The organism is Candidatus Chazhemtobacterium aquaticus (assembly GCF_009936135.1).
Classification (GTDB): domain Bacteria; phylum Patescibacteriota; class Microgenomatia; order UBA1400; family Chazhemtobacteraceae; genus Chazhemtobacterium; species Chazhemtobacterium aquaticus.
This window is the reverse complement of the sequence record NZ_CP047901.1, coordinates 672,895-782,886: the sequence shown is the minus strand read 5'-3', so window position 1 is coordinate 782,886 and position 109,992 is coordinate 672,895. Positions and strand designations below refer to the sequence as shown.

Below are 109,992 nucleotides of genomic sequence, written 5' to 3'. Positions count from 1 at the left end.
AACTATCACTTGAGGGACTGGGTGATTAGCAGGCAGCGATACTGGGGACCACCAATTCCGATGGTGAAGTGTGATAAATGTGGCTGGCAGCCGGTTGATGAGAGTGAGCTGCCGGTGGTGTTGCCTGATCTTGATGATTATCAGCCTAAAGGGGATGGAACTGCTCCTTTGGCTAATGCTTCGAGTGAGTGGCTGGTGACTAAGTGTCCTTTGTGTGGTGGTAAGGCAACCAGGGAGGTAGATGTATCCGACACCTTTTTGGATAGTTCTTGGTACTTTTTGGCGTATCCACAGATGGTTGAGGGTGAGTGGAAAGGGGGAGAGTTTAATCAGGGACAACCATTTGATAGGGAAGTAATGAAAAAATGGCTTCCGGTAAATGCGTATATTGGTGGAGCTGAGCATGCGGTGCTTCATTTACTTTACGCTCGTTTTGTAACTCAGGTACTCAATGATTGGGGTTTGGTTGATTTTGAGGAGCCGTTTCCCTTTTTGTTCAGTCACGGGTTGATCATTAAGGATGGAGCGAAGATGAGTAAGAGCCGGGGTAATGTGGTTAATCCAGATGAGTATATTGAGCGTTATGGGGCGGATGCGCTGCGGGCTTACCTGATGTTCTTAGGTCCTTACAATCAGGGAGGAGATTTTCGAGATAGTGGTATGGCGGGAATGTATCGGTGGCTGGAGAGAGTGTTCTGGTTGTTTGAGGATGAGCAGAAACTGGGTGGTAAGACCAGCTTGAAGCTAAATAAAAAGTTGAATCAGGTAATTAAGAAGGTGGGTGAGGACTTGGGTAAGTTTTCTTACAACACGGCTATTGCTGCGTTAATGGAGCTTATCAATGTCTGGAAGGAGGAGGGGGAGGTTATGAGCGTTGAGGATGGACGAAGGATGGTGCAGATAATGGCACCGATAGTGCCTTACGTGACTGAGGAGTGGTGGGAGAAGCTGGGGGGTGAAGGGTCGGTTCATGCAAGTGGGTGGCCTGAGTATGAGGAGATAGTGGAGGAGAGAGTAATGATGGTGGTTCAGGTGAATGGCAAAGTAAGGGCAACAGTGGAGATGGATAGAGATGAGGCTGAGGAGCAAGATAGAGTGGTGGAGCTGGTTATGGGTGATGAGCGGGTTGGTAAATGGATTGAAGATAAGCCGAAGAGGATAGTTTTTGTGCCGGGTAAGCTGCTCAACTTGGTGGTGTAAGCTTGTAAATACTGAGAGGAGATTGCTAGATTAAAGATGTGGAGGAGATGCTTGAGTGGGCACTAAAGTGGATGAGAGCTAATTGGGTGTTGGCTGGTTGGTTGGTCTTGGGATTGGGCTTGAGTTTGGGTGGTGCGTGGTGGATGTGGAGGGATTTAAATACAACTCAGGTGGAGATAATAGAGGCTGATGATGGGTTGGGAACCGAGATCTGGGTAGATGTTCAGGGTGGAGTGGTGAGGCCGGGAGTATATAGTCTGAGAGAGGGAGATAGGGTTAAGGATGCTTTGATTGCGGCTGGAGGGCTTGGTGGTCAGGCAGACAGGGAGGCAGTGGCTAAATATATTAACTTGGCTGAGAAAATTAAGGATGGAACGAAGCTATATATTCCTGTACTTGGAGAGAGTGAACAAGAAAATCGGGAGGATGGTCAGGTGCAGGGATTAAGTGATAGACGGGTGAATATTAATACGGCTACAAAAAGTGAACTAGATCAACTGTGGGGAGTGGGAGAGGCTAGGGCAGAGATGATTATTGAGGGAAGACCATACCAAACTATTGATGAGGTAAAAAAAGTGCTGCCTAGTAATGTATATGAGCAGATTAAGGATATGATAACGGTTTATTAGGCATGGTATATTGTCCTATAGTTTGACATTGAGTTAGGATTTTGATACCATACTTCAAGTACATCCTAGTAATGAAACGGAGGCCGCTATGAAAGGCGCGCTGATAACGATTTCGACTACCGACCTTATCGGTAGAGACGTCAGACCGTGGTTGACGGAGATGCAGATTAAGTTTTCGGTTCGTGGTGGATTGATCTCCATCATGGAATTTCCGCCTACCATTGAGATCAAGGGTTTGGATTATTGGCCAACGTTGTACTCAACGAGACACTGGCTTCAAGGAAATCCAAACTTTGGTCACGACGTCATCGCTGATATCGATCCGGATACCGGTAAGATTGATATTCGTGATCGATGGTGGATTGAGGAGGATGATGTTTGAGATGGTTGATTGGTGATAGAGTGTGATGCAAGAGTGTCACACTCTTTTTTTTGGTTAGATTAAGGTGTGATCAAGAGAGTTTTAGTTTTGTTGACGGTATTGATGTTGCGGATGTTTGTGGGCGGAGTGATGAGTGAGTGTAAGGATGAAGTAAGAGTTAGGGGAAAGGTGGATGAGGTTGTTTGGAAGGACAGTGTCCAGGTAGTTGGGATAGATGAGTTTCGTTTTGAGGCTGAGAGTGGGTATAAAGAGGGATATAAACGAGGTGATGATGTGGTAGTGGTGGGTAGATGTAAGCGTGGATGGAAGGATTTTTGGTTGGGCAGAGTTTGGCTTGATAAGGCGAAGGTAGAGGAAAGAATAGAGGTGGAGGATAGAAAGGGCTTACGAGATAGACTGGTTGAGATTTATGAGAGGCAGTTACCGGATCCTGAGGCTGGATTGGTGGCTGGAGTGGTGTTGGGTCACAAGTCGAGTATGGAGCAGAGTTTTTATGATTCGTTGATTGAGACAGGGACGGTTCATGTGGTGGTGGCTTCGGGATATAACGTGGTGGTGGTAGGTACGGTGGTGCTTAACTTGCTAGTGTATTTGATGAGACGACAACAAGCGACGTTGTTAGCGTTAATAGCTATGGTTGGTTATGGCTGGCTGGCAGGAGGTGAGGCTCCAGTGGTGAGAGCTGTAATAATGGGTAGTTTGGTGTTTTTAGCTAGGGCAACAGGTAGGCAAACTGAGTCTGGTTGGTTGCTGGTAGTGGCTGGGTGGTTGATGCTGATGGTTAATCCTCAGTTGATTGAGTCAGTTAGTTTCCAGTTGTCACTGGCAGCCACGGCTGGTTTGATTTGGGTTGAGCCTAAGATTCGGGAGGGGATGGAGAGAGTAAAGTCTTCTTGGATGAGAGTGGTGATGGAGACGGAGTTGTCACCTACCCTGGCGGCACAGATAACGACTGCACCGATAATCTGGTGGAACTTTGGCCGGTTGAGCTTGATCTCGCCAGTGGTTAATATGCTGGTTTTGCCGTTGGTGCCGATGATGATGGGTTTGGGTGCTGGACAATTGGTGTTGGGCAGGCTTGTAGCTCCCTTTACCTATGCTGTGGCACATTTGTTTGTGGTGATTGTGAGGTGGTTTGGCTAAGGTTTGGGATATAATGAGGGTAGTATGGTGGTATTGATTGATAAAGAGATAAGCGAGAAGCAATTGGAGCAATCAAAAGAGGAGTATGATGAGTATATTAAGATAGTGGTAGATGTTAAAAAAGAGGTGTTAACGCTTGGCGGGGAGTGGCATGCTGATGGAGAAAAGGCGCTGCTTGATAATGGAAGTATGCAAGGTGATTTGTGGGGAGGCGGGGTGAACTTGGAGACTAAAGAAATCGATTTTAATTCGTTGATTAATATTCGATCCGGTGTGAATGAGAGTATGGAGGTTGTTGATGCTAAAGTACGTTCAAGGATGAGTGAGATTATAAAAAAGAAACTTGAGAGATGGTTGTAGAGGATGTAATGAGATTTAAGGTTGATTTGCGGAGGGTGGCTTATTGGTTACTGCAGGGTGGTTATGTGTCGGCTGAAAAAGCATTGAGTCGGGCAAAGGAGAAGTATGATCTTGACGGTTTGCGTCCTGGTGGGAGGGAGATGGAGTGGTGGTGGAAGGAGATGGCCGGTGCGGACCACAAGAAGGCGGCAGAGAGAGCTATGACCTTGAGCGTAGTCTTAAGGTAGGATTGAGGTGATGAGTTGGCTTAAGCTGGTTTCGCCCATATTTTTAGTGGTGATTTGGGTTTTGGTGCAGTGGCCAGATGGTAATTTGAGGCTGGTGTTTTGTGATGTGGGACAAGGTGATGCCCAGTTGGTTATTAAAGGCTCGTATCAAGTGCTGGTGGATACTGGTCCAAGCGATGACAAGATTGGGATGTGTTTGAGTGATAATCTACCGTTTTGGGACAGAAGGATTGAGTTGGTAGTGATTACTCACCCACAAAAGGATCATATGGGTGGTTTGGATGAGGTACTGGGTCGATATAAGGTAGATAGATTAGTGGCAAATGGAGTGAAAGGTGAGAGTGTAGAGGAATGGGAAGAGGTAGTGCATCTGATTGAGGCTAGAGCGGTTGAGGTGCATGTGCCTGAGGCAGGAGATAGGTTTGAGTTTGAGGGAGTGGAGATGGAGGTGCTATGGCCTGAGGATGAGCGAGGGGATGAGATGGTCTGGAGAGGTGGAGTGGAGGATAGTGTGGTGCTTGGACAAGCAAGTGATGTGAATGAGATATCTATTGTTATGAGATTAAGGTTTGATAGGTTTACGGCTATGTTGACCGGTGATATTGGCGAAAAAGAGGAGTTAGCACTGGTGGGGAAGGGAGTGATAGGACAAGTGGAGGTACTAAAAGTGGCTCATCACGGCTCAAAGTACTCATCAAGTGAGGTGTTTGTAAGTATGGTTAAACCGAAGCTAGCAGTGATACAGGTAGGAGAAAAGAACACTCATGGTCATCCAAGCAGTGTCATTACGGAACGGTTTGATACAGTTGGATCAAGAGTAATAAGAACCGATAGGGATGGAGAAACGGTTGTGGCGAGTGATGGTAAAAGTTGGTGGATTGAGCGGGGTGGTCAGGTTTTTGGTTTTTGGTAGAATTAGGGGCAGGCCGGTAGCTCAGTTGGTTAGAGCGCGAAGCTTATACCTTCGTGGTCGGTGGTTCGAGTCCACCCCGGCCTACATTTGCGTTTTCGTTATTCTTTTAATTAAGGTGTTATGGTATTTGAGCAAGAAAGTGTGAGATTAAAGTCTGGATTGAGCTTGGTTAAGGTGCCGATGCAGACTGGTTCGGTGACGATAATGGCGTTGATTAAGGCTGGATCGAAGGATGAGTTTGGGGGTAAGTGGGGAGCGGCTCACTTTTTAGAACACTTCGTTTTTAAAGGAACTAGAAAGTTTCCGAAGGTAAATGATGTTACCAAGGTGATTGATGGAATTGGGGGTAAACAAAATGCATTTACCTGGACTGATTTCACTGGTTACTGGGTAAAGGTGGCTAGCAGTCAGTTTGAGAAAGGGTTGGAAGTAGTCTCTCAACTAGTAAGTGAGCCATTGTTACCTGGAGAGGAGTTAGAGAAGGAAAAGGGAACGATCGTGGAGGAGATTAAGATGATTGAGGATGATTATCCAAAAAAAACATGGAGAGTGTTTCAGGGTTTGCTGTTTCCTGACTCGGCGATTGGTAGGCCTGTAATAGGGTATGAGGAGACGGTAAAGGCTATGAAAAGAGATGACCTGAAAGCTTTTTTGAACCGGTGGTATATTCCTGAAAACATGGTGGTTGTGGTAGCTGGTGGATTGTCTCAAGTAGAAAACCTAGACAAACAAGTTGAGGACAGTTTTGCTGCTATTGGAGAGAAAAGGAGTGTTGAGGTAAGGGAGGATGGTCCGCAAGTTTTCACACAGGATAGTCCTAGAGTAGAGGTGGTAAACAAGCAAACTGAGCAGGCACATATAATGATGGGGTTGCGATCTTTTGGTTTTGAGGACGAGCGGGTTTATGGTTTGTGGGTAGCCAATCAGATATTGGGTGGAAATATGAGTTCCAGATTGTGGAATGAGGTGAGAGAGAAGCGAGGGCTGGCCTACTATGTTGGAAGCGGGTTTTTTGCTCATGAGCGGACAGGAGCTTTTTATGCTAGGGCAGGAGTGAAGCTTAGTAAAGCTCAAGAGGCAGTCAAGGTAATCAGAGAAGAGATGTTGAAGATGGCTGATAAGAAGGTAAGCGATGAGGAGCTAATCATGGGTAAGGAGGGGGTGAGAGGTAACTTCTTGTTGGATTTAGAGGATAGTCAGGAGGTAGCTTCGTTTATGGCTGAGGACTGGGCAATGAGAAAGGGTAAGACAAGGAGAGTGAATGAGGTGCTTAAGGCTATTGAGAAAGTAAGTGCTGGGGATATAAGGCGGATTATGGCTGAGGTGGTGGTGGCTAACCAGTTTAACTTAAGTGTCGTGGGTCCGTTTGAGAGTAAGGACAAATTTGTGAAGGTAATGGATTAATTCTTTTGGCTTGAGAAAGAGGGTGAGAGGTTATAGAATAAGTTTATGGAAAGAACATTAGTGTTGGTGAAACCGGATGGAATTCAGAGAGGTTTGGTGGGTGAGATTATGACTAGGTTTGAGCGTAAGGGCTTGAAGTTGTTGGCGTTAAAGATGACCCAGTTGTCGGATGAGTTGCTGGATAAATGGTATGAGCATCATAAGGATAAGGATTTTTTCGTGGAGTTAAAGAACTTTATGAAATGGACCCCGGTGGTAGCCATGGTCTGGGAAGGTCAGAGAGGTGTTGAGGTGGTGAGAAGAATTGTGGGTGTAACTAAAGGTTTTGAGGCTGAGTCAGGTTCAATTAGAGGTGACTTTGGCTTAAGCGGTTCTCAAAATATTGTTCATGCTTCTGATTCGGTAGAGGCGGCAACCAAGGAAATTGGATTACTATTTGAGGATGACGAGATCTTTTATACCTATGAGAGTGCGATTGAGTGTTTGATTTACGGTAATCAAGAGAGAGCAAAAAAAGAGGATTAGGCAAAGAAGAGCGATTTCAGGCAGATGTTGGTAAAATATGGGGGATGCTCCAGTAGCTCAGTTGGATAGAGCAGCGCACTCCTAACGCGCAGGTCACAGGTTCGAATCCTGTCTGGGGCACATGAGGGGTTTCGGGGTGGAGTCTGACGGCAGGACACGCGCTTCGGGTGCGCGTAGACTGGGTTCAATTCCCAGCACCCCGACAATATCTTCATCGTATATAGTAGGAAGACTACAAATTACTTTTATGGTGATATGACTGAGGTAAGGGAGAGGGTTGGGTTGACTGATGGAATTATTGAAGCAAATGAAGGGCGTTTTGGTTTGGATGTGCGAGTAGATGGTGATGCTGATGAGGCTGAGATTGAGGTTGGTGATACCGGGGTGGTGCTGAATATTTATTTGGACGGATCATGGGTGTTAACATTTGAGCCTCCAAGTGGTTTTTCGGCAAGGACGAAGGAGGATATGGTGATTAATCCGTTGTTGTTTGTGGCGGGAATGGAGGCTTTGGTTGGTTGGTTTAATGGTATTGATTTGGAGGAGTGGAAGAATCCAGAGGGTTTGATTAGAAACGATACAAACCCGAGAATGCATAGGTTTAGGCAGCAGTTGTTTGGGGAGCTGGGAGATGTGACTGGAGTAAGGGGGATCTATGAGGAGAAGGGGGAGACAGATAATGGCAATTTTGATTATGAACTGCGATTGTCGGCTTTAGCAGCAGCTTTACATAGGTTGGATAGATTACCTGAGGAGCAAAAAGAAGGAGTTAGGTTTTATAGACTTAGAGAGAGGGGAAGAGGGTTATTTAGACCAGTGGCTGAGGAGTAGTTGCTTTTAAGAGGCTATTTTAAATCCAGGGTGTAGAGGTTAAGAGGTTGGTCGTCTTGGTTGAGATTGGTAAGAATTAGGAGTTTGTCACCATTGGGTGAGGGGAAGACGAAGTTGGGGTCAAATGGTCCTGAGTAAACGGTGGTGGGATTAAGAGCATCGTATTCAAAGATGGTGATTTTGTTGTCTTTGGTAGTGATTAGGTGCCGAGAGGTGGGGTACCACTGAGGATTGTGGGTATAGAGAGCGGAGTATTGGGATTTGATAGCCAGAATGGTCTCAAGGGGGGTGCGGTCTTTCTGGAGCTGGTTGTAGTTAAGGTATTGGTTGTTGGACGAGGTGGTGGCTGAGGTGTCAAACTCAAGCAGGGGAGTTAAGGAGAGAAGGGTTTTGGCAGGATACAGGTCTGAGGTTGAGGCAGAGTCGGAGATTAGGTAGTTGGTGTCTTCCTTAAGATCGTAGATATATTGGTGATCGACTTTAAGTTCTCTGGTCTGAGGGGTAGAGTTGATTGAGGCTAGAGGTGAGATAAGCTGATCAGGGATGGTGGTATCAACGGTAGAGGTGTAGAGAACCTTTTCGCCGTTGGGGGAGAAGTAGACGTCCTTGGCTGATTGGGTTAAAAGGTTAACCATGAACTCGGGTAGGTTTTTGAGGAGAGCCTGCTGGTTTCTTAAGATCTCTTGTTCCCAGTCGGAAAAGATAACGGGTAGTCGGATGGTGGCGTCGGGGGCGGTATAGAGGTTGGTAAGGGTGCCTGAGTCAACTAGATAGGTGCTGCTTAACTGAGTGGGAGTGTCGGTGTCTTCATCCTCTTGGGGGGTGGTGAAGGCGATAAGGAGGTTCTTGGAGTCGGGTGACCAGGTAATAATGGCTTGTTTAAGGTCGTGTCTGTCGGTGTTGGCAGCAATAAGAGTGGGGGTGCGGTTAAGGTTGAGGATAGAGTTGTCAATGTCGATGACGTATAAACCGTTTTTGGTGGGATCGTCAGAGTTGCTAGTAACATAGGCAATCTTTTTTCCATCGGGTGAGGGAGTGGGGTTGTAGGCACCTGAGTAGGTAAGAGCGGAGAGAGAAGGGGCGGCTGGGAAGAGACGAGCATCGGTGCTGGTGACTAATTCAGCTTTAATAATGGCCTTTTTGTTCCAGGGAAGGAAGCCTTCCTTAAAGATTCTGACGGAGTATTCGCCTGGGGGGAGGTTGAGAGTGTCTTCAGTGGCGGTGACTAACTTGTCATCAATATATACCTGGGCGGATTTGGGATATGAGGTGGCAGAAAGAAGGCCGGTGCCTTGAAAGCGGGTGAGCCCTTGTTTGGGGTTAATGCGATAGCCTCGGGCGAAGTAGGAGATGATTATCGTGCCGATTATTAAGAATATAAAAACGGCAAGGGTGATAAAGCGACGATGATTTTTTAGTTTGGCTGACGGCATGGTTGATATTAGAAAATGATTAACCACTATTATACCAAGGGAGAGATTATTTGGGTGTTTGGTGGATCAAGGCAAGAGTGTGATAGACTTTTGCCATGATTTCGTTGTCAAAAAAGGTAGGTATAGACTTGGGAACGGCTAATAGTTTGGTGTATGTCGCGGGCGAGGGAGTGGTGATGAGCGAGCCGACGGTGGTGGCGGTGGGATTGGATGACGATAAGGTGGTAGCGGTGGGAGATGAAGCAAAGGAGATGTTGGGTCGGACCCCAGGGAATATTATGGCTAGTCGGCCAATGAGAGATGGGGTAATTGCTGATTATCGGGTGACTGAGGCAATGCTTAGATACTTTTTGCAAAAGGTGAGTGGTAGAGGAGGACTGTTTAAACCAGAGGTGTTAGTGTCGGTTCCGGCTGGAGTGACTCAGGTTGAGAGAAGGGCAGTGTATAACGCAACGGTTTCTGCAGGAGCGAGAACAGTTTATATGATAGATGAGCCATTGGCTGCGGCCATCGGGGCAGGTGTGCCAATTGGCGAGCCCTCAGGCAATATGGTGATGAGTATGGGGGGAGGGAGTTCTGAAGCGGCGGTGATATCTCTAGGTGGAGTGGTAGTTAGTAGAGGGGTAAGGGTGGCTGGAAATAGGATAGATGAAGCAATTGCATCGTATATTAGAAGGAAACATAATTTGGTGGTAGGGGAACAGACGGCTGAGGCAATAAAGCTTAAGATAGGGTCGGCCATATCCTTAAAGAAGGATGAGGTGATGGAGGTAAAGGGAAGAGACTCGGTAGCGGGTTTGCCCAGGAATGTTGAGATTACATCTAGAGAGGTGACAGAGGCGATCGCTCAACCTTTGGGTAAGGTAATAGAGATGATTAAGCGAGTCTTGGAAGAGGTGCCACCTGAGTTGTCTAGTGACATTATTGATAAGGGGATTGTGATGACTGGAGGGACAGCACAGTTAAGAAATCTAGACCGTCTGATTACAGAGCAGACAAATGTACCAGCATATGTAGCTGAAGAACCAATGTTATGTGTGGTTAAAGGGACTGGAGTAGTGTTGGAGAACTTGGATTTGTACAAGAGATCATTGAGTACGAGATAGTCTTGTAGTGTCTTGATATTTCAGAGTGTTGATCGAGATGTATATTATTCATGTTAATTTGAATATCTCATGATATATCAGTTAATAAGTGCTATGTTGTCAGTCATATATATGATTTGCTAATCTTATATTGATTTGTGAATGTATTTATATTTATTTGATGTATCATACAAAGTTCGTATCTATTTTTATTGTTTGTAAAAAGATGTGCAGAAATCCGTTGGAGATGTTTGTTATCTTCTAGTAAGTAATATGTTGATACTTGAATATGTGGTTGTTTGATATGATTTTGGTCGGATTGTAATTTATTATGAATGTTGTGGTGAGTGGGGAGTGGAGTGTTAAAACTGGGGGTGTGATTATTAAAAAAGGCTATATTTAGATACCGGGTAGGGGGTGGGGGGTATTAAATTTTTGGATATTTGCAAAGTGGTGTTTGGTGGTGATCTTTTCTGTTTGCTAATTTTGGAGACGGCGTTAAGTTGGGGATAGATTGGTGGTGATTGATAGATATGATGAAAGTGATTACTGATGGATACTAGCTTTTAATTTTGGAATATATTGAAGGTGTTTGATTGGTAATGCTTAAAAATTGGAGTCGATTAAAGTCTATTATCGCTAAAGACTTATAGCGTTTATGATGGTTTTGTTCTTTTAGAGTTCTATTGATTGGCGATGATGTTAGTTGAGGTGTTAGTTGTTGTAGTTAGTGGTAGAGGATAAGGGATGTTGTGATTGTCTGCATATGTATTAAGGTTGTAAATAGTATTATTGTGGATAAATGATGAGTGGGGCTTGTGTAGTGAAATTTATTTCTTATTTGAATGCAGTAGAGGAGTTGGTTCTCTGATGTTGGTGCAACTGAGAGTTGTTATTGCATTGTTTGATTCGTAGAGAAGCAAATGAATAGATGGTGGGGATCATTGATTGTGATGGTGATTGCTTAGGTTTGAGTTGAGGCTGTTTTGTGTTTATGTTGGAGGATTTTAGTGATATTGGAAAATTGAGAGAGAGTTTTTGAGCAAAATTAGATATATTAGAGGTTTTGTCTATAATGAAAGTCTGGTCGGTTTCTTGCGTGTTAGTTTTTGTAAGAGGGGAGTATTTATAGTTATATTTATGCACCCATGTCTAATTAAGGTTGTAAATGAGTGTTTTAATGAATCTAGCCTTAATTTTGAGAGGGTCATTTTTACTCAAAATTCATGATTTTGGAGTGTATGTTGAGATGTGTTTAAAGCTTATAGTGTTTAGATGATATATCGGTTTTGACCAATTTATTATCGGATGGTACTATGTGTCTTATAGTAGCGAACTAACCGGTGTTTTTGGATGGTTAGTTGATGCTTGATAGGGGTAAGGGTAGTTTGAGATAATAAGATATCCTTAAAAAAGATAAAAATTGATGGTATTTAGCAGGCTAAAGTCGATATCTAATGAGTAAAAAAGAGCGATCCATAGTTATATTGTTAGGAGTAAGAGTAGATAGCACTCCTGAGTCTAGTTTGCTAAAGCGGGTTGAGGGTTGGATAGAGGATTATAAGGTGGGTGATGATGGAAAAAGGTTGATATTTACGCCTAATCCTGAGATGTTGGTGGATGCAAGCGTTGATAAGGGTTTCTTAAAGGTTTTGAACAGTTCGGATATAAATATTGCCGATGGAGTCGGTTTGCAATGGGCTAGTAGGTTGTTGAGCTTGTTTGGTACTATCAAAAATAATCAAACTATATCAAATAGGGTGACGGGTGTAGATTTTAGCAGGAAATTGGTTGGTTTGGCTGCCAAGAATGGTTGGAGAGTATATTTGCTTGGCGGAGGTCCTAATGTGGCTAGCCGAGCAGCAAGGCGGTTAAGAGCTGAGCATGGGCAGGCTGCCGTTAAGGGATTTGAGATAAAGGCTGATGAGGGACCAGGTTTAAATCAAGATGGCCAGTCATGGTTGAGGGCAAGTGAGGAGACGGTGAAGAAGGTATCAGCTTATGGTCCCGAGATTTTGCTGGTGGCCTTTGGTCATAAGAAGCAGGAGCGTTGGCTGGTGGAGAATAGGGACAAAATGCAATTTGGGGTAGCAATGGGAGTGGGTGGAACACTTGATTACTTGTCAGGAAGGGTTAAAAGGGCTCCTGGGTGGTTAAGAGGAGTTGGTCTTGAGTGGTTGTTTAGATTGATGGTAGAACCGAGAAGGTGGAGGAGGATAGTTAAGGCGGTATTGATTTTTCCTTGGATGGTGATAAAGGAGTCGGTGGGAGGAAGATAGGTGAGTATTGACTAGAAGGGGGGGGTGAGTTGCTTACTTGTTCTGTTGGGAGTCGGGATTGATGCCTAGCATATAGAGGATTGACTCTTTGCGATAGCGACGGTCTCCTCTGGAGTTGATGCGGATGGCTGGGAGTTTTCCACGTTTACCCCAGCGTTTGATGGTAAGGGGGGAGACTCTTAAAAGTTCGGCTACTTCCGAGACAGTGAGAAGATCGGGTAGGTTTTTTAGATCGAGGTCGCGTTTAGTCATGTTTTGAAGCCTGATGAGGTGTTTGAGGGTATTGTTAGTATTTGATATACAAACTATCAGTTGAGTCGTTTGATGTCAAGTTTATTTAAGTTAGATTGGAGGATATGGATTGTGAGGTAATGGTAAAAATTCAGTTGAGGCTAAGTTGATATATTGTTTTATAGATAAGTAGGGTTTAGTGCGTATGTTTTAATTTTTATTGTGACTTGTTAAAAGGTTGGGGCTGTTTTAGGATGTTGAGGATGGAAACAGGGAAAGATATATATGATGAGTATTTGGGTGGTGAGGAATGGCGTGAGGAGATGGAGAGTTGTTGGAGATTGTTTGAAGTGGTAGTGGAACAGGAGCTGTTTTGTAATGGTTTAAAGAAAGCTGGGGCTACTTGGGTTAGAAGTCCAGAAGGAGCGAAGGTGCTGGATATTGGATTTGTGCCCGAGGTGAGAGAAAACCATGAGTTTTTAGGGGTGAATGTATTCGCTAGACCAAATTCGGTGGGAGTAGTGTTTCGGCCAGTGGAGGTGCCGTATGAAGAAGTGGAGCAATCGTTAAGAGAGGATGAGGAATTGGGCCCTTTGATGAGTCAGGGGGCAAGAGTGGTGATTTTGACCATGGAGGATTTACAGAACTGGATTGGTTTCTACGCTCAAGTTAAGGCTGAGGGTTGGCATGATATGTTAGGAGCTAAGGCGTTGGAGTATAGTGGTTTGGGAAGAACGGATTGGGCATATGCGGCTAGGTTTGCTGCCGCGGCTGATGATTTGTTGGTAGCAAATGCACAAGTATTTGTAGAGCGAGGAGTGGCACATATTGATTTACCAAGTAAGGGGAAGATAGATAGGGCGTTTGTGAATGCACAGGGTGATGTGGTGGGGGTGGTGATGCATCATGTGAGGGTGGCTGAGCTTAAGGGTGAGATACTAGAAGAGAAGGTGTTGTCTGAGGGGGTGTTGGTACCCGGATTGGTGGTGAGAAGAACAGGGGAGAGTAAGAGAGAGGCGTATGAGCGAGCTAGGAACTTGGCGAGATACTGGAGAAGGCGGTTGGGTGAAGAGAGTTTGGAGGTGCCGGTGGTGAGTGAGGGTCAGTTGTCAATTTGGCGGAAGCTGGGTATGTGGTCTGAGGTAGATTCGGCTGTAGTGGGGTCTGATTTGAGCACTGAGGAGGTAATAAGATTTTTGTATTTAGGGAAGAGTAACCTGGAGCCTGGTGAGTTGGCCAGGATGGGATATTCGTTGCCAAGTACAGGTAGAGAGTTTGCTGGAGTGGATGTGGTGTTTTTGGAGAGAGGACCAGTGGGAGAGAGAAAGGTTGCCACTATAGATCGTTTGTTGGGTCTAAATTTGGGGAGAAAGAAAAGGGATGAGGAAGGATTCTTGGCCTTGAATAGAGTGTCTGGAATTGTGATTGTACCGGATGAGTGGGATGCGAAAGAGATGAAAAGTCATGTGGAGAGGATCAGGTACGACCTTAATTATCGTACTGGTGGGCCAGACAGCCATTTGTTGTATTTGACGAGAGAGTTGTTTGATCGATGGAGGGAAAGAGGTTCGATTTTTGCTGACGGTGAGGCGAATGGTTTTGCTTCGTTGCGGCAGCGACATGAGTATGGTTATGGTGCAACAAATGGAGGAAGATCAGTCGGGCTGCATGTATGGAGGCCGTTTCCGGAGATTGGAGGACAGAAAATGGCGGTGGTGGTCGATAATGGTGGAGATAGGGTGGTGAATATGATTGACTGGGGGACTAGTTTTGAGGCGGCAACGCCGGCCTTACGGGAGTTGACGGCTAAAGCACCAACGAGTATTGGACTACGTAGGCAACTGGAGACTGGGGAGCTGCCAATGGTGTTAGGTGCATATGATACTGAGTATATTCTGGCGTCAATACGAAAGTATCCAGCGATACTTCATATGGATTCAAACAATGCGGTTAGCAGTTTTTTAAGAGCTGAGATAAAGCGGAGGGTTGATTTTAAAGACGTAGAGAGATTGGTAGGTGAGGGTAATGCAAGAAGAATATATGAGTTGGCCGAGCAGGATGAACGATGGTGGTATGGTGAGAGAGAGCAGATCGTGAGTAACTTGGCCATATCTCACGCCCATGTGGATCATGTGGGTGATGTGCCTTTTCTGGATCGGAGAGTGGTGATGTGGGGAACAGCTGAGACAATGGCACACCTGAGAGCAATGACCAGAAGAGGAAAGAGTTGGACTAACAGGTACGAGTATGTAAGTTTGGTGACTCAGGATAAAGATGGTGCAGCATATAGGCGGGAGTATCGAGATGCCTATCCAACCTATTGGTCAGGCCAGCGGGTGAGAATTGGTGAGGGCTTGGCGGTTGAGTTTAGTTTAGCGAATCACAGTATGACTGGGATGGCAATGGTGGGTGTCAGGGATGAAGAGGGGAAGGGGTTAATGTTGTATACGGGAGATGTTAAGCCGGGAAATTGGACAGAGAAGACGGTAAATAGATTGGCAGGTGAGTATCCTGTGATTGTGATGGAGACAACCAATCTGGAGGATGCGGCTAAACCCTCGTCGGGAGTAACTGAGCAGATGGTGAGAGATACACTACTTGATCGAATCAGGGAAGCGGGGAGGGATACGGTGGTAGTTGTGGCTCCAGCAAATCATCTGGAGAGATTGCAGTCGATTGGTGAGGTAGCGGAAGCGGTGGGAAGAAAGGTGGCAATTGGTCCGGCTCATGCTGAGTTGGTAGAGCAGATGAGGGCGGATCGGGAGATGTTGGCGCCTTTAGGAGTAGACGGTTTTGATTTCTGGCTGCCAGCTTTGGGAAGTGAAGCGGCTTTGTGGTGGCCAACCTTGATGCCAGATGAGAGTGAAGATGAGCTAGTTTGGCCTCAAGTAACGGCGCCGAGGAGGTTTCAGAGGAATTTGTTTGAGATTGCGATGGGAGGTGGTATGGGAGTGGTTGACCTGGAAAGATTGTCCAGGGAAGGTCAGGAGTGGTTAGTGGTGATTGATCCTTATCGATTGTTTAGACATGAGTTTGGAGGTGGGTGGTTTGGAAATGGGTTATCGGTGTTGCACTCGGCCCATTTTCCCTATCAGGGTTATGCTAAAAGATTTTTGGCTGAGAATACTAGATGGGTCGGTGAACAAAAGGGTAAGCACTTGATGGATTTTGAGGTTAAGGGTATGGGGGGTAGGGTGGTAAATCAACCAAATTATGGAACGGGAAATACGGGAGGTAAAAAAAGATATGGATTGCATGCTTCGGGTCACGCAACCTTTGATGAGATGGTGGCAATATTGGATGGTTTAGTAGGAGGTAACTTTAATGGTAAGAAGCTTGTTTTGGTGCACGGGCAATCTCCTGAGAGATATGAGCAGGCATTAAGAAAGAGATTGGGATTGGACCGGACGGGTGATCTTGAGATTGTGTCAAGAATGGATCGTTATGATCCAAAAAAACCGGTTTCAAGAAGCGGGTGGGAGATGAAGCTTAATGGTTATTAAGGATTAGTCTTCTTCGGAGGTTTCTTCACGTTGATCAAGGATGGTTTGAATAGCCTGGTTGATATTTAACGGGGGAGGGTCAGGATCGTAGAGATGGGAAGCGATGAGGTCAGCGAGCTTAAGCCTTTCTAAATCGGTTAGGCCATACAGTTGGCATTGGTTTTCGATAGCCGTGATAGGGTCAGGGTTATCAGGTTCAGGCTGTTCGATGTTGCCCATATACAAGATTAGCCATATATAAGAGATGGCTGATAATGAAGTACTAAAGTGGATTGTATCAGGGTTTTTGTAAAAGGAAATAGTTGGGGGGTGAGTTAACATAAAAAACCCCCATTGCTGGAGGTTTTTTAAGTTGTGTTTAAGTTTAAGTTTAAGTTTACTTAAGCTCGACTTTAGCACCGGCTTCTTCAAGCTTGGCTTTAGCGGCTTCGGCATCCTCTTTCTTAGCACCTTCAAGAACTGGTTTAGGAGCTGACTCAGCAAGAGTCTTGGCTTCAACCAGACCAAGATCGGTCTTGATTTCACGAAGAGCTTTAATGACGGCGATTTTGTTAGCACCGGCATCGGCAAGTACGACATCGTATTCGCTTTTCTCTTCAGCGGCGGCTTCTGCAGCAGCGGGAGCAGCAGCTCCAGCAACAGCAACAGGGGCTGCGCTAACGCCAAATTTCTCTTCAAGAGCTTTGACGAGGTCGGCTAGCTCGAGAACAGAGAGTTTCTCGACTGCAGCAATGATCTCATCAAGTTTTTTGTTAGTTTCTTCTGCCATGTGAGTGATTAGCTAATTGTTAATTTGATTTGGTTATGCAGCAGCTTCTTTCTGAAGCTTGACAGCATTAAGAGCAAAAACTAGGTTTTGGAGATTGGCTCTAAGAACTTGAGCAAATCCATAGATGGGGGCGTTGAGCTGAGCTACTAGCTGGCCTAAGAGTTCTTCTCGACCAGGAAGTTTGGCTAGATTTTCAACTTCGGAGATGGAAAGGATTTTGTTGTCAAGTACGCCAATCTTAATGCTGGGTAGGTCATTGTTGGATATGAACTTGGCAAGAGCCTTAGCAGGGGAAACAGGATCATCAGCTGAGCTAAGAAGGAGGGCGGTGGGGCCTTCTAAGGCCTTAAGAGCGTCTTCTGACAGGTCATTGAGTCTGTCCTTGAGGGCAAGAGCTAAGAGACTGTTTTTGACCACGTTAAAGTGACCGCCAGTTGATTTGACTTGAGCTCTTAACTGGTTGATGTTGTGAACAGACATGCCGGCGTAATCGACAAGAATGGCGGCTTTTGATTGAGAGAGAGCTTGTTGAAGCTGATCAAGCTGTTGTTGGTTTTTGAGGCTAGGCATAGAGTAGATTTAATAAAATAAATTGGTATAAAAAAACTCGCCTGAGAGCGAGAAACTGTGAGCCCTTTTAAGATATACGAATTGTTTGGGCTGTTTTTTCCTACGCAGGGCTTAATGATTGCCTGCGATCTCAGGTAAGGGTGATTGTATCATATGTTAGCGATAAAGGGAACTGTCTGTTCTTAATCAGGTTGCAGATTATTCTTTATTCCATTCTAGATTTGCGGAAGAACCAGGAACTTTTGACGTGTCTACCTCTTGGCCGCCAATTGTGATCTGTTTATCCCTTGGACCGATACCTCTATCTTTGAGAGATTTATTGATGGTTTTTTCTACTTCCTGTTTTGCTTTTTCTGCGGCTTGTCGTTGTCGGCCTACAGCTTCGTCTTGATCTCGAAGTGATGGTTTTTCTCCTGATTTTATTCTTTCTATCATTGCATTAACCTGGTCTTTCGATAAACTTGGCTTTTTTTGTTCCATGCATTGAGAGTAGTGGATGACTGAATACTTGTCAAGACTGGGGAAAAATAAGGTTGGTTAGAGAGAGGAGAGACTTATCTTTAGAGAAGGGCTCATGGTTGACTTGATGTAGGCGGAGGTGATTTTGCTGATGCCGATGGCGTCGATGATGGTTTTGATGTTTTCAGTTAGTTCTTTGTCTTTCTGGTCAAGATTACCGATACTTAAGTGAATGATAGGAGCTTTGGCCTCGGTGCGATAGGTGAGTAGAGCGCTGGCTTCGAGTTCTTGTTTGCGTTTTTCAGGATCATTGATGATGGTGTTGCTCTTGGGGTTGGGCATGAGGCCTTTGGGTCCAAGAACGCGGGCGAGGGGGGCAATTAAGGGCATGTCAGCGGGTTTGGCCAGAAGGATATCAAAGTCGATTTTGCCGGACTTGATCTTGTCGCCTAGCTCTGGAGTAAAAATAGCGACGCGAGTTTCTTTGCCGATTGAGTGAGGAAGAGAGACCTCGCCTCTGATGCCAGTTTCTTTGACGTTAAGATGGAGTTCGACGGTTTTGTGGATCGAGTAGGAGACTTCGCGAAGCATCTTGACTGCGGTGGAGAGGGGATAGATGTCGACTTTTAGTTTCGCCTTCTGGGATTTGTAGATGTTAGATCGGCCAATGGTATTGCGAGGGTGTCGGGTCTTGGGATGTTGGGTAGTAGATTTAGTTTCTTTTGGCGTGGATTCTTTGGTTTTGGTTTTAACCTCCTTAGCCTCTTTGGATTGAGTTTCTGGTTTGGTTTGAGCTAGGGTAGCTGGATATTTGGATCTGATTTCTTCTAGGGCAGCTGGTCCAACACCCTCAAGACTTAAGAGTTCACCATCAGCCATGGAAGCAATTTGTTCTGGTTTAAGACGAGCTTGGCGAAGGATGTCGGCTGTTTTGTCTTTAAGGTCGGTGTAGGCTTGTTCCCAGCGAAACATTTCCTTTTTGGCTTTCTTTTCAGGAGTGGACTGAGTATCGTCTAGTTGGACAATTTTCTTTTTACCCATATTCTTGTTTATTTACTGATTTTGACGCCCATGGAGCGAGCAGTGCCGGAGACGATCTTCATGGCAGCCTCAACATCGGTGGTGTTAAGGTCTTGAAGTTTTTTCTCGGCGATTTCTTTTAGTTGAGCTTGAGAGAGAGTACCGGCGGTGTCTTTTTTGACATTGGCGGCGCCTTTTTTAAGTTTTAGAGTTTGTTTGATCAGGTCGGCAACAGGAGCTAACTTGGTGACAAAGGTGAAGGTGCGGTCCTCATAGATAGTGACAACGGCGGGGACGACCTGGCCTCTTAGATCTTTGGTGGCTTCGTTGTATTGATTAACGAAGTCCATGATAGGGACACCGTGTTGTCCTAGAGCTGGTCCGGTAGGGGGGGCTGGAGTGGCAGCTCCGGCTTGGAGATTGAGTTTAAGAATGGTTTTTACTTTTTTAGCAGCCATGATTTGTTTAGCTAATACACGTAAAGACTACAAGGGGAAATTATTACTAGACGATTAGGTTTATGAGAAGTTTTCGTCGTTGCTGTCAGATTTCGCGCTTGTAGGCAAACGCTCCCACACAACTGTGTGGTGAGGGAATTATATCATAAAAAGTATGGGCGTTGGTGTTGATGTGGTAAATTAGACGGCATGGAAAATATTGAAGATAGAGGGGAGTTTGAGAGGCTAGGCCGAGTATTTGTGATAAATGAGAATGATCAAGGTTTTGATTTTCCGGATGGAGTTAGAGTATTGAAGTTTGTGTTAATCAGAGATGAAAGTGGGGCTAGGATGCGCTTAGGTACGGAAAACTATAGACATTGGGATATTGTGAAGGGTGATTCTGAGTTGTTGGGAAAGACTCGAGAAGAGATTCGAGATATGGACTTTGCGGACGTGGGCTTTTTAATTATTAGAAAGGGGTCATTTTTTGTGTTTGGTGGTTCTGGTGAGTTGAGGGCCGGAGGGATTGAGGCCGGTCAAGTGGATGAGAAGGAAAGGGAGAAAGAGAGACATAGAAGAGAGGTGAAGCCGTTTCTGGAGAAGGTGAGTGGGAAAGAGGTAAAGGTTTTATAGAAAAAAGAGACCCGGGTGGTGTTGGTAGAGAAGTGTTGATGAACCACCCGGGTTGGTAGGGCCAGCATTAAGAAGTAAAAAGCTTAAGCGGCTGGCGTGTGCGATGGCACCTGGTGGGGGGGAAGCGGAAAGGTGCCCCGTCATGTGCGCGATTGTTCGTCCAGGGGAGCGAACTTGGTTTTAGATTGTATGGATTTTTTGGAGAATGTCAAGAAGTTAGTTGGTTTGTGGACAAGGAGAGTCGGAGATGACTTGAACGCCGGCAAGTTGGGCTTCACAAGCTGAGTCGTAGGTGAGATTGTCGGATCCACAGACGGGAGAGTATAGGTCGCTACAGACTATTTCTGGTTGAGCTGTGGGTGAATCTGGAGTAGTGGTTGGAGTTAGGGTGGGGGAAGGGTTGAAAGTGGCTGGGTCTGAGGCACGGGGTCTGATGTCTTTGGAGTCGGGGAAGAAGATAATGGCACTGGCTAAGGCGCCGGTGATTAGAGCTAGTGGCAGAGCGGCTAGCAGAGTTTTGGAGTTCATAGTTAAAGAGTAGGGGTTTTGGCCGCAGAGATCAAGAGGGAGTAGAGTAAGGGAAAGAAAGGTGAGGGAAAAAAGAGACTTAGATCTTGGAGACTTGGAGAAAATCGAGTTCGACTGGAGTTTCGCGACCGAAGATGGAGACAAGAACGGTGACCTTACCTTTGTCCTCGTCAATCTTGTTGACGGTACCAAGCATGTCTGCAAATGGACCCTCGACGATTTTGATGGCTTCGCCTAGTGAGAAGGAGGCTTGGAATTTGGGAGTCTCCTGAGAGATGAATTTTTTGATGGCATCAACTTCTTCTTGGGGAAGGCGAGTGGGTTGTGAACCGGTACCGACAAAGCCAGTGATGCCTTGGGTGGTACGAACAGCTAGCCAGGAGTCGTCATTGACCTCCATGCGAATAAGGAGATAGCCGGGGAAGATTTTTTCTTGGATGGTGGATTTTTTACCCTTATTGATCTTGATTTTTTCTTGAGTGGGAATGAGGATCTCTTTGATATAGTTATCAAGACCTAAGGTCAAGACTTTTTGTTCCAGAGTCTTGGCGGTTTTAAGTTCGTGAGCGGCGTAGGTGTGAATGACATACCAGTGGGCTTTGGGGTTCTCGGTCTTGGAGATAATGAGGTGGTGGGGATTGGCCTTAGTGAGTTTAGACTTTTTGGTCTTTTTTACCTTTTTGATTTTTTTAATGGTGGAAGACTTTTTGGTTGCCATATTAACGAGTGACTATGAGAGTGACTAGTTGAGTAAATATATAATCAAGGCCGCCTATGTATATGGCGACGATTAGGCTGGCGACTACGACAATAGTAGTGAGCCTAATTGTCTCTTGGCGGTCAGGCCATTTGACGAGGTCTAATTCTACCTTAACAGAGCGTAAAAAGGCAAGTAGACCAGTGTTTTTTGAGTTTGATGATGAAGGGGCCATGGTGGATATTTTAACACGAGGAGTTGCTGGTTTGGTATACAATGGTTGAGTGAGTATGAAGGGACTGGTGCCGATAGGAGGACGAGGGACAAGAATGAGGCCGGTGACGTATAGTGTGAATAAGCATTTTATTCCGGTGGCAAACAAGATGTTGGTGGAGTATCCGATCATGACTTTGATTAAAGCGGGTATAAAGGAGATTGGGATTACATATAATCCTGGTCAGCTTGAGTATGCAAAAGAGGTGTTGGGTGATGGAAGAAAGTGGGGAGCTAAGTTTTGGTATATTTTGCAACCTGAACCTAAGGGGCTGGCTAATATTGTGGAGGTAGCGGAAGATTTTTTGAAAGGAAGTCGGTTTGTATTTCACTTAGGAGATAATATTTTCGTAGATGGTATCGATGATTTGGTAGAGAGTTTTGATAAAGGTGATATGGAAGGAATGGTGACGATGGTAGAACATGAAGAGAATGTAAGAATGGGGGTGCCGTATTTTGATAAGAAGGGGAGATTGCTTAAGTACGTGGAGAAGCCTAAGAAACCGCCACACAAGATGGCAGTGCCGGGATTGTATTTCTTGAGTGATAGCGCTTTTGGAGCTTTTCGAGGAAGAAATAGACTCAGACCGTCGGCAAGGGGTGAGTATGAAATCCCGGACTTGTATCAGTGGATGATTGATAAGGGGTTAAGAATTGAGGTGAGAAAATATGGAGGTATGTGGTTAGATCCGGGTAAGTTTGGTGATTGGCTGGAGAGTAATCAGTATCTGCTTGATAGATTAGCTGAGAGGAAGATTCTGGGTAAGGTGGATAAGGACTCAAGGGTTGAAGGAAGGGTGGAGATTGGAAAGAGGAGCAGGGTGATTAACTCGGTGATTAGGGGTCCGGTGAGAATTGGTGATGGAGTGGTGGTTAAGGATAGTTTTATTGGACCATATACAAGTATCTATCATGGAAGTAAGATTGTTGGCTGTCGGGTAGAGAACTCGGTCTTAATGGAGGGGGTTGAGTTGGATAATATGCCAAAAGTGATTGATAACAGTATTTTGGGAAATAACACGTTGGTTAAGTCAGTTAGTCAGAATGGGGCATTGGGTATGTTTTTGGGTGAGGGATCAAGGGTGGAGTGGTAGGTTGGGGGTATTGTTTGATGTTGGTATAATAAATTTAGCCCTACAAAAGCGAAGTAGTGAGCAGGATTTTTTCCTGCACAAGCTTTTTGTAAAGGGGAGACGTGTTCTGTTGTTCAGCTTCGGCGAGACCCAGACAGCTCACCCCACCTGGTTTCCTACCGGGAAAAACGCCTGCTTCGACCGCTGATGTGGGGCTTTTTGGAACTGTCTTAGTGATTAGAGATGATTTTTCTGAGGATTTGCCCGAGTTTTTGAGGATCGTGACGGAGGCGTGAGTATTTTTGGGTGATGGAGAAGTGGTTGGCGGAGATGACATGAATAGAGGAAGGGAGTTTGTTAGATTGAGCTTTGGTCCAGCCTAGGAAGTGAGAGTGTTCTTGGGCGTAGCTGTGAGCAATGTTTGGATAACGGTGGTTGAATTCTTTGGTGGAGAGATATGGGGTGATGATGGTGTCAAAAGGTTGGTCTAGGCGAGTATAGAGACGGAAGAGGTGGAGGTAATCTAGAGGAGTGAAGCGGTGGGTTTCGTTGCGGGTGGAGACAAGATTGGTGATAAGGATTTTGTGGGCAGAGGATTGCTGAAGAGCTTTGATAATGCCAGTGGGGAGGAAATTGGCAATGATGGAACCATAGAGGCTGCCGGGAGAGTAGATAAGATAGTCGGCTGAGCTGATTGCTTCAAGGGCTAGAGGGGTAGCTGGAACAGATGGTTTAAGCCAGATGCTTTTGACTGAGTCTTTGGACATACTTTGACGATCCAGTTCGTGTTCGCCATAGAAAAGCTTACCTGAGTTAGTAGTGAAGTGGAGATTGGCGGGGGATAAGGTAACGGGAATGGCGGTACCTGCAAAACGGATGGAGAGAAGTTGTTCTAAATGTTTTTGAACACTTAAAAAGTCATTGTTGTACTTTTCTAGTAGAGCATAGTAGATGGTGTAACCTAGATTGCGGTTGCGTCCATCGGTGTAGGAGAAGAGATCAGTGAAGGTAGTAAGTTGTTTGGTGTGGCGATGATTGGGAATAAGGGCAAGTAGGTTGCGTAATAGGTCGCAGACGGCAATAACACGGTCTCGCTCATCGGAGCGGATAGAACCAGTCTTGCCACCGGAGTCAGTGGCGGAGGAGATGGCTTTGATGTTGGTAAAGCCAGCTTCAATCAGACTTTTGATGATAACAGGGGAGCCAGTGCCGCCGCCAAAAGTAACGATGTTTGGTTGCTTCATTTTTTAGTACCCTCGATTATACCTACTTGGCAAGAAAAAGGTTGGCGATGAGGAAGTAGACGATAACACTGAGTAAGTCTTGAATAATGGTAGCAAAGGGCCCTGAGCCTAGGGCAGGGTCATGGTTAAGTCGGGAGATTAGATGAGGGATGATCAGCGCAGAGTACGAGGCGATGAGAATTGAGGTGAATACCGAGATGCCGATGATGGTTCCTAGAAATGGGGCTGACCAGAATAGGGTAGTGATGAGGGTAATGCTGGCAAAGCAGGTTAGGCCAATAAGGGTGGAGATGAGGGTTTGGCGGAGGAGGTAGGTAGTAAAGTTGAGTTGGTGGTTCAAGATGAGGTCACGAATGAAGAGTGTTTGGGTCTGGGTGCCAACTGCGTTGGCAAGGTAAGCGACTAGGGGTATAAAAGCGGCAAGAATCAAGTTTTGCTCTAAAGTGGGGGAGAAGAAGTTGATGACTTGAGCGACAAAGAGACCACCAAGCAGGCCAACTAGGATCCAGGGTAGTCTGGAGATAAAGGATTTAAGAAGAGGGGTTTCGAGCGTAGAGAGATGGGAGATGTCTTGAGGTAAGACACCAGCCAGGTTAAGCAATTTTTGTTGAGTTTCGTGCTGAAGAATGGTTTGGATACGGTCTGAGGGAACGACACCGATGAGGGTGCGATGTTGATCAATGACGGGGACAGCTTTAATGCTGTTTTTGATGGCTTGATGAGCAAGTTGGTTGGGGAGAGTATCGGGCCTGGCAGTGAGAAGATTTGATTTAGTCATGATCGAAGAGACCTTGGTTTCGGGAGGGTGTTTTAGAAGTTCTCGAATAGAAAGAATGCCAACAAGTCGATGGCTACCAGTGATGATGTAGACGTAGTTGATGGTGTCAAACTGATCAATGTGGTCGGTGAGATATGATCGGATTGAGGATAGAGTCTGTTGACTGGTGGCTAGAGGAACCTTGGTAGTGAGGTGGTGTCCAGCTGAGTTTTTTGGCCAGGCGAGAGCTTTGGTTTTAAGCGCTGGAAACTTGGGTATCTTGGGTGTGTGGGGGTGACTTACCATACCTTATGTTATACCAGACCAAAAAAGGCAGCGCCCTTGGTTTAAGGAAACGCTGCCTAAGCAGGGACAGAGAGCTTTAGAGAAGGAGTGCGGCCAGGAGGCCACACGAACAGGTGAAGAGACCACTGATGATCATGATGACGATCAGCACGCCCCCCACTTTGTTTGTTTCTTCCACCTCGTATATCTCCATTGTTTTGTACTCCTTTCTGTTCTTGCTCTTTTTGCTACAGACCTGGTCTTGACCAACCAATGAATCGAACAAAATCCTTGACCTCAAGCCCCGTTAGTTTTTGCTCTTGGTCAGAAGTTACTGCGACGATGATTTCACCGACAAGATGTTCGTTATCATCTTTGTCGATATAAAACTTAGTTACTTCGTATACGGGATATTGGGTGGAAGGCGACACGTGTCTTCGTCTTTCTGTTAAAAATGCGATAGGGGAATTGTATCAAATTTAGGCACGAAAGTCAAGATTATAGGTTAGAAAAGGGGTGGGTGTATATAAAAAACTGGCCACCAGTTTTGTGGCTGGTAGCCAGTGAATAGGGAAGGGGAAAGGTTAGAGGCCGAGTTCGTCCAGGATTTGACGAGCTTTGTCGCTCAAGGCGACTTCCTGAGTGTTGCCGGTCTTGAGGACAAAACCCTCAGAATGACAGGCCCCGAACCCATCTCCTTCGGTGGTGAGGAAGGAGAAGCCGTCAACAGCGGCTACGACCACTGTTTTGTTTTCAGCCAGGGGTCCGTTGGCGGTGGGGCATCCAGCCTGGATGAGGAGTTCCTCGCCAGGTTGGAGGTCGGCAAATTCATTGCGCCGCAAAAGGTACATAATGTTCTCCTTTTAGAACTGGCACAAAAGTGTGCGAGTAATATTTTACTCAAAAGAGGGAGATAATTCAAGATTATAGGGTTTTGAGGTGTTTTGGGATAGATTAGTTCGGGAAGAGGTATTGGGGCAGGCCCGCCAGGATTCGAACCTGGAATAACTCTTTTGGAGAGAGTTGTGATGCCGTTTCACTACGGGCCTAACTAAGGTCTATATTGTATCTTAACAAGGGTGAAAATGTCTTGAGGATGAATTTACTTTAGTTTGGAGACTTCTTTGTGGGTGGTGTGTTTACGACAACGAGGACAGTACTTCTTGAGTTCGATTTTGTCTGGAGTGTTGGTGCGGTTGCGTTCAGAGATGTAGTTGAAATTCTTGCATTCAGAACATCGCAAACCTGCTAGTTGTCGGGGTCCTTTTTTGGCCATGTTGGTATTTTAGCAGAGAGTGAGGTTTTTCTCTAGTTAGTGGATGTAGGCTCCGTGATGTTTGTCTTGATTAAGAGGTGATTATTAAATAAATGAGTATATTAATATTTTCTTAAGATAACGGGCCTTGGTAGAGCTGGGGTAGGTGGAAGGAGGTGTTAATTGTAAACCTAGATTGGGTTAAGACGGCAATAGTTGATGAAGAGTCGGTGATGTATTAGTTGATAGTGGACATTTGTTTCTGACAATAAGTGGTTTACAACATTGTGCGACATAATATAAAGGTGGTTCGAGTTACGAAGATAACAAACGAGGGAAAACTGCAATCTTGTATGGAATAATGACCTTCCTGATATTCGAGTTTCTTATGAGAGAGGTTTCTAGGGCCACTAGAAGCGTTTTCAGCCTCAAATATCTGCTGTTTTTGTGCCTGGAGTTGGGGATTTGATGATAGATAAGGGGAGTTGACCTGGGTTTTTGATTATTGAATCGCGGATGTGAGTTGGTTGATGAATAGCTGTAGTGAATGAGAATTCGATTTTTGAATATTGGGCGGGATTTTGAACAACTTATGTTTACTCGTGTAGAAAGGCAGTAAATTAAAAAAGTTTTGTGATTATGATTGAGTTGAGTTGTTGGTTAATGTTTGTATATATGATTGAGTGATGGTTATGTTGTTTGTGTGATTAATCAGATTAGATCTGGCTTTGGTTGATAGTTTGTCAAGTTTCGGTTGGAATTATATAGGTTGTTTGCTATTTTTTTAGCTGTATTTGTGATTTTAATAGGTGGCAGACTTTCATATTATAGGTTTTTGTGGCTATTTTATCGGGAGATCTTGCTGCCGGTTTGATGTTGATGATGATTTAATAATTGATTATTTGGGGATGAGGGATGTTAGATGATGGTATGTACGCTTTCTCCCCTGCTTGGGACGTGCAGATAATTAATATTTTATTGCTTGATTGGGTAGTTTTTAGGGATCGTGAATATATTATTCTAGGTTTTTATCATTGTAGTTATTTGGGTTGATAATAGAAAATAGGCAAGTTGTATTTGCTTGAATATAGATACTTTGGTATTAATTACGAGTATTATGTGTGATTGGTGTGTATATATTTGTATGGGATATTTATATTTGTCGTTGGAAAAATAAATACGATAGGGATGGAGACGATAAAGTGGTTATGGCAGGCGGTGTGTGCTAATCTAGTCATATATGAAGAAAGATAAGGAATCTGATACAAAAGAACTTGAGACTGGAAGAAGGTTGGTGGTGGAAGTAGTTAAGGATGAGGATAATGCAGATGATGAGAAGACTAAGGATGAAGGAGTAGAAGAGGACACCTCCCCTATCGGTGAGGTGGTAGGTATGTCTGGTAGTAATGGGTCTGCTATGAGTGGAGTGAGTGATAGTGGGAAGAATGGTTCGGGGATGTTGATGATTGCTGTGATTGCTTTACTAATCTTGTCAGTAACTGGTTGGATGATGTATGTTCGAAGCGAATGGATGAGAAGACAGGAGTTGGCGGCAAATCAGATGGAAAGTGAGGAGCAGACAGTTCAAGAGCCCGTAGTAGAGGATGAGATTGAGGTTACTGAGACTGAGCAGCTTGAGAGAAATGAGATAAGCTTGGAGATATTGAATGGATCTGGGGTGGCTGGATTGGCGGCGGAGACTATGGTTGCTTTTGAGGGGTTGGGTTATGAAGAGATTAGTGTGGGTAATGCTGAGACGGTACCGGGTAATGAGTTGTATGTTAGGTCTGGTTATGAGGACAAGATTGAGGTACTAATGGACGATGTGTTGGATGAACTGGAGATTGCCACAATATCTGGTGAGTTGGAAGATGATGGTGAGATAATTGCGAGGATAGTTTTGGGTGAGTAGGGATATATAGGCTTGAGTAAGTTTTTTAGTTTGGGGTGGATCATGGAGACAAGGATGCCTTTTTCTGGTAAATTATGGGAATGAAAACCGAGGGTTTGATAAAGGTGGAAGGTTTGAGTTTAGGCTTGGAGCAAAGCCTGGAGAAGCAGTTGGGTAGTGCAGGGGTGGTGATCACTGACTTGGATGATGTTTGGTTTAGGACTAGTGAGGTATATGAGAGAAGGATGAGTGAGGTAGCCCAAGTATTTGCGCCGATGGCTGGTAAGGAGACTGAGCAGGTGTTTGATGATTTGCTGTCAGCGATATTGGCGAGACGGTCGGTGATGGAGGTTAATCCTTTGATTATGCCAGCTGCGGTGGCTGATTTGTATAGAAGGTATGGGCTGGAGGATAAGATGGCGTTGGCAATGGCATATGGTTCAATACTGGAGATATTTGATGACTTCTTGCCACTTTATGCTGAGGCGGAGATGAGTTGGCCTGTTTTGAAGGGCTTGAGGGGTATTCGGGTGGCAGCCTGGACTCACGCTGACACAGATTGGACTGGAAGGAAGATGATGATGCATCTAGGGTTGGAGCGGGTTTTTAGTGGTGGGGTGTATGCGGTAGATGTTGATAAGCCAAAGGAGTGTGGGAGTGTGCTTAGTAGTTTGGGTGTTGGCCCAAACGAGGTGGTGGTTGTGGGTGATAGCTTAAGATCTGATGTCTTAACCGCTGTTGAGGCAGGGGTTCCTGGTGAGAATATATTTTGGATAAATGCCAAGAGTGTCCCTGTTGGTGAGGTTGAGTTGCCCGATGGAGTAAGAGTGGTTGCAAACCTATGGGAGGCGGTTAATGTGATGGCGATGGGTTGGAGTAGATAGTTGTGGTTGACACTGTAAATATTGTGAGTTGTTCATAGTTATAACGTGTTGAGTTGTGTGGCTTAATTGACTTTATAGTCCGATCCATCGGGAAAATGTTTTGGGTGTGAAGTTTTGTGAATTTTGATATTTAGTTAAGCGCGCCAAGCAGGCTACCAATAATTAGTCCACCTGTAGTCCCCACTCCGATGATGGGAAGGTATGTTTTGGTGATAATCGCATCAGGTAGACTGAGAAGCAATCCAATTGATGCACCCTTAAGCCAGGGTGGTAGAGGGATGTTGGTGGTGGCGATAAGGAAACCGATTGCAAAGCGATTTATAAAGGAGCCAAGCATCGCAACCGGCTTATCCCTTATGGGAAGTGGAACCATTAACAAAACGTCAACAACTCCGAAAATGAGGCCCGCGATTGTGCCGGATATAAGTGTGTTCATTACTAGATTTATTATAACTTTGTTGTAAGAGTTGATTTGTGGTGTCTATTACTTTTTGGAGCCGGCAAGAGGAATCGAACCTCTGACCTTCGCTTTACAAAAGCGTTGCTCTACCTGCTGAGCTATGCCGGCTTAGGCCTATTAATTTTAACATTTTGTGCTTGTAACATGTTAAAATTGAAGGGCATGCTGGGGTACCCAAGCGGTCAACGGGGGCGGACTGTAAATCCGCTGGCTTAAGCCTACGGGGGTTCGAATCCCTCCCCCAGCACAGTAGAGATATGATTCTACTTTTAACATAGTAATTGGCCGAGATAGCTCAGTCGGTAGAGCACGATCATGGTAAGATCGGGGTCCAGGGTTCGATTCCCTGTCTCGGCTCAAATTTGAATGTTTGGAGAATAAGAGTTAAAGGGTGGAGTAAAGGACTTCTTGAGTGGTGGAGTCGATCTGAACAACGATGTCTTTTTGATTGGCCTGCTGCGGAAATGAGTAGGTGAGTTGCCAGATGTTGGTGGTCTCAGTTGTGGTGGTGTTGCTGGGAATAGCGCGGATGAATTTGGCTTTGACAGATGATGGGGTAAGATTTGTGATAGTGGGTGAGATAGCCTTGGACCAAGCAATGGCGTGGGCATCTATATCGGAAACTCCGAGTTGGTTTTGTTCAAAGAGTGGAATAAGGTCAGGAATATTATTATCAGGATTAATGATGGCGTTGATAACTAGCTGGGGATCTTCGTTTTGTGAGTATTGGATATAGAAGTAGCTTTTGGCATCAGGGGCCTGGCGGAACCAGTAACGATAGACGTTGTTTTCAAGGGTTAATAGATTGTCGGTGGTAATCATTAGAAGCTGGGCGGTAGAGTATTTTTGGCGGGCGATGTCGATAACTTTGGCTAAGTTAGTGAAGGCAGATGAGAGGGTGACTGGTTCGGTAGTAGATGATTCTGTGGGTTGAGTTTCTGGTGTTTGATCGTTTTCAGGGGGTGAGTCTTGATCGGTGGGAGAAAGTTGTCTACCCGCTTCTGTTGACTGAAGAATGTTAACTTGCTTTTTAAGGGCGTTGTTTTGAAGGTAGAGAAAGGCGGAGAGGGCGATGGTGAGGATGGCAATGCCGGCAAGAGCTAGGATAAAAAGGCTAGATACAGGTTTGGGATGAAGATTGTTTGTTGAGGCTGGCTTAAGGTGATCAGAGACTGGGTCAGGATTGGCTTTAAGATCAGTAGGAGGTGAGTAGGATCCAATGAGGCTGGGTCGATTGGGGGTTGAGCTCTCATCTCGAGATAAAGATGGTGGAGTAGGTGGTGTTGGGGTTGGATTAGCGGGTGGGGTTGAGGTAGGAGACGAGGATGGGGTTGAGGATGCCGGTGGGGGTGGAGGTGGAGGTGGTGGATATGAGGATGTAGAGAAAGTAGGGGGGTTGGAGGTATTTTTGTCTTGATCTGATTTTGATGATTTGTCTGCGTCTTGATTGGATGAAGGAGTTGGTGGGGTATCATCCGAAGAACTGGATGGCGTGTCGGAGTCTGTGTCACCAAAACCAGGTGGTAGATTAAGGCTGTGGGGATCGGGTTGGTCGGGCATGATTTTAATATAGCCTAAATTTACGTATAAAGGCAAATGAAGGATTATTAAGACAGCCAGCTTTATACTATCGGACTAATATGGTATACTTATGGCCATGAAAAAAGGAATATTGGTGTCAATATTGGCAGGTATATTGTGGCTAGGTTTGTCGGTTAGTGAAGTGGTGGCAAGTGAGGGCGTGTTTAAACTTGATTCTGTTAATGACTCGGGTGCAAGTTGTTATGCCTTGAGTGTTTTTGGATCGGGGAGATATAAGGTGAATGGAACTTGTAGAGAGTTGATGACACCTTACTCAGCCGAGTTAAATCGTTATGTATTGTGGGCAATTAATGATGAGGGAGAAAGTGTGAGAATTGGTGAGGTGAAGTATGGCAAGATTGAGGCGTCAGTGTCGAAGAAATTTGTGAGCTTGATGGTGACAGCTGAGGAGAAATCGACTGCTAGAAAACCGAGTGAGTTCGTGGTGGTTAAGGGAGATTGGCAGGCGGTACCCTTGGAGGGGGAGGAAAATAAAATTGATTCAGGTCCTTTGGTGAGCTTGACTCCAAGCCCGACTGAGAAGAAAGCTACAACTGAGGTAGTAATTGAGGATGAGGGTGAGAAAAGCGGAGTGGCTAAGTTCTTGGCCACGGTGGGAAGAATTGTGGGAATTGGTTTCTTGTTGTTACTAGTGGGTGTGGTGGTGATGACGATTGTGACTCGTAGGAAAGAGCAGATTTAAGGGTTTTGAGGTTTAAAGATTTTTCGAATAAATAGGTGGCGGTGGTATTGAGTGGGGCCGTATTGTTGTAAAGCTTGGGCGTGTTTAGTTGTCCCGTAACCCTTGTTTTGATTCCAGAAATAGTGGGGGATTTGAAGATGGAGCTGATCCATAAGATGATCGCGATAGACTTTGGCTAGGATGGAGGCGGCTGCAATCGAGATGCTGATGGAGTCTCCTTTAATAATTGGTGTTTGGTGGTTAGAAAGACGGGGAAGATGAGGAATGCGGTAGCCATCGACTAAGACATGATCGCAATGGGGCAGTTGTTTAAGACTTTTTCTCATGGAGATAAAGATGGCCTTGTTAATACCAAGACGATTTATGATTGAAACAGAGGTAGTGTTAATTGAGGTATAGATAGCGTGTTGAGAAATAAGTTGGGCCAGTTGTAGTCGTTTGTTGGAGGTAAGGAGTTTGGAGTCGTTAATATTAGGAAGAAGCTGGGAAGAGAAGTGTGTGGGTAACACAACAGCTGCAGTGACTACTGGTCCAGCTAAGGCACCACGACCGACTTCATCTATACCAGCGATATAGCGATATTGTTTCCAGAGTTGGGATTCAAAATCGAGGTTTGGTTTGGTCATATTAACCCACCGGTGGGGAGAAGGAGGTTGATGAGAAAGTCGATGACGGGGGTAATTAGGCTGATAGCAGGGGAAACACCGTTGATAGGAAAGATAAGGAGGATTAGGATGATGGTGCCGTAACGGTTCATAATGGATTGCCATTCATAGGCGAGGTCTTGGGGAAGAATGCCGATAAGGATCTTGCCACCGTCGAGGGGATGAACAGGGATAAGATTGAAGATAGCAAGACCAACATTGAGAAAGACAAAGGGGTAAAGAAGTGGAGCGTAGTAGGAAGGAAGAATAAAGTGAATGAGTAAACTAGCTATGGTAGTTAGAACAAGATTGCTTACAGGTCCGGCCAGAGAGATGAGAGCGGCATCACGGCGAGGATTGGCGAGATTGTAGGGATCAAACTGAACCGGTCGACCCCAGCCAAAGCGGAAGAGTAGAAGCATAAGGGTTCCTAAGGGATCAAGATGGGCTAGGGGATTGAGAGTAGTACGTCCTTGGAGTCTGGGGGTGGGGTCACCGAGGTATTCGGCGCTGTAGGCATGTGCGGCTTCGTGGACACTGATGGCGATTAGGAGCGAGAGAATCCAGACAAAAAAGAGGAGTGGGTTAGTGAACAAGGTTTCTAGCATGGCTATTATTGTATCAGGTGATGGTAAGTGGTTTTTAAATGGGAAGGTCGACGCTTGACGGTTTGTTTGATATAATGACAGGCATGAATACAGGAGCTTATGTGTGTGATAGTTGCGGTAAGGGAATTCAGAGAGGGAATTTGGTGTCTCATGCAAAGAATCGGGTTAAAAGAGTAAGAAAACCAAATCTTCATGCTGTCACCGTCTTAAAGAGTGGCAAGAAGGTTAAGGTGAGATTGTGTACTAGTTGTTTGCGCAAAGCTAATAGACCAGGTCGAGGAAAGAGCGAGAAGTAAACTTAAATTTTTAGGGGGTGGCCGGAGAGGAACTGAGTCCAGGTAATGGGATTTTTGCCGGGGAGTTGAACTTTGTCTATTCTTAAATGGTCTTGATTAAGAGTGGTTGAAAGAATTTTTAGTGGTTGTTGGTCAATGTCGGTCCAGGCTCCTGGTTGTGGATTGAGTGAGCGAATTAAGGCATGAGTGGCGGCTGATTGGTATCCATTGATAGCTTGTTGAAGGTTTGACCAGGGAATGTGAGCGTTGGCGTGATTAAGAAATGAAGTGGAAGGAGTATAGGAGGCTTGAGTGTGGTCTTGGGTTTTGGGAGGGAGATAGATTTTTATACCCGGAGTGTTTGGAGTAGTTTTTTTATGTTGATGCCAGTTAAGATATGCAGGTAAGACCACTTTAGTTAATTGAATTGCTTTTCTGGTAAGTTTTTTGGTTAAACTAGCTGTGTCATCGGATATGGAAATGGACTGTTTGACTTGAGCGATAATGGGACCGTGGTCTAGTTCTGGATCAACTTCCATAAGAGTAACGCCGGTGTGGCGATCTTGGTTCTTAATAGCCTGATGGATACATAGAGCGCCTCGATATTGAGGTAGAAGTGAGAAGTGTAGGTTAAGAGGAGCAATTTGAGGTAAATCTAACCACTCGGGGGGGATAATTTTGCCGTAGGCGGCTATTAAGAAAAGATGAGGATTAAGAAGTTTTAAGTGGGCAAGATTGGATGAGTCAAGTTTGTCTGGTTTGAATACAGGCAGGTGATGTTGTTGAGCCAACTGAGCAATGGGGGATGGGGTAAGGAGTTGGTGTCTGCCGGTAGGTCGATCGGGATTGGTAACAACGGCAACTACTTTAATATTTCCAATAGGTTTGGTAATTAGAGACTTAAGGATGTCAGCAGAAAAGGAGGGGGACCCGAAATAGACGAGATTAAATACCATGGATTAACTTAATAAAAATTCTGGTTTAATAGGTTGAAGTCCGGACGGTGTTTCTTTAAGGATGGTGCCGTTTTGTTTGAGAATGTGGTCAGTAAAGAGAATGCCGTTAAGGTGATCGGTTTCGTGTTGGAAGGCAATGGCACGAAAACCCTCAAGAGTTTTGGTAACAGTGGTAAGTGTCGGATTGGATTGATCGGGGTTGAAGGTTTGATACCTGGCTTTGATGCGATATGGTCGGTCAACAAAACCCCAGATGCGGGGTATAGAAAGACAACCTTCTAGAGGGCGATCTTGGTCTTGGGGATATTTTTGTGAGGTGGTTAACTTGGAGGTGGAGATGATCTGAGGGTTGATGTATATAGTGGCTTGTTTGTCGGGTTTTAGAAGTATAAAAATGCGTTTGTCTAAGCCGACTTGAGTGGCAGCTAGTCCGACACCTTCTGGATCACGAGCCTGTTTGAGAGTATCGATCATCTGTAGAGCTTCCCTTATAGTCTTAGTAGTAAGTTGGTTAATGGATTTGGCGGTGTGTCGCAGAAATGGATGGGGGGTAGTGAGAACTTTCATGGGTATATTTTAGCACTTTTGACTGATTCTGCCGTGTTTTGCTGGTTTACTCTAGGGTTGCGGCAAAGGGATGGTCGGGGTAGTAAAATAGAAGTTGGTCTTTTAGTTTTTGGATGTGATCTTGATTGTCTTCTTGTTGATAGAGCTTGATAAGTTCGGCAATAGCATGGTCATAGTTGGGTTTTAGATCGATGGCCTGTCGAAGAGCGATTTTGGCTTGAGGGAGATTGTCGAGTTGGATGTAGAGAAGGCCAATGTTATAGAGAAGCTTGGGGTCGGTGGGGGCGAGTTGAGTAGCGCGTAGGAGTGTGTCAAGGGTGAGTTGGTAGTACTGAGGATCGATTTGGGCGAGAGAAAGATACACCTTGGCTTTGGACTTAATGAAATTCAGGTGGTGTGGGTTTTGGTCTAGGGTCTGATTGATGTTATCCAGAGCAAGTTTGGTGTAGTTTTGCTGCTGGGCAAGAGCAGCTTTCTGGAGTAATTTGGCCTGTTCTTGGTCAAGGGAGTCATATTGTTGTTTGGTGGCCAGAGCAGCGTTGGCGTAGGTTTCGGCCAGAATGGAGCGAAAAGTAGGTTCACCGGGGTAGAGATTAACGGCTGACTCAAGAGAGGGAATGGCTTGGCTTAAGTAACCGTTTTGGCTTAAAGCTTTGCCTTTAGCATAGTGACGATCGGCCAACCAGTGTTTAAGGATTAGAGAGAACCAAAAAACAAAGATAAGAGTGAGAAGAGTGATGGCTATATATTGGAGCATAGATAAAGAAGGGGTAGTAACATTATTCTTAAGTTTCTTGAGGTCTTTTTTACTAAAACTCCATCCAGGTCCGAAACTGAAGGTGTTGAATTGGGATGAGGTGTAGGCAAGGGCAAGAGCAGGGGTTAGAAAAAAGAAAGTGGCGACAGTGACGACGGAGAAACCGAAGTAGTTGGTGATGAGGATGGAGAGGTAGCTTAGGATAAAACTGATGGTGATGGTTTGGTGAGCTGGGTATTGCCGATAGAGTCTGATAAGTAAGATGAGAGTAGAGAGGATGAGAATTAGGTAAGTAGAGATACCGATAAGTCCGGTAGTAGCAAGGAAGTTAAGGTACTCATTGTGGGCTTTGTTGTAGAGGAAATCCCATTCAGAGAGAAGGTTGTGAGCGGCTGGCCTGGTCCAGTAATAGGCGTAGGCAAAGGTTTCCGGTCCAGTACCAGTAAGAGGGTGACTTTTAAATAAATTAACAGCACCTTGCCAGACGACCTGGCGGATATCCCAGGAGTTTGAGCCGCCGTACGGACGACCATCTGCTTGGGCGATGAGTTGTTTTTGATTTTCTTCTGGTAGGGCTGAAATATCTAGGGGTTTTAACTGAGTGGTTAGATTAACTTGGTTTAGGTAGGGTTCGAGCTGTGGCCAGAGAGGACCGCCTACTTTTAAGCTGTCTTGGATATTTTGAGGATTAGGTGACCAGGGGGAGCCAATGATGGCTAGCGAGGTGACAAGAAGAAGTAGTAACCCTAGAAAACGAGAACGGGTGTGGGTGGCTTTTTTTAGCTTAGTCAGTTGGTAAAGAATGATGAGAAAAAGAATGATAAAGGTAGTGCCAATACCGGAGCGGGATTTGGTATAGAGGATAGTAATGAAGTTGGCGAAAGCAACTAACCCGAGAAGAAGTGAGATTTTCTTTTCTTTTGAGTTTAGGGCTATAAGTAGAGGGAAGGGGAGAATGGCGACAAGATAAGCTGAGAGCCAGTTGGGTTGTCCTAGAGTGGAAAAAACACGGTTTTGAACATCCTGAACCCAGAGGTGCTTGTCAATGCCGAAGTGTTCGAGAATGCCATAAAGTGAGATAAGAGTAGAGGTAGATAAAGCCGAGTAGAGGAGGAGTTTAAGTTTGGGTTTTTGTGAGTCTTGCGAGAAATGATTTAAGGCGATATAGAAGAGTAGGCTGTAGGAAATGGTTGAGGCTAGACCTCCGTGGAACCTGGAGTAGTAGCCCCAGATAGAGGTGTGGGGGTTGATAGAAAATAAAGTGGTTATGAGTTGACCTAATAGAAAGAGAAGGACCGTTAGGTTAAGAAAGGATTTTCTTAAGACAAGTTGTTTGTTGATAATAATTTTAATTAACCAGAAAGTAGTTATAAAACCGGTAAGGATATAAGTGAGAATCATCTTGTTAAATTCAAAGAGTTCGCTGGAGGTGGGGTAGAAGAAAAGAGGTACAAAGAAAAGGAGTGCAGCGAAAGAAAAAGTAATGATGATATCAAGTGGTTTGTTCCAAGGGTGTTTGAACATGGAGATATTGTAACAAGGATGGAGATTGATGCTAGTGGATTTGTAAAATTGTGGTGGTGATAGACGGGTGCGTATTGGCTTGATATACTTCGGGCGATGTTAGATCGATTGTGGAGTATTTTAAGTCATGATATTGGGGTGGATTTGGGGACAGCCAACACAGTGGTTCATGTTAAGGGGATGGGTGTGGTGATTAGAGAACCATCAGTGGTGGCGAGACACTTGAAAACTAAGGAGATCTTGGCAATAGGAACAGAGGCGAAAAAAATGACAGGTAAGACGCCGGAGAATATCGAGGTGGTAAGACCACTACGTGATGGGGTGATTGCTGATTTTGATGCTGCAGAGGCGATGTTGAAGTACTACATCAAGGAAGTGCAGCAAATGATGGGTGGACTAAAGGCAAGTTTAGGAAGACCAAAGGTAGTAGTGGGAATACCTTCTGGGGTGACTGAGGTGGAGAGGCGGGCGGTTCATGAAGCGACAGTTAATGCTGGGGCTAGGCAGGCTTTTCTGATTGAGGAGCCAATGGCGGCAGCGATAGGGGCGGGATTGCCGGTGATGGAGCCGACAGGACAGATGGTGGTAGATATTGGGGGCGGAACGAGTGAGATAGGGGTGATCAGTCTGGGTGGTTTGGTGTTAAATAGAAGTTTGCGAATTGCTGGTGACGAATTGACTGAGGCAGTGATTAATTTTGCTAGATTAAAGTACAACTTACTTTTGGGTGATGCTACTGCTGAACAGGTCAAGATTGCGGTAGGTTCGGCTTATCCTGTTAAGTCAGAGAGCGAAGGTAAGCCGTTGTCGATGGTGGTAAGGGGAAGAAGTTTGGAAAATGGATTGCCAAAAAGCCAGCAGATTAATAGTGTGGAGCTGCGGGAGGCTTTGGCTTCGGTAGTAAGACAGATATTAAATGAGATTGCGTTAGTGATTGAGGAGACACCGCCTGAGTTGGTGAGTGATATATTGGAGCGAGGAATGATTCTGGCTGGAGGTGGGTCTTTACTTAGAGGGATTGATAAGCTGATAGCCGAGGAGACAGGGATGCCGGTGTGGGTGACAGAGAAGCCAATGGAGGCGGTGGTGAGGGGTTGTGGAATGGTGTTAGAAAACGAGAAGCTGTTGCGACAGGTGAGAGTAGTAAGAGGTTTGGACTAGTTACCTAAGTATGGGTTAGTATGTGAGTATGAAGCGTAAGTTGGCTTGGGCTATTTCTCGAGTGTTTGATCCGGTAATTGAGATTCCGATACTACTGGCTGGGTCAGTGTATTATGCTCTGTCTAATGGTCTGCGGTGGCGTTTTTTGGTGATGTTGTTGGTAGTCGATGCATTACTGCCTGCTTTGTATATGGTGTATGGCTTGATGAAGGGGAAAATTAGAGACTGGGATATAACAAGGAGGGAGGAGAGGATGGGGTTGTATTTTTTCACCATTTTCGCTCATTTGTTTGGGGTGGTGGCAGCTTATGCAGTTGGTAAAACTGATCTGTTTGAGATTTTGTTGGTGTTTTGGACGATGGCGGTAGTTTTTGCAGTGGTGACCTTGTTTTGGAAGATCTCGGTGCATGCTGGTACCAACGCAGCAGTGGTAGCTTTCTTTAATCACTATTATGGGTGGGATAGGTTTTGGTGGTTGGTTTTAGTACTAATAGTAGTGTTGTGGAGTAGGGTTGAGATTAAAAAACATACTTGGGCTCAGGTGTTAGTGGGGGCGACTTTGGCTTTGGTGTGGGTGAGTTTGGGGCTACAGTGGTTTGGTTAGGGTATTGAAAAATCTGTTAGTTGATTTAGTTGATGATGACAAAAAGATGTTGGTGTTGGGTGATGGTCGCGGCTGGAGTGATGGTGGCGGTTTGATAGACATCACTATCATTGGAGGTGATTTGTTTAATGGTGCCGATGAGTAGGCCTGGGGGAATAGTTTCTGAACCAGTAGTGAAGACAGGTTCTTCTGGGTTGAGGACTTGTTTTTGGGTAACTTGGGTTAGCTGAAGAGTGTTATGGGTGAAAATTAGATTACCTGAATCTTGATTAAGGGTGGTGGCAGGTATATTGGTGTCAGGATCAGTTAAGAGACGAACTTGGGAGGTATTGGCAGAGGTTCGGGTAATGATTCCTAGAAGAATGTCGTCTGTGACAATGGGCATGCCTTGGGTAAGACCATTTGATGTGCCCTGGTTAATGATGGCATAGCGGGAAAGGCTGATAACTTGGACGGGAAGTACCTGATGATTGGGAGTGATGTTGGCTGACAAGACATCCTTGAGAGCTTGGTTTTCAGCTTCGAGTTGTTTGGTTTTTTGGGCCAGGAGACTTAGTTGGGCGTTTTGACGCTTGAGATCATCGATGATGCGTTGTTGGTGAGGTAGATTGGATATGAACCGGAGTTGATTATCTAGATTACGGCGAAGACTAAAAAAAGGTTGGCGAATTGGAGTAGTAAGTTGAGAGATGGGTGAGACAATGAAGTTAAGCCGCTGTTGATATGACAGACTGGTGATGATGGTGCTGACAAGTAAGGTGAGGATGAGGTGGGTGGAGAGTGATGGTTGATTGGTGGCCATGGTTTAGAGAGTATTGTATCAAGTTGTGGTGGCTAAAGTGGTAAGATGGGAAGGAGATGAAAGGTAAGGTTTTTTGGTTGTTTTTAAGTTTGATGGTGTCGGTGCTGGTAGAGAGTAGTGTTTGGTTGTGGCCGTGGAGTTTGTGGGTGATGTGGTGGTGGTTGGGTAGGGTTGATGATCGAGTATTGCTATGGCTGGCTGTAATAACCGGGGTTTTGCTTGATGTGATGTTGGGCAGGCTGGTGGGCATAGCGGCGATTTGGTTGTGGTTGGTGATTGTAGTAGCCATGTTGCTGCAAAGGTGGTTTGCTGGGGAGAGTGGGGTAGAGAGAGTCTGGGTGGTAGTAAATAGCTTGGTGTGGGGTTGGTTTTTTGGGGGAGTGAGAGGAGTAATGGGAATGGGGTTACTTTTGGGTATAAGTGTAGTAGTGGTGTTGATGTCTAGTTGGAGAAGTTGGGGGAGGGAAATTAGACTACGAAAATGATGAGGCAGAGTGACTGGAAATTAGTGATGGAAAATGTGTGGAGAGATGGTCAGCCTAAGACTAGAGATGATGTGAAGATTGGATGGTGGATGAGGGTAATGGTGTTTGCAGTGGTAGGGATGATATTGGCTAGAATGGTGTTTTTGCAGGTAGTGTTGGGAGAACAGCAGGTGATGGTGGCTGAGGGTAATCGGTTAGAGCGAGTGATAGTGATGGCAGATAGGGGGGTGATTAAAGACCGAGAGGATAGGATATTGGCTCGTAATGTTGATATGGATGGAGAGGTGGTAAGGGAGTATCCGTATGGTGAGGTGGTGGCGCATGTGATTGGGTATGTTGGTGAGGTTGGTGAGGAGGAGGTTAGTCAGGGTTTGGTATTGGGTTCAAGATCGGGAAAAATGGGGGTGGAACGGAGTGAGGATGAGAGATTGCGAGGAGAGTTTGGTGAGGAGTTGGTTGAGGTAGATGCAACTGGTAAAAGAGTAGATCTGATCGGAAAGAGGGAGGCAGTGGCGGGTCAGTTGGTTAAGCTTAATATTGATGCTGAGTTGTCAAAGGAGATAGGGAGAATTTTGGCAGTACGAGAGGAAGAGAAGGGGGAATATAAAGGGGCGGTGGTGGTGAGTCGGGCAGGAACAGGAGAGTTGTTGGCTTTGGTAAGTTGGCCAAGTTTTGATAATAACTTGTTTTCTGGACTTCCGGGTGAGGGAAAATACAAAAAGGTAGAAGAGGTGTTGGGTGATGGTGAAAGGCAGCCGATGTTTGATAGAGCGGTGGGTGGAAATTATCCCCCTGGGTCGATATATAAACTGGTAACGGCAGTGGCTGGAGTTGAGGAAGGAAAGGTGAATAGTGAAACTAGTGTAATAGATGAGGGTGAAATTAAAATCGATAGTTATCGTTACGGCAACTGGTATTTTGATCAGTATGGTAAGACAGAGGGGGAGATTGGTTTACAGAGAGCTTTGGCAAGAAGTAACGATATCTTTTTTTACAAAGTGGGTGAGTGGGTTGGAGTAGAGAAGTTAGGTGAGTGGTCAAGAAAACTGGGTTTGGGTAGAAGAACGGGGATTGGGTTGGAGGCTGAAGGAACTGGTAGAGTACCTGATCCATTGTGGAAGGAAAAATTGACAGGTGAGCGTTGGTTTTTGGGAAACACGTATCACATGGCGATTGGGCAGGGCGACTTAACAGTTACGCCATTACAGGGAAACTTGATGACGGCAGCGGTGGTGTCGGGTAAGTTGTGTAAGCCTGGATTGGTTGTGGGTGAGGAAGGAAGGTGTGAGGATCTATCCTTAAGCGAGGTGGGGAGAGAGATGATTGTGGAGGGAATGGTAGGAGCTTGTAGTGAGGGGGGGACTGCTGCCAGTTTTTTTGATTTCCCTGTTAGAGTTGCATGTAAGACAGGGACAGCACAACAGGGTGGTGAGGAGGATGATCCACATGCGTGGATTACGGCGGTGGTTCCGGCAGAGAACAGTGAGGGAAACAGAGATGATGATTATGCTAATGGTGTGGTGATAACGGTGTTGCTTGAAGCAAGTGGAGAGGGTAGTGCTGAGGCTGGTCCAGTGGCGACACAGATTGCTAGATATATAGTGGAGAAGGGGATATAGCAGCCTATATTATTGACATTTAAGACTATTTTTGGTATATTACATCCATACATTGAAAGATGTGAGGCTGTGGTTTTTTCAAGTAGTTTGGTGAACCTGCAAACAGACGATTTCCTCAAAAGGATGACTCTGGCAGATAATCTGCGGTTTGCTTGAACTCTTGACTGAACCTGCAAAAATGCAAATTGCCCAGAGGGATCTGGACGAAGAGCATTGCAGCCTCTTATTTGAAGATTGACCTGGTTAGGGATAGAAACGCAGCGGCAACCGCCGTGGAGAAGTGGGGCGACTCACACACAGCTTTTCCCAATATAACCAGGTCTTTTTTTGACCTTGGGATATGGATATTTGATAAATTAAAGGAGTGAGGGAAATTGATGTAGATAGTCAGGTGTATCCACCGTTGTTGTTGGAGGTGGTTAATCATCCAGACAGGTTGTATGTAAGGGGTGAGAGTAAGGTTTTGCTTGAAAAAATGGTAGCGGTAGTGGGATCAAGAAAGATGAGTGTTAAGGGTGAGGAAGTGACTAGAAGAGTGGTTAAGCAGTTGGTGGATATGGAGATGGTAGTGGTTTCTGGGTTGGCTAGAGGAGTTGATAGCGTGGCACATAGAGAGTGTTTGCGTTTGGGGGGTAGGACGGTAGCAGTATTAGCACATGGATTGGATTGGGTGTATCCAAGAGAGAATGCTGGATTGGCTGAAAAAATAGTTGAAGCAGGTGGGGCTTTGGTGAGCCAGTTAGAAGAAGGAGTAAGACCGGAGAGATACTTTTTTCCGTTAAGAAATAGGTTGATTGTGGGAATGTGTTTGGGAGTGGTGGTGATCGAAGCAGAAATTAAGTCGGGGACAATGACAACAGCAAACTGGGCTGCAGAGTTAAATAGAAAAGTATGGGTAGTAAGAGGATCGCCGGGAACTGATTTGTTGATTAATGAAGGGGTGGATGAGTGGTCGTTTTAGGCGAATTTAAATTTGTTGGGATAGAGTTGACCTTTGCGTTTTAGAAGTAATTACAGTTAAATGGGGAGGATGAAATTAGTGATTGTTGAGTCTCCAACGAAAACAAAGTCCTTATCTAAGTATTTGGGTAAGGGTTTTGAGGTGTTGGCAAGTATGGGTCATGTAAGCGATTTGCCCAAGAGCAAGATGGGGGTGGAGATAGAGGAGAAGGGTGGTAAATATAGCTTTAAGCCGGAGTATGTTTTGGTTCGTGGTAAGGGTAAAGAGGTAAGTAAGCTAAAAGCGGCAGCTAAAAAGGCAGATGAGGTTTTTCTGGCAACTGACCCAGATCGAGAGGGAGAGGCGATTGCCTGGCATGTGCAGGAGATACTAAAGGGAGAGAAGAAGGATAAGTTTAAGAGAATTAGTTTTCATTCAATTACCAAGGAGTCGGTATTGGAGGCATTGAAATCACCTAAACAAGTGAGTCAGGACTTGGTTGATGCCCAGCAAGCCAGAAGAGTGTTGGACCGTTTGGTGGGATACAAATTGTCACCAGTGTTGTGGAAGAAAGTAAGAAGGGGTTTGTCAGCAGGTCGGGTGCAGAGTGTGGCACTACGAATGATTGTGGAGAGAGAAAGAGAGATTGAGGCGTTCAAACCTGATGAGTACTGGTTGATTAATGTTAAGGCAGAAACGAGTGGTGGTGAGGAGATGTTGTTGTTGCTTAAGAAAATGAATGGGAAAAAGGTTGAGGTGAAGAACGAGAAAGAGATGAGAGAGATCGAGGCTGATTTGTCAGGTGCTGATTTGGTGATAAGTGATGTTGAAAAAAAAGAGAGAAGGAGCTGGCCTCATCCGCCATTTAAAACATCCACCTTGCAGCAGGCGGCGGCAAATGTGTTGGGGTGGTCTTCGAAAAAGACGATGCAGGTAGCGCAGAAACTTTATGAACAAGGTGATATTACTTATCATCGAACCGACTCTCTTAATTTAGTGGAAAGCGCGGTTGAGGGGGTAAGAAAATTTATAGTAAGTGAGTTTGGAAATGAGTATTTACCTGACAGGGGAGTGTTTTATAAAACGAAGGGTAAGGTGGTGGCTCAGGAAGCTCATGAGGCAATCAGACCGACTAACTTAGAGATGGGGACTAACAGCTACAAGGGTGAGGGTAAGATGGCTCGTGATCAGGAGAAGTTGTATGGGTTGATTTGGAGAAGAACGATAGCTTGTCAGATGAGACCAGCTGTATTTGATGCAACAACGGTGGTAGTGGAGGCAAGGGGAGAGAGAAATTATGAGTTGCGGGTGACGGGGGAGATAATTAAGTTTGATGGATGGAGAAGGTTGTATAAGAAGATTGATGGTGAGGTAGTCTTACCTCAAGTAGGAAAAGGAGAGAGTTTAAAGAATGAAGGGGTGGTAGCTGAGCAAAAATTTACCCAACCACCACCAAGATATAACGATGCTTCTTTGGTTAAGGAGCTGGAAAAGAGAGGGATTGGTAGGCCGTCTACCTATGCCTCGATTATCAGTACGATTTTGGCCCGGGCGTATGTAAACAGAGAAAGTAGGCGGTTTTTTGCGACAAAGGTGGGAATGGCAGTGAGTGACTTTTTGGTTGGTAACTTTAAAGAAGAGATGGATTACGATTTCACGGCACGAATGGAGGATGGTTTGGATGAGATAGCTATGGGCGAGAAGGATTGGCAGAAGTATTTGTCTGACTTTTACGGTCCGTTTGAGAAAAAGGTTGAGGAAGTGACAGAGAAGGCGAAACGAGTGGAGGTGCCAGTGGAGAGGACGGGAGAAAAATGTCCTGAGTGTAAGGAAGGAGAGGTAGTGATCAGAGAGGGAAGATTTGGCAAGTTTTTAAGTTGTAGTCGATTTCCGGAGTGTAAGTATACGGAGAATTACAAAGAGTATGTTGAGGGAGCAAAATGTGAGGAATGTGGTGCGGGTGTGGTGATTAAGCGGACTCGTTTTGGGAGAGAGTTTTATGGTTGTGAGAATTATCCTAAATGTAAGTGGGCTACCTGGAAGAGACCGAAAGTGAAGGGTAAAAAGGAGGATAAGGAGAGCGCTGGGGTAGAATCTTAAAGAGAACCTTGGAAATCTAGCCAAAATAGGAGCAGGGCAATGATACTGTCTGACAGGGATATGCTGGAGCGAGTGGCGACTCATTCGTTACTGATTGACCCGTTTGACCCGGAGTGTGTCCAGCCGTCAACTTATGATGTTCGTCTGGGTAGTCAGTTTCGTCTTTTTTCCAGCCATGATATGACTCATATCGACTTGGCTCAAAAAAGGCGTGTGGAGACTCAGTTGGTTGAGGTTGATGAGTTGGGCTTTGTACTTCATCCTGGCGAGTTTGCGCTGGCCTCGACGGTAGAGCGTTTCAGGATACCGATTGATTTGGCGGCTAAACTTGAGGGAAAGAGTAGCCTGGGGAGGTTGGGACTGGTGGTCCACGCGACTGCTGGATATATTGATCCCGGCTTTGAGGGGCAGATCACCTTCGAGATGAGTAATGTCAACGTGGTACCAATCGTCCTGCGTCCGGGAATCAAGGTAGCTCAGATCTGCTTTTTTGTGATGAGCAGTCCGGTCAATCGACCATATGGAACTGCTGGCAACCGCTATCAAGGACAGATGGGTCCAACTGAGAGCCGGTTCTGGGATAGTGAGTAAAAATAAACCCCGTGAGGCAACATGTCCTGACGGGGTTTGTGTTTGTGGCACCTCCTAGATCTTGACGGTTTTAAAGTAGGGATGACCATCTTGGTCCTGGCCAGCGTATTGGAGGTCGTCAAAAACTGCGGGTAGAACAGTTTGCAGTTCTTGGAGGAGGGCGCACATGACGAGACGAATTTCCCAGTGGGCGTCCTTGGCGGTTCTTAGCTTAAAGATGTGGCGCCACTCCCTAAAGTTGGCGGTGTGAACAAGATCGGATTCGATGCCTATGGGGAGAACTTGACGGGCATCTTGAGGCTTCCAGCCGTGAAGTCTGAGGGTACGGTAGTTTTGTTCTGCTTCCTCAAACATCTGTGCTGGGGTGATCTGCCTACCGTCTGGTCGGGTCATGAGTTCTTGTTCATCGCGGTGGGGAGGAAGAATGAATCGGGCCTGAAAGCGTTCTAGGTCTGGTTCATCTCCACCTCTGGTGTAGTCAACATATCTGGTTGACTCCTGGGTGAATGAGGAGAGGCGGTGGCGGACGTCTTCGTGAGTGAAGCCCCGGGAGACGCCAGTGAATTTGACGGAAAGTGATCCGTGCTCAATGACACTTTCGTGTCCATTGCGGATGAGCATGCGGACAAACTTGGTAGCGGTAGCCAGAGTGATTGACCCTTTTTGCGATTGGTAACTGGTCCGTCCAGCTTCCTCGATGATGAGAAGCTGGTTTAGGAGTACTTCGGTTGGAGTGAGGATGCGATAGGTGCCTGAGGATTTAAGGATTTCCATGGATATGCCTCCTGTTGTGTATAGTGCGAGTCGATTTATCTTATATTGTGTTTGGGTAATTGGCTAGTTATTATGGCAACAATGAAAAGTGAGTTGGTCAGACCATTTGTGGTAGTGGAGGGAATGTCTTCTTCGGGTAAAAGTACAGCGGTTAGAGGCATGGATAAATACTTGGTTGATTGGGTGAAGGTAAGAGAGCCTGGAGGGACTGAGTTTGGCGACTTGATCAGAACGGTTGTACAACAGACTGAGTTTGGGCATCCGGTTGACCCGTTGGCAGCGTTTTTGGGATACAGTGCCTCTAGGGCACAGCTGGTGAGTGAGGTGATTTTACCTGAGCTAGTTGATGGTAAGAGTGTTATCTCTGATCGGTGGTGGTATAGCAGTTATGCATACCAAGGAGGGGGAGAAGGTTTAGATCGTGGATTTATTAGGACAGTAAGTCTTAAGGTTACTAGGGGGTTGGTACCTTTGACTTTGTTTTTTGACTTGGTACCTGAGGTAGTGCTAGAAAGAAGGGGGGCAAAAGATGATCTGGATCGGTATGACCTTCAAGCGATTGATTTTTTTGCTCGGGTAAGGCAGGCGTATCTTGAACTTGGAGAGCAAGTAGACCATTGGAGAGTAATTGATGCATCACAAAGTAGAGATAAGGTGGTGCAGGACTGTCTTGAGGTGCTTTGTGAGTATGGGTTGGTGAGGATATGAGGTGGGTTGGCGGCTCTGGTATTTTGGGATATATTAAGTTGTTATGAGCAGGGAAACACTTAATAGGGATTTGAGTAGGTGGAGAGATGATTTTTTCTGGAGGAGAGTGGTGGGGGTAAAAAAACCCGAGACTGAGGAGGATATTTTACGAGCTTTACAGGATCAGGGAATTGAGGATGAGGAGGAGGTGGCTTTGATTTTGGAGGAGATGTTGCGAGAGGAAGAGGAACAAACTAGTGCATGGACTGCGCCGGTGATTAGTACTTCTGAGGGGAGAAAGGCGTTTAACCGAGGAGGAGGCTTTCACTGATATGGTATTTGAAGGAAGGAAGAAGGCGGGTGAGATTGAGGTAGGTTTAAAGCAAAGAGTAGCTGATTTGGGAAGAAAGCCAGTTTTGGCAATTCTATGGGTAGGTGATAATCAGGCAAGTGCTAAGTATATTGAGAATAAGAAAGGGCTAGGAGAGCGGATTGGAGCTGAGGTAAGAGTTGAGAGAGTAGAGGCTGTTGAATTGGAGGATAGGCTTAAGAAGCTTGTAGATGATAAGAATATTGATGGGGTAATGGTACAGTTACCAGTGCCGGGAATTGATCCGGATAAAGTAAGGGAGCTACTTGAGATAATACCGGTAGCTAAGGATGTGGATGGATTGAGTAGTGAGAATCTAAGGCTGATTGCGACAGGAGAACAAGAATTTTTACCGGCAACGGTGATGGCAGTGGGTAAGATAATGGATGAGGCAATTAGGGAAGTTGGTTTAGACATTGAGCGAATGAAGGTGGCAGTGGTGGGAAGTAAAGGGATGGTAGGCAAGCCTTTAGTATCTCAATTAAAACGATTTGGTTTTGAGGTAGGTGAGTTTGATTTAGGTGATGGATTGGAGTTAGGTGAGTATGACGTGGTGATTTCCGCAACTGGACAGACTGGATTAATTAAGAAATCGATGGTGAAGAAGGGAGTGGTGGCGATTGATGTTGGTTTTCCGAAGGGTGATTTTGAGGAGGGTATAGATCAAGTGGCTAGTTTTGTGACACCTGTGCCTGGAGGAGTAGGGCCAATGACGGTAGTGTGTTTGTTTGAGAATTTAGTAAGATCAGTAGAGAATGAGTGAGAGAAAGTATTGGAGTATAACGGTCTTGGGGGTGATAGCCATATTTGTCGGTTTGTTTTGGTGGATGCAGCCTAGAGAGGTGAGTACTGAGTCTGAGGTAGTTGAGACGGATATGGTTATCAATCAGGTTGAACCAGTACGCGGCCCGATCGAGGGAGGTGAGTCGATAGTGTTTTTGGGAGAAAATTTTCCGGAGGATGTTGAGGTATGGTTTGGAGATAGAAAGGCTGAAGAAGTATTGCGTTATGACGAAACGGTGGTGGTGGCAATATTACCGCCAGCTGAGGAGGTGGGTAAGGTGGGGATGTTGATTTCAACAAAAGATGGGGAAGGGATAATGGCGCCAGTTGAGTTTGAATATGTTGAGGCTAGTGAGTTGGAAAATGAGGAGTAGAGTGATATAATTTGTTCATTAATTACACACCTTGGCAGATTTCTCCTGATATATTAGCCAAGGGAGGATATCGGTTTTTGAATTAACTCAAAACCAGTAAAGGAGATATAAAATGGCTACAAAACAAAAGAAGTTCAGTGTTGATTTAGAGGCGTTACTAGAGGCAGGTGCTCACTTTGGACATCAGGTAAAGCGATGGAACCCGAGAATGCATGAGTACATTTGGGCAGCCAGAGATGGAGTGCACATTTTTGATTTGGCGGTTACAGCTGAGAAACTTGAGGAGGCATGCGAGTTTTTAAGTAAGGCAGCGAGTGAGGGTAAAAAAATTGTGATGGTGGGAACCAAGAGGCAAGCATCTGAGATCGTTAAGGAAGCGGCAAAAAAAGCTGGCGTGTTTTATGTAACAGAGAGATGGCTTGGGGGAACGATCACTAACTGGGGTCAGATTAAGGGTAGAGTTAAGAAACTTGAGGATTTGAAAGCTGGTCGAGAGGCGGGTGAGTTTAAGAAATATACCAAAAGAGAGCAGGTATTGATTGATCGAGAAATTGATCGATTGGAACGCTTCTTTGGTGGTTTGGTTGGATTGAATAGTTTACCTGATGTGTTGTTTGTGGTAGATACTCAGAAGGAAAGAATTGCGGTAAGAGAAGCTAAGAGTAGGGGTATTAAGGTAGTGGGAGTGATTGATAGCAATGCTGATCCAGCCTTGGTTGATTATGTGATTCCAGCTAATGATGATGCGGTAAGAAGTATTAAGATAATTGTGGAGACAGTGGGTGAGGCGTTGGAATTAGGAGTTAAAAATTCTAAAAAAGTAAATGATGGAAAAAATTAAGCAACTTCGAGAAAAGACTGGAGCTGGAGTAATGGATGCAAAGAAAGCTTTGGAAGAAAGTGGAGGAGACATGAAAAAGGCAGAGGAGATTATTGCAGCTAAGGGAATCGTTAAGGCTGAAAAAAAGGCTGATAGAGAGGTGAAATCTGGTTTGGTTTATGGATACACTCATCAGGGTCGAGTGGGGGTATTGGTTGAGGTGAGTTGTGAGACTGATTTTGTGGCCAAAAATCCTGAGTTTGAGGCTTTGTGTAAGGAGGTTGCTTTGCAGGTGGCGAGCATGGAGCCAAAAGACGTGGAGGAGCTTCTTGAGCAAGATTATATTCGTGATGGAGGTAAGAAGATCAAGGATCTGGTTACCAACTTAATTGGAAAAATCGGTGAGAATATCCAAGTGAGAAGGTTCGTGCGATTTGAGTTGGGTGGCGAGTAATGGTTAAATATATTTAGGTTATGGATAAACTGATTGAAGGTATAGGTTCAAAGATGGATAAGGTGTTGGCGGTTGTGGCAGAAGACATGGCGACGATCAGAGTGGGTGGAGCAAATCCAAAAATGGTAGAGAGTGTAGAGATTAGTGCTTATGGCGGTCAGAGGATGAGACTGATGGAGGTAGCTTCTATATCAGCACCTGATCCGAATCAGATCGTGATCAGCCCGTGGGATAAGAGTGTGATTAAGGATATTGAAAAGGGAATAATTGAGGCTAATTTAGGGTTTATGCCTAACGTGTCGGGAGAGGTAATAAGGATTGTAGTACCACCTTTAACTGAGGAGAGGAGAAGGGATTTTGTAAAACTAGTGGGGCAGAAATTGGAGAGTGGTAGAGTAATGCTTCGAGGAGTTAGGCAAGAGGGCAGGGAAGAGATTGAGAAACTGGAGGAGGAGGCTGGAGTGAGTGAGGATGATGTGAAGAGGTTGTATGAGGAACTTGATAAATTGACAGGAGAGTATAACGATCGGTTAGAGCAGATGGCGCAGGAGAAGGAAGCGGAGGTAATGAGGGTTTAAGAGCTTGACAAGAGAGAGTCTTATAATATAATAATCGGCGCGTAAGTTGACATGCGGGTATAGCTCAATTGGATAGAGCGGCGCTTTCCAGTTTTCATGGGAGGTCTGCAGGCTTTCTGATGGAAACCGACGGTTGGGGGTTCGAGTCCTCCTACCCGCTTGTTTGTTCTTTTATATGTTGGGGGAAGCTCAATGGACGAGCATGGACTGTCAATCCAAGGTTGAGGGTTCGAGTCCCTCCCCCCACGTGGTTTGGGCGCACATAGTTTAACGGCAAAACGTCGACAGATGACGAGAGTCGAAATTAGAGGTTCGAATCCTCTTGTGCGCATGTATTGGTTACCGGTAGCGGCTTTTTGGGACACCCCCTTTAAGTGATTTTGCTACCGGTTTTTTTGTGGTATGGTGGGGGAAGAGAAAGGAGGATTGCCCAATGAAAGAGACGTTGACAATCACATTGTCGTCGAGCTGAAAGGGGGTGATCCTATTCTGCGCCAAGTTTGAACCGCTTGGCAGGCCGCCGAGATTTTTTACTTAAATCCGGCGGCTTTTTTTGTTAGCTTGACAGTAATTTGATGTGGAGAGACAATGTAGGGGTTCTTTTGACTTTCGGAGAAAACACGCGGGGGCAGGATGACCTTCTAGGTCTAGGATACGGGCTCGCCCGATGTTCACGCGTCGGCGCGTAGCAAACTATTGCAAACATAATGCCTTTGGCGCGTGGAAGTATCTGAAAGTTGTACCGACCGCCAAGTGGCAGCAACATACCTCTTGGCGGTTCTTTTTTTGGCTTGAGTAGATTTAAGTTACAATATGGGCATGGAGAGAGAGATAAGGAAGGCGATAGATGAGGTTTTACATAAGCTCAAGCTGGCAGTAGAGAGTTATGTTGTTGAGAGACCAAGAGAGGAAGGTCATGGAGATTGGGCCAGTAATGTAGCGCTTGTTGGTGCTGGTAATCCGATAGAAAAAGCTGAAAAGATTGTGAGTGAACTAAAGAATTCAGATTTGATGAAGAGTTTGGATGGAATAGAGATAGCTGGTCCTGGTTTTATTAACTTTACGATAAAAACCGAATGGTGGGTAGAAAGATTACAGGAAATAGTTAAACAAGGAAAGGATTGGGGTAGTGGTGATTGGGGAAAGGGTAGGCAGGTATTGATTGAGTACAGTAGTCCGAATATTGCCAAGAATTTCTCGGTAGGGCATCTTAGAAGCACCATTATTGGGCAAAGTATCAGGAATTTGTTTGAGTTTTCTGGATGGAAGACAGTGGGAGATAATCATTTGGGTGATTGGGGAACTCAGTTTGGCATGATTATCGCTGCAGTTGAGGAAGGAGGTCTTGATTTGAGTGAAATGACGGTAGAGGAGATGGAGAGACTGTATGTGGAGTACAACCAGAGAGCTAAGGAAGATGAAAGTTTGCGAGAAAAGGCAAAAGAAGCGTTTGTAAGACTCGAGCAAGGAGATGAGGGAGCAAGAAGTATTTGGCAGGTGGCGATAGATAAGTCAAAGGCCGATTTTGAGAAGATATACAAACAACTGGGGGTAGAGATAGAGCATGCATATGGAGAGAGTTTTTATGAAGAGGAGATGAAGGAGGTAATCAGAGAGGTAAAGGAGAAGGGACTGGCAAGAGAGAGTGAGGGAGCACTGGTGATGGATCTAGGTGATGGACTACCAGTTGGAATGCTGGTTAAGTCAGACGGGGGGACAACCTACTTTACCAGAGATTTGGCGACAGTTAGATATAGAAGCAGGACGCAGGGATTGAAATCGGATTTGTATGTTTACGAAGTTGGTGGGGAGCAGAGTTTACATTTTAAACAAGTGTTTGCGGCGGTGGATAAACTGGGCTGGGTGAAGCGGGATAATCTGGTTCATGTGGCACATGGGATGGTTTTGGGAGAGGATGGAAAAAAGATGAGTACCAGGAAAGGAACGGGAGTGAGAATGGCAGAGTGGCTTGATGAAATTGTGAAGAGAGCGGGTGAGATTAACAAACACTCAGCTGAGATGGTGGGTATTGGAGCGGTGAAGTTTTTTGATCTTAAGCATAGCCCTGTAACAGCGTACCGATTTGATCAGGAGGAGGCTTTAAGACTGGATGGGTATTCTGGACCATATGTGCAGTATGCGACAGTGAGGGCCAGGCGGATAATTGATACCTCAAGTGAGGTGAATCAAGACATAAGTTTAAGAAAGAATCTTGATATAGAGGAAGTAAGGGTTATCAAGTTGCTTGATAAGTTTCCAGAGGTAGTCAAGGAGGCGACACTAGATTATTCACCCAACTTGCTGGCCGATTATGTTTTTGATTTGGCTAAGTCATTCAATGATTTCTACAGCAAGCATCGGGTGATTGATGAGGGTGAGGTAGAGCCTTTGCGGTGGTTTTTGGCCAAGGGAGTGGTTGAGGTTTTGGAGCAAGGACTAGGGTTGTTGGGTATTGGAGTACCGGAGAGGATGTAGGTAAATTGTGCTAGGATAGAGTGCATGCAGGTTTTGTTGTTTTTACTGATTTTGACGGTGGTGGTGTTGGTACACGAGTGGGGTCATTTTGCAGCAGCTAGGTTTTTCAAGATCAAGGTAGAGGAGTTTGGAATCGGTTTCCCGCCGAGAATGTTGAGACTGTTTAAGAGAGGAGAGACGGAGTATACGATTAACTGGTTGCCGATTGGTGGTTTTGTGAAGATCTATGGAGAGAACGGTGAGGGTCAGGAGGTTAAGGATGAGAGGGCTTTTTGGAGCAAGCCGGTTTGGCAGAGAGCGGTGGTATTGGTGGCGGGAGTAACAATGAACTTGGTATTGGCAGTGGTATTGTTTGGAACTGTTTACTCGATTCTTGGGGTGCCGGCGATGATTGATGGAGTAAGGGTTTTGGAAGTAAGTGAGGGAAGTCCGGCTCAGACCGCTGGTCTTGAGGAGGGGGTGATTGTGACTTCTTTAGTGACCAATGAGGGGGAGCTGGTAATCGAGGGGAGTGAAGGGTTTGTTGAGAAGTTACGAGAAAACTTGGGTGAGGAGGTAGTGCTGAAGATAAAGGAGGGGGAGGGAGTAGTTGAAAAGAAAGTAACACTAAGAAGTGATCCAGGGCCCAATGAAGGGGCACTGGGGGCGGTGGTGACGGATACGGAACTAACTAAGTATCCTTGGTATCAAATGCCGTTTAGAGGTGTTTGGGTGGGATTTCAGGAGGCTTTTGCTTGGGGAAGAGAGATAGTGGTGGGGCTGGGAGGAATGGTGTATCAGTTGGTAACAGGTCAGGGATTGCCTAAGGACATTGCTGGGCCGGTGGGTATTTATCAGATTAGTAATCAGGCGAGAGAGGCTGGTTGGATGGCGGTGCTTCAGTTTGTGGGAATTTTGTCAGTTAATTTAATGATTCTTAACTTACTGCCTTTCCCTGGTTTAGATGGAGGAAGATTGTTGTTTTTAGGGATAGAGTTGGTTAGGGGAAGGAAGCTTAGAGAGGATGTCGAGGGATGGATTAACATGGCAGGAATGATGCTTTTGTTGGGACTAATGGTGGTGATTACCTTTAATGATGTGGCGAGAATAACTGGAGGGTGGATGGGGATTCAGGAAAAACTGCAGAGTTGGTTTTGATGGGGTTGAGTTGGAGGTGGATGACCTGATATACTTATGGCGATGACAAAGGACCCGGATTGTCTTTTTTGTAAGATAATTGATGGTGAAGAACCGTCTGTTAAAGTCTGGGAGAATCAGTCTTTTCTCGCGATATTGAACAAGTATCCGAAAGCCCCGGTGCATATTTTGGTAATGCCGAAAGAACACCGAAGTAAATTGGCGTTAGTTCAAGGTAAAGGTTTAGATCTTTACCAGGGATTAATGGAGGCGGTTTACGAGGTGGTGCGCGAGAAAGGTTTGGATAAGCGGGGATATAAATTAGTGAACAACGGGGGAGGGTATAACCACTTTGACCATGAACATATACATGTGATGGGTGGATCAGAAACCGAGCCCGGTGGAGAAACATAAACGTAATATAAGAAAGGAGGTGCACTGTAAGTGCCAGTAGTTATTAGGAAAAAACCAGGTGATTCTAACCAACAAGTCTTAAGCGAGTTTCGTAGAGAAACTATGTTTGATGAGGTGTTGGAAAAGATGAAACAGAGACTGATGGAGGGTTTTGTACCACCATCTGAACTGCGAAAACGAGAGAGAATCATCAAAAAGAAAGAACAAGCTCGAGAGAGGCGCAGAGCAGCGCGTCGTCGAGGGACATTAAAGCGCTAATGTTGATAGAGAAAGTTCGAACAGATTTGTATCAAGCTACCAAGGCGAGAGATTTGCCCAGGGTGAGGGCTTTGCGGATGCTAATTTCTTCTTTGGAGTATTTGGAAAAAAGAGGTAGTCAGGTAACTACTGAGGATGAGATGGCAGCGGTTAAGTTGGAGATAAAGAAACGTAAGGAAGCAATTGAAGCCTTTGGTCAGGTAGGTGAGCAGGAGAGAGTTAAGGATGAGGAGGATGAGATGAAGGTGTTAATGGAGTATATGCCAGAGCAGGTGGGTGAGGATGAGGTAAGAAAGGTGGTTAAAGAAGTAGTAGGGGAAGCTGGTGAGGGAGTAAATAAAGGAATGGTGATTGGTAAGGTAATTGGCAAGATTGGTAAAGAAAAGGTAGATGGTAACTTGGTGGCAAGGATTGTTAATGAGTTGGTGAAGTAAGGGTATGGGAGACAAAGAGATTAAGGTTCATATAAGGGCGGATAGTCGATATCCGATTGATCGAAAGCGAATTAGAAAATTAGTGAGAGATTTTTTGCGTGAGATGGGGGTGGAGGGCGAGATGCAGGTAGGTGTGGTGATGGTGGGAGATCGGAAGATGAAGGAGTTAAATATGAAATATTTAAAGGTGGAGGGAACGACTGATGTATTAAGTTTTTCGCAAACGGAGACTAGTGAGAAGGTAAGTGAGTTTATTGAACCCACTGATAACGGATTGTATTTGGGAGAAGTGATTGTAAGTTGGCCACAGGCAATGAAGCAAGCATTAGAGAGACAGATTACAGTAGATGAGGAAGTCGACTTCTTGGTTAAACACGGGCTGCTTCACTTGATGGGGATTCATCACGATTAGATTCTAGAAAAAAAGGAGCCACCCTTTGAAAGTATTTCGCAGGGTGGCTGAAAAAAGAAAGAAGAGCTAGGGGAGTGGTGATCAGTCTGTTGCAGCGGCTGCTTCAGGAACGGTGGTTCGAGCGGCTTCTTGGGCCTCTCTTGCTTGCCGTTCTTTCTCGATTTTGGCGAGAACCTTGGGCAGGTCCTTCGCGGAGGGGCAGCCTGCTGGATGCCATCTTAACGGCACCCCACACCTGCAGAGCTTTTCACCGTGAGCATTCTTAGCCATTCTGTGCTCCTTAGCAATATATGTGCAATCCGCTGGTTGCGGACCTATAGTATAACATGATAAAAATAATTTTGCAACGGGGTTAATGAAAGGAATTTAGTGAATTGAGTTTTGCCTGATACTTCATAGTATGTGGATGAGGAGTAGTATTTTGATCTATTAATTGGTAGTTGATATCACTGATGGGGCTATTCTAGAGTGGTGATTGATGAGTAGTTTCTATCGTAAATATCGACCAAGAAGAATTGAGGAACTTGACCTTGAGGAGGTAAGGAATACTTTGGCGGCGGGGTTAAAGAAGGGTGAGTTGGCCCATGCATATTTGTTTGTGGGCCCAAGGGGTTCGGGTAAAACCTCGGCGGCTAGAATACTGGCTAAGGTGGTTAATTGTGAGAAGCCAACCGCTAGTGGTGAGCCGTGTTTAGAGTGTGATAACTGTAGGGCTATAGAACAGGGAAGTTTTGTAGATGTAATGGAGATTGATGCAGCGTCGCATCGAGGGATTGATGCAATCAGGGAGTTAAGAGATAAGATTGGTTTGTCACCGGTAGCTGGTAGAAAGAAGGTGTATATCATCGATGAGGTACACATGTTGACGGTAGAGGCTTTTAACGCTTTGCTTAAGACTTTGGAGGAGCCACCAGAGCATGCAATGTTTGTGTTGTGTACAACTGAGGAGCATAAGGTACCTGAGACGATAGTGAGTAGGTGTACTCGAGTTGGTTTTGTAAAGGCAGGTAAGGATGAGGTGATTAAAAGTTTGAGTAAAGTGGTTAAAGGTGAAGGGCTAAAACTTGAGGAAGGGGTGCTTGAGTTATTGGCTGAGTCGGTGGATGGGAGTTTTCGGGAGGGACACAAGTTGTTGGAGCAACTGGCTAGTTTTGGAAAAGAGGTTAGTTTGAAGAAAGTTGAGGAGATACTGGGAAGTGTGAGAGGTGGAGAGGTTAAGCAAGTTGCCCAGTTATTGATTAGTGGTAAAACTAAGTTGGTTTTAGAGAAGCTTGAGAGTATGGAGAAAGGTGGTGTGGATTGGAGTAACTTTGCCGAGAAGCTACTTGATTATGTAAGAGGTCAGCTAAAAGCAAAATACGGGATAGGTAAGGTGGAGATAGAGGCGGAGATTGAGAGATTGCGAGTGGTGACAATGTTGGTGGCACGAGCATGCGGAGAGATCAAGACAGCAGTGGTACCGGCTTTACCTTTAGAAATGGTGGCAGTTGAGCTAGATAGGGAAGTGGAAATAAGTGGTGGAAGCGTGAGGGTAGCTAAGGAGCAAAAAGCTGAGGTTGGCAAACTAGATGAGAAAAGGGATGAGATGGGTGAAAAGAACGAGACAGGTCGAGACGAGATTAAGGCAGATATGGTACAGGTTCGAGAGAAGGTGTCTTTGGATGAGGTGATGAGTAAATGGGATGAGGTGATTAAGTCATTGTCACCTTTAAATCATAGTGTGGCTGGGTTACTTAGGTCCTGTAGACCAAAAAGGGTTGAAAATCATTTTTTGGTGATAGAGGCATATTACAAGTTTCATAAGGAGCAGTTGGAACAGGAGACGAGAAGGCGAATGCTTGAGGAAACACTAAAAAGGGAAGTGGGTTTGCCAGCAGTTAAGTTTGTGTTGGGAGAGAAGGCGGTGAGAGCGGCAAAAGTAATGGAGGAGCATGATAATGTCACTGCTCCAGAGAAGGATGACAAGCTGGTTGAAGCAGTAGAGGATGTGTTTGGAGTAGAGGTGTAAAAGTATCCTATATAGTGGTAAAATACTGGTAACTTAAGGTAGAAAGGAGTTCTGCCGTGCTGTACGTAATAAGCGAGGAGTACTTTAAGGTCAGGGTCATTAAGCTGATGGTGGAGTCAGTGGAATTTAACTATCTGCCTCCAGACCAGATTGCAGCAATGGCCCGTGAAGTGGTCGCCAGAGCGGTTAAGGCCGGAGTTCCTTTCGGTAAAGCTGTCACTCGGGATGAGTTGCTAGAGATAGTGACTCGCATGTGTTCTGAGGTGACAGTCAGTGTCCAGCCTGACAGTGATGAACAGTGGTTGGAACTGTTAACCTGGGAGCCTGCCTACATCTGAGCAGACCGTTTCGTGTTGACGGCGAGTTTTGTTAAAAACGACTCGCCGTTTTTTTTGGTATAATGGGGTAATGCTAGATAAACTGGGAGGAATCGGATCAAAAGGAGCAGCAGCAGCTAAGTTGGTGATGTTGCAGAGAAGGATAAGTAAAAAGAAGATTGTTCATGAAGAAGGTGATGTTAAGGTAATAGTGAGTGGTGATGGTAAGGTGAAGCGGATTGAGGTGGCAGGTGAGGAGATGAAAGAGCTGTCAAAGGTGGTGAATCAAGCGATTGAGCGAGCACAGAAATGGGCAGCTAGTGAGATGCAGGGAATGATGGGTGATCTAGGTAAGATGTTTAAGTAGTTTTGTAGTGGGTTTGGAATTATCCTTCGTTTTTGTTTGATTAAGAGATATACTTGGTAGTTGCTATGAGAAGTATACGACCGATACAAAGATTGGTGGATCAATTGGAGGGGTTGCCGGGAATTGGGCCTAAAACTGCCCAGAGATTGGCTTACTATATGCTTAGGTTTCCGCAGGATCGATTAGAGAGATTTGCTGAGGCGGTGGAAAGATTAAAGAAGGATACCAAGATGTGTGAGAGATGTTTCAATGTGGATGAGGAGAGTCCGTGTCGGATTTGTAGTGATAGGGGTAGAAACAGTAGTCAGATTTGTGTGGTGGAGACACCGCTTGATTTGTTGGCTTTGGAGCGATCTGATGGATACACTGGGGTGTATCACGTTTTACACGGAGTGATTAATCCCTTAAATAATATTGGACCGAATGACATTTATTTACCTCAATTGTTAAAACGGATTAAGGAGGAGCAGGTAGATGAATTGATTATTGCCACCAACCCTTCGATGGAGGGGGAGGCGACAGCGATGTACATTGCCGACAAAGTTAAGGAGATGGGAGAAAAAGTAAGGGTAACGCGAATCGGGAGAGGTTTGCCGACCGGAGCAGACCTCGAGTATGCGGATGACACGACCTTAAGTAGGGCTATGGAGGGTAGAAAGGAAATGGAATAATAGGAGTATGGCTACACTAGGAAAACAGTTACAACAAGGATTGGCAGATGCAGGAAAAGCGGCTTCGAGTGATGTGGTTGAGGGTTTGGTTGATGCTGGTAAGAAAATGGCTGGTGAGGTGGTTACAGGCGGTGGTGAGTTGAAAGAAAATGTTGATAGTGGTGGCCAGTCACAGTCTGTGAATCATGAGGAGGCAGAAAGGCGAATGATGAAGGAGAGGCAGGCTAGAGCTAGGATAGAACAGCTGCGTCAGGAGCTGGCGGCAGTAGTTAGGAATAAGGAGAGGGTTAGAGAGGAAGCGATTCAGCGAGAGGCGAGAGAGGAGGCCGTAAGTGACCAGCAGGAAAGTAGTCGAAAAAAGAGATTGCGTGATTTGTTGCTTAAAGCGAAGAGAGGTGGGGGAACGGGTGAGGTGGTGAAGCAGGTGGGGTAGGGTTGATATACTTAAAGAAGTATGAAGATATATAACTCGTTGAGTAGACAGATTGAAGAGATTGTTCCTATCAAGGAAGGTCAGGTGGGTATGTATACTTGTGGACCGACGGTTTACTCTACAGTAACAATTGGGAACTGGCGAACATATGTACTAGCTGATTGGTTGGTTAGAGCTTTGCAGTACTTAGGTCTTGAGGTTTCGTATGTAATGAACATTACAGATGTGGGGCATTTGACTGGAGATAACCTGGGAGATGCTGATACGGGTGAGGATAGACTGGAAAAGGCGGCTAAGAGAGAGCGAAAAACAGCTTGGCAGGTTGCTCAGGCATACACAGATGAGTTTTTGGAGGGTTTTGCTGAGCTTAACTTAAGCAAGCCGATGGTGTTTTGTAAGGCGACTGATCATATTAGGGAACAGATTGAGTTGATTAAAAGAATTGAGGAAAAAGGATTTGCTTATCGTATAAGCGATGGTGTGTATTTTGATGTTAAGGCGTTTGAGGCGGCGGGGAGTAAGTATGGGGAGTTGTCCAATTTAACTGAGATTAAGGAGGGAGCGAGAGTGGAGGTTAATCCTGAGAAGAGAGATAAGCGAGACTTTGCTTTGTGGAAGTTTTCACCTAAGAATGAGAAAAGAGATATGGAGTGGGAGAGTCCTTGGGGGGTAGGGTTTCCTGGATGGCATATTGAGTGTTCTGCTATGGGGATGAAGTATTTGGGTGAACAATTTGATATCCATGTAGGGGGGGAGGACTTGCGGTCGACACATCACCCTAATGAGATAGCTCAGAGCGAGGCGTCAACAGGTAAGGGACCTTTTGTTAAGTACTGGGTACACGGTGCCTTTCTTTTAGTTGATGGGGGAAGAATGGGTAAGAGTTTGGGTAACGCGTATGGTCTTAATGACTTAAGAGGAAAAGATTTTGGAGCAATGGACTTAAAGTATTTTTACTTGAGTGGTCATTATCGCAAACAACTCAACTTCACCTGGGAGGCGTTGAAAGCAGCCAGTGAAGCAAGAGATAGGTTGGTGAGAATGCTGTCAGGATACAAGAAGGGAAGCGAGAGAACTAATTTGCGAGAGGATAAGCTTAAAAAGATTAACGACTATCGAGAGAAGTTTTTACACGCAATTGGAGATGATCTTAATATGCCAGAGGCATTGGCAGTAGTTTGGGAGGTAGTTAAGAGTAATGTGGCTGATTATGATAAATATGATCTGATTTTAGAGTTTGATGAGGTATTGGGCCTTGATTTGCGAAAATCAGTAGAAGGGTTGAGTGAGGAGCAAGCCCCTGAGGAGTTAACTAAAATGCTTGAGAAACGAAACAGATTAAGAGAGGAGAAAAAGTGGGAGGAGGCAGATGCGGTGAGAGAGAAAATTGAGAAACAAGGTTGGAAAGTAGAGGATGATGGTGAGGAAAGTAGGCTGGTAAGGAGAAGGTAATGGTGGATATTGGAAAGCAGGTGGAGTGGTACAAGAGAATGAATTTGTATGTGGTTTACGCTGACGCGTTTCGTAATGGTAAGAGAGGAGATTTTTTTAGTCTGGCTAAAAACTTGGAGTATATAAAAGAGACAGGGTTTGATGTAATTCATGTGTTACCGTTTTTGGAGTCACCAATGCAGGATGCCGGATTTGATGTAAGTGATTTTTTTAAAGTAAGAAAGAGGTTGGGTGGCAATGAAGGTTTTGAGGTGTTTTTAAGAGAGGTTGGGAGACTAAAGATGAAGGTGTTTATGGACTTGGTGGTAAACCATGTGTCAGTGGAGCATGAGTGGTTCAAAAAGGCGGTATCAGGAGATGAGTACTACCGCAACTTTTTTATACATACCCCAGTGCAACCTAAACTGATTGAGGTTGAGGATGATCGGTGGGGTAAGTGGGCGAGGTACAGGTTGAATAGGAGGGAGTTAAGATCGCGAATCATATTCTTAAATCAAAATGGAGAGTTGCCTCACTGGTTTAGGGGTGAGGATGGTTTTTGGTATTACCACACATTCTATAAACACCAGATAGATTTGAACTGGACTAATCCTGAAGTAGTAAAGGCATTTGGGGAGGTAATAAGTTTCTGGGGAGGTAAGGGTTTAAGCTTTCGGATTGATGCGGCACCGTTTGCGGGAAAGAATTTAAGTAATATTAGAGAAGGTCAGATGGGTAGTCATAAGGTAGTAAGAGAGTTGCGCCGAATGGTTAAGGAGGTAAATAAGGATGGAGTGTTGTTGATTGAGGCGTGTCAGCCGATGTATAAGATGAAAAAGTATTTTGGTAGCGATGAACAGCCTGAGGCAGAGATGGCATATAACTTTGAGTTAATGCGAGGGTTGTGGGCAACGATAGTGTCAAGAAAGGGTAGCTATATCTGGAAGGCCTTAAGGAGAACGAGAGATATTCCTAGTCATGCTGGGTGGGTGAGTTTTTTGAGGAATCATGATGAGCTGAGTTTGGAGTATGCGCAGCCTAAAGTGAGGAGATTGGTTTATGATTCTTTGGTTAAAAATGGAGTTGAGTTTAGGGGGGAGTATGGGTTGGCTGGAAGAACAGCCTCTTTCTTGAAAAAAGATCCGCGCAAGATTGTCTTAGCACATTTTTTGTTAGCCTCGGTGAATGGGGCTTGTGCGGTGGTCTATGGTGATGAAGTAGGAAAAGTGACAAACAGGCGATATATCAGGATCGATGCCCGTGATGGAAATAGGGGATGGTTGACCGAGACTGAGTTGGGAAGCAAAAAAGCTAAGTTGGTTCGAGATGAGTTGAGTAAGATTTTTAGAACAAGGTTGAAGTATCCAGAGTTGGCGGTGGTGAAACCTATAAGAAGTAATCGAGGAAAAAGAAACTGGTTGAGCTTGCGGTATGGAGGAGAAGGGAGAAAGATTGAGGTGTTTGTTAATTTAAGTAGAAAAAAACGGGTAGTAAGTTTGGATGAAAATAAGAAGCTAGCTCTCTCTATTAACAGAGCAGAAAGGAAAGAAGACAAGATTGTTTTGCCGGCATATTCAGGGGTGTGGTTAGTTGGGAAGGAATAGTCGTTAACGAAAGAAGGCTGGTGCCAAGGTGAAGATGGCACCAGCCAGTGGGTGGAAGTCTACTTGTAGAACTCCCGGTCGTCGGGGGGTTTGTTTTTTGGCTTCGAGGCCAGATACAGGTTGAAGCCTAGAACAATAGCCAAGGCTATAACAAACAGTGCTCCTGGCGACATGACAATCTCCTTAGTGGTAGAGGTCGAATTCGTCGAAGTCTTCCTCAGTAAGTGGCATGCGGCTGATCAGATAGAGAACTCCTGATCCTACTGAGATCAAGAGAGCAATGATCACAAGTACTTCAACCATGATTAATCTCCACAATATTAGGTACGAGAAGTATATTTTATCATTTTATAGGACTTGCGGTGGAAAAAGCGGTTTTTAGGGACAGAGGGCGAACTCGCAACTGGGAGGGACTCGACCAACGTAGGAACCATCAGGACAAAGTAGGGCTTCCATGGTGCAGGCGATGGTGTCATCGACTGGAGTTGGTGTGGGGGTGGGAGTGGGGGAGAGGGTTTCGGTGAAACTGCGGCCATCGGGGGTGTTGCAGCGGCGGGGATAGCTTTCCATAACGGGATAGTATTTGGCACAATCATCAAAAGAGTTGACGAGTGGTGTTTGGTTTTTGAGATACAAGTAGAGGAGAGTAGATACTAGGAGGACAGAAACAACTGAGATAATGAGAAGAAGTTTGGGCAAAAATTTCATACTAGAATTGTAGCGCATCAACAAAAAATGGAATCACTTAGCTTGATTAGTGGAGGATTATTTCAGTGGAGATAAAAGCAAGATAGATGAAAAGGAGAAACACTCCTTCAAGACGAGAGATGGTGTTTTTGGTGCGGGCGAAGTAGTAGAAGGCAATCAGTCCAAAGATGAGGAAGAGTAGGCTTACTAGATAGCTATTGGTGAGGTAAACAGTGTCGCCGTATATAAGGGTAAGCAGGCCTAGTAAAAAGGTATTAAAAGCGGCTGAGCCAACATAGTTGCCAAAGGCAATCTGGTGGTTACGGATGAAGGCTGAGCGAAGCACGAGTGAAAGCTCTGGAATATTAGTACCTAACGAGATGACCATAAGGCTGATGAGGAAGGGAGAGATGTGAAAAAAATTGGAAAAGTAGAGAGTTTGTTCAACGATGAAACGACTGGAGATGAAGATGGTGGCAAGACCAAAAACAATCTTGACCAGTTCTTTACCTAACTTGATATTTGGCTTGGGAGTTATGCTTTTTAGCTTTTCGATTAAACCACGACGACTTTGAACGCTGATTAAAAGAAGAGTAAAGAGAATGAGAACACTGTAGCTGTCGGTGTGACCAACACGGCCATCCATGGCTAAGATGACAGGGAGAGAGATAACGACAAGGGAAGCAGCTAGGTTAAAGCCTTTAAACTCAGGAGTAATACGAATGGAGTTGCCAAGAATTGCCAGGAGCGGAATGATGAGCATGAAGATGACGATGGTGGCACCGATAAGGTTGCCAACATAGATTTCTGGATCATTCTTGATGATGGAGTTTAGACCAACAGAGAGCTCGCCAATGGAGGTGAAGAAGCCTAGGGTGATAAAGGAGATGGCAAAGGAGGAGACTTTAAGAGTACGGGAAAGCCGTTCGACTGATTTAATGGCTAGGCCTGATCCGACCCAGACACCGACAAATGATAGAAAATAGATAATCAGGTGGGCAAGCATGTCTAGTTAATGGTAGCAAATTGGCAGGAGAATAAGGAGAGGGGTGTGGCGGTATAATGCTGACATGAGTTTATCAGTCGGCATAGTCGGGTTACCAAATGTGGGGAAGAGTACTTTATTTAATGCATTGTTGGGTAAGCAACAGGCGTTGGCAGCTAATTACCCATTTGCCACAGTTGAGCCTAATGTGGGAGTAGTGCCGGTGCCGGATGAGAGATTGGAGAAACTTGCTAAGGTAGTGGGGACTGAGCGAATAGTACCAGCGACAGTGACATTTAATGATATTGCCGGTTTGGTTAAGGGGGCGGCCAAGGGTGAGGGGTTGGGAAATAAGTTTTTGGCTAATATTCGCGAGGTCGATTTGGTTTGTCATGTGTTGCGGGCTTTTGAGGATGACGATGTGGTTAGAGCTGGGGCTGTTAGTCCTGAGGATGATTATGCAGTAGTTGAGGCTGAGTTGATCATGAAGGATCTAGAGACGGTAGAGAGACAGCTTAGTGTAGCCAGAAAACAGACAGCGGAGATAAGGGAGTGGGCTGAGGTGTTATTTAACCATCTAAATGAGGGTAAACCAGCTAGATTGCTTAAGATGAGTGATAAACAGAGGGAGTGGGTGGGGGAGATGTTTTTGTTAACCATGAAGGATGAGGTGGCGGTAGTGAATATTGGTGAGAATCAGATGGATAAAGTGACAGAGGTTGAGGTTGAGGTGGAGGCAAAGTTAAAGATACCAGTCGTGGCGCTGTCGGCTCGAGTAGAGGCTGAGGTGGCTGAGTTAGGTAGGGAAGAGGCAAGACTTTATTTGGCTGAGTTGGGAGTAAGCCAGTCGGGTCTAGATCGGTTGGTGAGTTTGGCTTATGGAAAACTAAACTTGATTAGTTTCCTGACGGCTGGAGAAAAGGAAGTGAGGGCCTGGACTATAGAGAGGGGGAGTAAGGCCCCTGAGGCTGCAGGGGTGATTCACAGTGATTTTGAAAAGAAGTTTATTAAGGCAAAGGTGTGTAGTTATGACGATTTTATCGAGTATCAGGGTTGGAAAGGTGTGGCTGAGGAAGGAAAAATGAGAATGGAGGGAAGAGAGTATGAGATGAAGGAGGGGGATGTAGTGGAGTTTATGATTGGTCAGTAAGGATATATAATTGCTTTTGAAGCTATATTGAGGTAAAATTTCCAGGCCGATGTAACTGATAAATGGATCGGTTTTAGACTTGGCTTTTTGATCAAGCATGAGTCTAAAAGTAAAATTAGTGTGATATATTTATTTTGAACAAGATGACAAAAAAGAATTACGAGTTAATGTTGGTATTGCCTGATGGTAAGCAACAGAAAGAGGCTGAGGCTTTGGTTAAAGAGTGGTTGGGTAAAAGTGGTGGTAAAGTGGTAAGTGTTGATTTTTGGGGCAAGAAAGATTTGGTATATCCAATTAAAAAACAAATGAAGGGTGTGTATGTTTTGTTTGAGTTGGAGTTGGCGGCTGATGAGGTGACTGAGTTGCAGAAGCGGATTAAACTAGAGGAAGGATTACTACGACATTTATTGGTAGTTAAAAATCAGCGGATTATTAAGGATAATAAGCCGGCAAAGCTTAAAAGTAAGAAGGAGTAACTTTTTAGTTTTTCGGTAATAAAAGAATATGGCAGCTAGAAGCTTAAACAAAGTTATTATAATTGGAAACCTAACCAGAGATCCTGAACTTAGATATACACCTCAGGGAACTCCAGTTTGTTCATTTGGAATTGCGACTAATCGTGAGTGGGTTGATAACAGCGGTCAAAAGCAGGAAGATGTTGAGTTTCATAATGTGGTGGCGTGGAACAAGTTGGCTGAGATTTGTGCCAATTTACTCTTTAAGGGTAGAAAAGTATATGTTGAGGGAAGACTATCTACCCGAACTTGGGCGGGTCAGGATGGAGCTGAGAGAAAAACCACTGAGATAGTGATCGAGGAGATGATTGCCTTTGGTCAAGGTAAACAAGGGCAGGAAGAAGAGTTTGGCGGTGGAGTAGACACAAGCTCGATGATGCCTGAGGAAGGTGGAGAAGGAATTGAGTTAGAAACCGCTGAGGATGAGAAACAGGATGATCAGGGTGGAGACGACAAGAAAGAGAAGAAGAGTAAGAAAGAAGAGAAGGATTTGGCTGAGGAAGTAGCCGATGATATTCCTTTTTAAAGTAATTAGTAGTAAATAAAAATGGCAACACCAGTAAAAAAGAAAATCAGAAGATCAAAGGAGCCTTGTTACTTTTGTGTGAACATGAAGGAGCCTGATTATAAGGAAATTGAGGTGTTGTCAAAGTATTTGTCGTCTAAGGGTCGGTTGGTATCGAGAATGAGAACTGGTGTGTGTCAGAAGCACCAGCGAAGAGTGACTCGAGAAGTGCAGAGAGCTAGAGTGTTGGCTATATTGCCGTTTGCCCAAAGGGTTTAAGGATAGGAGGTAAAGAGGATATAATGGCGTTTATGAGAAACGTTTTGGTATTGTATGGAGGTGTAAGTACTGAGCATGAAGTTTCGATCGTGACGGCGTTGCAGGTGATGCATGCCTTAAAAGGAGCGGGTCATAAGGTATTGCCTATTTATGTTAGTAAATCAGGTGAATGGTATATGGGAGGAGATAAATTTTTGGAGCCATCTTTCTACCAAAACTTAAACAATCCGGTTAAAGACGGGAAACGAGTGGTGTTGCCGCCGGATAGAGAGCTAAAGCTACTTGGAAAAGGGATGATGGGTTTTGGAGGAGTAGCCGAGGAGATAGGGGTGGTGTTCCCAGTATTTCATGGAAAGAATGGTGAGGATGGAACGATGCAGGGATTGGTGGAGCTGACGGGATTGCCTTTAGTGGGATGTGGAGTGGGGGCAAGTGCTTTGGGAATGGATAAGTATTTGGCTAAAAGAGTTGCTAAGGATTTGGGTATAGAGGTAGTCGAGGATGTGTTAGTCAGTGAAGAAGAGTGGGGTGTTAATAAGAAAGGATTGTTGAGTGAAATAGACAAACTGGGGAGTGATGTATTTGTAAAGCCTAATAGTTTGGGTTCTAGTATTGGAATCACAAGAGCAAAGAGTAAAAGCGAACTGGTCAACGCGATTGAGGTGGCTTTGGCGTATGATAGCCGAGTTTTGGTGGAAAAGGCAGTTAAGAATATGGTTGAGGTTAACATCTCGATTAAGGGAAATGATCCATATCAAGTTTCGATTACGGAGCAGCCATTGACTAGCGGTGAGGTGCTGTCATTTGAGGATAAGTATATTAAGCCAGGAGCTAAGAAGAGTGGTAAGACGCAGGGAATGGCAGCTGCGGATAGATTGATGCCAGCCAGAGTTGATAAAAAGATTATTAAAGCAGTGGAGGAGATGGCGATAAGATTTTTTAGAGCGATTGGGGGTAAGGGGATTGCTAGGGTTGATTTTATGTATGACGGTAAGAGATTGTATTTTAATGAGATCAACACCATGCCAGGATCATTAGCTTTTTACTTGTGGGAAAAAACTGGAGTGAAGTTTGATAAGTTAGTAGATGAGTTGGTCGAGCTAGCTGTATCGGATTGGCAAAAGAAACAAAAGAAAGTGACTACCTTTGAGAGTAATATCTTAAGCGGATTTGCTAAGGGTGGGGTAAAAGGAGGGGCTTAGTAGTTGTCTGGTAAGTCGTTTTCAAGCAAAATCCAGGAGTGGGTTTGGGATAAGGTTCTGACTGTGGGCCAGTAATCTGAAGGCGAGGTGAGGTAAGTAATAGTGGTTGAGGGGTGGGTGGATTTAATAGCTTTTTCTAGAGCTAATGTTCTTGGGGATTGACCAACTAAGATAATAGTGTCAAAGACAGTGGCCGCTTGCTTGCCAACTTGGTGATGGATAGGTGTGGTTTGTTGGCCTAACTCAACAATGCCTGGAGTAATTAAGGCCTTCTTACCTTTAAGAGGTTTGAGGTCATTAATAATACTGGTGAAACCCTCTACATTGCTGGAGTAAGTGTTGTCGATAACGGTGGCTTGGTTGATGGTTTTGATCTCAAGGCGATTGGGAGCGGGTTTAAGGGTGGTAAGGGCTTTGGTAATGGTCGCACGGGGGACTTTAAGGAGTAAGCACATGGAGATGGCGGCAACTAAGTTCTCTAGATTACTGGTACCAAAAAGATGAGTGGAGTAGGGATAGCTTTCCCCCTTGTATTTAATGGTAAAGCTGGAGCCTGTCGAGGTAAGTTGGTACTGAGAGACATAAAAGGTAGCCTTTTTGTACTTAAATGAGTAAGTGTTAAGACCTTGATATGAAGAGTGTTTTTCAAGATGGTGGCGGATATGCTCGTTGTCAAGATTAACCAGGGCGTTTTGAGGAATAACGGAGTCGATGAGTTCGAATTTGGCCAGGGTAGTGTTGTGTAAGGATTTAAAACGCTCAAGGTGTTGTGGTCCGATAGCGGTGAGGATGGCGTAGTCTGGAGGAACCATACGGGTTAGTTGTTTGATCTCACCTCTGACGTAGGCGCCATACTCACAGATGAAGGAGTCGACTTTGGAGGTTAGTTCAAGAGAGATGGCTTTGGCAATACCAAAGATGGTGTTGTATGAAGCAGGGGTTTTAAGAGAGTAGTGGTGATGGTCTAAGAGATGATAGAGAAAGTTTTTGGTACTGGTTTTGCCATAGGATCCAGTGATGCCGATGGTGGTGAGATTGGATTGAGAGGCAAGGATTTTGCTGGTGTTGATGATAGTGTGATGAAGATTAATAATCTCATAGGGTTTGATGAGTAAGAGAGCAAAGAAGAGAAGGGGATAGGGGAAGAAGAAAAGAAGAAAGGATATGAGCAGGGTGGTGGGTAGAGAGAGATATATATATGAGAGGGTAATGAGGAGAGACGCGCTAAAAATAGAAAGGACTAGAAGGCGTTTGGCTTTAGGGGTGTATTTAAGAGTGGTTTTGATGGGGGCTTGGAAATCAAGTGGATGGGTAAGCCACCAACGGAGAAAACGAAGAGGGGAGTAGCCTTCGAGTTGAAGGATGTGAAGATGGTGAGTGAGGGGGAGAGTGATCATAGGGTAGAGAGAAAGTGATTGATGGTACTGATTAGCTCTGATGGGTTGTTTAGATGGGGGTTGTGGTCTTGGCCATAGAGGACGCGCAGACGGGAGTTGGGGATATGATCTGTTAAGGTTCTTGAGAAATTAGGAAGTTCTTGATCAAGCTCGGGCCAGACGATGAGGGTAGGAGTAGAGATTTGGTTAAGCTTATGAGTCAGGTCATGGCGGATAATTTTTTTCAAGACCTGACGATTGGCGGGAGAAGCAGCTTTGTAATCTGCCGAGGCGAGATTGTTGGTTAAGGGGGTGTGAGCCAGAAAAGGAATTGCCTTTTTAATTGGACGATAGAGGCGAGCAAGGTGATTTATGAGGTAAACCTTGAGATTTAGTTTGGGGTCTATGGTCCTGATACCAGCCGGGGCTATAAGGATGAGGGCGGAGAGCAGATTGGAATATGAGGCAGCTAGGTCTATAGCAATTTGGCCGCCAAAGGAGTGACCGATAACAAGAGGTTGTTTAATTTTCATTTTTTTGATGAAGCTTAAAACAAACTGAGTAAATTCGGGGATGTCGGCACCGGGGGGAAGGTTTTGAGTACTGCCAAAACCAGGAAGATCGAGCAGATAGTATCGGTATCGCGAGTCAAACTCAAGAACAGCTTGTTGCCAAAGTGAAGAGTTGTGACCCCAACCATGGAGAAGGATGGCAGTCTTTTTGGCTTTGGGGTTGATGAGCAGATAGTGAGTAAGAGCGGTGTTAATAACAGTCTGCATAAGGAATATTGTAGCTGGTTGAGGGGAGGGGGGCTAGTTTTCTAGAATGTTGATGATAATTCATTTGTTTGTTTCTCAAGTTCTTCAAAGAAGATGGTGTGGAGGCGGTGGAGGGTGTTTTTTGCGTGAGGTGGTGAGACTTGGATTGTCGTATTTAACATAACCACCTCCAAGAATAATCATAATCGGGACATGACGGTAAAGAGATTTAAGGAGTAGACGCTCGCGGAGATGAATTTTTTCTTCAGAAAATTTGAGAATGCCGCCATAGCGATCATTTTTGTAAACATCAACTCCGTGGTGGTAAATAACTAAACCAGGATTGAGCTTTTTAATTTGGGCAAGGTACGACTCCAGCTGTTTAAAATATTGGTTCGTGGAATCGGTTTGATAGACACGGATGTTATCAGGAAGTGTGGATGGTAGTCGAGTAATCCACTCTGGTTTGGTGTATCGGTAAATGTCAAAGATGTGGATATTGGAGGTGTGCTGAAGGAGTTCGATTGTGCCGTTGCCGAGGTGAACGTCTAGATCAAGGATGGCTATGTTGTTTATGATCTTGTTGGTTAGTAGATACTTAGTAGTTAGAGCAATGGTGTTGATGGGGTTGAAGCCATAACCTCTGTCTGCAACTGCGTGATGGCCGCCACTGGTTAAGGTCATCGAGATGTTTTTGTTTAGGGCGGAGATGGAGGATTTTATCGAAGACCAGACGGAGTTAACATGGGCGGGATATAGATTTTTTTGCCAGATGAGTCCTGATGTTTCAGCTAGGGGTTGAGGTTTGCCGGTTTTGAGTGAGTTTAGGTATTTGGATGAGTGGCAGAGGTTTAAAACTGAGTCATCTGAGCTGTTTACTACTTGGGTATCGTAATTTGGGGAAGTTTTTAGTTTGTAATAGAGCCATTTGGTTTTTTCAATTTGGTCAAGTTGATAGGTTATTGTTTTATCAGCATTGTGGTGCACAAGGGTGTCATAGAGTTTTGGGTAGTAGCAGGTGACGGGATACATTAGCGACTTTGTATAGATGCTTTGATATGTTTTAGTCTTAATCTTGTTGCTGAGAGTTGATTGGTTGGGAAGAGTTGTCCGCTCTGAAGTCTGGGTAGTGCCCATGCGTACGATTGTGACCAGAGCTTTCTCTTTGATGTTAAAGATTGTGGATCAAGTCGGTAGACCGGGTATATTTGTTCTAGCAATGCTGAAGTGTTTCGTTTGATGGGGGCATCGATGTCAGTTATCATCTGTTGAAGTAGTTTTGTGGTGGTGTGTAAATCAGAGATACGGATGGCTTCGTGTTCAAATGTTCCTTCATTTGTAAAATTGTGTTTGTGTTCGCAGGGTATTGTAACACCAATCACATGTGGTGTGTTACCAAAAAGAATGTGTGGTGTGGAGTTGCAGTTATTGGTAAGTGGTCCATGTTGTATCTCAAGCCTGGCGTTGGCAGCCGCGTTTAGGGCAAGGTGTTCAGCTTGATTTGTTTTGTCGGATTGTTGATATACGATGTCACCGTCGGAGACCCTGATTACGGGGCCGTCAGTATATGTCATTTTTTTTGTGCACTGCTTCACTAAGTGGTATTGGTTCGACGCTTGCAGCTTCTAAGATGATAATGAACGTGTTTTGGTCGATCGGCTCTGACATTGTATGCTTTCGTTTGGCAATACCAGTTGCTGAAACCTGTCTTACTTCTTCTAGTTTATTGAATATAAATGTTATGTTTCCCCCTGGTGATGTACTTATTAGCCATTCAATTAGTTCGAGCATTATGGCGGATGTTGCGAGATTATCAGCAGATCTCATAAACATCATGTCTCGGTCATTGTAGGCCTTTAGAGACGCAATGGCTTGTGAATTTGGTAGAAGGGTATTTGCAGGGTGAAGCGTGTGTGGTTGACTTACTCATCGGCCGTTTTTCTCCTGGAAATCTGATAGTTCGCTGTGGTCTATGTAATTTCCTTCTGGATCATAAAAAATGACTGGTAGGGTCAACTCGTTTTTTGGAGCTGTAAAACTTGCATCAATGATAGTTCCGATTGCAACTGCCTCTTTTTGATGGTTGATCGCAAATCCAGGATGGTCAAGATGTGTGTCAATAACGATTTTCCTTTGCCACGGCTTTTTGTGGTAGTGGATGTATATAGCTGGTTCATCTTCAAATATCTGAAGTTCTGGTTCTTTTTGTTGTAATGGCTCTACCTATTCGTGTATTTGTTTCTGTATAAGATAAATATGGGGTGTTTGGGTATTTGTCTAAATGTGACAAGAGTTCAGTTATTGGTGCCATAGAAATGGTGTCTGTTATTATATAATATAAATTATGATGATGGGATGTGAGCGTAGAGAGTCGCTCCGTAATGATGATAAGCTTTTGGATTTTCATGATGCTCCTGTTTGGGCTCAAGATCTTTCGGTTATACTTCTAGCACAAGAATTTTATGGGCATAAGAGTATTGAGGGGGGTGTCTCTATTTTTGGAGAGAGTATTACTTCGGGAGAACAGCATGCAAAAGTGATCATAAGTGATGATGAATTGATAGGGGTTGGAACTTATAAAATATATGAATGGAGTAAGATTGAAAATCAGTTATACTTAGAACCAGGTTACGATGTGTTAGGGAGAACGGTGCGATTTCGGCTTGCTAAGTTTGGGGATTTGGTCGATAAAGTAGTTGGTACGAGGTTGTTTGATAGGGCTGGTGAGTTGGCTTATGTAGTTGTAAACCCAAAATTTAGAGGATTTGGTTATGGAAAGCGTCTTTTTAACGCCAGGGTTGGAGAATTAAAAAAATATCTGATTCACTGATATTTGCAATAGCCCGAGGCATATATGCTCAAACTGACATTAATCAGTTATTAACTCAAGCTATGTTGACTTCTGAGGAGGAGGTTAACGGTCGTATGGGGGACGGTAGAGTCTGCGTTCGGGGGATATGGTCCGATGTTGAGTGGTTGTCCTCGAGAATTGGTTATGATCTTTCTGGGGTAGATTTTTCTTCTGGGGCTGGTGCAACGATACATCAAGCAGCCAAGGTGGGTTTTGTTCCAATAGGGTTTAGTAGAAATGTTTCACCTACTTGGGTGTGTAGGGCTGATAGAGTAGTTGTCTAGCGGTAGGATTTGATAAGCAGATAGTGAGTAAGAGTGTTGTTAATAACAGTCTGCATAGGGAATATTGTAGCTGGTTGAGTAGTTATTTAGTAGCGTGGGGGTTGACACATAGAATGGCTTGATGTGTACCCGAGTTGACAGGAGGAGGGGATTTGGTATTCTGATACCAGTTGAGTAGCAGTTTAGCTGTATTGATTTTTGCCCCCTAGAGACCCATAACACTTGACAAGAGGATGACTTTGTTGTATATTAATAAATATCGGATAACCTATAGACGTACAGGAGGTACGAGATGAACAAGGTTAACCGCGTACTTTTTATGGCAGTGATTCTCATGCTGGCACTGGGTGGCTCGGCCATTCAGGCGCAGGATGAGGTTGATCTGTCGCAACCCGGTGGACTGATCGTCTTCTACGCCGACGGTTCTCGCGTGATGTGCGCAACGGAAGTGTTGGACAACGGCTGGTCTGGGGGAATGTTCGTTCCTCCCGCTGACAGCCCGTCGCCCAGCGTTTACGCTTCCTGCAATGTGCCCTACTCCCTGAGCGGGGTCACGCGCATCACCTTCAACACCGTCGAGCAGCCGGAAGTGGTCTTCGACCTGGAATGCGCAGACGGCTTTGTCCCCGACAGCCCGGAGATGTTCTGCCGCGTCCGCCCTTCGTAAGCGCACCTGTGCGCCATCGCAACTGCGAAGGGCCCTGACCGCCAGTTTTGGTATACCCATACCCGACTGGCGGTTTTTTCTTCCTTACAGGAAACCCCGCATGGAATAGCGTCACACGAGAGTAGTTAGCGTATGGAATGCGGGGATGAATGAGCATATCAGGCTGACCTGATATGCTGACTGCATGAGAAAGAGAAGCCTTAATCACTGTGCCTATCAACACCAGTACCATCTAGTCTGGGGAACAAAATACAGACGGAAATACATCAAGTCGTATGTCAAGGAAGAGTTGCTGTTAGAGTTACACCAACTGATCAAGAAATATCCCACACTGTATCTTTACGCTGTCAACACGGGTAGTGATCACATTCATCTACAAATTGAGATTTCACCAGATATATCAGTAGCCAGGGTGGTTCAAAGGATTAAGACATATACCAGCTTTCGATTAAAGAAAAAATTTAAGTTCATCAGGAAGATATATCTGGACTCTGGTATCTGGAGTGTGGGATATTTCTCATCAACAGTGGGTTTAAACGAGACATGTCCTTGTTAGATATTGATGACTGGAGATGATGTTGTTTTTTCGAATTGTGATTAAATGAAGGTGTGGAAGAGAATAAGAAGGTAGATTGGGTGAATTGGTTGATGTTGATATCGGGTTTGATATTTTTGGCTATTGTTGGTTGGTATGGAATGGTTTTGATTAAAAGTCACGTTTTTTTACGATCTCATATGGATCTGGTTAATAGTAGTTTGGCTGATGCTTCTACGATTTTGCATGAGTACAAGTCGAGTGATACCGGTGGTGTGACGACAGCATCTCCGGGAGTGTTTCTGGGAAGAGTAGGTTGTTTATTAGTTTGGAGTGGTAAAAGCGTTGATTGTTACAACACTGCAAAGAATATTGAGTCATTGATTTACTTTAAGGAGGAATTAGTAGAAACGAGCATGGAGAAGATTAATGTTATGGTTGACAAGGGTTGGGTTGAAGAAAATGCTCAATTGGCTACTAATGAGCAGTTAGTTGGTGCTTATTTGTCTGACCCAGAAGAGGTTGGTTTCTTAGAACTGATGCATGTTGTTAGGTTTGGTGATATTGTTGGTATATTGAGCAATATAGAGACCAATGAAGTTGAGAGTTTTATCATGATTTATAGAGGTAGTGGTTTATGATAAGAAAAGGGTTGTTTGTATTTGTTTTTGTGTTGGTTTTTGTTGTATTTGGATATAGTGATTTATTTGCTGATGTTTGTGAGAAGTGGACTTCGTGTATGTATCGTAGCGATACCCAGTGGTGTACAAATGGAAGTTGTGGGCCTGGATATTGTCAGGGTGTGGAATATTATTCTTGTCCCGGGGCATGTCCAGGTGATCCTGCGACGTGTGGTAGTCCCACGTTTTTTAATTGTTATTCATGTTCACCCCCATGTACTCCTTCTTGTTCTTCCCCATATTGTGGTCAGAGTGATGGTTGTGGTGGTACTTGTTCGAGTAGTGATATAGGGAACTATAGTCAGACTGGGTATTTCTGTAATTCAGGTTGTGGAACTCAAACTTGCTACAACACCTATGCTGATCCCTGTGGCGGTTGGTATTGGCAACCTGTAGGAACTACTTGTACTGAATGTGGTCCATATATTTCTGCTTGGAGTGCTTGGAGTGCCTGTAGTCCAACTACTTTTACTAGGACTAGAACTAGAACTTGTAGTGAGAACTGTGGAACTAATGATTGTGCGGGGGTAAGTCTGTCAGAAACGGAGAACTGTCGAGGAACAATTTCGGGAACTTTCTTTGATGCCAGTACGGTGAGTAACTGTTCAACTGTTGCCTCTCAACCAAAGATTGAAGGGGCTGGGGTTACCTTGACTGCTCAGGTAAATCACTCAAGCTCATACACCACTACCACTAACGTTAACGGTGCATACACAAGAGGTAATTTGCCAGTACCCGACAGCTACAACCTGACATATACAGTGGATGAGAATCTGTGGGTAACTAGCCCTCCTAAGTTGCTTTGTGATGGGTCTTTAAGTGGAATATCTTTAAGCTCTCAGGGACAGGTGGTAACCAGAAGAGTGGGATTGTATCGAATCTTTGGCGGATGGTTCCAAACTCAGGGAGGAGATATGTCCAGCGAACAAGGAATTGCTGTGACGATCCCATCGACCTGTATATTAGCTGAGAATCAAGCGTCTTGTGGAAGTGTTGATATTGGAGGAACGATATATACACCTTTGGTTAGAAACTCAAGCACTGGAGACTCGGCATTACCATTTGCACCGTCATTAAGTATTTACGAGACACCTAATGCCATTGCTAGTGGAAACAGGAGAAGCGCTTTGTCTTCCTATCAGGGTAGAGTCTTTGATTATGGTTACTATTATGCTCAAACAGGGATACTACCTCGAGAGTCCTGGAATGGATCGGGTAAACCAACAGCCAGTGAGGAAGGAACCATATATTTAAGTAGTGGCGATATTGTTATTGATTCTGATTGGAATATGGGGGGTGGTGGAGTAGATGAGAAGCTATTTATCATCCATGACGGTAATGTAACCATTACCAGTAATATTAATGTAGAGCCAGGATCTTATTTAGGCATTGTTGCTTCAGGATCAATTTCCTTTGCTAGTAATGTAACTCAAGTGGAAGGGGTGTATATGGCAGATGCCCTAAACATTGCTTCGACTGGTGATGAGAATACAGAGCAACAGTTTGTGGGTGAGGGTACTTTTGTGGGGTGGAGCAGTGTCTCGCTTAACAGAGACAGGGGAACAACTAACAATACAGCTCCAAGTGAGTTATTTATCTTCCGGCCTGACTTTGTAATTGAGGCTTTTGATGGAGTAAGATTGCCAATAACGAGGTGGCAGGAGGTAGAAGGATAGGAGGAGGGAGTGTGTTGGCAAGTGGTGGAAAGGGATTGTGGCTAGATGGTTTTTAGTATTTCTAGGTAATCATTATGGTCAATGCCGAGTGTTCTGAGATTGTTTCTGATGATGAATACAGGTAAACTTTTGTATGTTGGGAGAATGATTGGTCTTATTAGGCCTGATCTCCAGTATACACGGTGATCTCCCTTTTGCCTTTTGAATTCGCAGCCCACGTAAATTAAAAATTTTTCAAACTTTTTCCAGTGAATGGGGGTGATACTAGGCATGTGGTGTGGGTGCGTCGTGACTCAAGGAGAATAGTTTTGTTTGGTTTGATATGACGATGGGGGGTACGAGACGCTTGTTCTCTTTCTGCCATCCTAATTCGAGTAAAGCTTCTTCGAAAGTTTGGTGTTCGATCGTTTCCTCGAAAAAAATGTTTGCGGCTTCCTCAAATCGCTGTTGTACCTCTTCAAATGTTTCGCCGACTGTGGAAATATCAATTGCGGGTGAATAAGCGACAAAAACTTTACCTTCTTTGAGGATAGATACAGGGAGGTTGAATTGGATTCTTTGTCTTGGCATGCTTTGATTATACACATTTTTGAATTTTGGGGATCGTGGTGTATAGATCACCCACTTTTCGGAATCTGAGTGTTAATGAATTGAACGGGTGATAAATATTTAAGTGCGTAGTGTGGTCTTTGGTAATTGTACCAATGTAACCATTTTGTCAGCTTTTCATCAAAGGCTTTGGTATTGTAGTAAATCTCATCACTTCTTTTAATGAACTCTTTTTGGACAGTTCTGTTGAGTCTCTCCACCACTCCATTGATTCTGGGAGACCTGGGGTAAGTAAAGATGTGTTTGATACCTTGGTCTTCGAGATATCTGTCAAACACTCCAAGAAACTCACTACCATTGTCTGTTTGCACAGTGTGGACAGAGTGACTGGTTAGTTGTTCAAAAGTCACCAAGACTTGTTTGGCTGATTGAGACGACAAGGACTTAACTCGTCTCACTAAAGCAAACTTAGTAAAGACATCAATACAGCACACAAACAAATGTTTTTCGCGATTAATGTAAAGGGTAATACAATCCAGTTGAACGTATCCTGCAGAAGTGACTTTAGGAGACCTTTTGGTTCGCAACCGTGGTTGTTTACTCTTCTTTTTGAGCTTGACTTTGGTCTCAAAAGTTAATCTTCGTATCTTAACGATCTTAGTGATGGTGGTCTTGCTAATGGTGGGGATATTTAGGTCTGTCGCCAAAGCATCTACAAAGGGTTTTAGTATATTGGCACCAACGTTTCCATATTCTTTTCTCATGGTCTTGATCAACTCCACTAGTCTCCAGTCTGTGTTCATTCTCCTGAGTTCTTTTGGTTTGGTGGAGACAGGTACCAGACTGTTGAGTTTCTTGCCAGAGACTTCAAAGCGCTTCTTCCAGTCGTACAGAGTACTCTTCTTGACCCCAAAGACATCCAGGGTTGGAACAAGACCATACTTGTAGTAGTGCTCCAGAACATGGAGCCGGAAGCGAGCTACATCAGAAGTATCAAAGGTAAGTGAACTGGCTAGTGTTTTCATTACCCGACGATATGTCAGACAAGTCTTTCGATCAAATGAATATCTAAGATGAGGGTAGTCACTGGGCATTTTAAATCTTCTTTAATTGTTAAGAAGATTCCGAAATGTATCGCGATTTATACACGTGGATAATACAGCTCCAAGTGAGTTATTTATCTTCAGGCCTGACTTTGTAATTGAAGCTTTTGATGGAGTAAGATTGCCAATAACGAGGTGGCAGGAAGTGGAGGGATAGTGTGGTGGAAACAATCTGGTGTAACAGTGGATTGGGTGTTGGGAAAGAGGCTATCGCTTGTGATTAGGATGTAGAAAGTGAGAGGTGTTTTTCGACTTTTTGGATTCGGTTTTCGTGGTTGGTCAGTCTGTGAACGATGAAGGTTTGTTCTTGACGATTGGCTTTCAGCTCGGTGATGAGCTGATCCATGGAATTGAAGAATTCGTTTTTGGTGGGTAGGTTTTTGTATATTTTTTCGATTACCTCATTGACTACTTGACGAACTAGCCTGAGATCGTTTTTGTTTAAGGGCATAATATGAGTATATACCACCGCGGTGTAGTTATGGATATATAGGCTGACTATGTTTGGTGTATCTATTTTCTTTCTTCCTGCTGCCAACGTCCTCGCTGATCAAGCCAGTAGGATACGGAAGGGGTAAAGAAGATCCAAAGGTCTGTCTCGCTTGAGTTAAATGGGATTTGTAAGGAGTAAGCTGTGTCAAAAGAAATTTCTAGATCACCCTTTTTATTAAGAGAGATGTTGGTGATGGCTTTGTCTTCAAGAATGTGGATGTTTGTGTCGATTTTTTGAATGTCACTTTCAGAGGAGAGGATTTGTGCATCTTGCTTAGAAAGTATCCACTCTCCCATTTCTATGAGTAGTCCATATTCTCCTTTTGTCCTTTTTTGGTTCTTGTGATTAAGATATGGAATTTGTTTGCCGAACTCAAGAAGTAGACATGAGCCAATGCTTCTGGATGCTCTAAAACATTTTTTGCCTACGGCCAGCTGGAGGATGTTTGACCTGTTTTTCATAGGTAGTAGCCCATTAGACATTTTCTGGTGGTGGCTACTTAGCCTTGATATCCCTAGCGATTTCGACGATTTCACGATAGGGGAGATCGTCTTTGTTGGGGATTTTTCCTAACTCTTCGTGAAGCTGTCTTTGTTGCTCATTGGTCAAGCCAGCTTCTTTACCAGCGTTTCTGGCCTTTCGATTGGCCTGGCGATTCTTGGAGTCGGGCATGACAACCTCCTTTTTAATGTGGGTGCCTTTGTCTAATGGGCTTGGTTAGATTGTAGCAAATAGGGGGGTGTTAGTATAAACCTGTAGTGGTTAGGCAATGTTATCGTGGGGCCAATTTAAAAAATTGTGCCAGGAACGAGTAATTAGTTTGGCGAAACCTTGAGGTTTGAAGCGGTTTTGGCTATGTGTGAAGATAAATTTTAGTCGCTGATAGCTGATAAAGCTTAAGATAATCCCTGTACTAGTAGCCAGGTTTAGGCTTTCGACTACGCCTCTCATGGGAACTTGAATACACATATCTGCATGCTTGATCGCCTTTTTTGAGATCCCGTGTGATTCGTTACCGAACCAAACTGCCAGCCTTTTTTGAGTAAATGTGCCCTCATAGAGATTGATGTTATTGGCATCTTTTTGATGAGGTGAGGTGATAGCGTTGGTGTATAGATTCTTTTTTAGGTGAAGAGCACATTCGTCAGTGGTGGTGAAACGCTTGATGAATATCCATTTGTTTGCACCAACGCTGAGTCTAGTAAGATATTTATTTTTCCTTGATGATTCTAGGTTGTAGGGTACCCCTTTTTTGTCACTGATGATATATAGTTTTTCTACGCCGAAAGCTGAAAGGTTTCTGATTACAGTAGCGACATTTTTGATGTCGTTTGGGTTCTCGAGGACGCAGATAAGATGGCGGTTGCGTAGATGTTTGGTTTTTCTGATTCTGTTTCGAATGCTCATCGTTGTCTGGGTATGTTTATTGTAACGCTTCGTATCGTTTCTTGATTGGAAAGACCCTCTTTGTTGTCCTATAAGATATTGACGGATTTTGTGTTGTGTAATACAATGTTGGTATTCACGCCTCGTCTATGCTCAATGCTCGACGAGGTTTTTTGGTGGTATTGCGGATCGGTGAGGTGAGTTTTTCTCGTATCGTCTAAATGTGTGTCTAGAGATAACTGGAATAAACTCTAGTATCGAGTTGTTGAAGATGATAGATTGGGTATATGAGGAATTTGATGGTATTGATTGTGTTGGGAGTGTTTTTGTCTGGTTGCCAGATTGGTGGAGTACCAAGTGTTGAGAAGGTAAAGGAGGAGAGTGGTGTGCCAACGCAACAATCAGTGGTGGATATTGAGGCGGTGGGAGAAATAGATGTGGCAGTGACTGATGAAATCGCGGTACCAGTGAGGGTGAGTGCTGGCCAGGACGTGTTGTTTGTTAATAGTAGTGAGGAGGTAGTGAGATTAACGTATATGCTAGATAGGGAGATTACTATGGATTTGGGCCCTGGAGGTAAGTTTAACTTTGTATATCCAGGTGGTTTTGCTGAGGTTGAGTTTATGTGGGGAGATGGAGGAGTTGTGTTGCAGAGGCGGGATGTGGAGGAATAGATGGTTGGGGTTGTTTGGTTTTTAGAGTTTACGTACAATGAGGAATTGTCTTATGGAAAAACCTTCTAAAGAAACATCATCTAACCTTATGAGAGTGAGAGCTTTGTTGGTGGCTTTGTTGTTGCTAGCATTTGGAGGTATTGGAGGATATCAGTTGGGGGTAAGAGCAGGGGAGTCGAGGGCATACGAAGGAGGGTCGGTACTTGAGGCGGTGATAGGTAAGGCTGGTGATAAAAGCCAGGTAGACTTTGATTTGTTCTGGGAGGTGTGGGAGCGGCTTGAGCAAGGCTATTTGGAGAGCGAAAAAATAGATGCTCAGGAGATGGTTTATGGATCAATTAAGGGAATGACGGCAGCCTTGGATGATCCTTATACTGTGTTTTTGCCACCAGAAGAGAATACTCAGACAAAGGAAGATTTGGCTGGTGAGTTTGCAGGGGTGGGAATTCAACTTGGATATGTTGAAAAAACTTTAGCTGTAATGGCGCCTTTACCTGATCAACCAGCACAGAAAGCTGGAGTAAAGGCGGGTGATTTGATACTGCATATTAAGGATGAGGAGCAGGGAATTGATATAGATACAGATGGGATGAGTTTGCCTGAGGCGGTGCAGACGATACGGGGAGAAAAGGGTAAACCGATAACTTTGACACTGTATACAGAGGGAGATGTGGATAGTCGAGAAGTAACATTAATTAGAGACACAATTGTGGTGCCTTCTGTTGAGTTGGCTTTCGTGAATGATCAGGGTAGGGTAGATGAGAATGGTAGATTTGCCCATCTGCGAGTGGTTAGATTTGGAGATAAGACGTTGGAGGAATGGGAAGAGGCAGTAAGAGAGATATCGGCTAAGCCAAATCTGGGCGGTGTAGTTGTTGATGTGAGAGATAATCCCGGGGGATACTTACAAGGAGCGATTGATTTGGCCAGTGAGTTTATATCATCTGGGGTGGTGGTCCAACAACAGGGTAAGTTTAGAACAGAGAAATATAGTGTGAGTCGAAGAGGCAAGCTGATTGGTGAGCCGTTGGTGGTGTTGGTTAACAGAGGTTCAGCGTCAGCCAGTGAGATTTTGGCGGGAGCTTTAAGAGACCAGTTGAAGGTAAAACTAGTTGGTGAACACACTTTTGGTAAGGGTACAGTGCAAGAGGCTCAGGAGTTACCTGGCGGAGCTGGTTTGCACGTAACTGTAGCTAAATGGTTACTGCCAAGTGGATATAATATTCATTTGGATGGAATTGAGCCTGATGTAGTGGTTGAGAGTGTGTTCCAACCCGAAGGTGAGGAGGAGGTAGATGAGCAGCTTATTAAAGCGGTTGAGGTGCTTAAGGGTTGAAATTTGTGGCAGATAGAGATTTAATGAAGGAGTGAAGATGAAGTCTTTTTTAATGGGTTTATCAGTTTCGGTATTGGTGTTGTTTAGCGCCATTGGCGGAGCAGTGGCTGATCGGGTGTTTGTGATCAAGCCTTTGGATTATTTACTTGGGGAGGGTATAGGTGGGTTTCATTTGCCAGAGAAGAGTAACTTGGTAACACAGAAGATCTTAAATGAGGAGGGAGTGGTAATTGATGTGGCTGATAAGGCATCGGTGGGTGTGGTGACAGTAGCCGTAGAGCGAGAGCAGCGGGTAATAGAGCCAATAGAGTCACCATTTGGTTTTTTTGGATTTGGGTTGGATAGTGGTAAGACTGAGGTGATTGAGCAGGATATTGGCTCTGGTTTCGTGGTTGAAGGGGGAATGGTGGTGACAAACAAGCATGTGGTATCGGACACGCAGGCTAGTTACAAGGTGATTGATTACAACGATGAAGAGTATGTGGTGGAGAAGATTTATCGTGATCCGATTAATGACTTGGCTATTTTGCAAATTGCCGGTGGGGATAAGCTGAAGACCTTGGAGTTGGGTGATTCTGATTCGCTTAAGGTGGGTCAGTTTGTGATTGCGATTGGTACGGCTTTGGGTGAGTTTAGACACACAGTGACAACTGGTGTGGTGTCTGGATTGGGCAGAGGAATTGTGGCAGGAGATGGTTTTAGTGACTTTGAACAGTTGGATAATGTGATTCAGACGGATGCGGCAATTAACCCAGGTAATTCTGGTGGCCCGTTGCTTAACTCAGCGGGTCAGGTGATTGGTGTAAATGTGGCAGTATCAAGTAGCGGTGAGAATATTGGTTTTGCTCTGCCTATTAACGTAGTTAGAGAAAGCTTGGAGAATTTTGAGGCGACGGGTAGATTTAGTCGACCAATGCTGGGGGTGAGTTACAGAATGGTTAGTAAGGATACAGCGATTCTTAATGAGGTGACTGAGGGTGCTTATGTAATTGACGTGATGGCTGGTTCAAGTGCTGATGAAGCTGGAATTAAGCCTGGCGATATCATCACCGAGGTAGATGGACAAAGGGTGGGGGAGATTAGGGGAGGATTGGCTAATGTGATTAATACCAAGAAGGTAGGAGATCAGGTAAGTGTGAAACTGTGGAGAGAGGGTGAGATGAGGGAGTTTGCGGTAATACTAAAGGAACAGGTTGATCAATAGAAGAAAAAAAGAAGGAGATAAGTAAGGGAATGGGAATGAGTGAGGTAGTTACGACTCGAGTGGTTGTTGGTGCAGGGTGGTGATGATTTTGTCGAGTTTGCCTTGGATGACTAGATCAAGATCGTGCCAGGATTGATTGAGACGGTGATCAGTAACTCGGTTTTGGGGGAAGTTGTAGGTTCTTATCTTTTCAGCTCTTTGACCGGAACCAACGGCTTGGGATCTGGTGGTTTCAAGCTGTTTTTGTTTTTCGTCTTGTTCTCTTTGCCAGAGTCGTTGACGAAGAAGTTCTAGGGCAATGTCGCGGTTGCGCTGTTGGTAACGTTCTTCACGGACTGAGATGACTTCTCCGGTTGGTTTGTAGGTTAGTCTAACAGCTGTACTGACTTTGTTGACATTCTGGCCGCCTGGGCCGCCAGCTCGGCTAAATTGCCATTCTAGATCGGACTCCTTGATGACAACCTCTGATGGTTTGATTTGGGGTAAAACGGCGACGGTAGCGGTAGAGGTGTGGATACGGCCTTGGGACTCGGTTTTGGGAACACGTTGAACTCGATGAACACCTGCCTCGTGTTTAAAGGTGGCGTAAGGGCCTAATTTCCAAGGAGGGTTGGCTTTACCGGAGATCTTGATGATACCGTCGTCAATGGATTCGACTTTGAAGCCTAAGGAGTTGGCAAAACGAGTGTACATTTCTTGGAGATCTTGGGCAAAGATTTTGGCCTCATCTCCACCAGCGGCGCCTTTAATTTCAATGGTGGCGGGACTGTTGTCATAGTTTGAGGTGGGGGAGTTTTGTTTTTGATTAAGACTATTTTTTAGCTCTGTTAGAGCTTGGAGTAAAGACTGCTTTTGTTCAGTTAGAGATGTTATTTCAGTTGAGGCCAGATCCTTGAGGGTGGGGTCTTGGAGAAGTTTTTGGTTATCGGCAATTTGCTGATCAAGTTGATCAATTTGTTTCTGGAGATAGTCAAGTTGGTGGTCCATAGAAGCAGTTTACCTTAAAGTGTGGGGGATAAAGGGAAGATATGAACAGGTGGTTAGTTGCCGGAAAGCATTTCCTTGAGAGTCTTGGTCGGTTGAGAGGTGGTAGGAGTTGAACGTTTCTTGTTTTTCTTGGTGTAGCTGGTAGCGGCTTTTTGTTTGGCTTGGAATTTTTCGACCCGACCTTGAACGTCAACAAATCTCATTTCACCAGTGAAGAAGGGGTGGCAAGCTGAGCAGATCTCGACTTTAATTTCCGGAAGAGTTGAGCCAGTGGTGAAGCTGTTACCACAAGCGCAGGTTACTTTGGTGTCGTTATGGTATTTTGGGTGAATTGATGTTTGCATGACGAGAATTATACCATGTTAGGCGATAAATTGGGCTTAATGTTTTTCGGCAATGATAACTCCGGTGATGATGATACCTGTGGCTAGAAGCTCAAGCAGCGAGATTGATTCTGAGAGAAGGAGGATAGAGGCGGGGATGGCAAAAGCTGGTTGTAGGTAGGTAAAAAGAGAGGCTTCGCTGGCTTCGATTTTGTCTTGGCCGTAGAGGTAGAGAGTGAGGCCAAGGATAGAGCCGGGGATGGCCATATAGAGGATGGCGAGTAGTGGCCAGGGTTGGGTGAGTGAAAAAAGGGCAAGCATGGAACTGATGGGAGTTGGATTAAAAACTAAAAAGGGCACTAAAAAGCAAATTGAACCGATAATGAAGCTGATATGAGTAATGGCAAGTTTGTTTTGATTTTGGTAGTGTTTTTTGGCAAGTAGATAGTAGGCGGCTGCAGTCAGGTTTTGGATGAGTACAAGTAGATTGCCTAGGGTATCCCCGTTAATTTCTTGAGTTAGTAGTGGCTTGATAACTAGAAGGAAAGTGCCCAGTAAGGCAAGGGCTAGTCCAAACCACTCTTTGGTGGTGATGATTTCCTTTAAAAAAATCAGACCGCCAATGGTGATAAAAATGGGTAGGGCCATGGTAATTAGGGACGCTTCGACCGCAGTGGTGAGACGGAGACCTTCGTAAAGGAGGACTAGGGTTATAACAGTGCCTAATATTTCAAGAGGAATGGTTTTGATTAAGTTTTTGGGGGTGAAGGATTTGGCAAACCCGGGAGAGCGTTTAAGAATAGCTATTAGAGGTAGAGAGAAAAGAAAGGCAACAAACATGCGGCCAAAGAGGAAGAGATATGGATCAAGGCCTTGAGAGTAGCCCTTTTTGACAATTGGAGTAGCCAGACCCCAAAGCAGAGCGTTACCCAGAAGAGCAAGATAAGCCAGAGATCTAGATTTAGTCGACTTTGCCATTATGAAGAAAGCTTTGACACCAATTCAGACACTAATAGAGTTTCTTGAGCACCTTTGGTCATATCTTTAAGAGTGACTGTCTTGTCTTTAAGCTCCTGGTCGCCGATGATGGCAACGAAGGGGATGCCTTTTTTGTTGGCATATTTAAGTTGTTTTTGTATTTTGGTGTTGGGGTCTGGATAGAGTTCTGTGTTGATGCCAGCATCTCTTAGTTGTTGAGAGACAGCAAGTGAGTAACTCAAGCTATTAGAGTCTAGAGGGGATATGAGAACAGAGGATAGCGTTGAAAACTGAGGAGCTATGCCAAGTTGAATGGCGGCTTCCAGAGTGCGATCAAAACCAAGACCAAATCCGGTGGCAGGTACTTCTTGCCCTGAAATATCTAGCACTAATTTGTCAAAACGCTCACCGCCTAGAACTGAGCCTCCATCAAATCCTGGAATAACTACTTCCCAGATTGGGCCTGTGGAGTAGGAGAAGGATCGAGCAATGGTTGGGTCGAATTGATACCAGTCGCTGGGGAATCCAAGCTGTTTTAGATAATCGAGAATGGTGTTAATGGTTTGATTAGGCTTAAGATTTTGAATGGTTTGTAGATACTGCTTGGCGTCGTTTTCGTTAATACCTTTGCCAATCATTTCTTTGATAACACCGGATGGTCCAATTTTGTTCAATTTGTCGATAGCGGCGATAGCGGGGTAGGGGATATCCTTAAGGAGTTGACGGTCGTTGATAAGAACTTTGGCCTTAGGGAAACCAAGGCGTCTGAAGATATCAAGACTTAAGGCAATAAGCTCTGCATCGGCAAGAGGGGAGTCAAGACCAAAGATATCGGCATCGCATTGGAGAAATTCGCGATAGCGGCCTTTCTGTGGCTTTTCGGCTCTAAAGGCGGGTTGGATTTGATAACGTTTGAAAGGGAAGGCTAGTTGTTGACGGTTTTGGCCAACAAAGCGGCAGGTGGGAACGGTTTGGTCGTAGCGAAGGGCGACTTGTCGGCCTCCCTGATCCTCGAAGGAAAAGAAAAGTTTTTCATCCTCACCAATTTGACCTGAGAATAGACCTAGGGATTCAAGGGTAGGAGTTTCGATAGGATCATATCCCCAGAGTTCAAAGATGCGGCGGATCTTCTTTTCTAGCCATTGTCTTTGGAGAGCTTGGCTGGGTGGAAAGTCACGGAAACCTTTAAGAGTAGTGGCTTTGAGATTGTTGTTGGTCATGTTTAGATTGTATCAGGAGAACTGATAAGTAATTTATAAAATTTTGAGGCTTGGTTAATATTTTTAATTGGAACATATTCATTAGGCTGGTGAGGGCAAGCAGGATCACCAGGTCCATAGGTGGTACAAGCAATTTGGTTAAACGTTTGCCAGAGCATTTGCAGATCTACGTAACCTCGATTGTTGGGGTTGATGAATTTGGGATTATTTACCAACCGGGTAACTTTTAAGAGATCCTGTTTCTTGGTTATCCATGCACCTAAATCATGGCGAATCTTGGTTTGGATAAGCTTAAGCCCATTTTTTTCAAGCTCTGATCGTAGAAGTTTGACAACCTGTTTGGCGGTGAGTGATTGATTGGCTGGCCGGATATCGATAATGATTTCGGCAATGTCAGGAATGATGTTGCCTTGACGACCAAGTTCAAGTTGGCCTTGTTGGTTAAATCCTTGATTTTGTCCACCAGATAGGTAGGCTAGATTAAGTGTAGATGCACCTAATTCTGGCGATGAGTAGGTTTTAATTTTTCTGGTTAGTTGTTTTATAGCTGTAGTGGTGTTAGTGATAGCGTTGATACCTGAGTCGGGGTTGGCTGCATGACCAGATTTACCTTTAATGATGGCGGAAAACTCGATGAGGCCTCGGCAGGCGTAACCAAAAGCACAATCATCACCATCAGCCGAGACGATTAACTGGGGTTGTATTTTGTTTTGGTACTCTTGGGTGAACCGCTGCATGCCGGCAAAATCATATTCTTCGTCAACATAGAATAGAATCATTAGTTCGGTAGCTGGTTTTTTCTTTGGCAGACTACTTAATATGGCGGCAAGGCCTGATTTCATGTCACTAGAGCCAAGGCCAATAATGGTATTGTTTTTTTGGATTGGTTGAGTTGGTGATGTCTGCCAGTTGGCTGATGGTTGGACAGTGTCTAGGTGGCCGACAAGTAGTAGTTTTGGAGACATAGATGAGTAGGCGATAACGTTGAATCGGTTATTTTCTACATTTTGTTTAACAGTGGTTAACCAGGAGATCTTGGATAAGTATTGGTAGACATATTCGGCAATTTCCCGTTCGTTGGTCGAGCTGTCGACGTAAGAGGGAATGGAAATTAGTTTTTTAGTTAGGTCAACTGCATTCATTTTTTTGTATGTAATTGGTAGTTGGATAAGGAGTGATGTGGTATTACACCACTCCTTATCGGTTAGAAGTTAGTGATCACCGAACATGGTGATGACCTCCTTTCTATCTATGTCTGACATCAACTGTCAGACTAGGGGTGGGTGAGGGGAGTTGAACCCCCAGCCTCATGCTCCACAGGCATGTGCTCTGACCAGGTTGAGCTACACCCACCATGAGGACAAAAAAGCCCCCGTTTTCCACCTACTACGTGCGTAGTAAGTGAAGAACGAGGGCTATCTTGTTGGATTTTGACCAACAAAAAAGGACCCCGCGGTCCCATCTTCATTCTGCCAAGTTATGAGCATGGCAGCTCTTGGTCCCGACTCGGTTACCCAACTGGGTGACATCAGGTGTGATCCTTTGTACGGCGATGACTTCCGTCTGGTATTTGGCCAGCAGCTTGTGAGGCGTGACTCTCACTTAGCGCTTTATAGACTATCTGTTAAAGTGGTTGTAAGTTTAAATGAATAAAGAGGGAATGTCAAGAATTGTGGTTATTCAGCACAGTCGGCTGGACAAGTTTCGGGTGTTTCTGGATCGGGACAGTCCATGCCAAAACAAGCAACATTCTGGCAAATGCCGTCGCCGCAAGTGGAGGCTTGTTCTTCGGTTGGTGTTTGAGTCGGGTTGTTGGGATCAAGAGGGAAGACAATAAGGGTGTTTAGGGTAACGGTGTCTCTTGATTCGTTGACAGTGAAGATGACGGTGGTTCTTTGGTTGGGCTGTAAATCAGAAATCTCTTGAGCTTGACCATTAAGAAGGATGTTAGTTTTTGAGGTAATATCAAGAGGTTCTTCAAGTTCTGGGTGGGAGTTTAGTAGGGTAATGGTGTCGTTGTCTAGGTCAATATCGGTTATGGTTGCGTAAGCTACTTGGACGTAAATACTGGGTTTGGTATAGGTGTCTAAGATAATGCGGTCGGCTTGAAGTAAAGTAGAGGAGCTGGGTTGGCCGATGGCGATAATGTAGCTGTTTATCTCAAGGTCATCAGAGTCTATGGATTTGCCAGACTTAGTAAGTTGTGTTTCACTGGTGAAGCTAACCTGGTGAAGATATTCGGCGGTAGTGTCTGGGTTGACTCTGACAGTGATTTGGGACTGGGTGAGTGAGTCTATTACTCCAACTACGGCTTTAAGCTGACTTTGTTCAACGACCTCCTGAGCTGTGTCAAGATTTTCGTCCAGAGCTTTTTTAATACGGTCTTGGAGAGATTTCTCGATTTCTTCTTTGGTGCTTGAAGAGGTAGCTTCGTCTTCTTGAGCAAGAGTTAGGTTGAGTGGCAGCAGAGCGAGGGTGATAATGAGAAGAAGAAGGATTGTTAAGGTTTTGATCGGGTTATGGTTCATGTTAGTTTTCGTCATTTGATTGAGTGTCATCGTCGCTATCTGACTCAGTAGGAGGCGAGGTATAAACCAGATTGAGATACGAGTCTTGGCGTTGGCCTGATGGGGTAATTGAGGTTACTTGAATTAAGTTTCCGCCGCGGATTAGAGTAATGGATTGAGAAAAGGAGCCGTCTTCGTTGATGTCTGGAACTAGATGGTCATCTTCAGTGATGATAACAAGGGCGTTTTGGGGATCAGTTTGACCACTGATGGTAGCTTGGGGAGTATAGAAGATATCTCCATCTTGGGGAGAACTGACGGTTAGGGCCTGGTTGTTTGACGGGGAGTTTTCAGTTTGGCTTTGATTGGTTTCTTCAGTCGGGCTATCAGTATAGGTGGAGGAGGCTTGGTTGGCGGTGTAAATACCGTAAACAAGGATAGAGCCTAAAATAAGGCCAAGTATGATGGCAATGAGGACTTCCTTGCGCATAGCAGGCCAGAGTATACAAGCTTCGGGGTTGAGGTGCAAGCTGATTGGTCAATTTTAAGTGTGATATATTGATTGGGATGGATATTAAGTATTTGGGCCACTCCAGTTTTAAGATCAGAGGCAAGTCAGGGAGTGTGGTAACTGATCCTTTTGATAGCAAGATGGTAGGGGTGGATTTCCCGAGAGTATCGGCAGAGATTGTGACGGTGTCTCATAATCATGAGGATCATAATCAGGTAAGTAAGGTTAGTGGAACATCTAATAGGAGTGAACCATTTGTGATTGATAGAGTGGGTGAGTATGAGGCAAGCGGGATCGGAGTGATCGGGGTAAAAAGTTGGCATGATGATGAGGAAGGATCAAAAAGAGGTGAGAACATTATTTATGTAATACAAATAGAGGGAGTGATTGTGGCTCATTTGGGTGATTTGGGCCATGTGTTGAGTGATAAGCAGGTGTCAACGATTGGTCCGGTTGATGTATTGTTGTTGCCGGTGGGAGGTACGTACACGCTGGGACCTGGTGATGCTGTTAAAGTGATTGAACAGCTGTCACCATCAATTGTGGTGCCGATGCATTATAGAGTGAAGAGCTCGACTGAGTCCTTTAAAGACTTGGTAACGGTGGATGAGTTTTTAGAGAAGGCAGATTATGGTGGTGTAAGGAGAGAGGAAAAGCTGTCATTGAGTAAGACGAGTTTGCCGGAAGAGACTGAGATAGTGGTTTTGGAGGTTTAGTTGTATTTTTGTGGATTATAAAGTTGTGTAGTGGCAAAAATAGTGTAGATTGGTGTTTAAGATGAGTAATGATGTCAGAGTACCCCCACATTCCAAAGATGCCGAGAGGTCAGTATTGGGTTCTTTGTTGATGTCTAAGGATGCAATGATTGAGGTGGCTGAGTTGCTTAAGGAGGACATGTTTTATGAGGATGCACACCAGCATATCTATGAGGCGATGAGCACGCTTTATGAGAATCGAGATCCGATTGATGTCGTGACGGTATCTGAGTGGTTGAAGCGCAAGAAATGGTTAAAGGGCGTGGGGGGGGTGAGTTATTTAACTGAGTTGGTTAACAGTGTGCCGACGGCGGCTCATGCGGCAGGGTATGCCAAGATCGTCAAGGATCATTATGTAAAAAGGCAGATGATTGAAGCTGCTTCTGAGTTGGTGACGCTAGCTTTTGATGAGGGAAGTGAGACAGAGAACGTGCTTGATCAAGCAGAGCAAGCTGTTTTTTCACTTAGTCAGAGAAATGTAAAGAGAGGTTTTGTTCACGTAAAGGATGCTTTGGCGGAGAGTTTTGACAGACTTGACGAGCTACACAAAGCAGCGGGGGGGATAAGGGGGGTGCCGACTGGTTTTAAGGACTTGGACTCGGCCTTGGCGGGAATGCAGGAGAGCAACTTGCTTATCTTAGCAGCCAGGCCGGGCATGGGTAAAACCTCTTTGGCTTTGAATATGGCCAGACACGTAGCGGTTGATTTAAAGATACCGGTTGGGTTCTTCTCATTGGAGATGAGTAATCTTGAGTTGGTGGATCGCTTGCTGGTTGCGCAGGCTGATATTGATGCGTGGAAGATGAAGACAGGGAACTTAAAGGCAGATGAGTTTACGAGATTGTCTGAGGCAATGGGAGTATTGGCCGATAGTCCTTTGTTTATTGACGATACGCCTGGTATATCTATTCTGGAGATGAGAACAAAGGCAAGAAGGTTGCAGGTGGAGTATGGAGTGAAGATGATAATGATGGACTATTTGCAGTTGGCGACAGCGTCAGGACGTTTTGATGGTAGAGTGCAGGAGGTACAGGCGATTTCACAAGGATTAAAGAATCTAGCTAGAGAGTTAAAGGTACCTGTAGTAGCGTTATCCCAGTTGTCTAGGGCAATTGAGCAGAGAGGAACTAAGGTACCTCAACTATCTGATTTGAGGGAGTCTGGAAGCATTGAGCAGGATGCTGATGTGGTGATGTTCTTATATAGGGAAAGTGATGAGGATCTGGAAACTTACAAGTTAAATATTGCCAAACACAGGAATGGTCCATTAAAAACGATTGACTTAAGATTTAGAGGTGATCGGATCAGCTTTTTTGGGGTGGATAGAAAAAGGTCCAATTGATGGCTAAAGATTGATTTTTGAGTTAAAATTGGGGGGTGAGTAAAAGTGCTTTTGGTTTTTTTAACAACCTTTAAGTCTTTTTAGTCTGCCTGGATGGCGGAACCGGTATACGCGCAGGTCTCAAAAACCTGTGGAGGCAACTCCTTGTGGGTTCGATTCCCACTCCAGGCACTATTATTGATTAGCATATTGAATGGCTATGGCAACAATCGATGTAAACAAATTAAAGATGGGGGTGACTTATGTAGATGATGATGGTCAGCCGTATAGGGTGATGAGTTTTGATTTTCATAAAATGGGAAGAGGGAAGGCTAATATCAAGGTGAAAGCGAGAAACTTGATGACTGGGGCGATTATTAATAAATCATACTTGTCAGGGGGAAGGGTAGAGAGCGCTGATTTAACCAAAACCGAGATGCAGTATTTGTACAGCGACGAGGAAAAAGCTTACTTTATGGATCCTTCTAGTTATGAGCAGATTGAGATTAAAAAAGAGGTGTTGGGCGATGATCTAGAGTATTTGGTGGAGGGTAAGAATGTATGGATGGTGAGCTGGGAGGAGAAAGTTTTGGGAGTAGAGTTACCGCCGTCAGTGGAGATGAAGGTGGTCGAGACTGAGCCTTGGATTAAGGGGAATAGTGCTACCAATGTATACAAGCCGGCGACGTTGGAAAGCGGGTTGGTAATCCAGGTACCCTTGTTTATCAAGACCGGAGACACCGTCAAGGTAAATACAGCAACCACTAGCTATGTGTCCAGGGTTAGTTAAGGATAGCTTTGAAAAAAGTTTTTTCTAGAGAAGGGGACTATCGTAAGAAGTAGATGGCGATGATGATGAGAATTTGAGGGATAAGGCCTGGTAGTTTATCTGGGATTGAGTTGTGGAAGCGGTGATGAAAGTTGTTGAAGGGTTTTAAGAAGACTGGTTCAAAGTTAAGAAAGTTTCTTGGGAATTCTACAAAATCGGGAAGGAGGCCAATAAACCAGCCAACCCATGGCCAGATACTGAAAGGCTGACCATATTGGAAAAAAAGGTAGACGATGAGAATAGAGAGAGGAAAATCTAGAAAAAGTTCTTGATAGAAGGCGTTTTTTTTGGTTTTGTGGCCATTACTGATACCCTGACCAACATCCCAGTGTTTAATATAGTCTTCAAGATAATGTGAGCCTAGGGCAAGGGGAATGGAGATAATAGGATAGGGAATCTTGGTGGTAATAAAGGCGGCTGTGGTGGCGTGGGTAACGGATAACATAACTTGAGGGTCTTTTTCGAGTATAGCAAAATAGTGATGAAATAGAGTAGGGGAGTGATTTGGTTTTATTGGCTGGGTGTTTTATGATAGGAACATGCTACCAGTGATACTTAAAGTAGGAAGAGTTGAGATATCTAGTATGGGATTGATGCTAGTGATTGGTGTACTGATGGGTCTGTTCGTGGCGTGGAAAAAGGCGAAGGAGTCTCATGTTGAGGATAAGTTTTTTCTGGACAGTGCATTTATGAGTTTGTTTTGGGGTTTGGTGGGGGCTAGAGTTGGGTACATCCTGACTCATTTTGGTGAGTTTGGTTTTAGCTTACTTAAGTGGTTGTGGCTGAGTAATTATGTGGGGTTGTGTTGGTGGGGTGGGTTGATTGCGGGGGTAGGGTATCTGTGGTGGAGATTGAGAGACAGTGAAGAGGATGTTTTTTTGTGGCTTGATTATGTAAGTTTGGGTGTGGCGGCAGCTTTGCCGTGGGGTTTTTTAGCGGCATTTTTGAACGGAAGTTATTTAGGGGCTGAGACACAGGGTTGGTGGGGTGTTAATTTTCCGGGTTATGAAATGAAATTGGTACCGGTTCAACTGATCATGTTAGTTATTAGCAGCGTCTTTTTCTTGTGGTGGTGGAGGATGGAGGGAGAGTACAGGACTTTGTCATGGTATCGAGCGGGAAGGGTTGCGGCCAGAACTGGATTTCTATGGTTTGGTTGGTTGGTGTTTTTGGGTTTGAGTTTTTCTATGGCGAGTTTGTTTAGGGGTGAGCAGACCCAGGTGTTTGGAGTGGCCTTAGATATGGTCATGGGGTTATTATTAATAGGCATTGGAGTGGTAGGAATATATCAAAGATCAGGAAGAAGATTTTGGGAGGATATATCAAGGTTAAAGCGAAGAAAGGGTAGGCAAGAAACTTTTAAAAAGTAGGAGGGTGGTGTAAACTAGGATAATGGCTGAAATTAAAAGCAAGGTTAGACAAGTGGTTAGGTTTCCTTCGTGGGTGTTAAAACCAATTAAGGACTATCTTCTTAATGAGGAAAAGAGATTAAAGAGGCAGAAGAAATCGTTGACAAAGGAGGATCCGTTTTCTGATACAGATAGGGTTGATAACAATGCAGCAGTTGATACTGAGGTAGCTGAACAGATGGGGCATGAGCGAGTCCAGGCAATTAAGCTGGAGGTGGATAAGGGCTTGATTAATATCAGGAAGGCTTTAACAAGGATTAAGGTGGGTAGTTATGGTACTTGTGCTAGATGTGGCAAGCTTATTGATACTGATAGGTTAGCTATTAATCCAACAGCTGAGTATTGTGTTGAGTGTGAGAAAAAAATGGAGTCTGCTAAGCTTAAATAGTTTTGGTTTGGTATTGTTGCTGGTTGATTTTTTAAGCAAGCGTTGGTTTTGGAGTAGGGGAGAGTATGTTGAAAATACGGGGGTGTCTTTTGGGTGGCAGTTTGGGACTGATTGGTGGTGGATATTGGTATTTGTCTGTTTATGTTGGTGGTGGCTGAGACTTAAAGATGAGAGTCGGGTAGGGGAGAGAGTGATAATTTTGGGTGGAGTGGCTAACCTGATTGATCGTTTTGCTTATGGACGGGTGATTGATTGGATAAACTTGGAGTTTGTGGGTTTGTGGATTAACCTGGCTGATTTGTATATTAGCGCTGGGCTTGGGATAATGCTGATGGATTATTGGCGATTTAGAAATAAGCAGGTTAATGAAAATAAAGAAGCTTGAGATTCCGGTTTTGTATGAGGATAATGATTTGCTGGTGATAAACAAGCCGGCGGGAATCGTGGTAAATAGGAGTGAGACGGCTGGAACAACAGTGCAGGATTGGGCAGTAGATAAACTAGGGATTGGTGAGGCTACGGGTGAGTTGATGCGGGCTAGGGGTGGATTAGCACATCGATTGGATAAGGAGACAAGTGGTTGTTTGTTGATAGCTAAAAATGAGGAGAGTTTAAAGGAATTGATGCGCCAATTTAAGGCTAGAGAAACAAAAAAAAGTTACGTGGCTTTAGTACACGGTTGGCTGGAACCAAATGAGGGGGTGATACGACTACCAATTGCCAGAGATGCGCTTTGTCGAGAAAAAAGGAAGGTGAATTATGAGGGTAAGCAGGCGGAGACGAGGTGGCAGGTGATAAAACTGCTAACTAAAGAGGGTGGTAGATATAGCTTAGTGAGATTGTGGCCGAAAACTGGTCGAACACATCAGATACGAGTTCATATGAAGCACTTGAAACATCCTTTATTTGCCGATTTGATGTATTTGGGTAAGAAAGCAAAGGTTGATCGCGAGATATTGTCTCGACATTTTTTGCATGCGGAAATAATTGAGTTTAACCATCCGCGAAGTGGAGAGAGAATGGTGATTAAGGCTGAATTACCCGCTGATCTTGAGAAAGTGTTGGTAGATTTTGATATGGTTTGATAGAGGGGTGTAGGTTCTGGTAGAGTGAAAGGATGAGGCGTGATTATGGTAGGGGAAAGAGTAATTCAGGAAGGAGTGGGTGGTGGTTGATGGCTACCGTATTGATATTGTCGATACTAGTGTTTGGGTGGTTGGTGTTTGAGAAGGGTAGGTCAAAGTGGGGTGAGAATCGTTTTTATATTACTGCAGTAGTTGAGGATGAGTGGATAAGGGTGGTAGGGGTTAATTCAAGGGCTAAGAGAGCGGTTGAGGTGGTCATTCCTGGCGAGGTGATGGTTCCTTTGGTGGGTACCCAGGGTGAGTTAAAGGTAAAATCTTTATGGCGATTTGGTGAGAGTGAGGGAAGACCGGAGGAGATGGTAAGGCGAAGTTTAGAGAGTTGGATGGGGGTTAAGATTGATGCGGTTTGGCGAGGTGATGCAGCTTTTGAATGGAGTAGAGTTTGGTCTGGAATGGCGGAGAGCAAGTGGGATAGTTTTAGTACAGTTAAGGCATGGAACGAGTTAAGAGATGATCAAAGGGAGAGTTTGCGGATCCCGTCGAGATTGACAAGTATGAAGGTAACTCCAGATGGCCAGACTGAGGTAAGGGTAGATAAAGGAGGATTATGGGCATGGATGGAAGGGTTATGGGCAAGTCCGGCGATACTGGCTGAAAGTTTAAGTTTTGAGGTGATAAACGCAAGCGGTGAGCCGGGTATGGCTAGATTGGTGGAGCAGATGATTAAGTCGGCTGGAGGAGTGGTGGTGTTGGTAGATACGGCTGAGGTTGAGGATGGTTTGTGTTGGTACGAGAGCGGGGGTGAGAGTGAGTCTGTGAGTATTGATTGGCTTGAAAGACAGATGGGTTGTGGAGAGAGAACTGGGAATAGGGTGGGTGGTGATGTGAGGGTGGTAATAGGAAAGGAGTGGGCGGAAAGGTACAGATAGGGATAGTGATGAAACGGGGAGGTTTTTTTAAGTCTCTGACTCGGGTAGTTCGAGAGGAACTTCGGCGATGGGGTCAGTGGGGAGAAGAGCAAAATAGTTTTTGGTGTCTTTTAAAGGAAATGAGGGAAGACCTTTGAGACGTTTTGATTTATGGATTTCTCTGATAAAGATTTCTATTTGAGAGCGGGAGATATTTCTGATGGCAGCTTCGTATTTGTTGCCGAGTTTGATAAGGCGGAGTAAATAGCGGGATAGATCGTCAGGAAGTGAGCCGATGCAGGTGCCTTGCGTAGTGAAAACACTGATACGGCGCCTGTAAGGCTTTAAAATGACTACCTGTGAAGTATCAAGAGAGTTGATGACTTGCTTTGGGGCTAGTTTGGTTAATGAAGCAGTTTTCGTTTTACCTGGTTCCTCAATGAAGCTGAATGTTTTTTGAGGATGTGAGTTGGTGATGTCTGATGATGGAGTACGAGGTGGAGACTTTTTAATACGAGAGAGGTTGGAGATGGCAATGTTGTTAAAGCGGTCAAGTTTTAGGACTTTTTGGTAGGTTTTTTTAGCCTTGTCTGGCTCATATGATTTTTCGTAGGCTTTGGCTAAACGATTAAGGGTGGGGATGTCGTTGGGTTTGTGCTGGAGAATGTGAAGATTGAGATCGATGGCTTCGGTCCAGGATTGAGAAAGGGCTGCCTTGATAGATTTGTTGATAAGGTCTGGCAGGTTAGGATTCATAAGCTGAAGGAAAATGTAAATGATTGTGGAGATGACGTCAAGGGTTAATTGTTGAGGTGCTATAATACTGGGCATGTCAGGACACAGTAAATGGTCAACTATTAAACACAAGAAGGCAGTTGTTGATGCCAAGAGAGGTAAAACGTTCACAAAAGTTGCTCGAATGATCACGATTGCGGTAAAGGAAGGAAACAGTGGTGATCCTGCGATTAATCCGACGCTGCGATTGGCAATTGATAAAGCTAGGGAAGCTAATATGCCCAATGACAACATTAGAAGAGCGATTGATCGGGGATTGGGAAAGGGGAGTGAGGGGAAGATGGAGGAGATTGTGTATGAGGGTTATGGAGTGGGTGGTGTAGGAGTGATTGTGAAGGTATTAACTGATAATCGGAACAGGACATCAGCAGAGATTAAAAATATATTTGATAAGAATGGGGGAAGTTTGGGTGCGCCTGGGTCGGTTGCTTATTTAAAAACAATTGAGCCAACACCTAAGATAACGCTTGAGGGTAAGGATAAGGATGCAGCTGAGAGACTGATTGAGACTTTGGATGAACATGATGATGTGGTTGAGGTCTGGAGTAATTTGGCTTAAGCTAGAGGGTAGTAATGACTAAACGGTTTAAGTTTGTTTTAGCTTCTGGTTTGATGGCGTTGTTATTGTGGGCAATGCAGTTTGTAGTGCCAGAACATAGGTTGCAGGTAATTATTGTGGCAGTGGTTTTGTCTTATTTGTTGTCTGTGTGGGTGCTTTTTGAAGATTTAAAAGGGGTTGAGTGGATTACGATTATTATTTTGCCGGTGTTTTACACCCTTGGGGCGGGTTTGTTTTCTTTGTTTTTGCCTGAGTCGGTACCACGGATTTTGGGTCAACGACTTGAGGCTGATGTAGCGAGGTTGGTGGCGAGTTTGATTCGGGCGTTGTTTTGGGTCGGATTTGGCCTGGGTTACTATGCTATTTATTTAACTGAGAATATTTTTAGTGTGGCGGCAATACGGACGATTCAGCTGTTGAGAGCAGCTCATGCGGTAGGTTTTTTGTTGACCTTGTTAGTGGGATTGTTTTTGTTTCATGCGTTGGTTTCATTTAAGTTGCCATTCTGGGCTTTGTCGTTGTTGGCGGGTGGTATGTCTCTGCCTCTTTTCTTGCAGGGCAACTGGTCGATGCAACTAAAGGAAGGGTTAAGTAGACGGGTTTGGCTTTATTCATTGGTCGGCGCATTAATCGTGGCTGAGGCGGCTTTGGCTCTTGCTTTCTGGCCGGTTGAGGGATTGACGGCGGCCTTAATGCTGGTGACAGTGATGTATGTGGTGTTAGGTTTGTCACAGCAGTACCTTTCGGGGAGGTTGTTTAAAAATCAAATGAATGAGTATGTGGCTGTGGCGGTGATGGTGCTTTTGGCAAGTTTTTATATTACAAGTTGGCGTTAATTTTTTTAGGACGCGGGTATGGAGTAGGGAAGACCTATAGTCTATGCGGGAATTGTAATTATCCTATAACATTACAGTACAGCAGGCTTGTCCGGTCTTGTTGATTTAGCCATGATTTGAGGCTAGCAATACAAAAAATTTATGGCACTAGATCTTGAGGGGGAGAGAGGAGTCTAAGGGTAGATAATTTAGCCTTAATTGATACAGTTTGATCGATATGTGGAAAACTATAGGTATTTTTTCACGATTTCCACGGGATATAGAAGGTAAGAGCCTTAGGTCATCTGGGGGGAGATTAGCCTTGTTTTGTTAGATAAATATTTAGTTGTTGGTTTGTGTCGTGGATATTTTTGATGGACATACATCTTCACTTCCCTACTTGTTCGAGAGTCGTTTCGGACTAGGAGATTGTGTCGTACAATGTTACTTTTACGACATGGTGTGGTGCAAAGGTGGTGGAGAAGTGCCAAGTAGTCCCCAACGATGGATTGAATAAAAACCCGAAAGATTTTCGGTCTTAACAAGCATGACTATACTCCCCGGTTTTTGTGCCACTAGTTATGGCTTTGTGCCTGGTTCGCCTTTTTGAATAAAAACCCGAAAGGATTTTTGAGTTTTCTTACATCAGTAATTGGATATTATCTGATTAAGCCATTTTGCCTAAAATGCCTATATATCAATGTATTCTCGAGGTAATGAGATAGCTTGCATGTGTCTGGAAAGCCTTCTGAAGGCATTAGAAGCGGTCGTAGGCATGTAGGCCATGCTTTTTGAGGCTAGGACTGTACGAGTTGTGTTGTTTATTGCCAGAGTGTGGTTGTCGAGTGTAGTGGTGGCTTTAAGGTCGTTTGTGTGCGGATGATAAGGAGTGTTGGCTGTTGTCTTGATCATATCCTTCTTAATTTCATGACTAGCCTATTCGACTATAGATATGATTTGGAAATGTGAACGCTTAGATATTAATGATATAGATAGGCAAACTAGGTAAGTAAGGATTGTTTATGTAATTTATGGTGGATAAATGATTAGTTAGTTTTTAATTTTCTTGTTTCTTTAACCACATAGGCGAAAAATATCGTTTATATATTATGGGATATATAACCCTTTGAGTCTTTATTGGATATTTAAAGGGAATATGGGCAGAAGACTCCCCTCTCCCCTATTGAAGATAGGGAGAATTTTGACGACTTAGAAAATAAAAAATTAGAAATATTGGAAGCTGTGGACTGCAATCAGAATGGTGCCTGTAGCTACTAGTACGACCTTGAAGTACTGGTGGGCAATCTTGTGCCTGAATTGTTCAGAGGAAATAAGGTAGAAAAAGGCGAAGATTAAGGCTAATCCTAGCAGGATGATTTGGAATTGTCCTGAGAAATTGGATAGTAAGAGGAGGGTAATAAGGATGGCGGGGATGACATGGAAGTAATGAGTTTTGTTTTTTATACCGTCGACATTAACGATGGAGGCAGTATTGTTGATGTTTGAAAGGCGATCGACCTTGTAGTCTCTGATTTCGCTGTAGAAATCGGAAAGAACGGAGAAACTAAAGGCGATTAGAGCTACCAGGTAGATCTTGGGATTTAGTTCAAGGCCAAAGCCAATGGCGGTAATGAGGATCTGGGCTGTACCTAAAAAGAGACCGTGGGAGACTAGGTCAATGATAGGCATGGATTTAAGCCTGACTGATTTATATGAGTATAGAAAGCCCAATAGGAGGCAGGTCAGTGCAATTATTCTGGCTAGTTTGCCAAATGGCCAGACTAGGAGAATTGAGATAATAGCTAGAAGAGTGGTAAAAACAAGACCTTGAGAGCGGGTGATTAGTTTTGCGCTGATGGGGTTTCTTAAGCGTTTTTTGGGGTCTAGAGCGTCATCGGGTGCATCCTCAAGATCATTGATAGCGAAGGAAAAAGCAGTGATAAAGAGATTTGTTAAAAAAAGGTGGGTAAAGGTAAAAGGGTTGATGGTCCCCTCAATAAAAGTAGTCATTAAGCTGACAGTGGCGAATGATTGGGCAAAAAAATCATTGACACGGGTGAGTTTGTAGAAGCCTAGTAGTTTTGTTTTCATAAATAAAGATTATATGCCTCAAGCTGCTGTTTGTAACCAAGCATAGTGTCGCACATTGTTGATTTGTGGCGACAGGTGTGCTAGAAATTATCAAGGGTCTCCCCTACCCTAGTGATGAAACAGACAAAGAAAACAAAAGAAGATTTTGAATTAAAAAAATTAATTAATCGGTTTATCGCCCACCTTGAGGTTGAACGGAATTACTCAAAATATACGTTAAGAAACTATAGGTTTTACTTGACTCGATTTAGGAAGTGGTTTGAAAAAAAATACGAGCAGGAATATGTTAATCGCTTAACGGCTGAGATGGTTAGAAGCTATCGATTGTGGTTGAGTCGTTATGAGGATGAGAAGGGCCAGACCTTGTCAAGAACAACGCAGAGTTATCACGTAATTGCTCTACGAGCTTTTTTAAAGTACTTAAGTAAGAAAGGGATTAAGAGCTTGTCTCCTGAGAAGGTAGAGCTGCCTAAGGCTGAGGGTCGAAGAATTAGGTTTTTGAGCCGTGAACAGATTGAGAGACTGCTTGACCAGCCGCTGACATCAGAGCCTGAAGGATTGCGAGATAAGGCGATACTGGAGGTGTTGTTTTCAACTGGTTTGCGGGTTAGTGAACTGGCTAAATTAAATAGAGAGGATATTGATATTAAGAGTCGAGAGTTTGGGGTGGTGGGTAAAGGAAGAAGAGTAAGAGTGGTTTTTTTAAGTGAACGAGCAGCTAAGTGGTTAGAGAGATTTTTAGTGGCTAGAGACGATCATTGGCGGCCGGTGTGGATTCGGTATTCGGGAACTAAGGCGGATCCAGCGACTGCTGGTGAACAGATGAGGTTATCGGTTAGGACTATACAGAGAATTGTTGAGAAGTATCGAAGGTCGGCAAAGTTACCGATTAAAGTAAGCCCTCATGTGGTTAGGCACTCTTTTGCGACAACCTTGCTGCAAAACGGAGCAGATTTGCGTTCGGTTCAGGAGATGTTGGGACACAAGAATGTAAGCACGACTCAGGTATATACCCATGTGACTAATCCACAACTGCGCAAGGTGCACGAACGCTTTTTGAAGTAGGGAAAATGGTTTGAATGAAAGAATCTTAGACTGTAGTGATTGATGCACCAAGCTGACGGTAAACTGAGAATATATCAGGATAGCGCCGGCGAAGTATGTCTACTCCGTGAATGGTAGTGGTGACAGGATCGGCTAGAGCAGCTAGAAAGATAGCCTTGGTGGCTTGGATGACTGAGGGAGGACTGACCTCCCCACCTTTGAAGGTAACTGGTCCGGTGATGATAAGTCGTTGGGGGTCGCTGATAAAGATGTCGGCACCAAGGCTATTTAGTTCTCTGACGAACTCAAAACCATTTTCATACATCCAGTTTTGAAGAAGTAGACGCCCTTTAGTTTTGCTGGCTAAAGTGGCCATAACAGGGATGACATCAACAGGAAAGCCTGGCCAGGGCCTGGGGCTTAATTTGGGTAGTTGGGGGGCTGATAAGGGTAGGTTGGATTCTGGGTCAAGAGCCAAACCATGTTTGTTAAGCGAGACAACAAGATCCTTGTTTTGGCGGGTAACTTTGATGCCAAAGGCAGACATCCAACGGATGAGTCCGTCGACGATATCAGGCAGGTTGGCGTTTTTGATGGTAATGCGTCCGTCGGTTATACCTGCAGCTACCATGTATCCAGCAATATCAACAAAGTCAGGACTGGGAGTGAACTGGGCTCCATTTAGTTTGGGTGAGCCTTTGATAACAAGACGATTTGAGCCGATTCCTTGGATTTTGGCACCCATGTTAACAAGTAGATTTTCAAGATCGGTTACATGTGGTTCGCAGGCAGCCTCAATAAGTTCTGTTTGAGTAGATAGACCTGAGAGATACATTAAGAGATTTTCAGTAGCGGTAACACTGGCTTCCATTTGCCAGATACGTAAATGGGGGGATGGTTTTTTGGGTGCAGTTAGGATGACATGATTGTCGGCTAGTTTGATCTTGACTCCAGCTGCTTTAAAGGCATCAAGGTGAGTGGTGATGGAACGGAAACCAAGCAGACAGCCACCAGGAAGTGGAATCTGAGCTTTGCCCAAACGGGCAAGCAAGGGGCCGGCAAACATGAGCGATCCACGAAATTGCTCACCTAGCTGGCGGTCAACCTTGTGGGTTTTTAAGTTTTTGGCTTGTAGTGTAACTGTGTCTAGTTGGCGGGTGACTTTTACACCTAGAAGCTTGAGGATCTCAAGGATTTTTTCAACGTCACTGGTGGCGGGAACATGATGGTAGACAACTGGCTGGTCGGTTAGAAGAGCAGCTGGGAGGGCTGGTATGAGGCTATTTTTGTTGGGTATGGGGGTGACGGTGCCGATTAAAGGTTTACCCCCGATGATGCTAACTGTGTCGCTCATTGAGTAGAGAAGATATTTGTTAAAAATTTAGATGACCGGAGAGATATTGATGCCAGATATCGTAGAGTTCTTTGGTGGAGATAACGTCGCGGGAAACATAGTCAGCGATGGCTTGATGGTTTTTTTCGTAATAGAGTTGGCTGACCAGTAAACCCGAGACACCTTTTTCCTTAGGATTAGTGATGCCAAAGGCTCGGCAAAAGGCTTCTAGTTTAAATTGTCTACCTCCTTGGCGAAGATGGTCAGCTAAATCAATGAATTTATGCTTATTGTAGTGGTCGATTTCCATGGGGACTTTGACGCGGTTAATACCTGAGCGAATGATTAAAAAAGGCCAGTCGAATCCCCTACCGTTGTAGGTGACGAAGCGCTGATATTCTTGGGTAAGGCCCCAGAATTTGGTAAGTAAGTCTTTTTCATTGGCAAAGGTTGAGTAGGTAAAGCTGGGATTGGAGTTTTTGAGTTTTTGGTCAGTTAAGGCAAGGACCTCTCCCCTACCCTCTTGATTGATCAGGCCAATAGCCTGAACAAACCCATAGAGGGAATACAGGCCGGTTTTGGTTTTGGCTTCCTCCTCATCAGTTTGGCCCTCGATGCGGTTTAGAAAATAGTCTTGGTCCCAGGCCTCTAGTTCATCAAAAGGCTTGCCGACTGTTTCGATGTCGAAGATCATGGTGGGAATGGTGGAGAGATGGTCGGTGAAGTTTAATGAAGAGTCGATGCTGGCTTTTTGGATATTGAGGTCGATTTTGCCCTGGTACTCCCCTACTCGACCGGTGACAAGGGCAATTTTGCCAACTTCAAGAGTAACATCATCAAAGGCATCGTTCCAGACTTTGGCTTCTAGTTGACCAGTTGGGTCGCTTAGGGTGACTTGAAGATATGGGGTGTTGTTTTTGGTGGTTTTTTGAGTGACATTAGTGATGGCGAATGGATGGTCGGTAATATAGGTTCCGGCTTTAAGAGTTTTGATGGTAATCATATATTATAGGGTTTTAGTTCCGCTTATCAGTTGTACTAAAAATCAGGAGTAAACCAGGTTACTACTCGGTGGTCGTTTGGTCGATGATAGTGGTAGCGGCCACGGCATCGCCTGATTTGGGGCGCATTAAGATCACGCCCTGAGTAGGCCGTTTAAGTTGAGGGATGTTTTTGATAGGTAACTTGATGGCCTGGGCCTCCTTGGTCGTAATGATGAGATACTCGGCAGTCTGGGTGACCATCATAGCTCCGGCTATGTCACCAGTTTTGTTGTTAAGAGTAGCGACTTTGACCCCTTGGCCGCCACGTTTCTGGGTTGGGTATTCCTCAAGTGGAGTACGTTTACCAATGCCATGGCTGGTGACGATGAGCAAGTCTCTGAAGTATTTGCGGCGCTTGTCTTGAGGAGGAGTGAAGGTGGGGGCAAAGGTTTCCATACCAAGAACATAGTCATCTTGGTGGAGAGTAATACCGCGAACTCCCATGGTGTCTCGACCTGTGGGTCTAACGTCAGTTTCTGGGAAGCGGATGGATTTGCCGTGCTTGGTGACTAAAAGAATATGGTCGGAGCCTAGGGTTTGTTTAACCCAGACTAACTCATCATTGTTTTTTAGGCTAATGGCTATAAGACCGTTGCTTTTGATGTTTTTGAACTGTTTGATTGAGGTGCGTTTGACCAGTCCTGAGCGAGTGGTGAAGAAGAAGAACTGGTCGCCTAGATCTTCGATTTTTTCAGGAACGGCTAGAATAGCTTGGATTTTTTCCTCCGGATTGATGTTAATTAGATTAACAACAGCTTGTCCTTTTGAGGTACGGCTGCCTTCGGGAACATCCCAGACACGGAGTAAGTGAACCTGACCTTTGTTGGTGAAAACAAGCAGGTGGTCGTGAGTACTGGCGGCTAACAGCAGGTGCATCTCGTCTTCTTCTTTTTTGGTCATACCAGCGACACCTTTACCACCACGACGTTGGCTTCTGAAGGTAGCGGGGGGCATGCGCTTGATGTAACCAGTTTTGGTTAGTGTAACGATGGTTTCTTCCTTGGCAATTAAGTCTTCATCGCTAAATTCGTCGACAGCGTTCTTGTGAACAATGGTTCTTCGGTCATCGCCATAGGTGGTGACTAATTCGTTTAGCTCGCTGATAATGGTGTTTAAGATATTTCCAGTGTTGGTGATGAGTTTAAGGAGGGTGTCAATTCGTTTCATGAGCTCGTCATATTCATCTTGAATCTTTTGGCGTTCGAGGGCAGCTAGTTTGCGAAGCTGCATGTCGAGAATGGCTTGGGCTTGGATTTCGGTGAAGCCAAATTTGTCCATAAGGTTGGTCTTGGCTGTTTCTGAGTCAGGGCTTTTCTTGATGGTCTGGATGATTTCGTCAATATGGTCAAGAGCTTTAAGAAGTCCTTCAAGAATGTGGGCTCTAGCCCTGGCTGATCTTAGTTCGTACTGGGAGCGGCGAACGATGACGAGTTGGCGATGTTGGACATATTCATTAAGAATCTGCTTAAGAGTCATTAACCGGGGGTGCATGTCGCTGGCTAAAGCAACAAAATTGGCGGGGAAGGAGGTTTGTAGTTCGGTTTGTTTGTAGAGATTGTTTAAGACCTTTTTAGGAACGGCGTCTTTCTTCAACTCAATAGCTATGGTTAAGCCTCTTCGATCGGATTCGTCGCGAATGTCTGAGATACCATCAATTTTCTTTTTGCGGACAAGGTCAGCTATCTTGGCGATTAAGTTCGCTTTATTAACCTGGAATGGTAGTTCGGTAACTTGGATGGCGTAGTGATTCTTTTTTTCAACAATTTGGGCAACGGCGCGAATGATGATGCGGCCTCGACCGGTGGTATATACCTCTCTGATGGCATTGATGTCAAAGATTTCGCCCCCAGTGGGAAAGTCAGGTCCTTTAATGTGTTCTAGTAGATCGTCGATAGTGGCTTCGGACTCGAAATCGCCAATCAAGAGGCGGGCATCATCAGTTTCCGGGTTGTTAAGTTGTTTTTGGGTTTGCTGTGAGATGGGAGATTTGCCTTTTTTGATTAAGGAGGTGATGGCAGCGGCCACTTCTTTAAGGTTATGGGGAGGAATCTTGGTGGCCATGCCGACGGCAATACCATCAGCGCCCATTAGCAAAAGATTTGGAAGTAAGGCTGGCATGACAGTGGGCTCTTGCTGTGAGGCATCGAAGTTGTCGGCGAAGGGAACAGTTTCTTTTTCAATATCCTTAAGTAACTCTTGAGAGATTTTGGTAAGACGAGCCTCGGTGTAACGCATCTGGGCTGGAGGGTCACCATCGATAGAGCCAAAGTTTCCTTGACCGTCGACTAATGGATAGCGCATGGAAAAGTCTTGAGCGAGCCTAACCATGGCATCGTAAACTGAGGAGTCACCATGGGGGTGGAACTTACCTAAGACCTCACCGACAACGCGGGCAGATTTTTTGTATGGACTTTTGTGAGAAATACCAGCGTCGTGCATGGCATAAAGAATGCGGCGGTGAACTGGCTTTAGGCCATCTCGAACATCTGGGAGGGCGCGGGAGACGATAACACTCATGGCATAGTCGACGTACGCTTGTTCAACTTCTTTGACTAAGCCAACAGTTTTGATCTGACCATACTCAGTTTGGGTGATGGTATCGATTTGGTCACCGTTAGTTATTGGGGGAAGATTTGATCTGATATCTTGGTTTTCTTTGGCCATATTGATGGTAATTTAGTTATTTATTGGTGTTGTCTAGCGCCTTTTCGATGGCGGGGGCAATTTCTTTCTTGCGAGATAGTTTGGGACCGATGTCTATAAGGTTGTTGTCTACAGATGAGGAAAAGGCTGATTGGGCAACATTATTCTCTTCGTCTGAAGCCAAGAGTAGTTTGGTGTTGGCGTTTAAGATATCGCTGATGGCAAGAAATGCAAGGTCAACATGTTGCTCTTGTTTGACTTGTTTAAGGGCGGCAAGTAACTCAGGTAACCTTTTGGAGATTAGTTCTTGTTGTTCAACGGTTTCAATTTGGCCGATGAAAGTTCGTTTGGCGAAATCAAACACCTTGTAGTCATTTTTAACAATAGATATGGCGTCAAGACTATCTAAGTTTGATTTGGCTTTAAAAATTTCTAGGGTGAGGGAGTCTAGATTTTCAATGTTTGCCAGCTTGGCTAATTTCCGGGCAGCATGTCTGTCTTTATTGGTGGTAGTAGCAGACTTTAGGCCAACGGTGTCGGAGAGGATTGCTGAGAGCATGAGTGCAGCCAAGGTTGGAGAGATGGAAAGATTGTAGCGAGTAAATTTGTAATAGATGATGGTATTGGTTGATCCCCAGGGCTTGGTAGTGACCGAGATGGGTTGGTTTAGATTTAGGTTAAGCTTGTGATGGTCGATGACACCTGAGATTTGATCTGGATCGATTCCAGGTAGTCTTTGGTCTTCTTCATTATGGTCTACTAAAAGGATTTGATCTTCTTGTTTGATATCTTTGGCACTAATGATTGGTGGTGGTGTTTGATTAAATTTGTTAAGGACATACTCGGTCTCTGGATTGATGGGGTCAGCGATGACTGGAGTTCCGGTGGGATCGCCAATTTGCTTGAAAAAGTCAGCTAAAGAGATGGCGGCGACGACTGAGTCGAGATCGGGTTTTTGGTGACCAATGATGTAGTGCTTCATTTAATTAAAGTCTAATTTTTAGATATCTAAAGTGGCGAATTTGGCGTTTGTTTGAATAAACTTGCGTCGGGGAGGTACGTCTTTACCCATCAAAACATCGAAGGCATCATCAGCTTTACTGCCATCCTCGATGGTAATTTTTTTCAGGATTCTGGTTTCTGGATTCATGGTGGTTTCCCAAAGTTGTTCTGGGTTCATTTCACCTAAGCCCTTAAAGCGTTGAACGTTGTATTTTTTGTCTTGATATTTTTGTTTAACTATTTTGTCTCTTTCGGAATCACTGAAGGCATAATCGAAGTCTTTGCCTGATGAAATTTTGTAAAGGGGTGGCATAGCTAGATAGATGTAGCCGCCATCGATTAAGGGGCGCATGTGACGGAAGAAGAAGGTTAGAAGCAAGGTGGCAATATGGGCTCCATCGACATCGGCGTCGACCATGATGATGATGCGATGGTAGCGAAGCTTGGATGGGTTCATAGTTTCTCCTATACCCATACCCAGGGCGATAACTAAGTCTTTGATTTCGTTAGACTCGATGATTTTGTCGAGTCTGGCTCTTTCGGTGTTTAGGATTTTGCCTCGAAGTGGTAGGATAGCTTGGTTGCGGCGGTCACGACCTGATTTAGCGGATCCTCCGGCGGAGTCTCCCTCAACTAAGTAAAGTTCTGATTCGGCAGGGTCTTTGGTTTGACAGTCGGCAAGTTTGCCTGGGAGCGCAGATCCCTCCAGAGCGCCTTTTCTGACCACCGCGTCACGAGCGGCTCTGGCAGCAAGTCGGGCTCTAGCGGCTAAAAGGATTTTGCCGATGATGGCACGAGCGTCATTGGGGTGCTCTTCGAAGTAGGACTCAAGATATTCTTTGGTAACCTGATAGGTTGCGGATTGGGCTTCGGCATTGTTTAGTTTGGTTTTGGTTTGAGATTCGAATTGGATTTCGGAGCTGGGCATCTTGATCCAGACAACGGCAGTAAGACCCTCTTTTAAGTCATCTGAAGTGAAGGTGAGTTTTTTGGCTTCATCAATAAGTTTGTTTTTGGTGGCGTAGTCTTTTAGAGTGCGAGTTAGAGCGGTACGAAAACCGGTCAAGTGGGCTCCCCCATCATAGGTATTGATGGTGTTGGCGAAGGTCTCGACAGTTTCGGCAAAAGCGTCTGTATATTGGAGAGCGATCTCGACGCTGATGGGTACTTCTAGACCTTCCTCAACTCTGCCTTGGAAATAGATGATATCAGTGAGAGAGGTTTTGTTTCGGTTAAGGTGGGTGACTAGAGAACGGATACCTGACTCAAAGTAGAAGTTGGTGTCATCAAGGGTGATGCTGGAGTGAAGATGGAGATGGACTCCAGCGATTAGGTAGGCGCGCTCGCGGAGTTGATTGGCGATGTGATTGAACTTAAACTCGGCGGTTTTTTTGAAGATGATGGGATCGGGTTTAAAAGTAGTGAAGGTACCGGATTCAGCGTTAAGGAGATGGTGATGGTATGTGGGAAGAATCTTTTTGGCTTCAGCCTGAGTGATGGTGGTAACAGGTGCTTTGGGCTTGCCTTGATTATATTCTTGGGTGAAGTATTGTTTGTCTCGTTTAACAATGACTCGAAGATGGGTAGAAAGGGCGTTGACAGCTGAAGCGCCAACACCATGTAGACCACCAGAAGCTTGGTAGGCATTCTGGGTAAATTTGCCACCGGCATGAAGTTTAGTGAGGGCAATCTCCAAAGCTGAGACACCTGAAGTGTGCATATCGGTGGGGATACCTCGGCCGTTGTCACTAATGGAGATGTAGCCGTCTTGGTGGATGAGGACAAAGATATCAGTGGCAAATCCGCCAATGGCTTCGTCAAGAGAGTTGTCAATAATTTCGGTAGCTAGATGGTGGAGTCCCCTTTCGTCGGTAGAACCAATGTACATGCCGGGACGTTTGCGAACAGGTTCTAGGCCTTCAAGAACAGTGATGTCAGCAGCGGTATAGTGTGTATTTGTAGCCATAAAAAAGATAACAACGAAGGGATATTTAGGATACTGGGATACCCAGGTTGGCAGGATGATTGTAACTAAAAGGACCGGCTAATTCAACGATGAGACAATCGCTTGAGGGTAAAATAGAGATGTTCTAGGGTTAATTGTTTATTAATGTTGGTTTTGAGGTTACCAAGAGCCTGGGTGGTGGATTTGATGGCAACTAGACGGGCTTTGGTTGGTTTGGAATGAAGATTTTGTTTTAAGAACAAAAGTAGAGAATGAAGCTGTTTTTGGGCAGTTTTGGCGTCTGTTTTGGCTGCCAAACTAATTAATTGAGCATAGTTGTTACTAGTTATATTCTTAAGCAAGTCTTTGGCTAACTTGGTGTGGGTTGATTTATGTGAGTTTAAGGGAAGGTGATGGCAGCGGGAAAGAATAGTATCAAGTAAGGAACTTGGTTGGTCGGCAGTGAGAATGATTTGAGTACGGGGAGGTGGCTCTTCAAGGGTTTTTAAGAGGGCGTGTTGGGCAG

The 109,992-nt window shown here is 44.7% G+C and carries 124 protein-coding genes, 11 tRNA genes and 1 pseudogene (2 of these 136 cut by a window edge); 80 read left to right on the top strand and 56 right to left on the bottom strand.

Translation table 11 applies throughout. The annotated features are described in order from the left end of the window. The 13 genes from leuS to MICH65_RS04195 form a co-directional block, all read left to right on the top strand. On the top strand, positions 1-1,200 hold the 3' end of the coding sequence (gene leuS / locus MICH65_RS04255; RefSeq protein WP_236870852.1) for a leucine--tRNA ligase. The gene continues 1,242 nt to the left of window position 1, outside the view; the window shows 1,200 of its 2,442 coding nt (coding positions 1,243-2,442); its start codon lies beyond the left edge, outside the window; its stop codon occupies positions 1,198-1,200. 47 nt (positions 1,201-1,247) lie between these two features. Then, the gene (locus MICH65_RS04250; RefSeq protein ID WP_236870876.1) at positions 1,248-1,829 is read left to right on the top strand and encodes a ComEA family DNA-binding protein; all 582 of its coding nucleotides are present in this window, start codon (positions 1,248-1,250) and stop codon (positions 1,827-1,829) included. A gap of 88 nt (positions 1,830-1,917) precedes the next feature. Further along, entirely contained in the window at positions 1,918-2,211 is a 294-nt protein-coding gene (locus MICH65_RS04245; protein ID WP_161932161.1) for a hypothetical protein, read from the top strand. Positions 2,212-2,277: 66 nt separating this feature from the next. Next, positions 2,278-3,354: a ComEC/Rec2 family competence protein gene (locus tag MICH65_RS04240; RefSeq protein ID WP_161932160.1), complete on the top strand. Its 1,077-nt coding sequence runs from the start codon at positions 2,278-2,280 to the stop codon at positions 3,352-3,354. A 24-nt stretch (positions 3,355-3,378) separates the two neighbouring features. After that, positions 3,379-3,714: a DUF5674 family protein gene (locus tag MICH65_RS04235; protein WP_161932159.1), complete on the top strand. Its 336-nt coding sequence runs from the start codon at positions 3,379-3,381 to the stop codon at positions 3,712-3,714. Further along, positions 3,705-3,941, top strand: coding sequence for a hypothetical protein (locus MICH65_RS04230; protein WP_161932158.1), 237 nt, complete (start codon positions 3,705-3,707; stop codon positions 3,939-3,941). The genes MICH65_RS04235 and MICH65_RS04230 overlap by 10 nt, the downstream gene beginning before the upstream one ends. Positions 3,942-3,951: 10 nt before the next feature. Then, positions 3,952-4,854, top strand: coding sequence for a ComEC/Rec2 family competence protein (locus MICH65_RS04225; protein ID WP_161932157.1), 903 nt, complete (start codon positions 3,952-3,954; stop codon positions 4,852-4,854). 10 nt (positions 4,855-4,864) lie between these two features. Beyond that, a tRNA-Ile gene (locus tag MICH65_RS04220) sits at positions 4,865-4,938 on the top strand. A 36-nt stretch (positions 4,939-4,974) separates the two neighbouring features. Continuing rightward, the gene (locus MICH65_RS04215) at positions 4,975-6,258 is read left to right on the top strand and encodes a M16 family metallopeptidase (protein WP_161932156.1); all 1,284 of its coding nucleotides are present in this window, start codon (positions 4,975-4,977) and stop codon (positions 6,256-6,258) included. A 45-nt stretch (positions 6,259-6,303) separates the two neighbouring features. Next, on the top strand, positions 6,304-6,783 hold the full coding sequence (ndk, locus tag MICH65_RS04210; protein ID WP_161932155.1) for a nucleoside-diphosphate kinase: 480 nt from the start codon (positions 6,304-6,306) through the stop codon (positions 6,781-6,783). 46 nt (positions 6,784-6,829) lie between these two features. Further along, positions 6,830-6,903, top strand: a tRNA-Arg gene (locus MICH65_RS04205). A gap of 12 nt (positions 6,904-6,915) precedes the next feature. After that, positions 6,916-6,986 (top strand) — tRNA-Pro (locus MICH65_RS04200). 52 nt (positions 6,987-7,038) lie between these two features. Next, positions 7,039-7,614, top strand: a complete 576-nt coding sequence (locus MICH65_RS04195) for a hypothetical protein (RefSeq protein WP_161932154.1) — start codon at positions 7,039-7,041, stop codon at positions 7,612-7,614. A gap of 14 nt (positions 7,615-7,628) precedes the next feature. Here the strand turns inward: MICH65_RS04195 and MICH65_RS04190 are convergent, their stop codons facing one another. Further along, the gene (locus MICH65_RS04190; protein WP_161932153.1) at positions 7,629-9,047 is read right to left on the bottom strand and encodes a PEGA domain-containing protein; all 1,419 of its coding nucleotides are present in this window, start codon (positions 9,045-9,047) and stop codon (positions 7,629-7,631) included. A 95-nt stretch (positions 9,048-9,142) separates the two neighbouring features. Here MICH65_RS04190 and MICH65_RS04185 point away from each other — a divergent pair, with 95 nt between their 5' ends. Further along, positions 9,143-10,153: a rod shape-determining protein gene (locus tag MICH65_RS04185; protein WP_161932152.1), complete on the top strand. Its 1,011-nt coding sequence runs from the start codon at positions 9,143-9,145 to the stop codon at positions 10,151-10,153. 1,436 nt (positions 10,154-11,589) lie between these two features. Continuing rightward, a complete protein-coding gene (locus MICH65_RS04180; protein ID WP_161932151.1) occupies positions 11,590-12,411 on the top strand; it encodes a WecB/TagA/CpsF family glycosyltransferase in 822 nt (273 codons plus the stop codon). Positions 12,412-12,444: 33 nt separating this feature from the next. Here MICH65_RS04180 and MICH65_RS04175 read toward each other — a convergent pair whose 3' ends face one another. After that, positions 12,445-12,663, bottom strand: a complete 219-nt coding sequence (locus MICH65_RS04175; RefSeq protein WP_161932150.1) for a helix-turn-helix domain-containing protein — start codon at positions 12,661-12,663, stop codon at positions 12,445-12,447. Positions 12,664-12,905: 242 nt separating this feature from the next. On the opposite strand from MICH65_RS04175, the gene MICH65_RS04170 reads away from it, so the two are divergent. Further along, positions 12,906-16,145, top strand: a complete 3,240-nt coding sequence (locus MICH65_RS04170; RefSeq protein WP_161932149.1) for an MBL fold metallo-hydrolase — start codon at positions 12,906-12,908, stop codon at positions 16,143-16,145. A 3-nt stretch (positions 16,146-16,148) separates the two neighbouring features. On the opposite strand, the gene MICH65_RS04165 is transcribed toward MICH65_RS04170, so the two are convergent. The 6 genes from MICH65_RS04165 to rplK form a co-directional block, all read right to left on the bottom strand. Next, positions 16,149-16,364, bottom strand: a complete 216-nt coding sequence (locus MICH65_RS04165) for a hypothetical protein (protein WP_161932148.1) — start codon at positions 16,362-16,364, stop codon at positions 16,149-16,151. 157 nt (positions 16,365-16,521) lie between these two features. Then, a complete protein-coding gene (gene rplL, locus MICH65_RS04160; RefSeq protein WP_161932147.1) occupies positions 16,522-16,914 on the bottom strand; it encodes a 50S ribosomal protein L7/L12 in 393 nt (130 codons plus the stop codon). A 33-nt stretch (positions 16,915-16,947) separates the two neighbouring features. Beyond that, positions 16,948-17,484, bottom strand: a complete 537-nt coding sequence (rplJ, locus tag MICH65_RS04155; RefSeq protein ID WP_161932146.1) for a 50S ribosomal protein L10 — start codon at positions 17,482-17,484, stop codon at positions 16,948-16,950. A 198-nt stretch (positions 17,485-17,682) separates the two neighbouring features. Further along, positions 17,683-17,964 carry a hypothetical protein gene (locus tag MICH65_RS04150; RefSeq protein ID WP_161932145.1) on the bottom strand — a complete coding sequence of 94 codons (282 nt, stop codon included), beginning with the start codon at positions 17,962-17,964 and terminating at the stop codon, positions 17,683-17,685. A gap of 57 nt (positions 17,965-18,021) precedes the next feature. Then, on the bottom strand, positions 18,022-18,984 hold the full coding sequence (locus MICH65_RS04145; protein WP_161932144.1) for a hypothetical protein: 963 nt from the start codon (positions 18,982-18,984) through the stop codon (positions 18,022-18,024). Between the two features lie 8 nt (positions 18,985-18,992). Beyond that, positions 18,993-19,421, bottom strand: coding sequence for a 50S ribosomal protein L11 (gene rplK / locus MICH65_RS04140; protein ID WP_161932143.1), 429 nt, complete (start codon positions 19,419-19,421; stop codon positions 18,993-18,995). Between the two features lie 189 nt (positions 19,422-19,610). Here rplK and MICH65_RS04135 point away from each other — a divergent pair, with 189 nt between their 5' ends. After that, positions 19,611-20,036, top strand: coding sequence for a hypothetical protein (locus MICH65_RS04135; protein ID WP_161932142.1), 426 nt, complete (start codon positions 19,611-19,613; stop codon positions 20,034-20,036). Positions 20,037-20,252: 216 nt separating this feature from the next. Here the strand turns inward: MICH65_RS04135 and MICH65_RS04130 are convergent, their stop codons facing one another. The 3 genes from MICH65_RS04130 to secE all read right to left on the bottom strand — a co-directional run bounded on the left by MICH65_RS04130 (position 20,253) and on the right by secE (position 21,496). Beyond that, positions 20,253-20,564: a Kazal-type serine protease inhibitor family protein gene (locus MICH65_RS04130; protein WP_161932141.1), complete on the bottom strand. Its 312-nt coding sequence runs from the start codon at positions 20,562-20,564 to the stop codon at positions 20,253-20,255. A gap of 79 nt (positions 20,565-20,643) precedes the next feature. Then, entirely contained in the window at positions 20,644-21,282 is a 639-nt protein-coding gene (gene nusG, locus MICH65_RS04125; protein WP_161932140.1) for a transcription termination/antitermination protein NusG, read from the bottom strand. A gap of 1 nt (position 21,283) precedes the next feature. Beyond that, entirely contained in the window at positions 21,284-21,496 is a 213-nt protein-coding gene (gene secE / locus MICH65_RS04120; protein ID WP_161932139.1) for a preprotein translocase subunit SecE, read from the bottom strand. A 55-nt stretch (positions 21,497-21,551) separates the two neighbouring features. Here secE and MICH65_RS04115 point away from each other — a divergent pair, with 55 nt between their 5' ends. Beyond that, positions 21,552-22,628 carry a glucose-1-phosphate thymidylyltransferase gene (locus MICH65_RS04115; protein WP_161932138.1) on the top strand — a complete coding sequence of 359 codons (1,077 nt, stop codon included), beginning with the start codon at positions 21,552-21,554 and terminating at the stop codon, positions 22,626-22,628. A 209-nt stretch (positions 22,629-22,837) separates the two neighbouring features. On the opposite strand, the gene MICH65_RS04110 is transcribed toward MICH65_RS04115, so the two are convergent. From MICH65_RS04110 to rpmG, 5 genes are all read right to left on the bottom strand, one after another. Further along, positions 22,838-23,851 (bottom strand): gluconeogenesis factor YvcK family protein, encoded by a 1,014-nt coding sequence (locus MICH65_RS04110; protein WP_161932137.1) that lies wholly within the window; start codon positions 23,849-23,851, stop codon positions 22,838-22,840. A gap of 22 nt (positions 23,852-23,873) precedes the next feature. Then, the gene (locus MICH65_RS04105; RefSeq protein ID WP_161932136.1) at positions 23,874-24,914 is read right to left on the bottom strand and encodes a magnesium transporter; all 1,041 of its coding nucleotides are present in this window, start codon (positions 24,912-24,914) and stop codon (positions 23,874-23,876) included. Positions 24,915-25,477: 563 nt separating this feature from the next. Further along, positions 25,478-25,735: a hypothetical protein gene (locus MICH65_RS04100; protein WP_236870851.1), complete on the bottom strand. Its 258-nt coding sequence runs from the start codon at positions 25,733-25,735 to the stop codon at positions 25,478-25,480. A gap of 136 nt (positions 25,736-25,871) precedes the next feature. Then, positions 25,872-25,942: transfer RNA gene (locus MICH65_RS04095), tRNA-Trp, on the bottom strand. A gap of 53 nt (positions 25,943-25,995) precedes the next feature. After that, on the bottom strand, positions 25,996-26,169 hold the full coding sequence (gene rpmG / locus MICH65_RS04090) for a 50S ribosomal protein L33 (protein WP_161932134.1): 174 nt from the start codon (positions 26,167-26,169) through the stop codon (positions 25,996-25,998). Between the two features lie 1,219 nt (positions 26,170-27,388). Here rpmG and MICH65_RS04085 point away from each other — a divergent pair. Next, entirely contained in the window at positions 27,389-28,060 is a 672-nt protein-coding gene (locus MICH65_RS04085) for a LytR C-terminal domain-containing protein (RefSeq protein WP_161932133.1), read from the top strand. A gap of 74 nt (positions 28,061-28,134) precedes the next feature. Next, on the top strand, positions 28,135-28,923 hold the full coding sequence (locus MICH65_RS04080) for an HAD family hydrolase (RefSeq protein WP_161932132.1): 789 nt from the start codon (positions 28,135-28,137) through the stop codon (positions 28,921-28,923). A gap of 130 nt (positions 28,924-29,053) precedes the next feature. Here the strand turns inward: MICH65_RS04080 and MICH65_RS04075 are convergent, their stop codons facing one another. Further along, entirely contained in the window at positions 29,054-29,296 is a 243-nt protein-coding gene (locus MICH65_RS04075) for a hypothetical protein (protein ID WP_236870850.1), read from the bottom strand. Positions 29,297-29,415: 119 nt separating this feature from the next. Continuing rightward, positions 29,416-29,491 (bottom strand) — tRNA-Thr (locus tag MICH65_RS04070). A 56-nt stretch (positions 29,492-29,547) separates the two neighbouring features. Between MICH65_RS04070 and MICH65_RS04065 the strand changes: the two genes are divergently transcribed. Beyond that, a tRNA-Tyr gene (locus tag MICH65_RS04065) sits at positions 29,548-29,630 on the top strand. Between the two features lie 37 nt (positions 29,631-29,667). Beyond that, positions 29,668-29,740: transfer RNA gene (locus tag MICH65_RS04060), tRNA-Thr, on the top strand. A 27-nt stretch (positions 29,741-29,767) separates the two neighbouring features. Here the strand turns inward: MICH65_RS04060 and MICH65_RS04055 are convergent. Further along, entirely contained in the window at positions 29,768-30,943 is a 1,176-nt protein-coding gene (locus MICH65_RS04055) for a hypothetical protein (protein ID WP_161932130.1), read from the bottom strand. A 97-nt stretch (positions 30,944-31,040) separates the two neighbouring features. Between MICH65_RS04055 and MICH65_RS04050 the strand changes: the two genes are divergently transcribed. Then, positions 31,041-31,667: a hypothetical protein gene (locus tag MICH65_RS04050; protein WP_161932129.1), complete on the top strand. Its 627-nt coding sequence runs from the start codon at positions 31,041-31,043 to the stop codon at positions 31,665-31,667. Here the strand turns inward: MICH65_RS04050 and MICH65_RS04045 are convergent. Both MICH65_RS04045 and MICH65_RS04040 read right to left on the bottom strand, forming a co-directional pair. Then, the gene (locus tag MICH65_RS04045; protein WP_161932128.1) at positions 31,664-32,293 is read right to left on the bottom strand and encodes a ribonuclease HII; all 630 of its coding nucleotides are present in this window, start codon (positions 32,291-32,293) and stop codon (positions 31,664-31,666) included. The genes MICH65_RS04050 and MICH65_RS04045 overlap by 4 nt on opposite strands. Then, positions 32,290-32,919: a site-2 protease family protein gene (locus MICH65_RS04040; RefSeq protein ID WP_161932127.1), complete on the bottom strand. Its 630-nt coding sequence runs from the start codon at positions 32,917-32,919 to the stop codon at positions 32,290-32,292. Before MICH65_RS04040 ends, MICH65_RS04045 begins: the two co-directional genes overlap by 4 nt. Before the next feature lie 83 nt (positions 32,920-33,002). Here MICH65_RS04040 and rpmB point away from each other — a divergent pair, with 83 nt between their 5' ends. Beyond that, positions 33,003-33,215, top strand: coding sequence for a 50S ribosomal protein L28 (gene rpmB, locus MICH65_RS04035; protein WP_161932126.1), 213 nt, complete (start codon positions 33,003-33,005; stop codon positions 33,213-33,215). Between the two features lie 2 nt (positions 33,216-33,217). Here the strand turns inward: rpmB and MICH65_RS04030 are convergent, their stop codons facing one another. The 3 genes from MICH65_RS04030 to MICH65_RS04020 are packed head-to-tail and all read right to left on the bottom strand — an operon-like array spanning position 33,218 to position 36,998. Continuing rightward, positions 33,218-34,150, bottom strand: coding sequence for a methionyl-tRNA formyltransferase (locus MICH65_RS04030; protein ID WP_161932125.1), 933 nt, complete (start codon positions 34,148-34,150; stop codon positions 33,218-33,220). 3 nt (positions 34,151-34,153) lie between these two features. Then, on the bottom strand, positions 34,154-34,717 hold the full coding sequence (def, locus tag MICH65_RS04025) for a peptide deformylase (protein ID WP_161932124.1): 564 nt from the start codon (positions 34,715-34,717) through the stop codon (positions 34,154-34,156). Positions 34,718-34,763: 46 nt separating this feature from the next. After that, complete coding sequence (locus tag MICH65_RS04020) at positions 34,764-36,998, bottom strand: O-antigen ligase family protein (protein WP_161932123.1); 2,235 nt, start codon at positions 36,996-36,998, stop codon at positions 34,764-34,766. Positions 36,999-37,094: 96 nt separating this feature from the next. On the opposite strand from MICH65_RS04020, the gene MICH65_RS04015 reads away from it, so the two are divergent. Both MICH65_RS04015 and MICH65_RS04010 read left to right on the top strand, forming a co-directional pair. Continuing rightward, positions 37,095-38,159, top strand: a complete 1,065-nt coding sequence (locus tag MICH65_RS04015) for a rod shape-determining protein (protein WP_161932122.1) — start codon at positions 37,095-37,097, stop codon at positions 38,157-38,159. A gap of 28 nt (positions 38,160-38,187) precedes the next feature. Next, on the top strand, positions 38,188-38,763 hold the full coding sequence (locus MICH65_RS04010; RefSeq protein ID WP_161932121.1) for a hypothetical protein: 576 nt from the start codon (positions 38,188-38,190) through the stop codon (positions 38,761-38,763). Between the two features lie 25 nt (positions 38,764-38,788). On the opposite strand, the gene mreC is transcribed toward MICH65_RS04010, so the two are convergent. Further along, the gene (gene mreC, locus MICH65_RS04005; protein ID WP_161932120.1) at positions 38,789-39,565 is read right to left on the bottom strand and encodes a rod shape-determining protein MreC; all 777 of its coding nucleotides are present in this window, start codon (positions 39,563-39,565) and stop codon (positions 38,789-38,791) included. Positions 39,566-39,621: 56 nt separating this feature from the next. On the opposite strand from mreC, the gene MICH65_RS04000 reads away from it, so the two are divergent. The 5 genes from MICH65_RS04000 (at position 39,622) to dcd (ending at position 45,300) form a co-directional block, all read left to right on the top strand. After that, entirely contained in the window at positions 39,622-40,050 is a 429-nt protein-coding gene (locus MICH65_RS04000; protein ID WP_161932119.1) for a hypothetical protein, read from the top strand. Continuing rightward, a complete protein-coding gene (locus MICH65_RS03995; RefSeq protein WP_161932118.1) occupies positions 40,047-41,669 on the top strand; it encodes a penicillin-binding transpeptidase domain-containing protein in 1,623 nt (540 codons plus the stop codon). The genes MICH65_RS04000 and MICH65_RS03995 overlap by 4 nt, the downstream gene beginning before the upstream one ends. Before the next feature lie 364 nt (positions 41,670-42,033). Continuing rightward, positions 42,034-42,630 (top strand): DNA-processing protein DprA, encoded by a 597-nt coding sequence (gene dprA / locus MICH65_RS03990; protein WP_161932117.1) that lies wholly within the window; start codon positions 42,034-42,036, stop codon positions 42,628-42,630. Between the two features lie 69 nt (positions 42,631-42,699). Beyond that, the gene (topA, locus tag MICH65_RS03985) at positions 42,700-44,709 is read left to right on the top strand and encodes a type I DNA topoisomerase (protein WP_161932116.1); all 2,010 of its coding nucleotides are present in this window, start codon (positions 42,700-42,702) and stop codon (positions 44,707-44,709) included. A gap of 39 nt (positions 44,710-44,748) precedes the next feature. Beyond that, positions 44,749-45,300 (top strand): dCTP deaminase, encoded by a 552-nt coding sequence (gene dcd / locus MICH65_RS03980; RefSeq protein WP_161932115.1) that lies wholly within the window; start codon positions 44,749-44,751, stop codon positions 45,298-45,300. Positions 45,301-45,354: 54 nt separating this feature from the next. Here the strand turns inward: dcd and thyX are convergent, their stop codons facing one another. Beyond that, entirely contained in the window at positions 45,355-46,074 is a 720-nt protein-coding gene (thyX, locus tag MICH65_RS03975; protein WP_161932114.1) for an FAD-dependent thymidylate synthase, read from the bottom strand. 72 nt (positions 46,075-46,146) lie between these two features. Here thyX and tmk point away from each other — a divergent pair, with 72 nt between their 5' ends. The 23 genes and pseudogenes from tmk to MICH65_RS03860 all read left to right on the top strand — a co-directional run bounded on the left by tmk (position 46,147) and on the right by MICH65_RS03860 (position 62,080). Further along, entirely contained in the window at positions 46,147-46,782 is a 636-nt protein-coding gene (gene tmk / locus MICH65_RS03970; protein ID WP_161932113.1) for a dTMP kinase, read from the top strand. 43 nt (positions 46,783-46,825) lie between these two features. Then, on the top strand, positions 46,826-47,092 hold the full coding sequence (locus MICH65_RS03965; protein ID WP_161932112.1) for a hypothetical protein: 267 nt from the start codon (positions 46,826-46,828) through the stop codon (positions 47,090-47,092). 1 nt (position 47,093) lies between these two features. Continuing rightward, positions 47,094-47,894 carry a bifunctional 5,10-methylenetetrahydrofolate dehydrogenase/5,10-methenyltetrahydrofolate cyclohydrolase gene (locus MICH65_RS03960; RefSeq protein WP_161932111.1) on the top strand — a complete coding sequence of 267 codons (801 nt, stop codon included), beginning with the start codon at positions 47,094-47,096 and terminating at the stop codon, positions 47,892-47,894. Then, positions 47,887-48,288: an IPT/TIG domain-containing protein gene (locus MICH65_RS03955; protein ID WP_161932110.1), complete on the top strand. Its 402-nt coding sequence runs from the start codon at positions 47,887-47,889 to the stop codon at positions 48,286-48,288. The genes MICH65_RS03960 and MICH65_RS03955 overlap by 8 nt, the downstream gene beginning before the upstream one ends. A 112-nt stretch (positions 48,289-48,400) precedes the next feature. Beyond that, positions 48,401-49,129: a 30S ribosomal protein S2 gene (gene rpsB, locus MICH65_RS03950; RefSeq protein WP_161932109.1), complete on the top strand. Its 729-nt coding sequence runs from the start codon at positions 48,401-48,403 to the stop codon at positions 49,127-49,129. After that, positions 49,116-49,562, top strand: coding sequence for a translation elongation factor Ts (tsf, locus tag MICH65_RS03945; protein WP_161932190.1), 447 nt, complete (start codon positions 49,116-49,118; stop codon positions 49,560-49,562). The genes rpsB and tsf overlap by 14 nt, the downstream gene beginning before the upstream one ends. A gap of 20 nt (positions 49,563-49,582) precedes the next feature. Further along, positions 49,583-50,140: a ribosome recycling factor gene (gene frr, locus MICH65_RS03940; RefSeq protein WP_161932108.1), complete on the top strand. Its 558-nt coding sequence runs from the start codon at positions 49,583-49,585 to the stop codon at positions 50,138-50,140. Between the two features lie 53 nt (positions 50,141-50,193). Continuing rightward, positions 50,194-50,300: transfer RNA gene (locus MICH65_RS03935), tRNA-OTHER, on the top strand. A 17-nt stretch (positions 50,301-50,317) separates the two neighbouring features. Then, a tRNA-Asp gene (locus MICH65_RS03930) sits at positions 50,318-50,388 on the top strand. Between the two features lie 8 nt (positions 50,389-50,396). Next, positions 50,397-50,471, top strand: a pseudogene (locus MICH65_RS03925). 488 nt (positions 50,472-50,959) lie between these two features. After that, positions 50,960-52,615 carry an arginine--tRNA ligase gene (argS, locus tag MICH65_RS03920; RefSeq protein ID WP_161932107.1) on the top strand — a complete coding sequence of 552 codons (1,656 nt, stop codon included), beginning with the start codon at positions 50,960-50,962 and terminating at the stop codon, positions 52,613-52,615. A gap of 24 nt (positions 52,616-52,639) precedes the next feature. Further along, a complete protein-coding gene (locus MICH65_RS03915; protein ID WP_161932106.1) occupies positions 52,640-53,752 on the top strand; it encodes a M50 family metallopeptidase in 1,113 nt (370 codons plus the stop codon). Between the two features lie 36 nt (positions 53,753-53,788). Further along, positions 53,789-54,145, top strand: coding sequence for an HIT domain-containing protein (locus MICH65_RS03910; RefSeq protein WP_161932105.1), 357 nt, complete (start codon positions 53,789-53,791; stop codon positions 54,143-54,145). 30 nt (positions 54,146-54,175) lie between these two features. After that, entirely contained in the window at positions 54,176-54,403 is a 228-nt protein-coding gene (locus tag MICH65_RS03905) for a hypothetical protein (protein WP_161932104.1), read from the top strand. Next, positions 54,403-54,837, top strand: coding sequence for a GatB/YqeY domain-containing protein (locus tag MICH65_RS03900; protein ID WP_161932103.1), 435 nt, complete (start codon positions 54,403-54,405; stop codon positions 54,835-54,837). Before MICH65_RS03905 ends, MICH65_RS03900 begins: the two co-directional genes overlap by 1 nt. Positions 54,838-54,841: 4 nt before the next feature. After that, complete coding sequence (gene ybeY / locus MICH65_RS03895; protein ID WP_161932102.1) at positions 54,842-55,249, top strand: rRNA maturation RNase YbeY; 408 nt, start codon at positions 54,842-54,844, stop codon at positions 55,247-55,249. A gap of 478 nt (positions 55,250-55,727) precedes the next feature. After that, positions 55,728-57,257 carry a DNA polymerase III subunit gamma/tau gene (dnaX, locus tag MICH65_RS03890; RefSeq protein ID WP_161932101.1) on the top strand — a complete coding sequence of 510 codons (1,530 nt, stop codon included), beginning with the start codon at positions 55,728-55,730 and terminating at the stop codon, positions 57,255-57,257. Between the two features lie 56 nt (positions 57,258-57,313). Then, complete coding sequence (locus tag MICH65_RS03885; protein WP_161932100.1) at positions 57,314-57,595, top strand: hypothetical protein; 282 nt, start codon at positions 57,314-57,316, stop codon at positions 57,593-57,595. A gap of 70 nt (positions 57,596-57,665) precedes the next feature. Then, a complete protein-coding gene (locus tag MICH65_RS03880; RefSeq protein WP_161932099.1) occupies positions 57,666-57,941 on the top strand; it encodes a YbaB/EbfC family nucleoid-associated protein in 276 nt (91 codons plus the stop codon). A 65-nt stretch (positions 57,942-58,006) separates the two neighbouring features. Beyond that, positions 58,007-58,612 (top strand): recombination mediator RecR, encoded by a 606-nt coding sequence (gene recR / locus MICH65_RS03875; protein WP_161932098.1) that lies wholly within the window; start codon positions 58,007-58,009, stop codon positions 58,610-58,612. A 7-nt stretch (positions 58,613-58,619) separates the two neighbouring features. Further along, positions 58,620-59,045 (top strand): hypothetical protein, encoded by a 426-nt coding sequence (locus MICH65_RS03870; protein WP_161932097.1) that lies wholly within the window; start codon positions 58,620-58,622, stop codon positions 59,043-59,045. 21 nt (positions 59,046-59,066) lie between these two features. Next, positions 59,067-60,497 (top strand): cysteine--tRNA ligase, encoded by a 1,431-nt coding sequence (gene cysS / locus MICH65_RS03865; protein ID WP_161932096.1) that lies wholly within the window; start codon positions 59,067-59,069, stop codon positions 60,495-60,497. Further along, complete coding sequence (locus tag MICH65_RS03860; protein ID WP_161932095.1) at positions 60,497-62,080, top strand: alpha-amylase family glycosyl hydrolase; 1,584 nt, start codon at positions 60,497-60,499, stop codon at positions 62,078-62,080. The genes cysS and MICH65_RS03860 overlap by 1 nt, the downstream gene beginning before the upstream one ends. A 378-nt stretch (positions 62,081-62,458) precedes the next feature. Here the strand turns inward: MICH65_RS03860 and MICH65_RS04315 are convergent, their stop codons facing one another. After that, positions 62,459-62,788, bottom strand: coding sequence for a hypothetical protein (locus MICH65_RS04315; protein WP_165983840.1), 330 nt, complete (start codon positions 62,786-62,788; stop codon positions 62,459-62,461). 46 nt (positions 62,789-62,834) lie between these two features. Continuing rightward, complete coding sequence (locus MICH65_RS03855; protein WP_161932094.1) at positions 62,835-63,773, bottom strand: sodium:calcium antiporter; 939 nt, start codon at positions 63,771-63,773, stop codon at positions 62,835-62,837. Between the two features lie 64 nt (positions 63,774-63,837). On the opposite strand from MICH65_RS03855, the gene ychF reads away from it, so the two are divergent. From ychF to MICH65_RS03830, 5 genes are all read left to right on the top strand, one after another. Then, positions 63,838-64,902, top strand: a complete 1,065-nt coding sequence (gene ychF / locus MICH65_RS03850) for a redox-regulated ATPase YchF (protein ID WP_161932093.1) — start codon at positions 63,838-63,840, stop codon at positions 64,900-64,902. Between the two features lie 143 nt (positions 64,903-65,045). After that, entirely contained in the window at positions 65,046-65,378 is a 333-nt protein-coding gene (rpsF, locus tag MICH65_RS03845) for a 30S ribosomal protein S6 (protein WP_161932092.1), read from the top strand. Positions 65,379-65,406: 28 nt separating this feature from the next. Continuing rightward, on the top strand, positions 65,407-65,943 hold the full coding sequence (locus MICH65_RS03840; protein ID WP_161932091.1) for a single-stranded DNA-binding protein: 537 nt from the start codon (positions 65,407-65,409) through the stop codon (positions 65,941-65,943). Between the two features lie 21 nt (positions 65,944-65,964). Further along, entirely contained in the window at positions 65,965-66,201 is a 237-nt protein-coding gene (gene rpsR, locus MICH65_RS03835; RefSeq protein ID WP_161932090.1) for a 30S ribosomal protein S18, read from the top strand. A 32-nt stretch (positions 66,202-66,233) separates the two neighbouring features. Further along, positions 66,234-67,403, top strand: coding sequence for a D-alanine--D-alanine ligase family protein (locus MICH65_RS03830; RefSeq protein WP_161932089.1), 1,170 nt, complete (start codon positions 66,234-66,236; stop codon positions 67,401-67,403). Here the strand turns inward: MICH65_RS03830 and MICH65_RS03825 are convergent. The 4 genes from MICH65_RS03825 to MICH65_RS03810 all read right to left on the bottom strand — a co-directional run bounded on the left by MICH65_RS03825 (position 67,400) and on the right by MICH65_RS03810 (position 71,111). Further along, on the bottom strand, positions 67,400-68,800 hold the full coding sequence (locus MICH65_RS03825; RefSeq protein WP_161932088.1) for a Mur ligase family protein: 1,401 nt from the start codon (positions 68,798-68,800) through the stop codon (positions 67,400-67,402). The genes MICH65_RS03830 and MICH65_RS03825 overlap by 4 nt on opposite strands. Next, positions 68,797-69,558, bottom strand: a complete 762-nt coding sequence (locus MICH65_RS03820; RefSeq protein WP_161932087.1) for an alpha/beta fold hydrolase — start codon at positions 69,556-69,558, stop codon at positions 68,797-68,799. Before MICH65_RS03820 ends, MICH65_RS03825 begins: the two co-directional genes overlap by 4 nt. Before the next feature lie 84 nt (positions 69,559-69,642). Then, complete coding sequence (locus MICH65_RS03815) at positions 69,643-70,569, bottom strand: hypothetical protein (RefSeq protein WP_161932086.1); 927 nt, start codon at positions 70,567-70,569, stop codon at positions 69,643-69,645. Next, positions 70,569-71,111: a hypothetical protein gene (locus MICH65_RS03810; RefSeq protein WP_161932085.1), complete on the bottom strand. Its 543-nt coding sequence runs from the start codon at positions 71,109-71,111 to the stop codon at positions 70,569-70,571. Before MICH65_RS03810 ends, MICH65_RS03815 begins: the two co-directional genes overlap by 1 nt. Positions 71,112-71,881: 770 nt before the next feature. Here MICH65_RS03810 and MICH65_RS03805 point away from each other — a divergent pair. From MICH65_RS03805 to MICH65_RS03780, 6 genes are all read left to right on the top strand, one after another. Continuing rightward, the gene (locus MICH65_RS03805; protein ID WP_161932084.1) at positions 71,882-72,367 is read left to right on the top strand and encodes a GNAT family N-acetyltransferase; all 486 of its coding nucleotides are present in this window, start codon (positions 71,882-71,884) and stop codon (positions 72,365-72,367) included. Positions 72,368-72,429: 62 nt separating this feature from the next. Further along, a complete protein-coding gene (locus MICH65_RS03800) occupies positions 72,430-72,672 on the top strand; it encodes a hypothetical protein (protein WP_161932083.1) in 243 nt (80 codons plus the stop codon). 292 nt (positions 72,673-72,964) lie between these two features. After that, a complete protein-coding gene (locus MICH65_RS03795; RefSeq protein WP_161932082.1) occupies positions 72,965-73,339 on the top strand; it encodes a hypothetical protein in 375 nt (124 codons plus the stop codon). A gap of 184 nt (positions 73,340-73,523) precedes the next feature. Then, complete coding sequence (gene tnpA / locus MICH65_RS03790; RefSeq protein WP_161932081.1) at positions 73,524-73,895, top strand: IS200/IS605 family transposase; 372 nt, start codon at positions 73,524-73,526, stop codon at positions 73,893-73,895. 53 nt (positions 73,896-73,948) lie between these two features. Next, positions 73,949-74,515 carry a hypothetical protein gene (locus tag MICH65_RS03785; protein ID WP_161932080.1) on the top strand — a complete coding sequence of 189 codons (567 nt, stop codon included), beginning with the start codon at positions 73,949-73,951 and terminating at the stop codon, positions 74,513-74,515. Positions 74,516-75,147: 632 nt separating this feature from the next. After that, positions 75,148-76,230, top strand: coding sequence for a carboxypeptidase-like regulatory domain-containing protein (locus tag MICH65_RS03780; protein ID WP_161932079.1), 1,083 nt, complete (start codon positions 75,148-75,150; stop codon positions 76,228-76,230). 41 nt (positions 76,231-76,271) lie between these two features. On the opposite strand, the gene MICH65_RS03775 is transcribed toward MICH65_RS03780, so the two are convergent. The 7 genes from MICH65_RS03775 to MICH65_RS03745 all read right to left on the bottom strand — a co-directional run bounded on the left by MICH65_RS03775 (position 76,272) and on the right by MICH65_RS03745 (position 79,782). After that, positions 76,272-76,502 (bottom strand): type II toxin-antitoxin system HicA family toxin, encoded by a 231-nt coding sequence (locus MICH65_RS03775; RefSeq protein WP_161932078.1) that lies wholly within the window; start codon positions 76,500-76,502, stop codon positions 76,272-76,274. Next, a complete protein-coding gene (locus MICH65_RS03770) occupies positions 76,495-76,800 on the bottom strand; it encodes a hypothetical protein (RefSeq protein WP_161932077.1) in 306 nt (101 codons plus the stop codon). The genes MICH65_RS03775 and MICH65_RS03770 overlap by 8 nt, the downstream gene beginning before the upstream one ends. Positions 76,801-76,847: 47 nt before the next feature. Beyond that, entirely contained in the window at positions 76,848-77,804 is a 957-nt protein-coding gene (locus MICH65_RS03765) for an integrase core domain-containing protein (protein ID WP_161932076.1), read from the bottom strand. 298 nt (positions 77,805-78,102) lie between these two features. Then, positions 78,103-78,333, bottom strand: a complete 231-nt coding sequence (locus MICH65_RS03760) for a hypothetical protein (protein WP_161932075.1) — start codon at positions 78,331-78,333, stop codon at positions 78,103-78,105. A 62-nt stretch (positions 78,334-78,395) separates the two neighbouring features. Continuing rightward, complete coding sequence (locus tag MICH65_RS03755; protein ID WP_161932074.1) at positions 78,396-78,836, bottom strand: hypothetical protein; 441 nt, start codon at positions 78,834-78,836, stop codon at positions 78,396-78,398. Between the two features lie 34 nt (positions 78,837-78,870). Further along, a complete protein-coding gene (locus MICH65_RS03750; protein ID WP_161932073.1) occupies positions 78,871-79,047 on the bottom strand; it encodes a hypothetical protein in 177 nt (58 codons plus the stop codon). Positions 79,048-79,137: 90 nt separating this feature from the next. After that, a complete protein-coding gene (locus tag MICH65_RS03745) occupies positions 79,138-79,782 on the bottom strand; it encodes a TrmH family RNA methyltransferase (protein ID WP_161932072.1) in 645 nt (214 codons plus the stop codon). A 266-nt stretch (positions 79,783-80,048) separates the two neighbouring features. Here MICH65_RS03745 and MICH65_RS03740 point away from each other — a divergent pair, with 266 nt between their 5' ends. The 3 genes from MICH65_RS03740 to MICH65_RS03730 are packed head-to-tail and all read left to right on the top strand — an operon-like array spanning position 80,049 to position 82,975. Continuing rightward, positions 80,049-80,435, top strand: a complete 387-nt coding sequence (locus MICH65_RS03740) for a hypothetical protein (protein ID WP_161932071.1) — start codon at positions 80,049-80,051, stop codon at positions 80,433-80,435. A 52-nt stretch (positions 80,436-80,487) separates the two neighbouring features. Beyond that, positions 80,488-81,771: a S41 family peptidase gene (locus tag MICH65_RS03735; RefSeq protein WP_161932070.1), complete on the top strand. Its 1,284-nt coding sequence runs from the start codon at positions 80,488-80,490 to the stop codon at positions 81,769-81,771. Positions 81,772-81,808: 37 nt separating this feature from the next. Further along, positions 81,809-82,975: a S1C family serine protease gene (locus MICH65_RS03730; protein ID WP_161932069.1), complete on the top strand. Its 1,167-nt coding sequence runs from the start codon at positions 81,809-81,811 to the stop codon at positions 82,973-82,975. Positions 82,976-83,023: 48 nt separating this feature from the next. Here the strand turns inward: MICH65_RS03730 and MICH65_RS03725 are convergent, their stop codons facing one another. From MICH65_RS03725 to MICH65_RS03690, 8 genes are all read right to left on the bottom strand, one after another. Then, positions 83,024-83,962, bottom strand: a complete 939-nt coding sequence (locus tag MICH65_RS03725; RefSeq protein ID WP_161932068.1) for a PCRF domain-containing protein — start codon at positions 83,960-83,962, stop codon at positions 83,024-83,026. 53 nt (positions 83,963-84,015) lie between these two features. Further along, positions 84,016-84,306, bottom strand: coding sequence for a 50S ribosomal protein L31 (gene rpmE, locus MICH65_RS03720; RefSeq protein WP_161932067.1), 291 nt, complete (start codon positions 84,304-84,306; stop codon positions 84,016-84,018). A gap of 36 nt (positions 84,307-84,342) precedes the next feature. Continuing rightward, positions 84,343-85,263, bottom strand: coding sequence for a DMT family transporter (locus MICH65_RS03715; protein ID WP_161932066.1), 921 nt, complete (start codon positions 85,261-85,263; stop codon positions 84,343-84,345). Beyond that, entirely contained in the window at positions 85,263-86,483 is a 1,221-nt protein-coding gene (hisS, locus tag MICH65_RS03710; RefSeq protein WP_161932065.1) for a histidine--tRNA ligase, read from the bottom strand. The genes MICH65_RS03715 and hisS overlap by 1 nt, the downstream gene beginning before the upstream one ends. Before the next feature lie 2 nt (positions 86,484-86,485). After that, positions 86,486-87,625, bottom strand: a complete 1,140-nt coding sequence (locus tag MICH65_RS03705; RefSeq protein WP_161932064.1) for a M20 family metallopeptidase — start codon at positions 87,623-87,625, stop codon at positions 86,486-86,488. A 136-nt stretch (positions 87,626-87,761) separates the two neighbouring features. Continuing rightward, positions 87,762-87,836: transfer RNA gene (locus MICH65_RS03700), tRNA-His, on the bottom strand. A gap of 323 nt (positions 87,837-88,159) precedes the next feature. Beyond that, positions 88,160-89,026: a hypothetical protein gene (locus MICH65_RS03695; protein WP_161932063.1), complete on the bottom strand. Its 867-nt coding sequence runs from the start codon at positions 89,024-89,026 to the stop codon at positions 88,160-88,162. After that, entirely contained in the window at positions 89,013-89,480 is a 468-nt protein-coding gene (locus MICH65_RS03690; RefSeq protein ID WP_161932062.1) for a hypothetical protein, read from the bottom strand. Before MICH65_RS03690 ends, MICH65_RS03695 begins: the two co-directional genes overlap by 14 nt. Before the next feature lie 77 nt (positions 89,481-89,557). Here MICH65_RS03690 and MICH65_RS03685 point away from each other — a divergent pair, with 77 nt between their 5' ends. From MICH65_RS03685 to efp, 4 genes are all read left to right on the top strand, one after another. Continuing rightward, positions 89,558-90,217 carry an MBL fold metallo-hydrolase gene (locus MICH65_RS03685; protein WP_161932061.1) on the top strand — a complete coding sequence of 220 codons (660 nt, stop codon included), beginning with the start codon at positions 89,558-89,560 and terminating at the stop codon, positions 90,215-90,217. Positions 90,218-90,278: 61 nt separating this feature from the next. Beyond that, entirely contained in the window at positions 90,279-91,598 is a 1,320-nt protein-coding gene (gene dnaB, locus MICH65_RS03680; RefSeq protein ID WP_161932060.1) for a replicative DNA helicase, read from the top strand. Between the two features lie 87 nt (positions 91,599-91,685). Next, positions 91,686-91,769: transfer RNA gene (locus MICH65_RS03675), tRNA-Leu, on the top strand. A gap of 22 nt (positions 91,770-91,791) precedes the next feature. After that, positions 91,792-92,367, top strand: a complete 576-nt coding sequence (gene efp, locus MICH65_RS03670; RefSeq protein WP_161932059.1) for an elongation factor P — start codon at positions 91,792-91,794, stop codon at positions 92,365-92,367. 37 nt (positions 92,368-92,404) lie between these two features. Here the strand turns inward: efp and MICH65_RS03665 are convergent, their stop codons facing one another. After that, positions 92,405-92,851, bottom strand: coding sequence for a hypothetical protein (locus MICH65_RS03665; protein WP_161932058.1), 447 nt, complete (start codon positions 92,849-92,851; stop codon positions 92,405-92,407). A gap of 94 nt (positions 92,852-92,945) precedes the next feature. Between MICH65_RS03665 and MICH65_RS03660 the strand changes: the two genes are divergently transcribed. Genes MICH65_RS03660 through MICH65_RS03640 form a run of 5 tightly spaced genes read left to right on the top strand, consistent with a single transcriptional unit; the run spans position 92,946 to position 96,217 of the window. Further along, entirely contained in the window at positions 92,946-93,776 is an 831-nt protein-coding gene (locus MICH65_RS03660) for a prolipoprotein diacylglyceryl transferase family protein (protein WP_161932057.1), read from the top strand. 22 nt (positions 93,777-93,798) lie between these two features. Further along, positions 93,799-94,203, top strand: coding sequence for a TraR/DksA family transcriptional regulator (locus MICH65_RS03655; protein WP_161932056.1), 405 nt, complete (start codon positions 93,799-93,801; stop codon positions 94,201-94,203). Beyond that, positions 94,169-94,588, top strand: coding sequence for a signal peptidase II (locus MICH65_RS03650; RefSeq protein WP_161932055.1), 420 nt, complete (start codon positions 94,169-94,171; stop codon positions 94,586-94,588). Before MICH65_RS03655 ends, MICH65_RS03650 begins: the two co-directional genes overlap by 35 nt. Then, positions 94,569-95,288 (top strand): RluA family pseudouridine synthase, encoded by a 720-nt coding sequence (locus MICH65_RS03645; RefSeq protein WP_161932054.1) that lies wholly within the window; start codon positions 94,569-94,571, stop codon positions 95,286-95,288. Before MICH65_RS03650 ends, MICH65_RS03645 begins: the two co-directional genes overlap by 20 nt. 32 nt (positions 95,289-95,320) lie before the next feature. Continuing rightward, positions 95,321-96,217 (top strand): LytR C-terminal domain-containing protein, encoded by an 897-nt coding sequence (locus MICH65_RS03640; protein ID WP_161932053.1) that lies wholly within the window; start codon positions 95,321-95,323, stop codon positions 96,215-96,217. Between the two features lie 27 nt (positions 96,218-96,244). On the opposite strand, the gene MICH65_RS03635 is transcribed toward MICH65_RS03640, so the two are convergent. After that, complete coding sequence (locus MICH65_RS03635; protein ID WP_161932052.1) at positions 96,245-97,027, bottom strand: tetratricopeptide repeat protein; 783 nt, start codon at positions 97,025-97,027, stop codon at positions 96,245-96,247. Between MICH65_RS03635 and MICH65_RS03630 the strand changes: the two genes are divergently transcribed. Continuing rightward, the gene (locus tag MICH65_RS03630) at positions 97,026-97,550 is read left to right on the top strand and encodes a YebC/PmpR family DNA-binding transcriptional regulator (protein ID WP_161932051.1); all 525 of its coding nucleotides are present in this window, start codon (positions 97,026-97,028) and stop codon (positions 97,548-97,550) included. The two genes, MICH65_RS03635 and MICH65_RS03630, sit on opposite strands and share 2 nt — an antisense overlap. Before the next feature lie 14 nt (positions 97,551-97,564). Beyond that, positions 97,565-98,386 carry a hypothetical protein gene (locus tag MICH65_RS03625; protein ID WP_161932050.1) on the top strand — a complete coding sequence of 274 codons (822 nt, stop codon included), beginning with the start codon at positions 97,565-97,567 and terminating at the stop codon, positions 98,384-98,386. A gap of 1,203 nt (positions 98,387-99,589) precedes the next feature. On the opposite strand, the gene MICH65_RS03620 is transcribed toward MICH65_RS03625, so the two are convergent. Then, positions 99,590-100,456: a UbiA family prenyltransferase gene (locus MICH65_RS03620; protein ID WP_161932049.1), complete on the bottom strand. Its 867-nt coding sequence runs from the start codon at positions 100,454-100,456 to the stop codon at positions 99,590-99,592. Between the two features lie 114 nt (positions 100,457-100,570). On the opposite strand from MICH65_RS03620, the gene MICH65_RS03615 reads away from it, so the two are divergent. Next, on the top strand, positions 100,571-101,521 hold the full coding sequence (locus MICH65_RS03615) for a tyrosine-type recombinase/integrase (protein WP_161932048.1): 951 nt from the start codon (positions 100,571-100,573) through the stop codon (positions 101,519-101,521). A gap of 25 nt (positions 101,522-101,546) precedes the next feature. Here the strand turns inward: MICH65_RS03615 and MICH65_RS03610 are convergent, their stop codons facing one another. From MICH65_RS03610 to MICH65_RS03585, 6 genes are all read right to left on the bottom strand, one after another. After that, positions 101,547-102,854: a UDP-N-acetylglucosamine 1-carboxyvinyltransferase gene (locus MICH65_RS03610; RefSeq protein ID WP_161932047.1), complete on the bottom strand. Its 1,308-nt coding sequence runs from the start codon at positions 102,852-102,854 to the stop codon at positions 101,547-101,549. A gap of 19 nt (positions 102,855-102,873) precedes the next feature. Then, entirely contained in the window at positions 102,874-103,836 is a 963-nt protein-coding gene (locus MICH65_RS03605) for a ribonuclease H-like domain-containing protein (protein WP_161932046.1), read from the bottom strand. Between the two features lie 61 nt (positions 103,837-103,897). Beyond that, a complete protein-coding gene (gyrA, locus tag MICH65_RS03600) occupies positions 103,898-106,471 on the bottom strand; it encodes a DNA gyrase subunit A (protein ID WP_425305013.1) in 2,574 nt (857 codons plus the stop codon). An 85-nt stretch (positions 106,472-106,556) separates the two neighbouring features. Continuing rightward, positions 106,557-107,501 carry a manganese-dependent inorganic pyrophosphatase gene (locus MICH65_RS03595; RefSeq protein ID WP_161932044.1) on the bottom strand — a complete coding sequence of 315 codons (945 nt, stop codon included), beginning with the start codon at positions 107,499-107,501 and terminating at the stop codon, positions 106,557-106,559. A gap of 18 nt (positions 107,502-107,519) precedes the next feature. Then, positions 107,520-109,487: a DNA gyrase/topoisomerase IV subunit B gene (locus MICH65_RS03590; protein WP_161932043.1), complete on the bottom strand. Its 1,968-nt coding sequence runs from the start codon at positions 109,485-109,487 to the stop codon at positions 107,520-107,522. Between the two features lie 83 nt (positions 109,488-109,570). Then, on the bottom strand, positions 109,571-109,992 hold the 3' portion of the coding sequence (locus MICH65_RS03585) for a hypothetical protein (RefSeq protein ID WP_161932042.1). It continues 226 nt past the right edge of the window; only the last 422 of its 648 coding nucleotides appear in the window; its start codon lies beyond the right edge, outside the window; the stop codon is at positions 109,571-109,573.

Coding starts and splice junctions, on each gene's coding strand:
- MICH65_RS04250 (WP_236870876.1), top strand. CDS start 1,248: ATGCTTGAGTGGGCACTAAAGTGGATGAGAGCTAATTGGGTGTTGGCT.
- MICH65_RS04245 (WP_161932161.1), top strand. CDS start 1,918: ATGAAAGGCGCGCTGATAACGATTTCGACTACCGACCTTATCGGTAGA.
- MICH65_RS04235 (WP_161932159.1), top strand. CDS start 3,379: ATGGTGGTATTGATTGATAAAGAGATAAGCGAGAAGCAATTGGAGCAA.
- MICH65_RS04230 (WP_161932158.1), top strand. CDS start 3,705: ATGGTTGTAGAGGATGTAATGAGATTTAAGGTTGATTTGCGGAGGGTG.
- MICH65_RS04225 (WP_161932157.1), top strand. CDS start 3,952: ATGAGTTGGCTTAAGCTGGTTTCGCCCATATTTTTAGTGGTGATTTGG.
- MICH65_RS04215 (WP_161932156.1), top strand. CDS start 4,975: ATGGTATTTGAGCAAGAAAGTGTGAGATTAAAGTCTGGATTGAGCTTG.
- ndk (WP_161932155.1), top strand. CDS start 6,304: ATGGAAAGAACATTAGTGTTGGTGAAACCGGATGGAATTCAGAGAGGT.
- MICH65_RS04195 (WP_161932154.1), top strand. CDS start 7,039: ATGACTGAGGTAAGGGAGAGGGTTGGGTTGACTGATGGAATTATTGAA.
- MICH65_RS04190 (WP_161932153.1), bottom strand. CDS start 9,047: ATGCCGTCAGCCAAACTAAAAAATCATCGTCGCTTTATCACCCTTGCC.
- MICH65_RS04185 (WP_161932152.1), top strand. CDS start 9,143: ATGATTTCGTTGTCAAAAAAGGTAGGTATAGACTTGGGAACGGCTAAT.
- MICH65_RS04180 (WP_161932151.1), top strand. CDS start 11,590: ATGAGTAAAAAAGAGCGATCCATAGTTATATTGTTAGGAGTAAGAGTA.
- MICH65_RS04175 (WP_161932150.1), bottom strand. CDS start 12,663: ATGACTAAACGCGACCTCGATCTAAAAAACCTACCCGATCTTCTCACT.
- MICH65_RS04170 (WP_161932149.1), top strand. CDS start 12,906: ATGGAAACAGGGAAAGATATATATGATGAGTATTTGGGTGGTGAGGAA.
- MICH65_RS04165 (WP_161932148.1), bottom strand. CDS start 16,364: ATGGGCAACATCGAACAGCCTGAACCTGATAACCCTGACCCTATCACG.
- rplL (WP_161932147.1), bottom strand. CDS start 16,914: ATGGCAGAAGAAACTAACAAAAAACTTGATGAGATCATTGCTGCAGTC.
- rplJ (WP_161932146.1), bottom strand. CDS start 17,484: ATGCCTAGCCTCAAAAACCAACAACAGCTTGATCAGCTTCAACAAGCT.
- MICH65_RS04150 (WP_161932145.1), bottom strand. CDS start 17,964: ATGGAACAAAAAAAGCCAAGTTTATCGAAAGACCAGGTTAATGCAATG.
- MICH65_RS04145 (WP_161932144.1), bottom strand. CDS start 18,984: ATGGGTAAAAAGAAAATTGTCCAACTAGACGATACTCAGTCCACTCCT.
- rplK (WP_161932143.1), bottom strand. CDS start 19,421: ATGGCTGCTAAAAAAGTAAAAACCATTCTTAAACTCAATCTCCAAGCC.
- MICH65_RS04135 (WP_161932142.1), top strand. CDS start 19,611: ATGGAAAATATTGAAGATAGAGGGGAGTTTGAGAGGCTAGGCCGAGTA.
- MICH65_RS04130 (WP_161932141.1), bottom strand. CDS start 20,564: ATGAACTCCAAAACTCTGCTAGCCGCTCTGCCACTAGCTCTAATCACC.
- nusG (WP_161932140.1), bottom strand. CDS start 21,282: ATGGCAACCAAAAAGTCTTCCACCATTAAAAAAATCAAAAAGGTAAAA.
- secE (WP_161932139.1), bottom strand. CDS start 21,496: ATGGCCCCTTCATCATCAAACTCAAAAAACACTGGTCTACTTGCCTTT.
- MICH65_RS04115 (WP_161932138.1), top strand. CDS start 21,552: ATGAAGGGACTGGTGCCGATAGGAGGACGAGGGACAAGAATGAGGCCG.
- MICH65_RS04110 (WP_161932137.1), bottom strand. CDS start 23,851: ATGAAGCAACCAAACATCGTTACTTTTGGCGGCGGCACTGGCTCCCCT.
- MICH65_RS04105 (WP_161932136.1), bottom strand. CDS start 24,914: ATGGTAAGTCACCCCCACACACCCAAGATACCCAAGTTTCCAGCGCTT.
- rpmG (WP_161932134.1), bottom strand. CDS start 26,169: ATGGCCAAAAAAGGACCCCGACAACTAGCAGGTTTGCGATGTTCTGAA.
- MICH65_RS04085 (WP_161932133.1), top strand. CDS start 27,389: ATGAAGAAAGATAAGGAATCTGATACAAAAGAACTTGAGACTGGAAGA.
- MICH65_RS04080 (WP_161932132.1), top strand. CDS start 28,135: ATGGGAATGAAAACCGAGGGTTTGATAAAGGTGGAAGGTTTGAGTTTA.
- MICH65_RS04075 (WP_236870850.1), bottom strand. CDS start 29,296: ATGGTTCCACTTCCCATAAGGGATAAGCCGGTTGCGATGCTTGGCTCC.
- MICH65_RS04055 (WP_161932130.1), bottom strand. CDS start 30,943: ATGCCCGACCAACCCGATCCCCACAGCCTTAATCTACCACCTGGTTTT.
- MICH65_RS04050 (WP_161932129.1), top strand. CDS start 31,041: ATGAAAAAAGGAATATTGGTGTCAATATTGGCAGGTATATTGTGGCTA.
- MICH65_RS04045 (WP_161932128.1), bottom strand. CDS start 32,293: ATGACCAAACCAAACCTCGATTTTGAATCCCAACTCTGGAAACAATAT.
- MICH65_RS04040 (WP_161932127.1), bottom strand. CDS start 32,919: ATGCTAGAAACCTTGTTCACTAACCCACTCCTCTTTTTTGTCTGGATT.
- rpmB (WP_161932126.1), top strand. CDS start 33,003: ATGAATACAGGAGCTTATGTGTGTGATAGTTGCGGTAAGGGAATTCAG.
- MICH65_RS04030 (WP_161932125.1), bottom strand. CDS start 34,150: ATGGTATTTAATCTCGTCTATTTCGGGTCCCCCTCCTTTTCTGCTGAC.
- def (WP_161932124.1), bottom strand. CDS start 34,717: ATGAAAGTTCTCACTACCCCCCATCCATTTCTGCGACACACCGCCAAA.
- MICH65_RS04020 (WP_161932123.1), bottom strand. CDS start 36,998: ATGTTCAAACACCCTTGGAACAAACCACTTGATATCATCATTACTTTT.
- MICH65_RS04015 (WP_161932122.1), top strand. CDS start 37,095: ATGTTAGATCGATTGTGGAGTATTTTAAGTCATGATATTGGGGTGGAT.
- MICH65_RS04010 (WP_161932121.1), top strand. CDS start 38,188: ATGAAGCGTAAGTTGGCTTGGGCTATTTCTCGAGTGTTTGATCCGGTA.
- mreC (WP_161932120.1), bottom strand. CDS start 39,565: ATGGCCACCAATCAACCATCACTCTCCACCCACCTCATCCTCACCTTA.
- MICH65_RS04000 (WP_161932119.1), top strand. CDS start 39,622: ATGAAAGGTAAGGTTTTTTGGTTGTTTTTAAGTTTGATGGTGTCGGTG.
- MICH65_RS03995 (WP_161932118.1), top strand. CDS start 40,047: ATGATGAGGCAGAGTGACTGGAAATTAGTGATGGAAAATGTGTGGAGA.
- topA (WP_161932116.1), top strand. CDS start 42,700: ATGAAATTAGTGATTGTTGAGTCTCCAACGAAAACAAAGTCCTTATCT.
- dcd (WP_161932115.1), top strand. CDS start 44,749: ATGATACTGTCTGACAGGGATATGCTGGAGCGAGTGGCGACTCATTCG.
- thyX (WP_161932114.1), bottom strand. CDS start 46,074: ATGGAAATCCTTAAATCCTCAGGCACCTATCGCATCCTCACTCCAACC.
- tmk (WP_161932113.1), top strand. CDS start 46,147: ATGGCAACAATGAAAAGTGAGTTGGTCAGACCATTTGTGGTAGTGGAG.
- MICH65_RS03965 (WP_161932112.1), top strand. CDS start 46,826: ATGAGCAGGGAAACACTTAATAGGGATTTGAGTAGGTGGAGAGATGAT.
- MICH65_RS03960 (WP_161932111.1), top strand. CDS start 47,094: ATGGTATTTGAAGGAAGGAAGAAGGCGGGTGAGATTGAGGTAGGTTTA.
- MICH65_RS03955 (WP_161932110.1), top strand. CDS start 47,887: ATGAGTGAGAGAAAGTATTGGAGTATAACGGTCTTGGGGGTGATAGCC.
- rpsB (WP_161932109.1), top strand. CDS start 48,401: ATGGCTACAAAACAAAAGAAGTTCAGTGTTGATTTAGAGGCGTTACTA.
- tsf (WP_161932190.1), top strand. CDS start 49,116: ATGGAAAAAATTAAGCAACTTCGAGAAAAGACTGGAGCTGGAGTAATG.
- frr (WP_161932108.1), top strand. CDS start 49,583: ATGGATAAACTGATTGAAGGTATAGGTTCAAAGATGGATAAGGTGTTG.
- argS (WP_161932107.1), top strand. CDS start 50,960: ATGGAGAGAGAGATAAGGAAGGCGATAGATGAGGTTTTACATAAGCTC.
- MICH65_RS03915 (WP_161932106.1), top strand. CDS start 52,640: ATGCAGGTTTTGTTGTTTTTACTGATTTTGACGGTGGTGGTGTTGGTA.
- MICH65_RS03910 (WP_161932105.1), top strand. CDS start 53,789: ATGGCGATGACAAAGGACCCGGATTGTCTTTTTTGTAAGATAATTGAT.
- MICH65_RS03900 (WP_161932103.1), top strand. CDS start 54,403: ATGTTGATAGAGAAAGTTCGAACAGATTTGTATCAAGCTACCAAGGCG.
- ybeY (WP_161932102.1), top strand. CDS start 54,842: ATGGGAGACAAAGAGATTAAGGTTCATATAAGGGCGGATAGTCGATAT.
- dnaX (WP_161932101.1), top strand. CDS start 55,728: ATGAGTAGTTTCTATCGTAAATATCGACCAAGAAGAATTGAGGAACTT.
- MICH65_RS03880 (WP_161932099.1), top strand. CDS start 57,666: ATGCTAGATAAACTGGGAGGAATCGGATCAAAAGGAGCAGCAGCAGCT.
- recR (WP_161932098.1), top strand. CDS start 58,007: ATGAGAAGTATACGACCGATACAAAGATTGGTGGATCAATTGGAGGGG.
- MICH65_RS03870 (WP_161932097.1), top strand. CDS start 58,620: ATGGCTACACTAGGAAAACAGTTACAACAAGGATTGGCAGATGCAGGA.
- cysS (WP_161932096.1), top strand. CDS start 59,067: ATGAAGATATATAACTCGTTGAGTAGACAGATTGAAGAGATTGTTCCT.
- MICH65_RS03860 (WP_161932095.1), top strand. CDS start 60,497: ATGGTGGATATTGGAAAGCAGGTGGAGTGGTACAAGAGAATGAATTTG.
- MICH65_RS04315 (WP_165983840.1), bottom strand. CDS start 62,788: ATGAAATTTTTGCCCAAACTTCTTCTCATTATCTCAGTTGTTTCTGTC.
- MICH65_RS03855 (WP_161932094.1), bottom strand. CDS start 63,773: ATGCTTGCCCACCTGATTATCTATTTTCTATCATTTGTCGGTGTCTGG.
- ychF (WP_161932093.1), top strand. CDS start 63,838: ATGAGTTTATCAGTCGGCATAGTCGGGTTACCAAATGTGGGGAAGAGT.
- rpsF (WP_161932092.1), top strand. CDS start 65,046: ATGACAAAAAAGAATTACGAGTTAATGTTGGTATTGCCTGATGGTAAG.
- MICH65_RS03840 (WP_161932091.1), top strand. CDS start 65,407: ATGGCAGCTAGAAGCTTAAACAAAGTTATTATAATTGGAAACCTAACC.
- rpsR (WP_161932090.1), top strand. CDS start 65,965: ATGGCAACACCAGTAAAAAAGAAAATCAGAAGATCAAAGGAGCCTTGT.
- MICH65_RS03830 (WP_161932089.1), top strand. CDS start 66,234: ATGAGAAACGTTTTGGTATTGTATGGAGGTGTAAGTACTGAGCATGAA.
- MICH65_RS03825 (WP_161932088.1), bottom strand. CDS start 68,800: ATGATCACTCTCCCCCTCACTCACCATCTTCACATCCTTCAACTCGAA.
- MICH65_RS03820 (WP_161932087.1), bottom strand. CDS start 69,558: ATGCAGACTGTTATTAACACCGCTCTTACTCACTATCTGCTCATCAAC.
- MICH65_RS03815 (WP_161932086.1), bottom strand. CDS start 70,569: ATGTATCCCGTCACCTGCTACTACCCAAAACTCTATGACACCCTTGTG.
- MICH65_RS03810 (WP_161932085.1), bottom strand. CDS start 71,111: ATGACATATACTGACGGCCCCGTAATCAGGGTCTCCGACGGTGACATC.
- MICH65_RS03805 (WP_161932084.1), top strand. CDS start 71,882: ATGATGATGGGATGTGAGCGTAGAGAGTCGCTCCGTAATGATGATAAG.
- MICH65_RS03800 (WP_161932083.1), top strand. CDS start 72,430: ATGTTGACTTCTGAGGAGGAGGTTAACGGTCGTATGGGGGACGGTAGA.
- MICH65_RS03795 (WP_161932082.1), top strand. CDS start 72,965: ATGAACAAGGTTAACCGCGTACTTTTTATGGCAGTGATTCTCATGCTG.
- tnpA (WP_161932081.1), top strand. CDS start 73,524: ATGAGAAAGAGAAGCCTTAATCACTGTGCCTATCAACACCAGTACCAT.
- MICH65_RS03775 (WP_161932078.1), bottom strand. CDS start 76,502: ATGCCTAGTATCACCCCCATTCACTGGAAAAAGTTTGAAAAATTTTTA.
- MICH65_RS03770 (WP_161932077.1), bottom strand. CDS start 76,800: ATGCCAAGACAAAGAATCCAATTCAACCTCCCTGTATCTATCCTCAAA.
- MICH65_RS03765 (WP_161932076.1), bottom strand. CDS start 77,804: ATGAAAACACTAGCCAGTTCACTTACCTTTGATACTTCTGATGTAGCT.
- MICH65_RS03760 (WP_161932075.1), bottom strand. CDS start 78,333: ATGCCCTTAAACAAAAACGATCTCAGGCTAGTTCGTCAAGTAGTCAAT.
- MICH65_RS03755 (WP_161932074.1), bottom strand. CDS start 78,836: ATGAAAAACAGGTCAAACATCCTCCAGCTGGCCGTAGGCAAAAAATGT.
- MICH65_RS03750 (WP_161932073.1), bottom strand. CDS start 79,047: ATGCCCGACTCCAAGAATCGCCAGGCCAATCGAAAGGCCAGAAACGCT.
- MICH65_RS03745 (WP_161932072.1), bottom strand. CDS start 79,782: ATGAGCATTCGAAACAGAATCAGAAAAACCAAACATCTACGCAACCGC.
- MICH65_RS03740 (WP_161932071.1), top strand. CDS start 80,049: ATGAGGAATTTGATGGTATTGATTGTGTTGGGAGTGTTTTTGTCTGGT.
- MICH65_RS03735 (WP_161932070.1), top strand. CDS start 80,488: ATGGAAAAACCTTCTAAAGAAACATCATCTAACCTTATGAGAGTGAGA.
- MICH65_RS03730 (WP_161932069.1), top strand. CDS start 81,809: ATGAAGTCTTTTTTAATGGGTTTATCAGTTTCGGTATTGGTGTTGTTT.
- MICH65_RS03725 (WP_161932068.1), bottom strand. CDS start 83,962: ATGGACCACCAACTTGACTATCTCCAGAAACAAATTGATCAACTTGAT.
- rpmE (WP_161932067.1), bottom strand. CDS start 84,306: ATGCAAACATCAATTCACCCAAAATACCATAACGACACCAAAGTAACC.
- MICH65_RS03715 (WP_161932066.1), bottom strand. CDS start 85,263: ATGGCAAAGTCGACTAAATCTAGATCTCTGGCTTATCTTGCTCTTCTG.
- hisS (WP_161932065.1), bottom strand. CDS start 86,483: ATGACCAACAACAATCTCAAAGCCACTACTCTTAAAGGTTTCCGTGAC.
- MICH65_RS03705 (WP_161932064.1), bottom strand. CDS start 87,625: ATGAATGCAGTTGACCTAACTAAAAAACTAATTTCCATTCCCTCTTAC.
- MICH65_RS03695 (WP_161932063.1), bottom strand. CDS start 89,026: ATGACGAAAACTAACATGAACCATAACCCGATCAAAACCTTAACAATC.
- MICH65_RS03690 (WP_161932062.1), bottom strand. CDS start 89,480: ATGCGCAAGGAAGTCCTCATTGCCATCATACTTGGCCTTATTTTAGGC.
- MICH65_RS03685 (WP_161932061.1), top strand. CDS start 89,558: ATGGATATTAAGTATTTGGGCCACTCCAGTTTTAAGATCAGAGGCAAG.
- dnaB (WP_161932060.1), top strand. CDS start 90,279: ATGAGTAATGATGTCAGAGTACCCCCACATTCCAAAGATGCCGAGAGG.
- efp (WP_161932059.1), top strand. CDS start 91,792: ATGGCTATGGCAACAATCGATGTAAACAAATTAAAGATGGGGGTGACT.
- MICH65_RS03665 (WP_161932058.1), bottom strand. CDS start 92,851: ATGTTATCCGTTACCCACGCCACCACAGCCGCCTTTATTACCACCAAG.
- MICH65_RS03660 (WP_161932057.1), top strand. CDS start 92,946: ATGCTACCAGTGATACTTAAAGTAGGAAGAGTTGAGATATCTAGTATG.
- MICH65_RS03655 (WP_161932056.1), top strand. CDS start 93,799: ATGGCTGAAATTAAAAGCAAGGTTAGACAAGTGGTTAGGTTTCCTTCG.
- MICH65_RS03645 (WP_161932054.1), top strand. CDS start 94,569: ATGAAAATAAAGAAGCTTGAGATTCCGGTTTTGTATGAGGATAATGAT.
- MICH65_RS03640 (WP_161932053.1), top strand. CDS start 95,321: ATGAGGCGTGATTATGGTAGGGGAAAGAGTAATTCAGGAAGGAGTGGG.
- MICH65_RS03630 (WP_161932051.1), top strand. CDS start 97,026: ATGTCAGGACACAGTAAATGGTCAACTATTAAACACAAGAAGGCAGTT.
- MICH65_RS03635 (WP_161932052.1), bottom strand. CDS start 97,027: ATGCCCAGTATTATAGCACCTCAACAATTAACCCTTGACGTCATCTCC.
- MICH65_RS03625 (WP_161932050.1), top strand. CDS start 97,565: ATGACTAAACGGTTTAAGTTTGTTTTAGCTTCTGGTTTGATGGCGTTG.
- MICH65_RS03620 (WP_161932049.1), bottom strand. CDS start 100,456: ATGAAAACAAAACTACTAGGCTTCTACAAACTCACCCGTGTCAATGAT.
- MICH65_RS03615 (WP_161932048.1), top strand. CDS start 100,571: ATGAAACAGACAAAGAAAACAAAAGAAGATTTTGAATTAAAAAAATTA.
- MICH65_RS03610 (WP_161932047.1), bottom strand. CDS start 102,854: ATGAGCGACACAGTTAGCATCATCGGGGGTAAACCTTTAATCGGCACC.
- MICH65_RS03605 (WP_161932046.1), bottom strand. CDS start 103,836: ATGATTACCATCAAAACTCTTAAAGCCGGAACCTATATTACCGACCAT.
- MICH65_RS03595 (WP_161932044.1), bottom strand. CDS start 107,501: ATGAAGCACTACATCATTGGTCACCAAAAACCCGATCTCGACTCAGTC.
- MICH65_RS03590 (WP_161932043.1), bottom strand. CDS start 109,487: ATGGCTACAAATACACACTATACCGCTGCTGACATCACTGTTCTTGAA.